The 114,070-nt window shown below is 60.9% G+C and carries 105 protein-coding genes, 1 tRNA gene and 2 pseudogenes (1 of these 108 running past the window's edge); 56 read left to right on the forward strand and 52 right to left on the reverse strand.

What is annotated here, in order from left to right; all coding sequences use genetic code 11:
• Positions 1-292: the start of a glycogen debranching protein gene (locus CO660_RS08880; protein WP_097598406.1), read on the reverse strand. The gene continues 1,466 nt to the left of window position 1, outside the view; 292 of the gene's 1,758 nt are visible here — the first part of the coding sequence; the start codon lies at positions 290-292; its stop codon lies beyond the left edge, outside the window.
• A gap of 359 nt (positions 293-651) precedes the next feature.
• Between CO660_RS08880 and CO660_RS08885 the strand changes: the two genes are divergently transcribed.
• Together CO660_RS08885 and CO660_RS08890 are read left to right on the forward strand one after the other, a co-directional pair.
• Positions 652-1,833 (forward strand): ROK family transcriptional regulator, encoded by a 1,182-nt coding sequence (locus CO660_RS08885; RefSeq protein WP_097598407.1) that lies wholly within the window; start codon positions 652-654, stop codon positions 1,831-1,833.
• Positions 1,834-1,903: 70 nt separating this feature from the next.
• Positions 1,904-2,197 (forward strand): helix-turn-helix domain-containing protein, encoded by a 294-nt coding sequence (locus tag CO660_RS08890; RefSeq protein ID WP_097598408.1) that lies wholly within the window; start codon positions 1,904-1,906, stop codon positions 2,195-2,197.
• A gap of 54 nt (positions 2,198-2,251) precedes the next feature.
• On the opposite strand, the gene CO660_RS08895 is transcribed toward CO660_RS08890, so the two are convergent.
• On the reverse strand, positions 2,252-2,464 hold the full coding sequence (locus tag CO660_RS08895; protein WP_064801730.1) for a hypothetical protein: 213 nt from the start codon (positions 2,462-2,464) through the stop codon (positions 2,252-2,254).
• A 237-nt stretch (positions 2,465-2,701) separates the two neighbouring features.
• Here CO660_RS08895 and CO660_RS08900 point away from each other — a divergent pair, with 237 nt between their 5' ends.
• The gene (locus CO660_RS08900) at positions 2,702-2,881 is read left to right on the forward strand and encodes a DUF982 domain-containing protein (RefSeq protein ID WP_097598534.1); all 180 of its coding nucleotides are present in this window, start codon (positions 2,702-2,704) and stop codon (positions 2,879-2,881) included.
• A gap of 80 nt (positions 2,882-2,961) precedes the next feature.
• Here CO660_RS08900 and CO660_RS08905 read toward each other — a convergent pair whose 3' ends face one another.
• Positions 2,962-3,183, reverse strand: coding sequence for a hypothetical protein (locus tag CO660_RS08905; protein ID WP_097598409.1), 222 nt, complete (start codon positions 3,181-3,183; stop codon positions 2,962-2,964).
• 541 nt (positions 3,184-3,724) lie between these two features.
• Here CO660_RS08905 and CO660_RS08910 point away from each other — a divergent pair.
• A complete protein-coding gene (locus tag CO660_RS08910) occupies positions 3,725-4,357 on the forward strand; it encodes a class I SAM-dependent methyltransferase (RefSeq protein ID WP_085777731.1) in 633 nt (210 codons plus the stop codon).
• 81 nt (positions 4,358-4,438) lie between these two features.
• On the opposite strand, the gene CO660_RS08915 is transcribed toward CO660_RS08910, so the two are convergent.
• Positions 4,439-4,515 (reverse strand) — tRNA-Pro (locus CO660_RS08915).
• The gene (locus CO660_RS08920; protein ID WP_176536257.1) at positions 4,506-4,829 is read right to left on the reverse strand and encodes a hypothetical protein; all 324 of its coding nucleotides are present in this window, start codon (positions 4,827-4,829) and stop codon (positions 4,506-4,508) included. Before CO660_RS08920 ends, CO660_RS08915 begins: the two co-directional genes overlap by 10 nt.
• Before the next feature lie 367 nt (positions 4,830-5,196).
• Here CO660_RS08920 and CO660_RS08925 point away from each other — a divergent pair, with 367 nt between their 5' ends.
• Entirely contained in the window at positions 5,197-5,577 is a 381-nt protein-coding gene (locus CO660_RS08925; RefSeq protein WP_097598411.1) for a hypothetical protein, read from the forward strand.
• 250 nt (positions 5,578-5,827) lie between these two features.
• On the opposite strand, the gene CO660_RS08930 is transcribed toward CO660_RS08925, so the two are convergent.
• From CO660_RS08930 to bcsN, 6 genes are all read right to left on the reverse strand, one after another.
• Positions 5,828-6,496 (reverse strand): HAD family hydrolase, encoded by a 669-nt coding sequence (locus tag CO660_RS08930; protein ID WP_097598412.1) that lies wholly within the window; start codon positions 6,494-6,496, stop codon positions 5,828-5,830.
• 77 nt (positions 6,497-6,573) lie between these two features.
• Entirely contained in the window at positions 6,574-8,934 is a 2,361-nt protein-coding gene (locus tag CO660_RS08935; RefSeq protein WP_097598413.1) for a cellulose synthase, read from the reverse strand.
• Positions 8,931-9,977 carry a glycosyl hydrolase family 8 gene (locus CO660_RS08940; RefSeq protein ID WP_097598414.1) on the reverse strand — a complete coding sequence of 349 codons (1,047 nt, stop codon included), beginning with the start codon at positions 9,975-9,977 and terminating at the stop codon, positions 8,931-8,933. Before CO660_RS08940 ends, CO660_RS08935 begins: the two co-directional genes overlap by 4 nt.
• Complete coding sequence (locus CO660_RS08945) at positions 9,974-12,403, reverse strand: cellulose biosynthesis cyclic di-GMP-binding regulatory protein BcsB (RefSeq protein ID WP_097598415.1); 2,430 nt, start codon at positions 12,401-12,403, stop codon at positions 9,974-9,976. The genes CO660_RS08940 and CO660_RS08945 overlap by 4 nt, the downstream gene beginning before the upstream one ends.
• Positions 12,400-14,592, reverse strand: a complete 2,193-nt coding sequence (gene bcsA, locus CO660_RS08950) for a UDP-forming cellulose synthase catalytic subunit (RefSeq protein WP_097598416.1) — start codon at positions 14,590-14,592, stop codon at positions 12,400-12,402. The genes CO660_RS08945 and bcsA overlap by 4 nt, the downstream gene beginning before the upstream one ends.
• Before the next feature lie 53 nt (positions 14,593-14,645).
• Complete coding sequence (gene bcsN / locus CO660_RS08955) at positions 14,646-15,626, reverse strand: cellulose biosynthesis protein BcsN (RefSeq protein WP_097598417.1); 981 nt, start codon at positions 15,624-15,626, stop codon at positions 14,646-14,648.
• Between the two features lie 315 nt (positions 15,627-15,941).
• On the opposite strand from bcsN, the gene CO660_RS08960 reads away from it, so the two are divergent.
• Positions 15,942-16,256 carry a DUF1236 domain-containing protein gene (locus CO660_RS08960; RefSeq protein WP_097598418.1) on the forward strand — a complete coding sequence of 105 codons (315 nt, stop codon included), beginning with the start codon at positions 15,942-15,944 and terminating at the stop codon, positions 16,254-16,256.
• Positions 16,257-16,291: 35 nt separating this feature from the next.
• On the opposite strand, the gene CO660_RS08965 is transcribed toward CO660_RS08960, so the two are convergent.
• A complete protein-coding gene (locus CO660_RS08965; RefSeq protein ID WP_097598535.1) occupies positions 16,292-17,938 on the reverse strand; it encodes an ATP-binding protein in 1,647 nt (548 codons plus the stop codon).
• A 271-nt stretch (positions 17,939-18,209) separates the two neighbouring features.
• Between CO660_RS08965 and CO660_RS08970 the strand changes: the two genes are divergently transcribed.
• Entirely contained in the window at positions 18,210-18,557 is a 348-nt protein-coding gene (locus CO660_RS08970) for a response regulator (RefSeq protein WP_097598419.1), read from the forward strand.
• Here the strand turns inward: CO660_RS08970 and CO660_RS08975 are convergent, their stop codons facing one another.
• The 6 genes from CO660_RS08975 to CO660_RS09000 form a co-directional block, all read right to left on the reverse strand.
• Complete coding sequence (locus CO660_RS08975) at positions 18,558-19,100, reverse strand: MerR family transcriptional regulator (protein WP_097598420.1); 543 nt, start codon at positions 19,098-19,100, stop codon at positions 18,558-18,560.
• A gap of 148 nt (positions 19,101-19,248) precedes the next feature.
• Complete coding sequence (locus CO660_RS08980; protein ID WP_009987526.1) at positions 19,249-19,587, reverse strand: integration host factor subunit alpha; 339 nt, start codon at positions 19,585-19,587, stop codon at positions 19,249-19,251.
• Between the two features lie 106 nt (positions 19,588-19,693).
• A complete protein-coding gene (locus CO660_RS08985) occupies positions 19,694-20,665 on the reverse strand; it encodes a beta-ketoacyl-ACP synthase III (RefSeq protein ID WP_064711301.1) in 972 nt (323 codons plus the stop codon).
• Positions 20,666-20,685: 20 nt separating this feature from the next.
• A complete protein-coding gene (plsX, locus tag CO660_RS08990) occupies positions 20,686-21,732 on the reverse strand; it encodes a phosphate acyltransferase PlsX (protein WP_097598536.1) in 1,047 nt (348 codons plus the stop codon).
• Between the two features lie 99 nt (positions 21,733-21,831).
• Positions 21,832-22,386 carry a DUF177 domain-containing protein gene (locus CO660_RS08995; RefSeq protein ID WP_085777721.1) on the reverse strand — a complete coding sequence of 185 codons (555 nt, stop codon included), beginning with the start codon at positions 22,384-22,386 and terminating at the stop codon, positions 21,832-21,834.
• An 11-nt stretch (positions 22,387-22,397) separates the two neighbouring features.
• Positions 22,398-22,988, reverse strand: coding sequence for a ubiquinol-cytochrome C chaperone family protein (locus CO660_RS09000; RefSeq protein WP_097598421.1), 591 nt, complete (start codon positions 22,986-22,988; stop codon positions 22,398-22,400).
• Positions 22,989-23,175: 187 nt separating this feature from the next.
• Here CO660_RS09000 and CO660_RS09005 point away from each other — a divergent pair, with 187 nt between their 5' ends.
• Positions 23,176-23,709: an outer membrane protein assembly factor BamE gene (locus CO660_RS09005; RefSeq protein ID WP_085777720.1), complete on the forward strand. Its 534-nt coding sequence runs from the start codon at positions 23,176-23,178 to the stop codon at positions 23,707-23,709.
• A gap of 102 nt (positions 23,710-23,811) precedes the next feature.
• Here CO660_RS09005 and CO660_RS09010 read toward each other — a convergent pair whose 3' ends face one another.
• From CO660_RS09010 to CO660_RS09020, 3 genes are all read right to left on the reverse strand, one after another.
• On the reverse strand, positions 23,812-25,950 hold the full coding sequence (locus CO660_RS09010) for a sodium-translocating pyrophosphatase (RefSeq protein WP_085777719.1): 2,139 nt from the start codon (positions 25,948-25,950) through the stop codon (positions 23,812-23,814).
• Positions 25,951-26,146: 196 nt separating this feature from the next.
• The gene (gene nusB, locus CO660_RS09015) at positions 26,147-26,629 is read right to left on the reverse strand and encodes a transcription antitermination factor NusB (RefSeq protein WP_064706868.1); all 483 of its coding nucleotides are present in this window, start codon (positions 26,627-26,629) and stop codon (positions 26,147-26,149) included.
• 3 nt (positions 26,630-26,632) lie between these two features.
• Positions 26,633-27,088: a 6,7-dimethyl-8-ribityllumazine synthase gene (locus tag CO660_RS09020; RefSeq protein ID WP_011424856.1), complete on the reverse strand. Its 456-nt coding sequence runs from the start codon at positions 27,086-27,088 to the stop codon at positions 26,633-26,635.
• Between the two features lie 345 nt (positions 27,089-27,433).
• Between CO660_RS09020 and CO660_RS09025 the strand changes: the two genes are divergently transcribed.
• The 7 genes from CO660_RS09025 (at position 27,434) to CO660_RS09055 (ending at position 35,274) form a co-directional block, all read left to right on the forward strand.
• Positions 27,434-27,793, forward strand: coding sequence for a hypothetical protein (locus tag CO660_RS09025; RefSeq protein ID WP_097598422.1), 360 nt, complete (start codon positions 27,434-27,436; stop codon positions 27,791-27,793).
• Positions 27,794-27,962: 169 nt separating this feature from the next.
• Positions 27,963-28,466 carry a cupin domain-containing protein gene (locus CO660_RS09030; protein ID WP_097598423.1) on the forward strand — a complete coding sequence of 168 codons (504 nt, stop codon included), beginning with the start codon at positions 27,963-27,965 and terminating at the stop codon, positions 28,464-28,466.
• Positions 28,467-28,490: 24 nt separating this feature from the next.
• Positions 28,491-29,006: a GNAT family N-acetyltransferase gene (locus CO660_RS09035; RefSeq protein WP_097598424.1), complete on the forward strand. Its 516-nt coding sequence runs from the start codon at positions 28,491-28,493 to the stop codon at positions 29,004-29,006.
• 287 nt (positions 29,007-29,293) lie between these two features.
• Positions 29,294-30,190 carry a glycosyltransferase gene (locus CO660_RS09040; protein ID WP_097598425.1) on the forward strand — a complete coding sequence of 299 codons (897 nt, stop codon included), beginning with the start codon at positions 29,294-29,296 and terminating at the stop codon, positions 30,188-30,190.
• Positions 30,191-30,313: 123 nt separating this feature from the next.
• The gene (locus CO660_RS09045; RefSeq protein ID WP_245421310.1) at positions 30,314-32,674 is read left to right on the forward strand and encodes a glycosyltransferase; all 2,361 of its coding nucleotides are present in this window, start codon (positions 30,314-30,316) and stop codon (positions 32,672-32,674) included.
• Positions 32,675-32,881: 207 nt separating this feature from the next.
• The gene (locus tag CO660_RS09050; protein ID WP_097598427.1) at positions 32,882-34,063 is read left to right on the forward strand and encodes an ATP-grasp domain-containing protein; all 1,182 of its coding nucleotides are present in this window, start codon (positions 32,882-32,884) and stop codon (positions 34,061-34,063) included.
• The gene (locus CO660_RS09055) at positions 34,060-35,274 is read left to right on the forward strand and encodes a Gfo/Idh/MocA family oxidoreductase (protein WP_097598428.1); all 1,215 of its coding nucleotides are present in this window, start codon (positions 34,060-34,062) and stop codon (positions 35,272-35,274) included. Before CO660_RS09050 ends, CO660_RS09055 begins: the two co-directional genes overlap by 4 nt.
• A 219-nt stretch (positions 35,275-35,493) precedes the next feature.
• On the opposite strand, the gene CO660_RS09060 is transcribed toward CO660_RS09055, so the two are convergent.
• On the reverse strand, positions 35,494-36,603 hold the full coding sequence (locus CO660_RS09060) for a DegT/DnrJ/EryC1/StrS family aminotransferase (RefSeq protein WP_097598429.1): 1,110 nt from the start codon (positions 36,601-36,603) through the stop codon (positions 35,494-35,496).
• A gap of 191 nt (positions 36,604-36,794) precedes the next feature.
• On the opposite strand from CO660_RS09060, the gene CO660_RS09065 reads away from it, so the two are divergent.
• From CO660_RS09065 to rfbA, 5 genes are read left to right on the forward strand one after another with little or no spacing between them, the layout of a single operon-like run.
• Positions 36,795-38,789, forward strand: a complete 1,995-nt coding sequence (locus tag CO660_RS09065) for a hypothetical protein (protein ID WP_097598537.1) — start codon at positions 36,795-36,797, stop codon at positions 38,787-38,789.
• Complete coding sequence (gene rfbC, locus CO660_RS09070) at positions 38,779-39,357, forward strand: dTDP-4-dehydrorhamnose 3,5-epimerase (RefSeq protein WP_097598430.1); 579 nt, start codon at positions 38,779-38,781, stop codon at positions 39,355-39,357. The genes CO660_RS09065 and rfbC overlap by 11 nt, the downstream gene beginning before the upstream one ends.
• Positions 39,358-39,363: 6 nt before the next feature.
• Positions 39,364-40,419 (forward strand): dTDP-glucose 4,6-dehydratase, encoded by a 1,056-nt coding sequence (gene rfbB / locus CO660_RS09075; protein ID WP_097598431.1) that lies wholly within the window; start codon positions 39,364-39,366, stop codon positions 40,417-40,419.
• 3 nt (positions 40,420-40,422) lie between these two features.
• Positions 40,423-41,310: a dTDP-4-dehydrorhamnose reductase gene (gene rfbD, locus CO660_RS09080; RefSeq protein WP_097598432.1), complete on the forward strand. Its 888-nt coding sequence runs from the start codon at positions 40,423-40,425 to the stop codon at positions 41,308-41,310.
• A gap of 10 nt (positions 41,311-41,320) precedes the next feature.
• Positions 41,321-42,190 (forward strand): glucose-1-phosphate thymidylyltransferase RfbA, encoded by an 870-nt coding sequence (gene rfbA / locus CO660_RS09085; protein WP_097598538.1) that lies wholly within the window; start codon positions 41,321-41,323, stop codon positions 42,188-42,190.
• A 120-nt stretch (positions 42,191-42,310) separates the two neighbouring features.
• Here the strand turns inward: rfbA and CO660_RS09090 are convergent, their stop codons facing one another.
• The 7 genes from CO660_RS09090 to CO660_RS09120 all read right to left on the reverse strand — a co-directional run bounded on the left by CO660_RS09090 (position 42,311) and on the right by CO660_RS09120 (position 48,893).
• On the reverse strand, positions 42,311-42,922 hold the full coding sequence (locus CO660_RS09090) for a riboflavin synthase (RefSeq protein WP_097598433.1): 612 nt from the start codon (positions 42,920-42,922) through the stop codon (positions 42,311-42,313).
• Positions 42,922-44,079, reverse strand: coding sequence for a bifunctional diaminohydroxyphosphoribosylaminopyrimidine deaminase/5-amino-6-(5-phosphoribosylamino)uracil reductase RibD (gene ribD / locus CO660_RS09095; protein ID WP_097598434.1), 1,158 nt, complete (start codon positions 44,077-44,079; stop codon positions 42,922-42,924). Before ribD ends, CO660_RS09090 begins: the two co-directional genes overlap by 1 nt.
• A 3-nt stretch (positions 44,080-44,082) precedes the next feature.
• Entirely contained in the window at positions 44,083-44,559 is a 477-nt protein-coding gene (gene nrdR / locus CO660_RS09100; protein WP_003547190.1) for a transcriptional regulator NrdR, read from the reverse strand.
• 9 nt (positions 44,560-44,568) lie between these two features.
• Complete coding sequence (gene glyA, locus CO660_RS09105; RefSeq protein ID WP_085777703.1) at positions 44,569-45,867, reverse strand: serine hydroxymethyltransferase; 1,299 nt, start codon at positions 45,865-45,867, stop codon at positions 44,569-44,571.
• Between the two features lie 206 nt (positions 45,868-46,073).
• Positions 46,074-47,375 (reverse strand): L,D-transpeptidase family protein, encoded by a 1,302-nt coding sequence (locus tag CO660_RS09110; RefSeq protein ID WP_097598435.1) that lies wholly within the window; start codon positions 47,373-47,375, stop codon positions 46,074-46,076.
• 434 nt (positions 47,376-47,809) lie between these two features.
• Complete coding sequence (locus CO660_RS09115; protein WP_004673822.1) at positions 47,810-48,325, reverse strand: MarR family winged helix-turn-helix transcriptional regulator; 516 nt, start codon at positions 48,323-48,325, stop codon at positions 47,810-47,812.
• Positions 48,326-48,455: 130 nt separating this feature from the next.
• Positions 48,456-48,893, reverse strand: a complete 438-nt coding sequence (locus tag CO660_RS09120; protein WP_097598436.1) for a DUF6163 family protein — start codon at positions 48,891-48,893, stop codon at positions 48,456-48,458.
• Between the two features lie 131 nt (positions 48,894-49,024).
• Between CO660_RS09120 and hemB the strand changes: the two genes are divergently transcribed.
• The 6 genes and pseudogenes from hemB to CO660_RS09150 all read left to right on the forward strand — a co-directional run bounded on the left by hemB (position 49,025) and on the right by CO660_RS09150 (position 53,094).
• Positions 49,025-50,038, forward strand: coding sequence for a porphobilinogen synthase (hemB, locus tag CO660_RS09125; protein WP_097598437.1), 1,014 nt, complete (start codon positions 49,025-49,027; stop codon positions 50,036-50,038).
• 74 nt (positions 50,039-50,112) lie between these two features.
• Positions 50,113-50,571: an RDD family protein gene (locus CO660_RS09130; RefSeq protein ID WP_064801688.1), complete on the forward strand. Its 459-nt coding sequence runs from the start codon at positions 50,113-50,115 to the stop codon at positions 50,569-50,571.
• Between the two features lie 196 nt (positions 50,572-50,767).
• On the forward strand, positions 50,768-51,544 hold the full coding sequence (locus tag CO660_RS09135) for an arginyltransferase (RefSeq protein WP_085777700.1): 777 nt from the start codon (positions 50,768-50,770) through the stop codon (positions 51,542-51,544).
• Positions 51,545-52,426: a DMT family transporter gene (locus CO660_RS09140; protein WP_097598438.1), complete on the forward strand. Its 882-nt coding sequence runs from the start codon at positions 51,545-51,547 to the stop codon at positions 52,424-52,426.
• Positions 52,427-52,485: 59 nt separating this feature from the next.
• Positions 52,486-52,707, forward strand: a complete 222-nt coding sequence (locus CO660_RS09145) for an AbrB/MazE/SpoVT family DNA-binding domain-containing protein (RefSeq protein ID WP_097598439.1) — start codon at positions 52,486-52,488, stop codon at positions 52,705-52,707.
• A pseudogene (locus tag CO660_RS09150) lies at positions 52,707-53,094 on the forward strand (type II toxin-antitoxin system death-on-curing family toxin). Before CO660_RS09145 ends, CO660_RS09150 begins: the two are co-directional and overlap by 1 nt.
• Here the strand turns inward: CO660_RS09150 and CO660_RS09155 are convergent.
• Both CO660_RS09155 and parC read right to left on the reverse strand, forming a co-directional pair.
• The gene (locus CO660_RS09155; protein ID WP_097598440.1) at positions 53,084-53,542 is read right to left on the reverse strand and encodes an SRPBCC domain-containing protein; all 459 of its coding nucleotides are present in this window, start codon (positions 53,540-53,542) and stop codon (positions 53,084-53,086) included. The pseudogene CO660_RS09150 and the gene CO660_RS09155 overlap by 11 nt on opposite strands.
• Positions 53,543-53,762: 220 nt before the next feature.
• Entirely contained in the window at positions 53,763-56,018 is a 2,256-nt protein-coding gene (parC, locus tag CO660_RS09160; RefSeq protein ID WP_097598441.1) for a DNA topoisomerase IV subunit A, read from the reverse strand.
• A gap of 233 nt (positions 56,019-56,251) precedes the next feature.
• Between parC and CO660_RS09165 the strand changes: the two genes are divergently transcribed.
• Positions 56,252-57,439: a hypothetical protein gene (locus CO660_RS09165; protein ID WP_097598442.1), complete on the forward strand. Its 1,188-nt coding sequence runs from the start codon at positions 56,252-56,254 to the stop codon at positions 57,437-57,439.
• A gap of 133 nt (positions 57,440-57,572) precedes the next feature.
• Here the strand turns inward: CO660_RS09165 and aspS are convergent, their stop codons facing one another.
• A complete protein-coding gene (gene aspS, locus CO660_RS09170) occupies positions 57,573-59,363 on the reverse strand; it encodes an aspartate--tRNA ligase (RefSeq protein WP_097598539.1) in 1,791 nt (596 codons plus the stop codon).
• Positions 59,364-59,618: 255 nt separating this feature from the next.
• On the opposite strand from aspS, the gene CO660_RS09180 reads away from it, so the two are divergent.
• The 4 genes and pseudogenes from CO660_RS09180 (at position 59,619) to CO660_RS09195 (ending at position 64,891) form a co-directional block, all read left to right on the forward strand.
• Complete coding sequence (locus tag CO660_RS09180) at positions 59,619-61,010, forward strand: multicopper oxidase family protein (protein ID WP_097598443.1); 1,392 nt, start codon at positions 59,619-59,621, stop codon at positions 61,008-61,010.
• A 131-nt stretch (positions 61,011-61,141) separates the two neighbouring features.
• Positions 61,142-62,287 (forward strand): ribonuclease D, encoded by a 1,146-nt coding sequence (gene rnd, locus CO660_RS09185; RefSeq protein WP_097598444.1) that lies wholly within the window; start codon positions 61,142-61,144, stop codon positions 62,285-62,287.
• 76 nt (positions 62,288-62,363) lie between these two features.
• Positions 62,364-63,426, forward strand: a pseudogene (locus tag CO660_RS09190) (adenylate/guanylate cyclase domain-containing protein).
• Between the two features lie 106 nt (positions 63,427-63,532).
• Entirely contained in the window at positions 63,533-64,891 is a 1,359-nt protein-coding gene (locus CO660_RS09195; RefSeq protein ID WP_097598445.1) for an esterase-like activity of phytase family protein, read from the forward strand.
• Between the two features lie 141 nt (positions 64,892-65,032).
• Here the strand turns inward: CO660_RS09195 and ppx are convergent, their stop codons facing one another.
• The 4 genes from ppx to CO660_RS09215 all read right to left on the reverse strand — a co-directional run bounded on the left by ppx (position 65,033) and on the right by CO660_RS09215 (position 70,665).
• On the reverse strand, positions 65,033-66,553 hold the full coding sequence (gene ppx / locus CO660_RS09200; RefSeq protein ID WP_085777690.1) for an exopolyphosphatase: 1,521 nt from the start codon (positions 66,551-66,553) through the stop codon (positions 65,033-65,035).
• A gap of 11 nt (positions 66,554-66,564) precedes the next feature.
• Positions 66,565-68,769, reverse strand: a complete 2,205-nt coding sequence (locus tag CO660_RS09205; RefSeq protein WP_097598446.1) for an RNA degradosome polyphosphate kinase — start codon at positions 68,767-68,769, stop codon at positions 66,565-66,567.
• Between the two features lie 65 nt (positions 68,770-68,834).
• Entirely contained in the window at positions 68,835-69,548 is a 714-nt protein-coding gene (hdaA, locus tag CO660_RS09210) for a DnaA regulatory inactivator HdaA (protein ID WP_097598447.1), read from the reverse strand.
• Entirely contained in the window at positions 69,541-70,665 is a 1,125-nt protein-coding gene (locus tag CO660_RS09215; protein ID WP_085780030.1) for an AI-2E family transporter, read from the reverse strand. Before CO660_RS09215 ends, hdaA begins: the two co-directional genes overlap by 8 nt.
• 247 nt (positions 70,666-70,912) lie before the next feature.
• Here CO660_RS09215 and purM point away from each other — a divergent pair, with 247 nt between their 5' ends.
• Complete coding sequence (gene purM / locus CO660_RS09220) at positions 70,913-71,986, forward strand: phosphoribosylformylglycinamidine cyclo-ligase (RefSeq protein WP_097598448.1); 1,074 nt, start codon at positions 70,913-70,915, stop codon at positions 71,984-71,986.
• On the forward strand, positions 71,983-72,654 hold the full coding sequence (gene purN, locus CO660_RS09225; protein WP_097598449.1) for a phosphoribosylglycinamide formyltransferase: 672 nt from the start codon (positions 71,983-71,985) through the stop codon (positions 72,652-72,654). Before purM ends, purN begins: the two co-directional genes overlap by 4 nt.
• Positions 72,655-72,917: 263 nt before the next feature.
• Here purN and CO660_RS09230 read toward each other — a convergent pair whose 3' ends face one another.
• From CO660_RS09230 to CO660_RS09240, 3 genes are all read right to left on the reverse strand, one after another.
• Positions 72,918-74,087, reverse strand: coding sequence for an alpha-D-ribose 1-methylphosphonate 5-triphosphate diphosphatase (locus tag CO660_RS09230; protein WP_097598450.1), 1,170 nt, complete (start codon positions 74,085-74,087; stop codon positions 72,918-72,920).
• A 145-nt stretch (positions 74,088-74,232) separates the two neighbouring features.
• Complete coding sequence (locus CO660_RS09235) at positions 74,233-74,823, reverse strand: NUDIX domain-containing protein (RefSeq protein ID WP_097598451.1); 591 nt, start codon at positions 74,821-74,823, stop codon at positions 74,233-74,235.
• The gene (locus CO660_RS09240) at positions 74,820-77,024 is read right to left on the reverse strand and encodes a molybdopterin oxidoreductase family protein (protein ID WP_097598452.1); all 2,205 of its coding nucleotides are present in this window, start codon (positions 77,022-77,024) and stop codon (positions 74,820-74,822) included. The genes CO660_RS09235 and CO660_RS09240 overlap by 4 nt, the downstream gene beginning before the upstream one ends.
• A gap of 16 nt (positions 77,025-77,040) precedes the next feature.
• Here CO660_RS09240 and CO660_RS09245 point away from each other — a divergent pair, with 16 nt between their 5' ends.
• Both CO660_RS09245 and CO660_RS09250 read left to right on the forward strand, forming a co-directional pair.
• Positions 77,041-77,910, forward strand: a complete 870-nt coding sequence (locus CO660_RS09245) for a 23S rRNA (adenine(2030)-N(6))-methyltransferase RlmJ (protein WP_097598453.1) — start codon at positions 77,041-77,043, stop codon at positions 77,908-77,910.
• A 60-nt stretch (positions 77,911-77,970) separates the two neighbouring features.
• The gene (locus CO660_RS09250; RefSeq protein WP_097598454.1) at positions 77,971-78,567 is read left to right on the forward strand and encodes a glutathione S-transferase; all 597 of its coding nucleotides are present in this window, start codon (positions 77,971-77,973) and stop codon (positions 78,565-78,567) included.
• Between the two features lie 87 nt (positions 78,568-78,654).
• Here CO660_RS09250 and CO660_RS09255 read toward each other — a convergent pair whose 3' ends face one another.
• Complete coding sequence (locus CO660_RS09255) at positions 78,655-79,290, reverse strand: outer membrane protein (protein ID WP_011424814.1); 636 nt, start codon at positions 79,288-79,290, stop codon at positions 78,655-78,657.
• A gap of 364 nt (positions 79,291-79,654) precedes the next feature.
• On the opposite strand from CO660_RS09255, the gene CO660_RS09260 reads away from it, so the two are divergent.
• The 5 genes from CO660_RS09260 (at position 79,655) to CO660_RS09280 (ending at position 84,142) form a co-directional block, all read left to right on the forward strand.
• Positions 79,655-80,422, forward strand: a complete 768-nt coding sequence (locus CO660_RS09260) for an SDR family oxidoreductase (protein ID WP_097598455.1) — start codon at positions 79,655-79,657, stop codon at positions 80,420-80,422.
• Positions 80,419-82,458 (forward strand): excinuclease ABC subunit UvrC, encoded by a 2,040-nt coding sequence (gene uvrC, locus CO660_RS09265; RefSeq protein ID WP_097598456.1) that lies wholly within the window; start codon positions 80,419-80,421, stop codon positions 82,456-82,458. Before CO660_RS09260 ends, uvrC begins: the two co-directional genes overlap by 4 nt.
• Positions 82,459-82,616: 158 nt before the next feature.
• The gene (gene pgsA, locus CO660_RS09270; protein WP_097598457.1) at positions 82,617-83,207 is read left to right on the forward strand and encodes a CDP-diacylglycerol--glycerol-3-phosphate 3-phosphatidyltransferase; all 591 of its coding nucleotides are present in this window, start codon (positions 82,617-82,619) and stop codon (positions 83,205-83,207) included.
• A complete protein-coding gene (gene moaD, locus CO660_RS09275; RefSeq protein ID WP_064801643.1) occupies positions 83,204-83,458 on the forward strand; it encodes a molybdopterin converting factor subunit 1 in 255 nt (84 codons plus the stop codon). Before pgsA ends, moaD begins: the two co-directional genes overlap by 4 nt.
• 222 nt (positions 83,459-83,680) lie before the next feature.
• Positions 83,681-84,142: a molybdenum cofactor biosynthesis protein MoaE gene (locus tag CO660_RS09280; protein WP_085777676.1), complete on the forward strand. Its 462-nt coding sequence runs from the start codon at positions 83,681-83,683 to the stop codon at positions 84,140-84,142.
• Between the two features lie 56 nt (positions 84,143-84,198).
• Here CO660_RS09280 and CO660_RS09285 read toward each other — a convergent pair whose 3' ends face one another.
• On the reverse strand, positions 84,199-85,095 hold the full coding sequence (locus CO660_RS09285) for a branched-chain amino acid ABC transporter permease (RefSeq protein WP_097598458.1): 897 nt from the start codon (positions 85,093-85,095) through the stop codon (positions 84,199-84,201).
• A gap of 64 nt (positions 85,096-85,159) precedes the next feature.
• On the opposite strand from CO660_RS09285, the gene CO660_RS09290 reads away from it, so the two are divergent.
• Positions 85,160-85,705, forward strand: coding sequence for a CGNR zinc finger domain-containing protein (locus tag CO660_RS09290; protein WP_085777674.1), 546 nt, complete (start codon positions 85,160-85,162; stop codon positions 85,703-85,705).
• Positions 85,702-86,205 (forward strand): hypothetical protein, encoded by a 504-nt coding sequence (locus tag CO660_RS09295; protein WP_097598459.1) that lies wholly within the window; start codon positions 85,702-85,704, stop codon positions 86,203-86,205. The genes CO660_RS09290 and CO660_RS09295 overlap by 4 nt, the downstream gene beginning before the upstream one ends.
• A gap of 71 nt (positions 86,206-86,276) precedes the next feature.
• Here CO660_RS09295 and ndk read toward each other — a convergent pair whose 3' ends face one another.
• Together ndk and CO660_RS09305 are read right to left on the reverse strand one after the other, a co-directional pair.
• Positions 86,277-86,699: a nucleoside-diphosphate kinase gene (gene ndk, locus CO660_RS09300; RefSeq protein WP_097598460.1), complete on the reverse strand. Its 423-nt coding sequence runs from the start codon at positions 86,697-86,699 to the stop codon at positions 86,277-86,279.
• Between the two features lie 82 nt (positions 86,700-86,781).
• On the reverse strand, positions 86,782-87,471 hold the full coding sequence (locus CO660_RS09305) for a glutathione S-transferase family protein (RefSeq protein WP_097598461.1): 690 nt from the start codon (positions 87,469-87,471) through the stop codon (positions 86,782-86,784).
• 137 nt (positions 87,472-87,608) lie between these two features.
• On the opposite strand from CO660_RS09305, the gene CO660_RS09310 reads away from it, so the two are divergent.
• The 6 genes from CO660_RS09310 to CO660_RS09335 all read left to right on the forward strand — a co-directional run bounded on the left by CO660_RS09310 (position 87,609) and on the right by CO660_RS09335 (position 95,413).
• Positions 87,609-88,145: a DinB family protein gene (locus tag CO660_RS09310; protein ID WP_097598462.1), complete on the forward strand. Its 537-nt coding sequence runs from the start codon at positions 87,609-87,611 to the stop codon at positions 88,143-88,145.
• 115 nt (positions 88,146-88,260) lie between these two features.
• The gene (locus CO660_RS09315) at positions 88,261-89,310 is read left to right on the forward strand and encodes a GGDEF domain-containing protein (RefSeq protein ID WP_097598463.1); all 1,050 of its coding nucleotides are present in this window, start codon (positions 88,261-88,263) and stop codon (positions 89,308-89,310) included.
• A 109-nt stretch (positions 89,311-89,419) separates the two neighbouring features.
• Entirely contained in the window at positions 89,420-91,303 is a 1,884-nt protein-coding gene (locus CO660_RS09320; RefSeq protein ID WP_097598464.1) for an ABC-F family ATP-binding cassette domain-containing protein, read from the forward strand.
• A 126-nt stretch (positions 91,304-91,429) separates the two neighbouring features.
• On the forward strand, positions 91,430-92,278 hold the full coding sequence (locus tag CO660_RS09325; RefSeq protein ID WP_097598465.1) for a polysaccharide deacetylase family protein: 849 nt from the start codon (positions 91,430-91,432) through the stop codon (positions 92,276-92,278).
• Between the two features lie 67 nt (positions 92,279-92,345).
• Positions 92,346-94,388, forward strand: coding sequence for a prolyl oligopeptidase family serine peptidase (locus CO660_RS09330; protein WP_097598466.1), 2,043 nt, complete (start codon positions 92,346-92,348; stop codon positions 94,386-94,388).
• A 98-nt stretch (positions 94,389-94,486) separates the two neighbouring features.
• Positions 94,487-95,413 carry a Gfo/Idh/MocA family oxidoreductase gene (locus CO660_RS09335; RefSeq protein WP_097598467.1) on the forward strand — a complete coding sequence of 309 codons (927 nt, stop codon included), beginning with the start codon at positions 94,487-94,489 and terminating at the stop codon, positions 95,411-95,413.
• Positions 95,414-95,458: 45 nt separating this feature from the next.
• On the opposite strand, the gene CO660_RS09340 is transcribed toward CO660_RS09335, so the two are convergent.
• A complete protein-coding gene (locus tag CO660_RS09340) occupies positions 95,459-95,908 on the reverse strand; it encodes a DNA polymerase III subunit chi (RefSeq protein WP_097598468.1) in 450 nt (149 codons plus the stop codon).
• On the reverse strand, positions 95,905-97,398 hold the full coding sequence (locus CO660_RS09345) for a leucyl aminopeptidase (protein WP_097598469.1): 1,494 nt from the start codon (positions 97,396-97,398) through the stop codon (positions 95,905-95,907). Before CO660_RS09345 ends, CO660_RS09340 begins: the two co-directional genes overlap by 4 nt.
• A 143-nt stretch (positions 97,399-97,541) precedes the next feature.
• Between CO660_RS09345 and lpxF the strand changes: the two genes are divergently transcribed.
• The 7 genes from lpxF to rsmA all read left to right on the forward strand — a co-directional run bounded on the left by lpxF (position 97,542) and on the right by rsmA (position 106,002).
• A complete protein-coding gene (lpxF, locus tag CO660_RS09350) occupies positions 97,542-98,315 on the forward strand; it encodes a lipid A 4'-phosphatase (RefSeq protein ID WP_097598470.1) in 774 nt (257 codons plus the stop codon).
• Positions 98,316-98,414: 99 nt separating this feature from the next.
• On the forward strand, positions 98,415-99,596 hold the full coding sequence (lptF, locus tag CO660_RS09355) for an LPS export ABC transporter permease LptF (RefSeq protein WP_085777662.1): 1,182 nt from the start codon (positions 98,415-98,417) through the stop codon (positions 99,594-99,596).
• Complete coding sequence (gene lptG / locus CO660_RS09360; protein ID WP_085777661.1) at positions 99,593-100,681, forward strand: LPS export ABC transporter permease LptG; 1,089 nt, start codon at positions 99,593-99,595, stop codon at positions 100,679-100,681. Before lptF ends, lptG begins: the two co-directional genes overlap by 4 nt.
• Positions 100,681-103,011 (forward strand): LPS-assembly protein LptD, encoded by a 2,331-nt coding sequence (locus CO660_RS09365; protein WP_097598471.1) that lies wholly within the window; start codon positions 100,681-100,683, stop codon positions 103,009-103,011. The genes lptG and CO660_RS09365 overlap by 1 nt, the downstream gene beginning before the upstream one ends.
• A gap of 184 nt (positions 103,012-103,195) precedes the next feature.
• Positions 103,196-104,140: a peptidylprolyl isomerase gene (locus CO660_RS09370; RefSeq protein ID WP_085777659.1), complete on the forward strand. Its 945-nt coding sequence runs from the start codon at positions 103,196-103,198 to the stop codon at positions 104,138-104,140.
• 6 nt (positions 104,141-104,146) lie between these two features.
• Positions 104,147-105,175 (forward strand): 4-hydroxythreonine-4-phosphate dehydrogenase PdxA, encoded by a 1,029-nt coding sequence (gene pdxA, locus CO660_RS09375; protein ID WP_097598472.1) that lies wholly within the window; start codon positions 104,147-104,149, stop codon positions 105,173-105,175.
• Positions 105,175-106,002, forward strand: coding sequence for a 16S rRNA (adenine(1518)-N(6)/adenine(1519)-N(6))-dimethyltransferase RsmA (gene rsmA / locus CO660_RS09380; RefSeq protein WP_097598473.1), 828 nt, complete (start codon positions 105,175-105,177; stop codon positions 106,000-106,002). The genes pdxA and rsmA overlap by 1 nt, the downstream gene beginning before the upstream one ends.
• Before the next feature lie 41 nt (positions 106,003-106,043).
• Here rsmA and gmk read toward each other — a convergent pair whose 3' ends face one another.
• The 7 genes from gmk to fabD form a co-directional block, all read right to left on the reverse strand.
• A complete protein-coding gene (gene gmk / locus CO660_RS09385) occupies positions 106,044-106,706 on the reverse strand; it encodes a guanylate kinase (protein ID WP_064810043.1) in 663 nt (220 codons plus the stop codon).
• A gap of 3 nt (positions 106,707-106,709) precedes the next feature.
• Positions 106,710-107,597, reverse strand: coding sequence for a YicC/YloC family endoribonuclease (locus CO660_RS09390; protein WP_097598474.1), 888 nt, complete (start codon positions 107,595-107,597; stop codon positions 106,710-106,712).
• A 19-nt stretch (positions 107,598-107,616) separates the two neighbouring features.
• A complete protein-coding gene (gene mltG / locus CO660_RS09395; protein WP_097598475.1) occupies positions 107,617-108,834 on the reverse strand; it encodes an endolytic transglycosylase MltG in 1,218 nt (405 codons plus the stop codon).
• A 132-nt stretch (positions 108,835-108,966) separates the two neighbouring features.
• The gene (fabF, locus tag CO660_RS09400) at positions 108,967-110,229 is read right to left on the reverse strand and encodes a beta-ketoacyl-ACP synthase II (protein ID WP_097598476.1); all 1,263 of its coding nucleotides are present in this window, start codon (positions 110,227-110,229) and stop codon (positions 108,967-108,969) included.
• A 93-nt stretch (positions 110,230-110,322) separates the two neighbouring features.
• Positions 110,323-110,559 carry an acyl carrier protein gene (locus tag CO660_RS09405; protein WP_003547058.1) on the reverse strand — a complete coding sequence of 79 codons (237 nt, stop codon included), beginning with the start codon at positions 110,557-110,559 and terminating at the stop codon, positions 110,323-110,325.
• Positions 110,560-110,846: 287 nt separating this feature from the next.
• Entirely contained in the window at positions 110,847-111,584 is a 738-nt protein-coding gene (gene fabG, locus CO660_RS09410; RefSeq protein WP_097598477.1) for a 3-oxoacyl-[acyl-carrier-protein] reductase, read from the reverse strand.
• A gap of 30 nt (positions 111,585-111,614) precedes the next feature.
• The gene (gene fabD / locus CO660_RS09415; protein ID WP_097598478.1) at positions 111,615-112,559 is read right to left on the reverse strand and encodes an ACP S-malonyltransferase; all 945 of its coding nucleotides are present in this window, start codon (positions 112,557-112,559) and stop codon (positions 111,615-111,617) included.
• Between the two features lie 201 nt (positions 112,560-112,760).
• Between fabD and CO660_RS09425 the strand changes: the two genes are divergently transcribed.
• A complete protein-coding gene (locus tag CO660_RS09425) occupies positions 112,761-113,804 on the forward strand; it encodes an aldo/keto reductase (RefSeq protein ID WP_097598480.1) in 1,044 nt (347 codons plus the stop codon).
• The last annotated feature ends 266 nt before the right edge of the window (positions 113,805-114,070 follow it).

Here is a 114,070-nt window from a genome sequence, read left to right on the forward strand (position 1 = left end):
AGGCGCAACGGCGCGCTGGATAGACGCCCTGCAGGCTCACTCCTTTGATCAGCATCACCGGCAGCGACTGCGCGACGAAAACACCGCCCTGTTTCGAGACGAGCCGGTTCGGAGCGTAACTATATGGGCCGGCGATCGGAGAAAACCGCACGCGCCCCAAGCTGCCGGCACCCCAAAGGGCAAGATCGGCATATCCGTCCGGATGAACATCCGCCTGAAGGCGTGGCGCCATTATAGGCAGCAATACGCCGGCGTCGGCTGAAAGCTGTCCATCCGTCGAGGGCTTTATCATACACAGGTCCCCGACAGCCGCGTTGAGGAACCCGTAGAACGCGAAACGGAGAAACAGCCGAACCAGCCTGAGCCGATTCCTCTTCGGGCGATCTTGGCGCGTGCGCGCTGACCCAGACAATATGTATGGTGCATACTTGTCCACGACCCTCTTCAATCGCGCATATGATTACGCGTTGATCCCCAGCCTACAGGCGGCCCCTCTTTTGTCAAGGACGTAGACAAATTGTCGACTTCCGTGTACTGAATTCGGCTAACGAGACGAGGGTTGAGGACTAAACCCGCCATTTCGCGATGGTTGAGAACCGGACCGACCTTACATTAGGGATACACCTCGAACTAATTGGAACGAGCAGCCGGATGGCAACGACCTCTTCTATCGTACAGACTCCCATCGCACGAAAAATCTCGACCAACGCGGTGATCCGGACCGTGTTGGCCAAGGGGAAGATCTCTCGCGCCGATATTGCCAAGCTGACCGGCTTATCGAAACAGACGATTTCCGATGTCGTGCGCGATCTTGAGGATGAAGGGTGGCTGAAAGCTGTCGGGCAGACCGATGGTCGTCGCGGCCGGAATGCGATCATCTATGAAATCAACGCAAGCGCGGGCCTGGCTGTCTCCATCGATCTCGGAGGCACCAAGATCGCTGCGGCTATCTGCGATCTGTTGGGCAACGTCGTTGCGGAAACCAAAATGCCCACCGATCCACGCGGTGGACCGCATCTCGTCAACCAGTTCAGCGACCTGATCACTCAACTCGCACTTGCGGCAGGGACGACTGCCGACAAGCTGCGTCTCGTCGTTCTCGGCAGTCCCGGCGTTCTCGATCCGGCTACCGGACATATCAATGTGGCGCCGAATATTCCCGGCGTGGACGCGATGGATCTGCGGCAATCGTTCAGCGACAAGATGGGCATACCGGTGATCATCGAAAATGACGTCAACCTCGCCGCGCAAGGGGAGAGATGGCGGGGACACGGCGTCGATGTCGGCAATTTTGCTTTCGTGGCGCTTGGCACCGGCGTCGGCATGGGCATTATCGCCAATGGCGCGCTGTTGCGTGGTGCCCGTGGCGCGGCCGGCGAAATCGCCTATCTTCCACTCGGCGGCGATGCTTTTGATCCCGGCGGTTTTACACTGGGAACCTTCGAGAGCGCGGTCGGCAGCGTTGCGATGCTGCGGCGCTATACCGGTTTCGGCGGCCGCAACGCTTCTACCGTGGCCGACCTCTTCGCGGCGTTCAATGCAGGCGAAACGAGCGCTATCGCCGCAATCGAAGAAACGGCGAGGCTGGTGGCCGTCGCTATTGCCGCCATCGGAGCAACTCTCGACCCCGAGCTGGTGATCACCGGCGGCAGCATTGGTGCAAGGCCGGAACTCGTAAACGCCATCCGCGGTTTTCTGCCGCGTTGCACCCCCTACCCGCCGCGCATCGAGATCAGCCGCTTCGGCAACCGCGCCGCCCTCATGGGAGGCATGGGGATCGCCGTCGAGCGCATGCATGACGATCTGTTCGGTGTAAAATTGCGGGAGGCTTGAACATTACGGCAGGTCGCAATCGGCCGCTGCGCCACTTGCGAAGCGCGGCAAATGCGCTAGATTTTGCGCCATGATCACAGCAACGCAGATACGCGGCGCGCGCGCCATGATCGGAATGAGCATCGAAGAGCTCGCCGCCGCAAGCGGCCTGCCGGTCGAGATCGTGACGGCGTTGGAAAAGGGCGAGTTTGAGGGGGAGCCGCATGCGCTGTTCGACGTGCGCAGTACCCTCGAGGCGCATGGCATCATCTTCCTGTCGAGCGGCAATCAAGATGAAGGCGGTCCCGGCATCCGGTTGCGGGCACGCACATCAACCGATGACGGCATCCGGCCGGAAAATCTCAATGCCGCCAATGATGACTGACCAGATCTATCCGTCAGGTTTCGCGGTCCCATCCTTTATTGCGGGAACCAGGTATCAGAGATAGGTCTTGGCAAGGTCGGCGAGTTTGCCGCCGTCTCTCACGCCCTGCCTGTAAAGCTGAATGATAACCGCACCGATCCTCTCGGCTTCCGGCGTCGTTCTGACCAGGCCGCGTTCGTCGCAGACCTTGTCGAGCACTTGCGAAAGCAGGTCGAGATCTTCCGAAAAGAGCGGTAGATCATGCGGATGAATTGATGATCGTAACATCACGCCGCACTTCCCTCCGAGGGCAAACGCCTACACGCTTGCATCGCCGGCCGCCCTCCGCAACCGGCAATGAAGTTATTATGCGTGAGGGTCCTAACTTTAGCAACTGCGCAAATTCCTGCGGAAGAAATTTTCCTCCCCGCGCGTGCAGCGTGTTTTGCAGGAGGGATCTGCGAATGCAACGTTGAGTAAAAAACACTTTCCCTCCCCGTCCAAGTCTTATCTCCAGCCACCAGCCTGATCGTTTCCACCGCCCGCGACGCCGTCGAATATCTGAACCGATGGCCGGGCAAGCGGGGGCGCGATTATCGCGTTGAGCTCCAATATTGTCCTGATGCGCTCGATCGGCTGCGCAGCCCGCACGCCACAGGAGTTTCCTTTGTCACAGCGGCGAAGGCCACAGGATTACCGGTGTGAGAGCGGCTCAGGCGTGTTGCGCTTTTTTCAAATTCGCTGTTCGCGGCTTGATCCTGATCCCGGCGTTGCCGTAACGTGCTTCAGCCCTTGCAGCGGCCGCCAGCGGCGATGAACGGCGGATCGATGAAGCCTTCGGTGATCACCTTAGCGGTCAGCTCCATCACTCGTTCCTCGGCAAGTTCGGCAAGCGCGAGGGCGACGTCGCCCTCCGACCAACCGGCCTTGACCGCCTCGTCCGACAGAGCTTGGAAAGCACCGGCAAGGGCCTGCCTGCAAGTTAGAGTCTGGTTCATATCCACCATGCGCTCGCACCAGGCAATCTCTGAGAGGAACAGTCCTAATCTACACATATTCGCAAAAATGCGAAACGCTAAAAGGTTCTCTGAAATTCAAAACCAAGCCTGTCGGCCTAAAACTCTGTACAGTCTTAACAAAATAGACAGCTTTTCGTCCGTCTATTGATGGGCTTCAAAAATAACCAGAAAAGCTATTTTTCGACCACTCCCGTCAAGGGAGCATTTCATCACATGATTTACTTCACGTGGTCAAAATCAAATCAGATAGACTGACGATTTTCTCCACCTGATGACATGGATCCGAAGTCCGGCCGTTTTCAGCATCTTCGCGTTCAACTGTCAATCAGCTCCGGGATATTCCCGCCGCGAGCATGACCATCACTCGCATCGTGGTGAAGAGGAGCTTAAAGCGGTTCGGCCGATGGGCATCGGAGGATGCGGCGAATGCCGACCGGCGTTGATCACCTTATTACCATAACGGCACCACACTGCCGTCAAAGTCCGCCGTACCATTGCCTCGGCACGTGCAATTTTTTCAGGAGGTAAAATGTCTATCGAACTGGACGCTACTACCTATGTTCACGCCAAGCCGACGACTGCTCATTCCTATATCCTGCCGACCGTTGTCGATGTTCTTGAAAACACTTTCCACGAGGCTAGCGAAACGGCGGTCTTTGATCTCGGCTGCGGCACCGGCGGCGCTGCCTCGGTGCTTGTGGAGAAAGGCTACGACGTCGTGGGCGTCGATCCGTCGGAGGACGGTATTGCGAAAGCGAAAGCGGTCCATCCCGATCTTCCGCTGGAAATCGGTTCCGGCTACGACGATCTTTCCAGCCGCTACGGGACCTTCGATGCGGTGATCAGCATAGAGGTGGTGGAGCATGTTTACGACCCGAAGGCTTTCTCGGCAACCATGTACGATCTGGTGAAACCGGGCGGCATTGCGGTCGTCTCGACGCCTTTTCACGGTTACTGGAAAAATCTGGCTTTGGCCGTAAGCGGAAAGATGGATGACCATTTCATGCCGCTCAAAGAGCATGGCCACATCAAATTCTGGTCCCCGGGGACGCTCAGCACGCTGCTGCTCGACACAGGTTTCGAAGACGTCGACTTCGAATATGTCGGAAGAATTCCGCTTCTGGCAAAATCGATGATTGCAATCGCGCAGAAACCGCACTGACGGCCCGTTCTCTACCGCAGCCACGCACGCGCTGCACTCACATTTATCGTGATGTTCTGACTGGGATTTCAAGGGGATAAATGGTCGGGGCGACTGGACTCGAACCAGCGACCCCTTGACCCCCAGTCAAGTGCGCTACCGGGCTGCGCTACGCCCCGACCTGCCGAAACGGCTTGATTGCTTTATGAAATCGGCCTTCATAGCGCAAGGGGAAAATGAGGGTCGTGGAATAAAAATAGAACGGAAGCCGTCGAAAAGCACAAATCGGCGCAAACAGTCCCCCGAAAGTCCCACGCGATGTTTCCGATGGCGAATTCGTTGACCACCCTTTCCATTTGAAACGCAAGGCGTGCTCAGCCTTCAATGACGGAGTCTCGTCGTCTGCAGTAGAAGCGAGCTCATTTGCAATCTGCGCCCGACCTTTGGCGATTGCAGCTTTCTTTTCATCAGCGATGGCTTTGACTACCGCCAACCGATGCTCGCGCTTGTGTCGTGCGACTGATGCGCCTACCGGAGTTACATTCACAAATCCAACGCGAGGTGTCGAGGTGGAAACCGGCGGTGCGGAGCATCATGTGCACGTGTTTCTCGCCGGTTCGCAAAACTTCGAATGCGAGTGGTATGCCAGGAAGAAGCTGTTTGCAGATAATGGCTCGGCTAAAGGCTATTGATCGCCAACAGACTCTTGATGTCGAAAAACAATCGCGAAACCGAGCCTGAAGTCCGATGTCACCACATGCGGACATGGTGGGGTTGTTTGATTCACCGCGGTCAGACCACCATTTGCTTTTGGTCTCACTGCTCTACCTCAATCTACAGAGACAGTGGAGGAAGTCGCAGTGCGTAAGCCGATCATATTGTTTGCCTTTGCCGCGTTCGCCCTACCCGCTGATGCGATGGCGCAGTCGCCTGAGCTCGAGGATACCTGCAAATCCGTGGCAAAGAGTTTCTTCATGACCGATCAGCTCGCTATCGGCACCGTGCAATCCTTTCCCGAGTTGAAGCCGCCGGGTGTCCGCATGTCCTATTCGACGCGGCAGGGAACCGCGCCGGCCGAAATGACCGACATATTCGAATGCGAGTTCGACAAGGCGGACAAGCCGCACAACCTGGCGGGCTTCTGCGTGTCGAGCACGTGCTATTCACCGAACGCCGATGACGGTGACCGCAAGCGCCGCTTCGACGAAATGCGCATTCTCCTCAACCGCGCTGAGAAATAGGACGGGCGCCGTGCTCGGTATGATGGCAATCCCGCCAGGCCGGACACTGCGCTTCGCTTCGAAGCGACGCCGGTAGCTGGGGTGCTGATCGACGCTAACATGGAGCACAGCGCCGAGGGCTGCACAGGACCACCCTGGTCGGGATCGCGACCGACTTTTTAAACCGAACTCAACCCACCGTTGCAAGTCAATCAGGCGGAAGTCTCTTACGTCAATATGATTCCACTGACATCAGTTCGCCCGGTAACGTTCAGATTGCGACGACCTTCAGCCGGCCTTCGGCGGTCTGGCGAGGCTGCCACGCCCGATAATTGGCAACCGAAAAATGCGGAGTTTCGAAAGGCGTGGCGTGGGTTTCGGTGACGACGGTGACATCGGCGCCGGCGGCCTCGCCGGCAAGAATGCCGGCAACTGCATCTTCGAAGACCAGGCAGTTCACGGGATCGACGCCGAGGCGATTTGCACCGAGCAGATAACCTTCTGGGCTCGGCTTGCCCGATTTGACAGTTTCACCGCTGATCATCACCTTTGGCATCGGAATGCCGGCTGCAGCCATGCGGCGCCTGGCGAGTTCGATCGGCGCCGAGGTGACGATCGCCCATCTGCCGTCGGGGATAGCGTTGAGGAAGCGGACGGCATCGGGGATTTCGACGATGCCGGCGACGTCCTCCATCTCCTCGGCCAGCAGCAGATCCGCCTCGTGCGCCGGATCAACACCCGGCAAGCCGAGGCCGCGGATCACGTCGGAGGCACGGATGCCGTGAATCGTTTTCAGGAAAACCTCCGGCTCGAAACCATGGCGTCTTGCCCATTCACTCCAGACGCGCTCGACGACGGCAATGGAATTCAGCAGCGTTCCGTCCATATCGAAGAGGAAGGCGTCATAGGATCTATCGAGGACGTCGTGGTGACCGGACACGGGTGTTTCCTTGCGAGCACGAGGCAGCCCGGGCCTCTCCGGCAGGCGAGTAGCCGAGAGCGGCGACGGCGTCAACGTCAGTCGTTGACATCGGGATGCGTGACGTTGCGAACATCGGCCAGACCACGTGCGGCGTCGCGATTGCCGGTTGCGGCGGCGGCTTCGAAGATCCGCATCGCGTCATCATACATTTTCAGATTGAGATAGCAGTAACCGCGCAGAACCATCAGATCGATGCGCTCCTGCTGCAACTGGGCGCGCTGATCGAGATAGATGAGGGTTTCACGGTAACGTCCCGCGTCGAAGGCCGACAAGGCGCGATCGGCGAGGATCGCCACCTGCAGTTCGGTAGCGCGCTGGCGGCTCTGCGGCGCCCTGGTTGCCGCGACGGCGGCATTGCTGGAAAGACCGGCGCGCAGATAGGCGAGACTCTGACCATAGGCTGCGTCTTCGCGGATCTTGCGGACCGGGCTCTGCAACGCCGTCTCGAAGGCCGAGACCGCCTCCATCGGCCGGTTGATATCCATCAGGCACCAGCCGCGCGACAGCGCCTCGCCCGGCCCCAATCGCCCGGCGTCGATGGTCGTCGAACAGTCCCGCGCCTGGCGCGGACCGCGCTCGACAGTCACCGTCTGCATCGCCGGCCTTGCGGCGCGGATGGCGACCTCCGGTTCCGGCTGCCGCACAGTCGGCGGCTCGGTCGGAAGCGGCGCCGTGGAAGCTGCCGGACGCTGCGGCTCTGCCGGCTGGCCCGGCTGCTGCGCCCCGAGCGGCGCTTTTGCGGGCTGCGTATCGGCGCTCGACGCCGGCAAGGAAGTGTCCTGAAGATTGGCGATTCGCGCCGACCGGCCGGCCCAGCCGCGCTGGAGGTCGAGGACACCCTTGCGGTCGTTCAGCTGCTCACGCGTGACGGCAAGGCCATAGGCGGACGGTTCGTCGTCAGGTTTCCAGGCCAGCGCGGTCTCGAACCAGCGCGCGGCGGTCTGGAACTGGTTGAGAGAACGGGCATACCAGCCGAACTGCTGCGCCGTCGGCACATATTTCCGGGCGATGACTTCGGCTGCGATCCGATGAAGCACTTCCTCGGTCAGATCGGCCGGCGGTTGCAGCGCCATCAGGTTGGCGGTGGCGGCAAGATAGGTCGCGGTCGCATCATCGGAATCGGCGCGCCAGCGGAACATCACGTCCTCGGCTTCCCGCGGCGCCTTGCGGGCGATCAGCGCCAGCGCCAACCCCTGCGAGGCGGCCGCCGTATCCTCCCTGTCGCGGGCGGCACGAAACCACTTTTCGGCATCGGCAGGGTTGTTGCGGCGAAGCTGGTGCCAGCCGAGCAGCAGCGCATCGGAGGCCAGTCCCTGGCTTTCGGCAAGCTTTTCGAGGTGAGCGATATAGTTCGGCGCAATGGCGAGCTTCGGATCGTCGTTACTTTCAGCGACGAAACGTCGGGCAAGGTTGTCGCGGATTGCATCGAATTCCCTGCTGCCGTCGACAGCTGGTTTTTCCAGCGCCAGCAGCGCCTGCATCGGCTGGTAGTCGAGCAGGGTCGAGGCTTTTTCGACCGTCGCCTGCCGTTCGGCAGCGTCGGTGCAGTTCTTCAGGATATAGGCATAAGCATCCTGCCCGCGCTGCGCCCTCTCCGTCCGGATGAAGGCTTCGGCGACACGCCAGAGCACGTCGACCTCGCTGCAGGTGAGCAGGCTCGGCGTCGCCGCGGCGATATCGACCACGGTCGCATATTGCCTGAGATCCGAAGCGTTGATGAGGCGGGAGCGGGCCTCGGCGACACCAAGCCGCTCGAGCAGATCGGCCGGCGGCTGCCATCCGGCGTCGGCGGCCTGACGGTCGGCGAGCGCTTTGCGCAACTCGGCATAGCGGCCATCGGAATAAAGCTTCCACATGGCCTCGAGCTGCTTGTCGCCGTTTTGCGGCACGGCGAGCGGATCGGCCGGCGGAACCCAGTTGGGATAAAGCGCCTGAAGCCGAGAGATTTCGGCCTGCAGGCGCACTTTGTCGCCCCGGCTGGCAAAATAGCGAAGCGCGCTTTCATCGACGGCAGGCGGCGCGGACGCCGCAGCCTTTTGAGGCGCCGGCGGCTCGGAAACGATCGGCGGCGCGACCGGGGCCGGCTCCGCAGCTGTCTGAGGCGCATCGGGTTGCGGTGCTGCCGGCTGCTCTGCAGCGACATTCGACTCACCGCTGCCCGGTGCCGGTGACGAAGTGATCGCTTCGATCCTGTCGGCGACGGTTTCGGCATTGAATTCGGAATTGCCCGCGGGAGCGTCGTCCGGCTTGATGCGGCCCATCATCAACAGCTCCGGCCCCGGCCTGTCTGCGGAGCCAAGGCCGAGCTTTTGCTGCAGGGCGCCACGATCCTTCAGTCCGGTGACGAGGGTCGCCACCACGACTGCCGCTGACATCGCCACGAGAGAAGCTTTCACAGACACTCCGGATGCTTCTCCCCGATAAAGGCCAGCCCCAGCAATTGAAGCGTGGCCGGATAATAGAGCGTGGGTGCGAATTGCAGAGCCGAGACCGGCAGCCTGGTCCCGTCGACTACACAGGCCACAACATCATTAACAATTCTATAACCCGGATCCAGCAACACGGTCTTCGGCCGGCCTGTGGTCAGATCGATCGTGGCCGGAATGCCATTCTGCGACATCCCCATTCGCAGGCGGTTCAACAGCGCCTTGTCTGTGATGCCGCCGCGCGCGAGATAGAGCGGGATGCGAAGGGCATTATAGGCAAATTCGGCGTCGAAACCCTCTGCCGGTCGCGGTGGGCCACTGAGGCTGACCCATTCGGCAGGAAGCTTGCGCGGACCGAATTGCATCGTCTTCAACAGCGCCACGCCATCGTCCGACAGCTCTTTCCAGGCATCGGAGGGAGCAAGCGCTGCCATGACAGGCATTGCCTCGTAAATCCAGTAGGAAGGATTGACGACGGGGCCGTCGTCACGATCGGCGGCGCCAAAACCTTCGCTGCCCGGCATCAGCAGCGTCCGGCCCGCCGAGTGGACGACGGCCTTCGCAAGCAGCGCCTGCGCCATGCGGGAGGCGGCGAGGATATAGTCGTTGCGCTTCCATGCGGTGCCGGCAAGCGCCAGGGCATAGGCGATCAGCATGTCGCCATCCGTGGCATTATTGGTGTCGGTCACGTGCGGCTTGACGTTGGGATCCCATTTCCAGACGGCCAAGCCATCGTCGCGCAACAGCAGCTCGGTACGGGTAAAATACCAGATCTGCTCGAAATCCGCGGGGCTCGCCGAGAGATAAGCGAGCAGCATGCCATAGCCCTGTCCTTCGCTATGGCTGATATTGCTATTGCCGTTATCGATGATCCGGCCACTCGCATCGAGAAATTTCGCCTTATAGGCAGACCACGCATCGGCATTGATCATCGCCTGCTGTGCAGCGGCGGAGGGGCTTACGGAGGCGAATGTAACCGTCGCCGCAAGCAGAAGCACGCGCCACCACCTCATTTGGACCGGCCCAGCGTTTTGAGCATGCGCGAGGTAGCGACGCCGATCAGCAGCACGAAGACGACGAGCAGCGAAGCATAGGAGAGGATATTCGTCGACAACCAATTGGCGGCGATCAAGCGGTAATTGGCGATCGACCAAGGCGTGGACGGGACGAAATCGAAGCGGGTGACGGGCACCGTATCGATCTTGCCCGTCTTGCTCGAATAGGTGGTGATATGGCCTGATATCTGCGGCCAGTTCAGCTGACCGGTCAGCACCTCGAGCCCTTCGCGCAGATCCTTCGCCGAGGGTGCCGCCACCACGGTCCACGTACCCTCTCCCAAAGGGCTGGAGCCCTGCGCAATCATGAGCGTGTCGGCGTTGGACGGGGTGAAGACCTTCTCGGCGCCGGGGATAAACTGCAGCGAACTGCGGGTGATATCGAAATTGCGCCCCAGCCATTCACGGAAGGCAGTGATGCGGCTGCGCAAGATACCGCCGCTCACCTTGGAATTCCACTCCTCGAAGGCCGTGCCGGTATCGACGACGCCTGGCTGCGTGTCGGCCACCGGACGCCACGAGGCTTGGCTCGCCGTCGAGATGTTGGCCTGCGTCAACGCGGTTGCCGGCATCTGCGAAATCGAGCCGATGAAGATGGCGTCCCGATCGCCGATGGTATTCGGCGAGGCCACGGTTTCGACGGCGATCGGATGACCGGCCATCACCGCCATCTGACCGAGCAGCGTAGCGGCGGCCGAAAGCGTATCGGCATCGACGCGATCGATGAAGAGCGGCGTCGGTTCCGTCGCCCGGCCATAGGGATAAGCTGTGCCGGACATTGCGGCCAGATTCGGACGCTGCCCGACGCGGGCAAAATCCGGAATGTGCACTTCGGAGGTATCGAACAGGGCAAAACGGGGATTGGCATTGGCGGTAGCACCCGGAGCACAAGCGGCATCGTCCTTCGTCATCAGGATCGTCTCGATCGCAATCGTATTGAGGCCGGGTTTGAAGTGGCGCATCGTCACGCGGATCGGCAGATGACGGAGAATGCCGCCGGTGGTCGAAGTAAGCGGCACGGTGGAGGCGATGTTGTCGTTGACGTAGATATCGATATGGCTGCCGGGAAGCACATTGTCAGTATAGGCGGCGTCGAGCAGCACCTTGGCCTCGCCATAGGCATTGGCATAGAAGTCGGCCGGCACGGCGACATTGAAGCTGGTGCGGAACCGCCGGCCGGAAAATTCCGTGGTCTTCACGCCGAGTTGCGAGAGGGCGATGCTGGTGTCGGAAAAGACCAGCGGCGCATTCGGCGCGCTCCAGCGCTCGGTGGTCAGTGCATCGCGGCGGACGTCCGCGGACCTGTCAGTCGGCGAAACGATGGTATCGATCGCGGAGGAGACTGCTTGCCATGAGGGGCCGCTGATCAGAAGCACCGGCGAGCCGCTGCGCGGATCGGTCACGAAAGCGGCGAGCGGCGCGCTTTCGGCCCCGGGCGGCAGACCGAGAAACAACGGCCGCAGTTCCGCGGCGGTCCCGACGAGCACACCGAGCTTGCCAGGACCGGCGGCCGGAAGGGAGGCGGTGCTGAAGGCAAATATCTGGTTCGGCATGCTGCTCAGCACCGACAGGCCCTGTGCCAGCCGCAACAACGGCTTGATCGTCCCCGGCTGCTCCAGCGCCGGGACGACGATATCGAACTCCGTCCTGCCCGCGCCATCGATGCCGATGGCGCGGATCGCGTCGGCGCTCGAAAGCTCCGCGGCATTCCCGCCGGCAAAGCTCAGATAGGTTCCGGCCGGATCGATATTCGACCATAATTCATAGGTGGACTGGATGCTGCAGTCGGTGCGGTGGCGCTGCTCTGCCTGGAAGGTCACGAGATTGGCGCCCGGCTGCAACAAGCCGGGGGGAACTTCGAAAGTGACGGCGGAAGAGCCGTCCGCCGAGCTGACCCGCTGCTGACCGATCGGACGATTGTTGAGATAGACGGTCAGCGCGGATGCTTCCGGCGCGACGACGATCGAATTCTGATAGGCGAAGGTGAAACTTGCCTTGGCGGCCGCCTGCTCGGGCGTCAGATAGACAGACCATGACCGGCGGTCATATTCGCCATTGAGGCTGAATTTCGAAAAGGGCACTAAGTAACGCCTGATATCGCGGTGGCGCGGCTGCGAAGCGGCATTCGCCGCGCCGGGCTGAAGCGCCGGCGCTGCCGGCTGCGGCACGACAGTGATCGGCGCAGGAGCGGGTGCGGGCGCAACGGAAATGGGTGGCGTGACAGGTACCGGCGCCGTCGCTGCGGGCGGAGCAGGCGGCGTCAATCTCGGGGCAGTAGACGCGCCGGGCGGACGCTCGCCGGACATGTCGAAGGGCGCCGTCTGCGCCTGGGTGACAGCGGGGGCATGCAACAGGAGGAGCGCGGCGGCGACGATCTTTCTCATCCGGCATTGACCTTTGCCGCCCGCTGCTGCGCCTCCCGCTCCGGCCGCATGCTGCGGAAGAGGTAAACCAGGCCGCGGCTGGTCTGATAGAGGGACAGGCCGAGAAACCAGATGGTGCCGCGAATGAGACCCGGATTGCGGCGCCGAGATTCCTGGAACTGGGTCCACTGATCGGAATTGGCAAACATCAGATCGGCGATCAGGCGATGATCAAGCGCGCTTTTCGGCACGTATTGGCAGCCGACATTGCTGATATCGCCTGATGGCTCGATGTTGCGGACGATCAGCGGCAGGGTTTCCAGATCTGCACCGCTATAGGGCCGGAAACGCATCTCGCCGGGGGCGCCGACGAGCAGTTCATCGAGATGCTTGTTAAAGATATGCAGCCTTGCGCCATGGACGGAGACGTCCTCGATCGAGGCCGCATACCACTTGCCATTGGCATAGAACTCGCAGCGCCGGTTGACGCGGACGCGCCGGGACAACGCGCGCTCGCCACGTTCCGATACGACGCCGAGTGCGCAGCCGGCCATGATCAGATTGATCATGTTCCACCCGCCGACGACAAGTGTGACGTCTGCCTTATAGGGCTCGGCATAGATCCTGTAGAAGGTAATGACGAGCGCGATGATCTGCACCGCAAAGATCACGAAGAAGGGGCGGCTGATCTCCGACAGGCGGCTGACGGCGATCGATTCATCCTTGGCGGTAACCTTGAAGGTCGGCTTCCGCGGATTGAGCATGACCGAGACGACAGCTGGCAGCAGATGCACCGTCTGGACATATTCGTAAAGCTCGGAAATCCAGGGCCAGCGGAAGGATCCGTAGAGGTAATTCTGCATCATCAGGTTCACGAGCATATAGGCAAGCGTATAGGCAAGGAATTCGCCGCCGGAGGCCGTGAAAATTTCCAGGTCGAAGAACAGGTAGAAAAGCGGCGCAAACAGGAAGATCGTGCGCGGGAACGGGAAGAGCCAGAAAAGCGTGGATGACATGTAGCACAGGCGCTGCGGGATCGACAGGCCGCGCTTCAGAAGCGGGAAGCGGAAGCGCAGGATCTGCATCATACCCTGCGCCCAGCGGCTGCGCTGGCCGATGAAGCTCGCGAAGGTGGCCGGTTGCAGCCCGGCGATCAGCGGCTTGTCGACATAGATGCTGTTCCAGCCGCTGCCATGGAGAGCCAGCGCCGTCTCGCAATCCTCGGTAATGCTGATGCCCGAAAACCCGTTCTGGGATTCGAGCGCCTTGCGGCTCAAGACTGCAGCCGAGCCGCAGAAAAAGGCGGCATTCCATTTGTCGAGGCCGCGCTGGATGATGCCGTAGAACATCTCATTCTCGCTCGGCATTTTTTCGAAAGTGCGCAGATTGCGTTCGAGCGGGTCGGGATTGATGAAGAAATGCGGAGTTTGGACGAGAAAGAGCTTCGGGTCGTCTTCGAAGTAGCCGACCGTCTCGAGCAGGAAATCGCGAGCCGGCGCGTGGTCCGCGTCGAAAACGGCGATGAGTTCCCCGGTCGAATGTTTCATGCCGTTGTTGAGATTGCCGGCCTTGGCATGCTCGTTGCGGTCGCGCGTGAGATAAGTGACGTCAAGATCCTGGCAGAGCTGCTTCAGCTCGCCATGGCGGGCCGCCGCCGCCTGGGCCTCGAGCAACTTGCCGGAATTGCGCTTCTGCATGGTGCCGCCGTCGTCGAGCAGCCAGACATGCAGCTTGTCGGCCGGATAGTCCATCGCCTTGGCGGCAGCCAGCGTGTTTCCGAGAAGGCCGGCATCCTCGTTATAAGAAGGCACGAACACATCGACATGGGGCAAGCGCCCGGGATTGGCGGCTCGCGATGGGCGCGGCGGGAGCGGTGTGGCGACGATGAAAAGGCTGAGCGCCAGCATCGCGACGCTGTACATTTCGGCAAGGTAGAGAAGCAAGCCGGGAATGAAATTCTCAGGCTGGTTCAGCGGCGGCAGGGTGTTGGCGGTGCGCCAATAGACGTAGCGCAGCACGATCGACGTTCCGAAGGCAAGCGCCACCAGGCGCCATGTCCCCTCGCCCTTCAGTATCTTAATGAGCGCCATCACCGAGACGACCGTAATGCTGGTGATGAGCTGGGTCTGCAGATTAACCGGCAGAGTGATCAGCACGATCATGCAGAGCGAAACAACGGCCCATATGAACACACTGCGGGCTTTGCGCATCGACGTTCCTTCGAAATTGCGCCGGGGCACCGTCTGTTACCCGGGGGCATACTCTATCTCCGGCAGACGGCCGTCATGCCCGCGTCGCCTATGCAATCCGGCGAGGGCACCGTGACGCCGATCGCTCTTGCCGATTGTTCCAGTGGCGCGGCGGCCGGATCCGGCGCGGCACTCGTCTGTGGCGCCTCGCTCGGCAGCGGCACGCGCGGACCGATCGGCGTCGGCAAGGGCGCGGCGTCCTGCACCGGTTGCTGGCTTGGGGCGCTACGAACCGGAGCTGTCCGCGGCAGGCGCACTACCGCAGGGGCCGGCTCATAGCCGAGCGGCATCGGGCTGGCGCGATATCCGCCCTCATCGGGATAGATCGGTTCGCCGGTACGACCGAGCGCCGCGCTGGCTGGGGGCGGGTTACCGTACGGGTTCCAGGTCGGGCCATCGAAGGTGCCGGTGATGGTATAGCCGTAGACGATGCCGAGCAGTTGGCGCTCGGTTGCGCGAGCATCGCACAGGCGCAGGCGCAGCTGGATCATGCCGAAATTGCGGGCCTGGGTATTGGCGGCCGCGCTCGAGCGGATCTGCTGCCAGGCATAGATGCAGGTATCGCCGGCGCGACTGCGGCCGGAAGCATAGCCGAAGGGGCCATATGCGTTCTGCAGGAAGGTCGCCGATGTCGTCATCGGCACGCCGGGAGCCGAACGGGCCACCTCGCGAGCAATGCCGCTCTCGTTGATCATGCTGAAGCTGGCATTGCCCATCCCGGGATTGGCCCCGGAAGCGCCGAAGAACTCGGCTTTCAGAAAATTCTGCCCGGGTACGGAAGATGAGGTGAACAGCGAGACCGTCTGCTCGACACCATTGCCGCGCTTGCGCTCCACGACGCTGACAATCGACGGCCCGCCCGGCGGCGGCAGGACCAGCGCCTTTTCAGGGGCCACCGTCTCCGGTCCGGAAGGCTGTCGCACACCGCCTGTCGACGTGCAGCCGGCCATCAGACCCGCCACGGCCAACAGCGATATCGTCTTCCCCAACCGCATGTCTCGAGCCGCCGTAATCCTCTTTCCAGAAACCCATTCGCAGACCGAAACGCGCCGGATCGTCGAATCAACGGCCATCCGGCCGTTCACGTGACATAAATCGCCGACATGGTTAACGAAGGGTAAAGAGCCCGGCTGTGATGCCACCAGACGACTCGCATTGAACATGATTCGGACGGCTCAACCGTATGGTGCATAAAGGGGTTTAGCAACAAACAATCGGCGCGCTGGCCTCTGTCACGACATCAAGGCGGCGGAACTATGCCGTATGGCCGGCGTTGCGTTGATGTCTAGAATCCACAAGGAGAACACCACATGCGCAAGATCATGCTGACTACGGCCGCGATGCTGACCATCTGCTCGGCGGCCTTCGCACAGAGTACAGTGGTTGTCACTGATCCAGCACCAACCGGCTCCGTCGTCCTGCCAGGCGAGGTGCGTACCTATGTCATGGAGCAAAACACGCCATCCGTCGTCTATGACGGCGAAATCACGGTTGGCGCGACGCTGCCGGATACGATTGAGGTCCATACCGTGCCCAATGCCGACGGCTATGCCTACACCGTGGTGAACGAGCGTCGCGTGATCGTCGAGCCGAAGACGCATCGGGTGATCCAGGTTCTCGAATAAGGAATTGGGGCTGGGGGCGCGCAGCCTGCACGCCTTCACGTTCCCTCATCTTCCGCGGTCACCGGGACGTTCAAGAGTTCGCGGATTTTATGGGCGAGTTGCTCCAGGCTGAATGGCTTGGCGAGCAGCGAAACGCCATGATCAAGCACGCCATTGTGGACGATGGCATTACGCGTGTAACCAGTGGTGTAAAGAATCCTGATTCCCGGCCATTTTACCTGAACGGCATCCGCGAGCTGACGTCCGCTCATCTGCGGCATAACGATATCGGTGAAGATCAGATCGACGTCGGGGTTCTCCTCCAAAAGGAGAAGCGCCTCCACGCCGCTTGCCGCCTGCAACACGCTGTAACCGAGTTCATGGAGGCTTTCGGCGGTCATGGTGCGGACATGTTCATCGTCCTCCACCACCAGGATAGTATCGTTAACGCTCCCTTGAGGAATCGGCTGGGCGCCGGCGGCGGCCAGGCGGGCATCCGCCTTGCCGACATGACGCGGCAGATAGATCTTCACCGTCGTCCCCCGATCGATCTCCGAATAGATCTTGATGTGGCCGCCGCTCTGTTTGATGTAGCCGTAGACTTGGCTCAGCCCGAGACCGGTTCCCTTGCCGGGTCCTTTGGTGGTGTAGAACGGTTCGAAGGCGCGGTCGATTACATCGGCCGACATGCCGATGCCGGTGTCGGTGATACTGATCATCACATACTGGCCCGCCTCGACTTCCGAATGCATCCGCGAATATCGCTCGTCAAGTTCGGTGTTGGCGGTCTCGATCGTCAGATGACCGCCGCCGGGCATGGCGTCGCGCGCATTAACGGCAAGGTTCAGCATGGCGTTTTCGAGTTGGCTGAGATCGGCGAAAGTCGGCCAGAGGCCGCCGGCAAGCACAGTCTCGATTCGGATATGTTCGCCGAGCGTGCGCCGGAGCAACTCCGACATGCCGCCGACCAGCTTATTGACGTCGATCATCTCCGGGGCCAGTGGCTGCTGACGAGAGAAGGCCAGAAGACGTGCGGTCAATACCGCCGCTCGCTGGGCGCCGTCTCTGGCGTTCTGAAGGGAGTTCAGCAGGCGCGGATCCTCGTGTCCGGTCATCCGCCGCTGAGCGAGATCGAGATTACCGATGATGATTGCCAGCATATTGTTGAAATCATGGGCGACGCCGCCCGTGAGCTGACCGATCGTCTCCATCTTCTGCAACTGGCGCACCTGCGCCTGGGCGGCGGCATTCTCTTCCATCTCATGCCTGAGTTCGGCAGTGCGCTGCACCACCGTTTCCTCAAGGCGCGCATTGAAACTGTTGAGCTCGCTGCGGAGGCGACTCTGCCTGCCATAGGAGACAATAATCGTTTCCATCAGACCGATGATGATCACCGCATTGATGAGAAAGGTCGCAAGACCGATCCATTGGCCGGCGCTCACCGGCCAGAAGGCATCGTGCGGTTCGACGAAAAACTGCTGGACGAGGAAACCGGCGAGCATGGCCGCCACGAAGCCAGGCCCGGCGCCGCCTATGAAACTTGCGAGCAGGATCGCCGGAAGGAAGCTCAGGAAAGGAAATCCGGAGAGGTAATCACTGGCGGCAAGTCTTAGAAGAAAGGTCAGACCGACGAAGGCAACGGCCAGCGGATAGGTATAGCCCGGCCTGTGACGCAGCCAATCCGTGGCACTCAACAAATCCATTCGATACCCCTTCTCGGCCGTCGCGGAAACGGCATCCCAGCTTTTGCACATCGAATTTCGCCGGGCAATATGCTGTTTCCAAAGCGCGGCGCGATCTTTCAGATTCGCTTGCCGCACCTTGGATTTTTATGTTTACACATATCGGCGTTTCAAAACGGCTGCACTGTTTTGTGCGACAAGTTTTCCACCACTGCGCGTGGCGTCTTGACGGGCTTCGCGAGCGGTCCACATAAATCTTCGTGCCCCGGCAGGGGAATGGGGGGACGGGATCATGAAAGACATATTCATTGTCGAGGACGATGCGCTGATCGCCATGTTGCTCGAGGACATGCTGAGCGATCTCGGCTATCGGGTTCGTGCGAGCGCGCCGGATCTGGAACGGGCGCTCGCAACCGCCAGGGACGCGGAGTTCGACGCTGCAATCCTCGACGTCTCCCTCGCCGGCCGTAGCTCGCTGCCGGTCGCAAAGCTGCTCGACGAACGCGGCAAGCCCTATCTCTACGCAACGGGATATGGCAGCGCCCCGGAAGGCAGCAGCCCCAGCGCGCTCCCGGTGCTGCGAAAGCCGTTCCAGCTCAGTGAGCTCGAACAGGCGATGAAGCAGCTTTGCGGAACCTAATCAGCGCACCTGATCGAGCAGACGCTTGCATTCCAGGAGGTCGTAGAGCGCCTCTTGAAGCAGCGCCCTGTCTTCCTTGCCGACGCTCGATTTGCCGATCGACACTTCCGGCTGCTCGTCGTCGCCGGCGACGAAATTGAAGAACCGGCGGGTGATCGGCGGCTTGGCGCGGCCGACAATCTGATCCTCCTCCGCCATGCCGACACGCGGTTCCCCGGCGCTTGCCTCCTGCGCACCCGAGGCAAGCGCCTCGACACTGGCGAGATCGCCGTGGCCGACCGAGATGACGAACTTGTTGCCGTTGGTCTTCAGAAGCTTCTGCACGCCCTTGATCGTATAGCCGTGATCATAGAGCAAATGCCGGATGCCCTTGAGGAGGTCGACGTCCTCCGGCCGGTAGTAGCGACGGCCGCCGCCGCGCTTCATCGGCTTTATCTGGGGAAACCGTGTCTCCCAGAAGCGCAGCACATGCTGCGGCAGATCAAGATCGTCTGCGACTTCGCTGATGGTGCGAAAGGCATCGGGGCTCTTGTCCAACGTCATATGCTACGCAACCTCGCAGGCTCAATCCAACGGCGACTCACCATATTTCAAAGGTTTGGCGTCGACAATTCAAGTCATGTCTCGACGTTGCGCACAGGGGATCCACCAGCGCGAGAAAAAACACGCACCAAGAAGAGGAAGTCCGATCTCAGAGAGCCGGATTCTGCGGCTTCAGCTTGACCTTGCGGGAGACATGCGCCTTGAGGATACGTGTCTTCAGGACATTCGAAGCCTTGAAGGTCATCACCCGGCGGGGAGAGATCGGAACCTCCTCGCCGGTCTTCGGATTGCGGCCGATCCGCTCGTTCTTATCGCGAACCTGAAAGGTCGCGAAGGAGGAAAGCTTGACGGTTTCGCCACGGACAATGGCGTTGCAGATTTCGTCGATGACGGTTTCCACAAGTTCAGCGGATTCGGTCCGGGAAAGACCAACCTTGCGGAAAACGGATTCCGCCAGGTCTGCTCGCGTCACTGTTTTTCCGGTCATGGTTTCCCCGCCCATTACAAAATATTTTTTGAAAGCGAACGAAGAGTATTTGTCTTGCGCCTCACGGTCAAGCTCTTGTTCGCCGCCAGTTTTTTAGGATTCGTGCTTACCAGCGGAGCAGAACAGCGCCCCAGGTGAAGCCGCCGCCCATCGCTTCGAGCATCACGAGGTCGCCCTTTTTGATGCGGCCGTCGCCGGCAGCGGTCGCAAGCGCGAGCGGGATCGAGGCGGCTGAGGTATTGCCGTGCAGATCGACGGTGACGACGACCTTGTCCGCATCGATGTTCAGCTTCTTCGCCGAACCGTCGATGATGCGTCGATTGGCCTGGTGCGGCACCAGCCAGTCGAGGTCTTCGGCAGTTGTCCCAGTCGAATCGAAAGCGGCCTGAATGACATCGGTGATCATGCCGACTGCATATTTGAAGACCTCGCGGCCTTCCATGCGCAGCTTGCCGACGCTGCCCGTCGTCGACGGTCCGCCATCGACATAAAGCTTGTCCTTGTGCGAACCGTCGGAGCGCAGATGCGCGGTCAGCACACCGCGATCGGCAGACGTGCCCTCGCCTTCTGCCGCCTCGAGCACGATCGCGCCGGCGCCATCGCCGAAAAGCACGCAGGTGGTGCGATCGTTCCAGTCTAGAATGCGCGAAAAAGTCTCGGCACCGATGACGAGAACGCGCTTTGCAAGGCCGCCGCGGATATAGGCGTCCGCGGTCGTGACCGCATAGACGAAGCCGGTGCAGACGGCCTGGACGTCGAAGGCAAAGCCGTGGCTCATGCCGAGACGGTTCTGGATGTTGACCGAGGTTGCCGGAAAGGTGTTGTCCGGCGTCGAGGTGGCACAGATGATAAGATCGATATCGGCGGGCGTCAGGCCGCCATTGGCAAGGGCCGCACGCGCGGCGGCTTCGCCAAGCGAGGCCGTCGTCTCGTCGTCGCCGGCTACGTAACGCTGGCGGATGCCGGTGCGCTGGACGATCCATTCGTCCGACGTATCGACGATGGCCTCCATATCACGATTGGTCATCACGCGCTTCGGAAGTGCGGCTCCGAATCCGCGAACCACTGAACGGATCATATTCGATTGAACCCCATAGCTCATGCCGCTTCCGGGCCTATGGGAGGCAGCCGCTTGGCATGATATTTCTTAAGATCGTTTTCTATTTTCTGATTGAGGCCGTTCTTAGCCATGTCGTAACCGACCTCGATGGCAGCAGCGATGCCTTCGGCGTTGGCGCCGCCATGGCTCTTGATGACGATGCCGTTCAGCCCGAGAAACACTCCGCCATTGACCTTGCTCGGATCGAGCTTCTCGCGCAGCATATCGAAGGCGCTCTTGGCGAAGAGATAGCCGATACGGGCGAGCAACGTGCGGGACATGGCGGCACGCAGATATTCGGCGATCTGCTTGGCGGTGCCTTCGGCGGTCTTGAGCGCGATGTTGCCGGAGAAGCCTTCGGTGACGACAACGTCGACCGTGCCCTTGCCGAGATCGTTGCCCTCGACGAAGCCGGAATATTCGAGCGAATCGATATTCGCCTCGCGCAACAGGCGGCCGGCCTCCTTGACCTCTTCCTGGCCTTTCACCTCCTCGACACCGACGTTCAGAAGGCCGATCGTCGGGCGTTCGATCTCGAAAAGCGCGCGCGCCATGGCGCCGCCCATCAGCGCAAAATCCATCAGTTGCTGTGCATCGGCGCCGATCGTCGCACCGACATCGAGCACGATGCTCTCCCCCTTCAGCGTCGGCCAGATCGCTGCGATCGCCGGGCGCTCGATATTGGCCATCGTGCGAAGACAGAATTTCGCCATCGCCATCAGTGCGCCGGTGTTGCCGGCAGAGACAGCGACATCGGCATCGCCCGTCTTCACCGCCTCGATCGAGCGCCACATGGTCGAGATATAGCGGCCGCGGCGCAGCGCCTGGCTCGGCTTCTCTTCCATGCTGACAGCAAGCTCACAGTCGTGAAAGACCGATTTTTCCTTGAGTTTCGGGAACTTGGCGAGAAAGGGATCGCACTGTTCTTTAAGACCGTAGAAAACGAAGGAAATATCCGGATGCCGGTCCAGTGCCTTGGCGGCGCCGGGGATGACAACCTGGGGACCAAAGTCGCCACCCATGAGGTCGAGAGATATTCTGATCACGCGTCCCTGATCCTTCTTTTCGCCGAGGCGCGAAATTTGGGCCAAAATACCGGTTTTGGCGTCGCATACAACTGAATTATGTCAAATGCCAGAGGTGCTTCAGTCCTTTTTCCAGTCCTTGAGGACCGCGAAAGCGGAGGGTTTTTTGTCGTTTTCGCCGCTATCCTCGATATGGCCCTTGAACTCGACACCCTGCTTGCGGGGATAGGGATCGATCGCGAGAGCGGCGAATTCGGCAACCACCTCGCCGGCATCGATCGTGTCGCCGACAAAGGTCTCGGGCAGATCGGGACCATCGGGATCGAGCAGCATCTCGCCGGCGTCGTTACCGGGCTGGCGTGCAAGCTTGGAACCCTCAGGCACGAAAATCTGTTCGAAACTTTCGTCGATCACGGCTTCGACCGGTTCCAGCGTCACGACGCACGACTGGACGATCTTCGCCTGGACGCGGCCCTTGATGCGGACGCCGTCGCGTTTCCAGCGGGCGATCTGCAGATCGGCGCTGAGATCGTCGACGGAGACGACGCTCCAGGCCCCGGCAAGCGCCTTCAACTCGCTGGCATCGGCCTCGATATGAACCTCGACGGGATTGGCCGAGATGTGGCCGACCTTGACGTGATAGGAGAAGGGAACATCGTCCCGATCGTTCTTCATCGTTTCCTCCTTCAGGCGACCGGCGGCAGCGTTGCCGAACCGCTGGCGATCAGCTCTTCCGGAACGGCGGACAGATGAGATTCTGCGGCGATCATCCAGCTGGCCAGGCCGGACATATCGGCCGGCGTCTCGGTTTCCGGATAGATATTGCGCGTTAATGCAAGCGCCAGCGCCTCGGCATCACCGGCATCCATCGCCTTCGAATAGGTTTCGAGCCGGCCGTAGAACATGCCGGCGAGCTTCTTCATGCGTTTCGGCACGCTGTTGTCGCCGATGCCGAGCTCGCGGATCGAATAGTCGATGTCCTGAAAGAAGGCATCGACGATCTCCTGGGCAATCTCCTGGCCGCTGACGGCAGAGGCGCGCGTGCGGCGAAAAAACAGAATCATTACGATCGACAGCATTTCGAAGCGGCCCATGACGGTATCCGGTACATTGAGCCGCTCGTAGAGATCGGGCATGCGCGCGGCTGCGGTCAGCGCTGCATATTGCCTGTCGACGATCATCTGATTGTTGTTTTTCTTGCGGAAGAGCCCGAGGATCATTGTTTTTTCCGGAAATGCCTCATTCTTCACGCCGGCTGGCGTCCGGCCTTGTTGCATGATTTCGAAAGCTGGTTTACCGAAGCAGGCGCGAATTGCAATGCCGTTCGTGGCCAGCTTCAGGACGACGCCTTCGAGGCGCCAGCGAAGCGAATTCGGGAAACTCGACCCGGAATGGCCACAATGGTTTTGCAGGAGGAAAGCGTGCAGGGCCCAAAATGGCTGCTATCGACACCCAAGGGAGTAGATGTCGTTGAAGAAACGGTATTTCAAGTCTGACATGAAACTCTTCAGCAGCGCGGCCATTGCCTTCATAATCGCCTCCACATCAGTTCTTTCAGGCTGCCAGACCGGCACAGTGCTCAACGGCGGCTATGTCGTCGATCAACAGTCGCTCAATCTCGTTCCGGAAGGTTCCAGCCGCGAACAGGTCCTGCTTTCGCTCGGCACGCCATCGACGACGGCGACCTTTGACGGTGAGGTCTTCTATTATATTTCGCAGCGGCGCACGCGCGCCGTCGCCTTCCAGAAGCTGAAGGTCGTCGACCAGACCGTTCTGGCCATTTATTTCGACAAGAACGGCGTCGTCACCCGCCGTGCCAATTACACACTGCAGGACGGCAAGGTCTTCGATACGATCTCGCGCGTCACGCCGACCGGCGGCAAGGAACTCACCTTCCTGCAGCAGATGCTCTCCGGCGGCAGCGCAGCAAGTGCTGCCCGCAGCCTGTTCGGCGGCGGCGCCGGTGGCACGCCACAAAATCCGAGCAGCCTGCGCTGATCGACACGCTTTCAATGAAAAACCCGCCGGAGCGATCCGGCGGGTTTTTCAATGGGTGTATTTTCAGCGCCACGGCGGCCTGCTGCCCTTTTGCAATCTGCATCAGCCCGCGAGAACGGCGAGCAACAGCAGCGCAACAATGTTGGTGATCTTGATCGCCGGGTTGACGGCGGGACCGGCGGTATCCTTGTAGGGATCACCGACGGTATCGCCGGTAACGGAGGCCTTGTGCGCATCCGAGCCCTTCATGTGGCGCACGCCATCCTTGTCGACAAACCCGTCCTCGAAGCTCTTCTTGGCATTGTCCCAGGCACCGCCGCCCGAGGTCATCGAGATGGCGACGAAGAGGCCGTTGATGATGACGCCGAGCAGCGATGCGCCGAGGGCGGCAAAGGCCGAGGCCTTGGAGCCGGAAATCAGAAGCACGCCGAAATAGACGACGACGGGAGCGAGCACCGGCAGCAGCGAAGGCACGATCATCTCGCGGATGGCGGCCTTGGTCAGCAGGTCGACGGCCTTGCCGTAATCCGGTTTTTCCGTGCCCTGCATGATACCGGGCTTCATCTTGAACTGCCGGCGAACCTCCTCGACGATCGAACCGGCGGCGCGGCCGACGGCTGTCATGGCGATGCCGCCGAACAGATAGGGAATCAAGCCGCCGAAAAGCAGGCCGGCGACGACGTAAGGGTTCGACAGTTCGAAGGAGATCGTGCCGATATTGGCGAAGTAGGGATACTGGTCGCCGTGGGCCGCAAAATACTGCAGGTCGTTGGCGTAGGCGGCAAAGAGCACCAGCGCGCCGAGACCGGCGGAACCGATCGCGTAACCCTTGGTGACCGCTTTGGTGGTGTTGCCGACGGCGTCGAGCGCGTCGGTCGACTTGCGCACTTCCGGCGGCAGATGCGACATTTCGGCGATGCCGCCGGCATTGTCGGTAACTGGGCCGAAAGCATCCAGCGCAACGATCATGCCGGCAAGGCCGAGCATGGCGGTGACGGCGATGCCGGTGCCGAAGAGGCCGCCGAGCTGATAGGTTGCGAGAATACCGCCGACGATGACGATGGCCGGCAGGGCAGTCGATTCCAGCGAGACCGCAAGACCCTGGATGACGTTGGTGCCGTGACCGGTCACCGAAGACTGGGCGATCGAAACGACGGGGCGTTTGCCGGTGCCGGTATAATATTCGGTGATAACCACGATCAAGGCGGTGACGACGAGGCCGACGAGACCGCACACGAAGAGGTTCGTACCCGTGACGTCAGCGCCGGCGACCGTGCCGAGCGAGCCCCAGCCGACGGTCAGCGAGGTGGCGGCGCCGAGACCGACAATCGACAGCAGGCCGGTGACGATGAGACCCTTGTACAGCGCGCCCATGATCGAGCCGTTCGAGCCGAGCTTGACGAAGAAGGTGCCGATGATCGAGGTGATGATGCAGGCACCGCAGATCGCCAGCGGATATATCATCGCAGACTGGAGAATCGGCGCGCCGGCAAAGAAGATCGCCGCGAGGACCATGGTGGCGACGACGGAGACCGCATAGGTCTCGAAAAGGTCGGCGGCCATGCCGGCGCAGTCGCCGACATTGTCGCCGACGTTATCGGCGATCGTTGCCGGATTGCGCGGATCGTCTTCGGGGATACCGGCCTCCACCTTGCCGACGAGGTCGCCGCCGACATCGGCGCCCTTGGTGAAGATGCCGCCCCCGAGACGGGCGAAAATCGAGATCAGCGAGGCGCCGAAACCGAGCGCCACCAGCGCGTCGATGACTTCGCGCGAGCCGCTCTCATGTCCGAGCCCGACGGTCAATATCGTATAGTAGATGGAGACGCCGAGCAGCGCGAGGCCCGCCACCAGCATGCCAGTGATCGCGCCAGACTTGAAGGCGATGTCGAGGCCGGCGGAAAGGCTGGCGGACGCTGCCTGGGCGGTGCGCACGTTGGCGCGGACGGAGACGTGCATGCCGATGAAACCGGCAGCACCTGATAGTACGGCGCCGATCAGGAAACCGATGGCGGCGGTGGCGGAGAGAAGCAGCCAGGCTGCGATGAAAACAACGACGCCGACAAGCGCGATGGTTCTATACTGACGAGTCAGGTAGGCTTGGGCGCCCTCGCGGATGTAGCCCGCGATCTCCTGCATCCGGCTGTTGCCCTGATCGGCGGCAAGCACCGACCGGGTTGCCCAGGCGGCATAGACCACCGAGAGCAGACCGCATGCGATTACGCATAAAAGAATGGTCATTTCGCTCTTTCCTCCATAGGCCGGAACTCACTCCTTTTCCGGCAGATACGCCGCCGACTCGCCTTCCTCTCCACAGAAATGCACAGCTAAGCGGTGGGGAGATTGCGTGGTCGATTACGTGGCGTCAAGTCCGCAAAGGCCGAAAACCAGTGCGGTACGAAGAAAGACGTAGGTGAGATTGTTCGGCGCTAAAGAGTTACTTCTTCGCTTCGCCGCGGACCTGCTTGGCGATGCGGTCGAGTACGGCGTTGACGAGCTTCGGCTCGTCGTCATCAAAAAAGGCTCGAGCGATCTCGACATATTCAGTGACGATGACCGCCACCGGGACGTCCTTGCGATCGAGGAGCTCGAAGACGCCGGCGCGCAGGATGGCGCGAACCGTGCTGTCGAGGCGCGACAGCGCCCAATCATCCTGCAGCGCTGCAGCAATCAGCGGATCTAGACGGACCTGATCACGCACGACGCCGGAGACGATGGAGCGGAACCAGGCGGCATCGGCCTTCAGATAGGTCGCGCCATCGAGTTCCTGGCCGAGGCGGTGCGCCTCGTATTCAGCGACGATTTCCAGAACGCCGGTGCCACCGACATCCATCTGATAAAGCGCCTGAACGGCCGCCAGGCGGGCAGCGCCCCGCTGGTTCGCAGTCTTGACCGGCCGTTCCGTCTTGTCGTCGTTCATTCGTTATGCACCCAGTTTCTGCTTCAGCGCGATCATCGTCAGAGCCGCACGAGCGGCAAACCCGCCCTTGTCCTTGTCCGAACGGCGGGCGCGCGCCCAAGCCTGTTCGTCATTTTCCACGGTCAGAATGCCGTTGCCGATGGCAAGGGATTCACTAACCGCGAGGTCCATCAGAGCGCGCGAGGATTCGTTCGATACGATATCGAAATGGTAGGTCTCGCCGCGAATGACCATGCCGAGAGCGACATAGCCGTCATAATGCGTGCCGCCATTGTCGTCCCCATCGAGCGCCATGGCAATCGCCGCTGGAATTTCCAACGCGCCGGGAACGGTGACGACCTCATAGGTGGCGCCGGCCTGCTCGAGCGCAAAGGTCGCGCCTTCGAGCAGCGCATCGGCCATGTCGTCATAGAAGCGGGCCTCGACGATCAAAATATGGGGAGCGGTCTCTCTCGACATTGTTTACCTTCGGTTGGCGGTACTTTTTCCACTCGACAGCCCGCGGTCAAAACATGCCTTCATCGGAATGGCAAGCACTTTCGGCCGGTGCCGCAACTGCGAAAGAGGAAATATCGACAAGGGGATAGCCGCACCATCCCTGCCGCGCAGGCCAAGCCTCCGAAATCCGCTTTTCCGGAAGCGCGGAAAACGGCAATTCGAAGGCCGTTTTCATGAAGAATTTTTAATGCGTTTTCAGTGGCTTAACCTATTGAATGGCGAAAACGGCAACGCCAGCTCCTTATTGTGACGCAGACGATCCCCTGCACGACAGCCGACCGTCAAAGCAGATGAAAGGATTAAATCATGAACCGCGTTGTCACAATCACCATCGCCGCAGCCCTCTCCTCTCTCGCATTTGCCGGCGTCAGCCAAGCCGAGAGCTTCGGAATGAACTCCGCCCAAGCCATCGAGCAGACGCTCAGGACCTTCCGGGGTAATAACTTCAATATCGAGCAGGTCCGCAACTGGCACAATCTCGACGACGAGACGACAGGTCCGCGCTCGGCCCCGGAACGCTCCGGCCAGACCATACGCGGCATCCAGGCCTCGATCGATGCCAACAGATCGCTTGCACACCGTCTGAACAACGAGGGCGTCGATGTCCGCAATATCGTCAATGCCGAACAGGCGGCGGACGGAAGCGTGACCTTCTACGTCCGCTGAGGTCACGACAGCAACAGAGCGTCCGGCGCATCCATCCGAAGCGCGGCGCTCGAAGCATGGGCGGCGTGCTCCTCTCCGCCCATGCCGAGGATTTTCCCGGGTCAGCGCGCGATTGCCATTGAATTTTCCGGCAAGATGATAGTTTCTCTTCCTGCAACAGGAGAACATCATGGCGGCGGAATCGAAAGCGGTGATCAATATCGCTGATCTCAAGCTCGACCACTGGAAACAGGGCGAACTCTACGAAGGCGCCGACGTCTCCTTCGGTGCGCTGCTCGGCCTGAGGGGCCTCGGCATCAGCTACAATGAGGTGCCATCCGGCAAATCGAGCTGCCCCTTCCACAATCACCATGTCGAAGACGAGCTATTCTACGTGATCGCAGGTACCGGCGAATACCGCTTCGGTAGCGAGCGCCATCCGGTCCGGGCCGGTGACGTGCTCGGCGCACCGGCGGGCGGGCCGGAAACGGCGCATCAGCTTATCAATACCGGCACAACCACCCTCGTCTATCTCGGCATCTCGACGATGGCGAAGACCGAAATCGTCGAATATCCCGATTCCGGAAAGTTCCTTGCCAAGACCAACAGGGACGCGACAGAAACCGGGCGATTCCGCCATATCGGAAGGACCGAAGGCGACCTCGACTATTGGGACGGTGAGCCCGGCGCCTGAACGCGACTTCCACAAGGATTCGTCGTGATCGACATACCCACCTTGGAAACAGAGCGGCTGACGCTTCGCCCTCACCGCCTCGACGATTTCGAGGCGCATGCGGCGCTATGGGCGGACGAAAAGGTCGTTCGCTTCATTACCGGTGCGCCGTCGACGCGCGAGCAGAGCTGGAGCCGCATGCTGCGCATCGCCGGCATGTGGCACCATATGGGTTTCGGCTTTCTGGCGATCGTGGAAAGGGAAAGCGGTAGGTTCATCGGCGAAGCTGGTTTCCTCGAAGCCCGGCGCGATATGGAACCGTCGATCGAGGGAACGATGGAGATCGGCTGGGCGCTGATGCCCGCGGCTCACGGCCACGGTTATGCCACAGAGGCGCTGACGGCTCTGATCGGCTGGGCGGAGGCGCATTTTCCGGGAAAGCCGATGAGCTGCATCATCAGTCCCGAGAACCACGCCTCGCTGCGGGTCGCAGCCAAACTCGGTTTCCGCGAGACCATCCGCAAGCAATACAACGGCGAGATCATTCAGTTTTCGCGTTAGGGAATTCCGCCAAGCGGGTGACGCAGCGCAGAGCGTCCACCACACAGGCCGATGCTCGTGGAACGCAGAATTGCGAATGCCCGAGAGCGTGCCACCTTCTCCCAGCAATCATTCAGCTATCGAGCGAGATCCCAGGCGTCTTTTGCCGATTTTGCCTGCCCTTCTGCGCAAGCCTCGCGTAATGCCCGAATTCTATGGTCATGGAAGCGGTCTGCTTGGTCCTTCGGCGAAGCGATCACCGCTCTCGCCGGCTGAGGCTGGAGAGAAGCGTTTCAAGGGAGAAACATTTGCCGCGCGTGTCGATCTGTATACCGGCCTACAAGCCTGATTTCTTTGAACTCGCCCTAAAGAGCGCAATCGCGCAAAGCTATGCGGATGTCGAGATCATTGTCTCGGACGATTGCCCGACGGACGCCATCGAGGCAATCTGTTCACGGTATTCCAGCCTCATTGCTTATAGCCGCAATCCCCATCCCGGCGAATACACCAATATCATGAGGCTGGCCGGTCTCGCTGAGGGCGAATACATCAAATTTCTATTCGATGACGACGTGCTTAGCCCTTTCTGCGTGCAGTTTCTTCTCGAAGCGCTGGAGGCGACGCGCGGCAGAGGGACGAAACTTGCCTTTTCACCGCGGCACGTGATCGACGAGAGGAACAACTTCATCAACCTGATCAACCATTTCCAAGTCGATCGGGGTTTGAAGATCATCGAAGGCCGGGATTTCATCCGCTTGACCGCGATGCATCACCTCAACCTTATCGGCGAATATTCGACCGTGATGATGCGTAAGGCGGACTGCTTTGACGGAAATGGCGAGTTCCGCCTTTTCAGGCCCGAAAACGGCGTCTTCCGTGGCCTTCTTGATCTTTCAGGCTGGACAGAACTCGCCAAGGAAGGCGCGTTCGTCGCCCATCCGCACCCGCTTTCCTATTTCCGGCAGCATTCCAATTCCAAATCAAACCACACCACGAACCCGATCTTCATCTACGCCATCGTCTTTTACGAAGACATTCTGAACTATGCGCACGCCAACGGATTCCTCAGCCCGCAGGATTTGCCGGTCTCCTATCGCAATCTGATCAATGTTTACCAGTATTGGCGCGCCGCCTTTCCGGAACTCGATGCGAGGATCGCTCGCCTGAGCGCGCTGCTTGATGATGTCGGGCGATGGAGCGCGTAGCGGTTGGGCCGCTCGATCCCGGCGAGATTCACTGTACCCGCACGTTTCGCGCAATTCTCACGATTTAATTGATGGTCGACATGGCGCGATCATGCAGACAGAGGGTTTCAAATGATGCAGTTGATGGATGATACAATGGCGGGTTTCGGCGGACGCGAGCAGATCGTGCAGGCGTCTTTTTCCGTCGTCGTTCCCGCCTACAACGCATCAAACGTCATCGGGCGATGCCTGCAGAGCCTATTAAGTCAGCAGGGGCAGACGGCATTTGAAATTATTGTCGTCGACGATTGCTCGGCGGACGACACGATCGCTAAAGCCGAAGAGATAGGTCGTGGGCACAATAACATTAGCGTCCTGCGCCTCGACAGCAACGGCGGACCCGGCATTGCCAGGAATGCAGGGGTACTCAGAGCAAAAGGCGAATGGATTTGCTTCGTGGATGCCGACGACGTCGTGGAGAACAACTTTCTGGAGATGCTTCAGGCATCCGTCGAAGACTTCACGGATATTCTCGCGTTCAACTCCAGCCTTTATGACGCAGAAACCGGCAATAGCCTGAAAGCCAGCATCCGCGAGGATCTCGCCCGAGTCGAGGGCGCCGAAAGGCTGGCGGATTATCTTCAGGATCGCGTTGATCGATCAGTCATCTTCCATCTGTTCCGCCGCCGTTTCCTCCTAGACAATAACATCATGTTCCGCGGCGGCCTTCACGAGGACGTCGATTATATGTTTCACGCGCTGATGCGCGCGCGTTCTGTCAAGAGTCTTGACAGGCAGATCTACCGCAAGCTCGATACCCAGGGCTCAATCGTAAATTCGCTCAGCACCCGTCATGTCGACGGCTTCTTCGATGCGCTCGATGCCATGCATGCGCTCGTGGCGGACACGCCGATGTGGCCCGACCTGAAAAATCCTTTCCTGACCGGCATCATTAACGTGACCGCGTCTCGCCTGCTCAGGCTGCTGCCCGGCAAGGTGGTCAAGCTCGAGGATGCCGGCAAAATTCTCTCCACGCTTCACGGCCGTGTCATGCGCTCAATGAAGCTTGCCGAGATTGCCTATCCCCTGCCGGTTCCGCCATCCGGCTTCCGCACCAAATATCGGATCACCTTCGATGCCTTTATGAACGGCATGGAAAAAGGCGATACGACCGAAGATATGCTGAGAGTCTTCGCGGAGATCGCCCCGAAGCTCTGGAGCTGCTACGACCTTCATCATTCCATTCTGCTCGGGCCTGGCGAGGTGCGTACCTGCTGCAAGCGCTTCACCTATGAAGGCGAACTGAAAGGCGATGTGGTTCTTTTTGGCGGCAACGGCAAGGATTTCCAGTTCACCTACAGCGATATCAAGCAGGCAAAAGATGCCCTGTTCCTCGAGATCAACCGAGACAACTCGGATGAATGCCGCGGTTGTCCCTTCTTGAAATTCGAGGATTGGGGCCGGCCGCTCGATCAAGGCGTCAAGTATCTTTCCTTCGAGCATCACTCGCTTTGCAATATGCGCTGCACCTATTGCAGCGAAACGTATTTTGGCGGCAAGAAGCCCGCCTATGACGCCGGCGCCTTTATCGACACGTTGAAGGATGCGAAGGCGCTCGAGAACATGGAATATATCGTCTGGGGCGGCGGCGAACCGACGGTCGAGCCGCGCTTCGACGAGCTTCTCAGCAAGCTGGCCGAGGGCATTTCCGATGTAAAGCAACGCGTCATCACTAACGCGACGATGTATTCGGAGACCCTTGCCGACCTTCTCCGGAAGGACCAAGCCCATATCGTTACCAGCATCGACGCCGGAAACAGCAAGAATTTCAGTGAGATCCGCAAGTATAAACATTTCGAGCGGGTATTCGAAAACCTGCGCCGTTATGCTGCCTGCTCTTCGCGCAATGTCGTCATAAAATATATTCTTTTGCCGGAAAACAGCTCCTCAGACGAACTTCGGCAATATGCCGACCTGATCGTCGAGAATGGCCTTACCGATTGCAACTTCCAAATCAGCTGCGATTTCAAAACGGATCGCGTGACCGATGACCAGTTAGTGTCGATCGTAGAACTTCACCATCTGCTGAGAGTTCGCGGCGCGCGCCTCATTTTCCTTGACGATCTCGTTTGGCAGCGGATTTTGACGGTTACGCCGGATACCCTGGAATTGCTGAAATCCAAGCTGCAACCTTCGGTGCTGGAGACGGCATTCGAGCCGGCCTATCCTGAGGGCGTTGTGGTTTGGGGGATCGGCGGACAGGCTCAGATCATTCGCCGCAAGTCGCAGTTCTTTAAAACGAGCAAAATCGCTTATTTCATTGATCCGCGTCCCGAAATGATCGACCAGAGGCTCGGCGGCATTGAAGTGCGCTCTCCTCATTCGGCCCTGTCGGATGACCTGCCGATTATGATCGGCGCCGTGCAAAGCGCGCCGGAAATCTACGATCAGATTGAGGCTCTCGGCATAAGCCCCCAACGCATTCTGCAGAAAGTCATCCTGTAGCGCTGAACGCAGATCGGAGCGATGGGAAGTCCACCGCCTCGATCAGCAAGCCTCGGGAAACGCCCGCGGCCTACGATTTTGATCACCGCATCCATTTTCGAGTCTTTGAACACCGGAAGCGGATGGAAGAGAGCTGTCAATCTGCTGCTCCAGCGGTTTGATGCGGAACGCCCCTAACTCGTCAGGGGATGTGGGAGGGATTTGAGAATGACCAAGAGAGCATTGCTGGTCGGCAGCAACTTCAGCGCAGTTCCCCTTCTATTCGCGCTGAAAAGGCGCGGCCTGCATATTTCCGTGTGCGGAAACCGGCCGGATGAGCCCTGCCACGCGCATGCAGATCAATCGCATTTCATCGACTACAGCGATCCGACCGTGCTGCTCTCCCTCGTCGAGAGCGGCGATTTCGATTTCATCGTGCCGACCGGCAATGACGTTGCCTACATGTCGACCACCTTCGTCGCCGAAAAGCTCGGATTCCCGCGCTTCGATTCGCTGGAAACTGCGACCATCATTCACACCAAGCAGGCGTTCCGCAGCTTCACCGAGCAGTACGATATCCCTGCCCCACGTTCGGTGCGTCTGCATGGCGACTCGCCGCTCGAGACCGGCGCACTGCGCTACCCGCTGCTTGTAAAGCCAAGCGACAGTTTCAGCGGTCGTGGCGTCACGAAGGTTTTCGACAAGACAGAACTTGCGGACGCCGTCGCCGACGCCCGGCGCAACTCGCGCGCGGCGGAGATCGTTATAGAGGAATTCGTCGAAGGCAGCCTGCACAGCCATTCCGCCTTCATCAAGGACCAGGAAATCGTCTTCGACGTCTTCGTCGACGAATATTGCACAGTCTACCCATACCAGGTCGATTCATCGAATCATCCGTCGCGACTCTCCGAAACTGTCCGTTCGAAGACGCGTGCCATTATGGCGCGTGTCGTCAAGCTGCTCGGACTGCAGGACGGCCTCATCCATACGCAGTTCCTGTCAAATGACGACGATGTCTGGATAGTCGAATGCATGCGACGGTGCCCGGGTGATCTTTACGGCTCACTTGTCGATCAGTCTCTCGGCATCGATTATGCCGACCTGGTCATAACGCTGCTGCTGGGCGAGGAATTTTCGGTCAATCCGCGCTTCAAACCGCCGCTGTTTTTTGGGCGCCACACCATCACCTCCGCCAGGCCCTCGACGCCGTTTTCCTTCTCACATTCCATTCCATCATCCGATGTCCGCATCGCACAACTCAAGACCACGGGCAAACCGATGAATTCGGCACCGCTCGACAAGCTCGCCATCCTCTACGCCCGTTTCGAGACGCAAGACGAGATGCTAAAGGTGGCGCCGGATTTCAAAACGTTCATTTCGCTCCAAACGATGCAAGGAGACCTCGCATGAGCCGCTCAAGCCAGGAAGTAGCGGGAAAGCTGCGCCTCGCCTTTCTGGGCGGCGCCGTCAATTCTGCTGTAGGTCGCGCTCATCGCGATGCAATCGAACTTGATCAGAAATTCGATCTCGTCGCCGGCTGCTTCAGCCGCCACGGCGAGATCAATCGCGAGACAGCGGAACAGTACCGCATTTTGCCGGAGCGCTGCCATGCCGACTTCGATAAGTTGCTATCGAAAGAAGCCGGCAACATCGATGCTCTCGTCGTGCTTACGCCGACGCAGCAACATACGAAGCAGGTTGTCGGCGCACTCGAGGCGGGTATTCCGGTGATCTCGGAAAAGGCCCTTGCCGGCTCGAGCGCCGAGACGCGCATGATCGACAATGCGCGCAGTAACGGGACCTTTTTGGCCGTAACCTACAATTACACGGGGTACCCCATGCTCCGCGAAATCCGCGGCATGGTCGAGCATGGTGTTTTCGGTGAATTGCAGCAGATCCATATTGAGATGCCGCAGGAGAGCTTCCTCCGTTTCCGCCGCGACGGGACGCCGATGACGCCACAGGATTGGCGCTTGCGTGACGGTCCCGTGCCGACCGTTTCGCTCGATCTCGGCGTTCATGTGCACTCGTTGCTTCATTTTCTTACCCAGCGGGAGCCGGAAGAAGTCTGCGCGACCAGCCAGAGTTTCGGCAACTTTCCGCAGGTACTCGACAATGTACAGGCGCTTGTGCGCTGCGCCGGCGGCCTGCATTGCAGCATGTGGTACGGCAAGACAGCGCTCGGGCAACGCAACGGGCTGCGTGTTCGGCTCTATGGCTCCAAGGCATCAATCGAATGGCTTCAGGAAAACCCCGAGATTGCCTATTTCTACGACCGCAGCGGCCGCAGGCAGGTCCTCGATCGCGCCAGCCCGGAAATTATGATCGCCAACGCTAGCCGCTATGAGCGGTTCAAGGCGGGTCATCCTTCGGGCTTCATCGAAGCTTTCGCAAATTATTATGCCGACCTGGCGGACGCCCTGCTGCAACACAAGACCGGTACCACTCGCTTGCCTCACCCCTATGTGCTCGGGTTCAATGAGGCGGAAGAAGGACTGCTGCTGCTGGAAGCTATCGAATGCTCGCGGCTTGAAAAGCGCTGGGTCGAGATTGAGCCGCGAGGCGTACGACGCCCGGCGATAGACCGGCTCGAAATCCAAGCTCCGCAACTGGCACTCTAATCTATCCTCTACAAGATAAGAAAGCGGCGTGATCGATGGTCACGCCGCTTTCGTATGAGCAGCCGGCTGCATGCGCGGTTCGCAATTACTTGTTTTGGCAGGCAGGGCCCGCGTTCCCAATCTGCTGACAAGGCGGGCCGCCTGGCCTATTGGCGCGCTATATCGCACCGCAGATCGTTTCTATCTGCGGTGCGATACGACATCCGGAATATCGCGTTTTTAAACTGACTCGATCAGCCCACAAACCTTGTCGACGATCTCCATCTCCATGTCCGGATAGATGGGAAGGCAGAGCACCTGTAGTGCTGCTTCGCTTGCGACCGGCAGATTCGACGGCTGGGCGGAAGGCAGGCTGCGATACATCGAGAAGCTCGAAATCAGCGGATAGAAATAGCGGCGCGTATGAATGCCGTTTTCCTTCAATAACTCATAGAGCCCATCGCGTGAAATGGGATAGCCGGGACGGACGAGGATCGGGAAATAAGAGAAGTTGGAGACGGTCTCGCCGGAACGGTCCAAGCATTCAATGCCCGAAACGCCGCGGAGCCGCTCGCGGTATGCACCGTCGATGAGCTCACGCCTTTCGAGTGCAAACTTAATGTATTTCAGCTGCAACAGGCCGAGCGCAGCGTTGAACTCGCTCATCTTGCCGTTCGTGCCTGGCGCCACCACGGTCACCTCATCCACGTAACCGAAGTTCTTCAGCTGGTCGATGCGAGTCTTCGTCTTGATGTCCGGGCAGATGATGGCGCCGCCTTCGAATGTGTTGAAAACTTTCGTCGCATGGAAGCTCAGGATGGAAAGGTCGCCGTGATTGAGAACACTTCCCCGTTCGTCCTCCACGCCGAAGGCATGGGCGGCATCATAGATGACCTTGAGATTGTAGAGATCGGCGATCTTCTGGATCGCATCGACGTCGCAAGGGTGGCCGTAGCAATGCACCGGCATGATCGCCGTCGTCTGCTGCGTGATCGCCGCCTCGATCTTCGCTGGATCGAGATTGAGCGTCACCGGGTCGATGTCGACGAAGACGGGTTTTAAGCCGTTCCAGAGAAGCGAGTGCGAAGTGGCCACGAAGGAATAAGGCGTGGTGATGACTTCGCCCGTGACGCGGAGTGCCTGAAGCGCCGTCAGCAGCGCAATGGTGGCGTTTGAAAAGAGGCTGATGTGCTTCACGCCGAGATGGTTGCAGAGCTCCTGCTCCAGTTGCCCGTGGAATGGCCCGCCATTGGTCAGGATGCGATTGTTCCAGATCGCTTCCAGCGAAGGAATGAATTCTTCAAGCGGCGGCAGGCTGGGCTTTGTTACATAGATCTTTTCGTTTTTCATGACGCCGTCCAGGGTTGGGCCCTATCACGGAATTGGGCCTTGTACGAACATCACGGCTTAACCTGTTGCGAAGCTGACCAGCGAAATTCCTGCCAACAGTGTGGCGCAAGCTTCACGTCCAATAGTCGGCACCCATACGAATGCCGCATCGTGAATCACGAAGACGGCAGCCATTCGCGAAGGACAACGCCTTGACGATCAATCAGCCCATTTCTTCCTTGCCGGCCGGTCTTCCTGATCTGGCGCTTCTCACGGAGAAAGCTGCCGGGACGGGATCCGTCATCATCTATCAGCCTTATCTCGACCCTTCGCAGCGCAGCCAAATCGACGCGGCGGCCATGCCGCTCGACATCTCGTTCAATACGCAGGCCACGACCCGCGAATATGAACTCTTCCGCACCCTGCATCAGCATCATGAGGCGATCGGCCTCGGCGAGGACGTATTCTGGGGGCTGCTCTCCAGCAAATTCGAGATGAAGTCGGTGACGAGCTTCCCGTCCTTTGTCACGGAGGCGGAAAAGGCCAGGGCAGAAGGCGCGGACGCCTATCTTTACAATCCCCTGATCGGCCACGCGGCGATCTACAGCAACGTTTGGGAACATTCGCTGCTTGGCGGTCATCCCGGTATGGACCCGATTTTCCTGCACATCCAGGACCTCGGCTATCCGATTGCGCCGCCGCAGGACAAGACTTCCTTCGCGTTCTGCAATTATTTCTGCGGAAACCGGAAATTCTGGTCCGAGTATTTCGCCTTTTGCGAACGCATTCTCGAATCGCTGGAACACCAGGCGCGCGTCGGCACGCCGGCAGGCACCGCCTATGCCGGTACAGCCCACTATTCGCGCGATGCCAACGCGAAGATGCGCCCCTTCGTGATCGAGCGCCTGCTCGGGCTCTATGTCCAGCAGGCTGCCGCCTCCGGATTGAAAATCGCCGCCTTCGTACCGGCTCTTGCCGATTTCGAATGGAAGTTCGGTACCCGCCTCGGCCGGATGCTGCATGGCCTCTTTGCCGCCAAGGAAGCCTTTCTGAAGACTCGTGACGAGGCTCTGCTGACCTCGTGGCAGGAAGGCCGCCAGCCGCTCATAAAGCAGCCGCATTTGATCTGGATGGCTGACGATCCGCCGGGCTGGATGCCGCGCGGCCAGTTCATCGGCGGCCGCGAATTGATGCGCGCCTATGCTCCGCAGGCCGCAGGCGCCTCCCCGATGCCGCAGCAGCCGGTGCGGACGGAAATGCCCGCTATACCAGCTGCGCCGAAAATCGAGCAGCCGCTCCGCAACCCGCTGCAGCCTTTCGCCGGCGGATGGCAGGCACACAAGGATCGTCATTGCATCTGGATCGTGACGCCCGAAAACTACAATCACAGCCACGCCTTCGACGAAGTCGCACTCGGCATGCAAGGCGCCTTCGAGGAACTCGGCGGCTCGGCACCGATCGTCCGCGACATGAATGCATTCGCCGGCCGTGCGCCGATCATCTACGGCGGCAATCTTCTCCCCGCCGAAATCGTCGGCCATCTGCCGAAGGACAGCGTCATCATCAACCTCGAGCAGGTGTCCGAGGAAAGCAGCTGGATCAATTCGCGCTATACGTCGATCCTGAGGGCGATGCCGGTGCTCGACTACAGCCCGCGCAACCGCGAAAACCTTGCCGCCAAGGGCATCGATCATGCCGGTGTGCTCGAAATCGGTTACAGCGGTTGCCTGAGCCAGATCCAGCACAACCCCGTCAAGGATATCGACGTCCTCTTCTATGGCTCGATGAACGAACGCCGCCACCATATCCTGAAGACGTTGAACGACAGCGGGCTCAAGGTCGCGCACCTCTTCAACATCTATGGTGCGGAACGCGATGCGGCGATTGCCCGCGCCAAGATCGTCATAAACATCCATCATTATGCGAGCGGCGTTTTCGAGATCGTGCGCATTTCCTATCTGCTCGCCAATCGCGTTTGCGTGCTGACGGAAGGCGACATCCGCGATCCAGACCTCCAGCCCTTCATCGGCGGGTTGGCAATTGAGCGCTATGACGACATGATCGAGCGCTGCTACAAGCTGATCGCAGATGCAGACGAGCGCGATGTCATTGCCGCGACGGGCTTTGCGGCCATGCGGAGCCGCTCGCAGGCGGAGATGCTGATGAACGTCATGAAGGCCGCAGAAAAGGTAAGTCATGCGCATTGAGACCGCGGCCATCGAGGGCATTGTTGCAATCACGCCGCCACGCTTCGGCGATCACCGCGGCTACTTCTCCGAGGTATTCAAAGATGCCTGGTTCCGGGAAAATGTGGCCGACGTCACGTTCATCCAGGACAATGAGTCGCTTTCGGCGCAGGCTGGAACCGTCCGGGGGCTGCATTTCCAGATCCCGCCCTTTGCACAGGGCAAGCTGGTGCGCTGCCTTGCCGGTCGGATCATGGATGTCGTCGTCGATATCCGCGAGGGATCGCCGAGCTTCGGCAGATGGCTCTCTCAGGAGCTCTCGCCGGAAACCGGCAAGCAGCTCTGGATACCGGCCGGTTTCGCACACGGATTCGTTACGATCGAGCCGAACAGCGTCGTCAGCTACAAGGTAACCGCACCCTACAGCCCGCAGCATGATCGGGGCATCGCGTGGAACGATCCGATGATCGGCATTCGCTGGCCGTTCGATGAGAGAGAGATGGTGTCGTCCGACAAGGACAAGACGCTGCCGCGGCTCGCCGATCTGCCAAGCCATTTTTCCTATTCAGCACAACAACCCAAGGATTGATCCTCGATGCGCATACTGGTCACGGGAGGAGCGGGCTTCATCGGATCGGCATTGGTGCGCCATCTTGTCAGCGAGATCGGCGCGGAGGTGCTGAATGTCGACGCGCTGACCTATGCCGGCAATCTGGCATCGCTGAAATCCGTCGAATCGGCGCCGAACTATCAATTCCTGCGCGCCGACATCTGCGACCATGCCAGAATGCAGGAAGCATTCGCATCCTTCCGCCCTGATATCCTCATGCATCTGGCAGCAGAGAGCCATGTCGATCGCTCTATCTCGGGCGCGGCCGATTTCATTCAGACCAACATCGTCGGTACATTCAGCCTGCTGGACGCCGCACGGCACTATTGGGACGGGCTTGACGCACGCAGCAAGAGCGCCTTCCGCTTTCTGCATGTCTCGACGGACGAGGTGTACGGCTCGCTCGGCGACCAGGGCCTCTTCGAGGAGACGACGCCTTACGATCCATCATCGCCCTACTCCGCCTCCAAGGCCGCGAGCGACCATCTGGCGATCGCCTGGCACCGCACCTACGGCCTGCCCGTCGTCGTCTCCAATTGCTCCAACAATTACGGCCCGTTCCATTTCCCGGAAAAGCTCATTCCGCTGATGATCCTGAACGCATTAGAGGGCAAGCCTCTTCCGGTTTACGGCAACGGCACGAATGTTCGCGACTGGCTCTATGTCGAAGACCACGCCCGCGCGCTCTTTGCGATCGCATCCAGAGGACGCCCCGGCGAAAAATACAATGTGGGCGGCCGCAATGAGCGCAGGAACATCGATGTCGTTCATCGCATCTGCGCGATCCTCGACGGCGTCTACACTGACAAGGCACCGCATGCGCGTCTGATTACCAACGTCACGGACAGGCCCGGGCACGATGCACGCTATGCGATCGATGCCTCGAAGCTCGAAAGCGAACTCGGCTGGAAGGCGCAAGAGACCTTCGAAACCGGTATCGAGAAGACCGTGCACTGGTACTTGGAAAACGAATGGTGGTGGAGGCCGCTACGCGAAAACGTCTATTCCGGCGAACGCCTCGGCGTTTTCAAGGGACGATAAGCGATGCGCATTGCCGTCACCGGCAAACAGGGCCAGATCGTTCAGTCGCTGCTCAGACGCGGCGCCGAAACGGGCGTCGAAATCAGTGCGGTCGGCCGCCCGGAAATGGACCTCGCAAATCCCGCAAGCATCGCCGCCGCTTTCTCGGCTCTGCGCCCGGATGTGATCGTCTCGGCGGCCGCCTATACGGCGGTCGACAAGGCCGAGAGCGAAGCCGAGCTTGCTTTTTCTGTCAACGCGGCGGGCGCCGGGGCGGTTGCCGAGGCTGCCGCGCGGATCGGGGCTCCGGTCATCCACATTTCGACCGACTACGTCTTCAGCGGCGACAAGGCCTCCGCCTATTCCGAAGAGGATGCGACGGCGCCGATCTCGGTCTATGGGCGTTCGAAGCTTGCGGGCGAGAAGGCCGTCGCGGCGGTGAACCCGAACCACGTCATCTTGCGCACAGCCTGGGTCTATTCGCCCTTTGGCAGCAATTTCCTGAAAACGATGCTGCGGCTTTCCGAGACGCGCGATCATCTTCGCGTTGTCGCCGATCAGACAGGATGCCCGACCTCGGCACTCGACATCGCCGACGCGATTCTTGTGATCGCAACCCGCATCGTAGCGGATCCTGCGCCATCGCTGCGCGGCACCTTTCACCTGACCGGCAGCGGCCAAGCAAGCTGGGCGGACTTCGCCGAAGAGATATTCGCGGAGCTTCTTAAATCCGGCGGCAAAAAGGTCGAGGTCGAACGCATCCCGACGGCGGACTATCCGACACCGGCGAGGCGTCCCGCCAATTCGCGTCTCAACGGCGACAAACTCGCCAAAACATATGGAATCCGGCTCCCGGAGTGGAAGCAGTCCATGATGGTGGTCATGCAAGACCTTTTGAATGAAGGTCTTTAAGGAGATGGGCATGAAGGGAATTATTCTCGCCGGCGGCACAGGCACACGTCTGCATCCGATCACAGAGGCTGTCTCGAAACAGTTGATGCCGGTCTACGACAAGCCGATGATCTACTATCCGCTGACGACGCTTATGCTCGCCGGCATCAGGGAGTTGCTGATCATCACCACGCCTCACGACATCGAAGCTTTCAAGCGCCTTCTCGGCGATGGCTCGCAATGGGGAATTTCGCTGACCTATGCCGTACAGCCGAGCCCGGACGGCCTCGCCCAGGCGTTCATCATCGGCGCCGACTTCGTGCACGGCGACAGCTCGGCACTCGTTCTCGGCGACAACATCTTCTACGGGCACGGCCTACCGGAAATCATGAAATCCGGCACGAGTCGTCGTGAAGGCGCGACGGTCTTCGCCTATCACGTCACCGATCCGGAACGCTATGGCGTCGTCGGCTTCGACGAAAAGATGAATGCGCTGTCGATCGAGGAGAAGCCGAAGGAGCCAAAATCGAACTGGGCGGTGACCGGCCTCTATTTCTACGACCAGCAGGTGGTCGATATCGCCGCCAACCTGAAGCCGTCACCGCGCGGCGAATTGGAAATCACCGATGTCAACCGTACCTATCTCGAGCGCGGCCAGCTTTTCGTGGAGTTGATGGGCCGGGGCTATGCCTGGCTCGACACCGGCACGCCGGACAGCCTGCACGATGCCGCGGGTTTCGTCAGCACGCTGGAGAAACGCCAGGGTTTCAAGATCGCTTGTCCCGAGGAAGTCGCCTGGCGCATGGGTTACATCTCGCCGGCCGAACTCGCCAAGCTCGCGGAGAAGCTCGGCAAGAGTGCCTACGGCCAGTATCTGAGGAAGCTATCCCCGGATTGGTGAACCATCTGGCTGGCGCCGCCTCATAGACGGTAGTTGGACGTCTCAGGCGCGCAGATGATGTTCCTCGCGCCCGGCATGCCAGTCGTGGCGCGACACCGGAAAGCAGTACAGGTTTGTAATTCAGGCGCTCGGGAATTCCGCCAGCCTGGCAGCGTAACGCGCCATTGTATCGACTTCGAAATTGACGAAATCGCCGGCTTTGCGCTCACCCCACGTGGTGACGTCGAGCGTGTGGCGGATGAGCAGGACGTCGAAATCGGTGCCGTCGACCGCATTGACGGTCAGCGAAGTGCCATCGAGTGCAATCGACCCCTTGGGGGCGACGAATCTCGCCAGATGCTCGGGTGCACGCAGTCGAAAGCGGGTGGCATCGCCCTCCGATGTCACCGAGAGGATTTCCGCCCTGCCGTCGACATGGCCGGAAACGATGTGGCCGCCGAGTTCATCTCCGATCTTCAGCGACCGTTCGAGATTGATGCGGCTGCCCTGCTGCCAGGTGCCGATCGTCGTCAGCCGCAGCGCCTCTTCCCAAGCTTCCACTTCGAACCAGCGGCCATTGCTGCCTTCATCAGGCAGGCCGGTCACGGTGAGGCAGATGCCGGAATGGGAGATGGACGCGCCCATATCGATGGTCGCAGGATCGTAACTTGTTGCGACGCGCAGCTTGATGCCATCCTTCAGGGGGGAAACGGATTCGACTATGCCGACATCGGTGACTATTCCGGTGAACATCAAAGCCCTCTTTCGTATTCGTCCAGGCGATCGTCGCCAAACATTCGCGTGCTCATATGCATGAAACCGGATGGTATGTCGGTTGCCTGCAACGGGGATTCAATACCGCCCTCACCGATGACGCCGGGCGCCTGGTAAATCTGGATTCGATCGACGAGGCCGGCCTCGAGGAAAAGCCGCGCTGTCTTTGCGCCCCCCTCGACCAGAAGCGAGGAAATGCCCCGCGTCGCAAGCGCCGGCAGCAGGACCTCGGGGTGATAGGGATTGCAGTAGACGACTTCGACGCCGGCGGTTTCGAGCGCGGTGCGGCGGGAGTCTATGTCGGCGGAGTCAGTGGGGGAGATGTCCGGCAGGACAGAGGGGGGTAATCCTTCAGCATCCGCCGCCAACGGCGAAACTTTCTCGCTCGCCACCACGATGACCGGCACCTCCCGCGCCGTCTGAACCAGCTTACTCGTCAGCGGCAACGCAAGAGACGGATCAAGGACGATGCGGATCGGCGACTGGGCTTCGAGGCCTGGCGTGCGCACCGTCAGAAGCGGGTCATCCGCTATCGCGGTGCCGATGCCGACGAGGATCGCGTCGGTTTCGGCGCGCAGCGCCTGAACCTCGGCGCGGGCCTCCGGACCTGTGATCGCCACTTGGCCCTCCCCCTCCCGGCCGATCATGCCATCTGCGGAAACGGCAAGTTTGAGAGTCACATAGGGGCGGTTCTTCGTCTGGCGGGTGAGATAGCCGGCCAGCGAACGCCGGCCCTCCGTCTCCAGTACGCCGGCATCCACCTCGATGCCGGCTTGGCGCAGCATGGCGATGCCTCGGCCGGAGACGCGCGGATCGGGATCGGTGACGCTGATGACGACGCGAGCCACGCCATAGGCGATCAGCGCCTCGGCGCAGGGCGGTGTCTTGCCGTGATGCGAGCAGGGTTCGAGCGTCACATAAGCGGTGGCGCCGCGGGCGCGTTCGCCGGCTTCGGCGAGCGCCTGCGGCTCGGCATGCGGACGGCCGCCGAGCGCCGTGACCGCACTGCCGACGACGACGCCGTCACGAACGATGAGGCAGCCGACGGAAGGGTTGGTGGCGGTGCGGCCGAGATGCCGGCGCGACAGGTGGATCGCCGATGCCATGAAACCTTCGTCATCCGCCGTGACGCTCATGGCTCATCTGTCCAGCGGGTCGCGGGCGATCTTGGCGTTGATTTCGGAAATGACCTTCTCGAAATCCTCGGCAAGCGAGAAATCCCGATAGACCGAGGCGTAGCGCACGAAGCCGACATCATCGAGGCTCTTCATGGCTTCCAGCACCTGCAGGCCGATCTGCTCGGAGGAGATTTCCGTCTCGCCGGAACTTTCGAGCCGGCGGACGATGCCGGAGACGGCACGCTCAATGCGATCCCGCTCGACAGGGCGCTTGCGCAACGCGACTTCGAAGGAGCGCACCAGCTTGTCACGATCGAACGGTACCTTGCGGCCGGTCTTCTTGATGACCATCAGTTCGCGCAGCTGCACACGCTCGAAGGTGGTGAAACGCCCCCCGCAATCCGGACAGATACGCCGCCGGCGGATGGACGTATTGTCCTCCGCCGGACGCGAATCCTTGACCTGGGTATCTTCCGAACCGCAATAAGGGCAGCGCATCGCTACTCCTTACCCCATGTAGCCATACATGGGGAAGCGGTCTGTGAGGTTGACCACCTTGCCGCGCACGGCGGCTTCGACGGCGGCGTTGCCGTCATCGGAATTGGCGACCTTCAGGCCGTCGAGAACCTCGACGATCAGATTGCCGATCTCGCGGAATTCGGCTTCCTTGAAGCCACGCGTCGTGCCGGCCGGTGCGCCCAAACGCACGCCTGATGTGACGAAGGGCTTTTCCGGGTCGAAGGGGATGCCGTTCTTGTTGCAGGTGATATAGGCGCGGCCAAGCGCTGCCTCGGCGCGCTTGCCGGTGGCGTTCTTCTTGCGTAGATCGACCAGCATCAGGTGGTTGTCGGTGCCGCCGGAGACGACGTCGAGGCCGCCTGCAATCAGCGTTTCGGCCAGCGCCCGGGCGTTCTTGACGATCTGAGCGGCGTATTCCTTGAATTCCGGCTGCAGCGCCTCGCCGAAGGCGACCGCCTTGGCAGCGATGATGTGCATCAGCGGACCGCCCTGCAGGCCCGGGAAGACGGCCGAATTGAACTTCTTGGCGAGATCCTCTTCATTCGTGAGGATGACGCCGCCGCGCGGGCCGCGCAGCGACTTGTGCGTTGTCGTCGTCGCGACATGGCAATGCGGGAACGGCGACGGATGCTGGCCGCCGGCAACGAGGCCGGCGATATGGGCCATGTCGACCATCAGATAGGCGCCGACGCTGTCGGCGATCTCGCGGAAGCGCTTCCAGTCCCAGATGCGGGAATAGGCGGTGCCGCCGGCGATAATGAGCTTCGGCTTGTGCTCTTCGGCCTTGCGGGCGACTTCATCCATGTCGAGCAGGTTGTCGCCTTCGCGCACGCCGTAGGACACGACGTTGAACCACTTTCCGGACATGTTGACCGGCGAACCATGCGTCAGGTGGCCGCCCGAATTCAGGTCGAGACCCATGAAGGTGTCGCCGGGCTGCAGCAGCGCCAGGAACACGGCCTGGTTCATCTGCGAGCCGGAATTCGGCTGGACGTTGGCGAAATTGACGCCGAACAGCTTCTTGGCGCGCTCGATCGCCAACTCCTCGGCGATGTCGACGAACTGGCAGCCGCCGTAATAGCGCTTGCCGGGGTAACCCTCGGCATATTTGTTGGTCATGATGGAGCCCTGGGCTTCCAGCACGGCGCGGGAGACGATGTTCTCGGAAGCGATCAGTTCGATCTCGTGCCGTTGGCGACCGAGTTCCTTTCCGATCGCGCCGAAGATTTCCGGATCGACGTCCGCAAGCGAGCGATTGAAGAAGGATTCGGTGGAAGCATTGGTCATGGGCGGGCTCCTCAACTGGAATGCGCTGAGGTATTAGCCTTCCGCCGGGGCAAGGGCAATACGAAGAACGACATTTGCTGGGCAAAGCGCGCGCTGCAGCTCTTTTGTGAGCACCCCTCGGCAGGACGCGTCAAACAGCGCCCTCCCCGGCATAAAAAACCGCGCCCGAAGCGCGGTTCTCAAAATCACGACGCAGAGGGCGCCGCTTATTGAACCGGCTGCTCCATGCCGGCCGTGGTGTCGAGCGCGAGCTCGGCATTGCCGTCCATCTGATAGATGTCGTCGCGGAACTGGACGATGCCGTCGGGCATGCCCCAGGCGGAGATGTAGACGAAATAAACCGGAACTTCGGTGGCGAGCTTGATCGGCGTGTTGACGCCGCTTGCGATCACCTGCTCCATCTGCTGGCGGCTCCAGCCCGGCGTCTCGCGCAACAGCCAGGTCGACAGGTCGCGCACGTTCTGAACGCGGACGCAGCCTGACGATTCAAAACGCATGAGCTTGTTGAACAGGCCCTGCTGCGGCGTGTCGTGCATGTACTCGCCGTTCTTGTTGTAGAAGTTGATCTTCGTCGATGCCATGGCGTTGATCTTACCCGGGTCCTGGCGGAACATCAGGTTCGGCGCCTCGCCGTTCCAATCGACAGTCTCCGGAGAAACCTCATTGCCCTTGCCGTCGATCAGACGGATCGCGTTCTTTTCGAGATAGGTCGGATCCTTGCGCATGAGCGGCATGATGTCCTTTTCGACGATCGAGCGCGGCGCGGTCCAGTAAGGGTTGAGGATGACTTCGTAGATCTTCGAATTGACGAGATGCGTCGGGCGGCTCAGACGGCCGACGACCGCGGTGTGGCGCGTCGCGACGCTGCCGTCTTCGACGGCCTCGACATAGGCGGCCGGAATATTGACCATCAGATGGCGCCGGCCGAGATCTTCCGGGAAGGTCTGCAGGCGGACCAGGTTGGTGTTCAACTGCTGCAGGCGGACATCGGCCGGAATATTCATCGCCTTCAGCGTGAACTCGCCGAGAACGCCGTCGGACGGCAGGCCGTGACGCGCTTGGAAGCGTTTGACGGCGCCGTCGACATAGGAATCGAAGGAGTTCGACATGCCTGCCTCGCGCGGCAGGTCGCCGGTGATCGCAAGGCGCTGGCGCAGCGCCTGGACGGCGGGAGAGGAAACGCCGAGCTGCAGGCGCTGATCACCGGGATTGACTTCGGGCCAGCCGCCGGCTGCCGCAATCTGCTGATACTGCATGATCGCCTGCTGGGCACTCGCGACTGATTGGGGACCGAGGATCGGCGTGTTGGAAACGACGGCCGTCGCCGTGCGCGAAGCCGCCTTGGCATCGAACTGGTCATCCCAGTTGCCGCGGCGCGGTGCGTTGATCAGCGTATCGAGCGCCGACTGCGCCAATGCCGGCGCGGCCATCGCGCTGGCGCCTATCGTTGCCGCGGACGCCAGGAAAGCGCGGCGCGAGAGAGCTTCATTTCCGTTTTTCTTCGACATAGTCCCAACCACTGAATGCCGCTATGAAGGAAGCGCGGCGCTTTGCGATATCACTGCGCCTTAACGCAGATCCCTATCCATTCGTTCTCCCGGCACATCGGAAAATCCTGCCCACCGCATCACAAGATTGCGATGCGGAAGGCTGGATGTTCCTGGTCCATTGAAAGCGCCGGTTGTTAACCTTCCGCTGCCACACCAATATGGCCAATTCGTGTTGCCTGGACCGCAGATAGCTGTCGATGGCCGAGTCATCACGCAACGAACCATGTGACGAGGTAAATCGTGCCGGTTAATAACGGCTAAAAAACGGCTTGAATACCGGCTCTTACGCTTGCCTGCCATGCGTTGCAAAGATGCCACGGGCGCGAACGGCAAAACCGGACGCGCAGGGAACGCATCCGGTTTTCTTCAACCCTGAAAGGAGGTCGAGGGTCTTAGAGGCGGTACATGATCGAGTCGTTCCAGAAACGATCGAGACGCTGGAGCAGCTTGTTCATCTGGGTGAACTCGTCGGTGCCGATGCCGCCGACCTTATCGATCGAGGCGATGTGGCGTTCGTAGAGCTTGGCGACCGTTTCGGCGATGTCCTGGCCGGTTTCGGTCAGGCTGATGCGGACCGAACGGCGGTCGATGCGGGAGCGCTGGTGGTTGATGAAACCGAGGTCGACCAGCTTCTTGACGTTGTAGGATACGTTGGAGCCGAGATAGTAACCTCGCGAGCGCAGCTCGCCGGCGGTCAGCTCGGAATTGCCGATGTTGAAAAGGAGCAGCGCCTGGATGGCGTTGACGTCACTGCGACCCTGACGGTCGAACTCGTCCTTGATGACGTCGAGAAGACGGCGATGAAGACGTTCGACAAGATGAAGGGATTCCATGTAAAGATCACGGATGCCCTGATCCTGCTGGTCACGGAAGTTGGATACCGCCTGCGGCTTGATTTTCGTGTTCATATTGACTGCCTCACTGTTTTGTTTGGCGGTGTCGTTTTCTTCCCGCCTTGAGTGAGACCCTATCGAATACATATAAAATTCGACTTAAACCGCAGGCTTAATGGAGCCTTACCGGAAACCCCACGTTGTTTCAGGGTAAATCAACACTTACCTGGCGGCGGTGCCGGCGCTTTTCCAGCCAGAGCAACAGGCGGAAAATGCAGTAGACTACGGCGACCATGAGATGCAGCAGGATGATCAGCTTATTGGGCCCGAAAATGTCAGGCAGCAGACCATACATGAGAATCTGCCCGCCCGCTGCCAGCACCCAGATAACCGGCCCCCAGGAGACGGTGAGCCAGAGGCCGAGGGAGGCGACGGGGAAAAGCACGGCAAGGCTGGTGCTGGCCACCTTCCACGGCAGGCTCAAAAGATCGAATCGGCCGGCCCCGACCAGCGAATAACCGACGAGCATCGCCCAATATTGCAGCCCGAACCAGAAGCAGGATACGGCCACCAGCCTCAGGAACAGGATGAAGAGAAGATCCGCCAGCGTGCGTTTCGGTATTGTCGGGGAATCGGTTTCCATAGCGCAAACATCGGTTCGGGATCGGATCGTTACAAGCGGTTTTCCCGCCGCGGCCAATCGTCCGGTTTGGATTTTCCGGGCGCCATGATAATGAGCGCTCCGATAAATGGAATGGGCCAGGGACAGATATCATGCAGGATAAGACGCATCTCGTCGACGACATCACCGGCCATCGCCGCATGCGGCGCAATCGCAAGGCAGACTGGACTCGCCGGCTGGTGCAGGAGAACCGGCTGACGGTAGACGACCTGATCTGGCCGATCTTCGTCGTGCCGGGCTCCGGTATCATCGATCCGATCCCGGCCATGCCCGGCGTCAACCGTATGAGCATCGACAAAGCAGTCGAGGCCGCGCGCGAAGCGGCCGGCCTCGGCATTCCGGCGCTGGCGACCTTTCCCAACATCGAGATGGAGCTGCGCGACGAGACAGGTTCGAACAGCCTCGAGGCCAACAATCTGATCAATCAGGCCACGGCGGCGATCAAGAAGGCGGTGCCCAATATCGGCATCATCACCGACGTCGCGCTCGACCCCTTCACCAGCCACGGCCATGACGGCATTCTCAGAGACGGCGAGATCGTCAACGACGAGACGGTCGATCAGGTGGCGCGTGCCGCGGTGATGCAGGCCAATGCCGGCGCCGACATCATCGCGCCCTCGGAGATGATGGACGGGCGCGTCGGCGCGATCCGCAGCGCGCTCGATGCCGCCGGCCACCAGAGCGTCGGCATCATGAGCTATGCAACGAAATTCGCCTCCGCCTTTTATGGCCCCTATCGCGAAGCGATCTCGACCGGCGGCCTGCTGAAGGGCGACAAGAAGACCTATTATATTGACCCGGCCAACGGTACCGAGGCGATCCGCGATGCCGCCCTTGACGTCGAGGAAGGCGCCGACATGCTGATGGTCAAGCCCGGCCTGCCCTATCTCGACATCTGCTGGCGGATGAAGGAGGCCTTCGGCCTGCCGACCTTCGCCTACCAGGTTTCCGGTGAATATACGCAGATCAAGGCCGCAGCGATGAACGGCTGGATCGACGGCGAGCGGGCGATGCTCGAAACGCTGCTGTCGTTCAAGCGGGCGGGATGCGACGGCATCCTCACCTATTTCGCAGTCGAGGTGGCGAAAATTCTCAGCAAACGGTGATTTCGGGGCGAATGATTGTATTTCGCCCCGCCGACACCATATCAGCGGCGTCGCTTTTGCGAGAGGAGATTGAGATGAGCTACAACCCCAATCCGCTTTACGCCGCACCGGAGGACTGGCGCGCCTATAGCGGCGTGTTGAGCCGCCGTGTCTTTGCCTTCATCCTCGATTACCTCATCGTGGCGCTGCTGTGCATTCCCGCGGCGATCGTTTTGTTCTTCCTTTCGATCGTCACGCTCGGCCTCGGCTTCTTCCTCTACCCTGCCCTCTTCGTCATCGTCGCCGGCCTTTACTTCGGCCTGACCGTCGGCGGGCCGAGCCAAGCTTCGCTCGGCATGCGGGCAATGGGAATTGCGATCGTGCGCGTCGACGGCCGGCCGATGGATTTTCTGACGGCGATCGTGCATCTGGCGCTGTTCTGGATCCTCAACTCGGTGCTGACGCCGCTCATCCTGCTTGCCGGCCTATTTATCGAGCGCAGCCGTCTCATCCACGACCTCCTGGTCGGCACGGTGACGGTGCGCACTGCCTGAGACCTGCCGTCTAAAGACCTGGCGGCGGAGACGAAAAAACTCTCCGCCTTGCCTGTACCCGGCATCACGACGCTCCATATCCAAAGATTAGAAGACTGAAATGAAGGGCGGAGACCGCAGCGCTGTTGACGTTTTCTATTCTTAAGTCATGCTGTCAGAAAACGGCACTGTCTCGACAAGGAAACTTCCGCGACAAATGAATACGCAGACGACGCCATCCCCGCAGTTTTATCTGACGGCTCCGGCTGCGTGTCCGTATCTGCCGCATGAGATGGAGCGCAAGGTCTTCACCCATCTGGTCGGCCCGCGGGCCGCCGAGATGAACGACATCCTCACCCAGGGCGGGTTCCGCCGCTCGCAGAACATCGCTTACCGACCGGCCTGCGAATCCTGTCGCGCCTGCGTTTCCGTGCGGATTCTCGCCCAGGAATTCGAACCGACGAAATCGATGAAACGGGTGCTTGCCGCCAATTCCGATGTCATCGCCACGGAATTCGCAGCCCAGCCTTCCAGCGAGCAATATTCACTCTTCCGGCGCTATCTCGATTTCCGCCACCAGCAAGGCGGCATGTCCGATATGACCGTGCTCGATTATGCGATCATGGTGGAGGACACGCATGTGAACACGCGAATCATCGAATACCGCCGGCGCGAGGAAGGCTCCGGGCTGGAGGAGCGGCCGAAGGGCGAACTGCTTGCCGCCGCACTGACCGACACGATGAGCGACGGGCTGTCGATGGTCTATTCCTATTTCAATCCGGCGCTCGAGCGGCGTTCGCTCGGCACGTTCATGATTCTCGACCATGTCAGGCGCACGAAAGCGCTCGGTCTGCCGCATGTCTACCTCGGCTATTGGGTTCAGGGGTCACGGAAAATGGACTATAAGACCCGTTTCCAGCCGCAGGAGCATCTGACCCCGCGCGGCTGGGAACGTTTCGACCCCTCCTCCATGCCCGAAAGCACGCGCGACTGAATGTTCCCCACCGCTCTTTCCGATCATCGGAAAGGCCTGCTGCTGACGGCGATCGGCGGGCTGGCACTTTCCATGGATATCCCGCTCGTCCGCCTTGGCGACGGTGACATCTGGTGGGTTCTCGGAATGCGGAGCGCAGCAACGGTTGTCGCCACGCTCGTGATATTAGGAGCAATGCGCCTTGTTTCGGGCAAGTGGCCGGTCCTCGTTCCGGGGCGACCTGGTCTTATCGCCGGTCTGCTCTACGGTCTCTCTTCCCTAACTTTCGTGCTGGCCGTCTTCAATACGGCCACGGCCAATGTCGTCTTCATCGTCGCCTTCAATCCGATGTTCGGGGCGCTGCTTTCCTGGATTTTCCTCAAGGAGAAGCCCCCGGCGGCGACGCTGATCGCCATGCTGTTCATGATATCAGGCGTCGGACTGATTGTAAGCGAAGGACTTGCCAGCGGCCATATCTTTGGCGACGCCATGGCGCTTCTCAGCGCGCTCATTCTTGCCGCAGCCATTACACTCGGGCGTGCCTCGCGCCGGCAAATGGGCTTCGTGCCGCTGCTTGCCGCCATCCTGCCGGCCGCGCTCGGCCTCGCGCAAGCTCTGCCCTCAGCGTTTGCAATCGCCCATCCCGGCTGGATCCTCCTCAACGGCGCCGTCATGATGCCGGTCGCCTTCTGGTGTCTTGCAACCGGGCCGCGCTACCTCTCCGCACCTGAAGTCGGCATGTTCTATCTACTGGAAACGGTGCTTGCCCCGATCTGGGTCTGGCTGATCTTTGCCGAAACGCCCGTAACGACGACGCTCGTCGGCGGCGGCGTCCTGACGGCGACAATCGCCGCGCATTCCCTCTGGATGGCGCGGCGGAAGAGCGTCAGGCAAGTCTCGTGATGTGACGTTGTCGCCCTCTCGGCACCGTGTATAACAGCGTTAAAACAGAGGACAGAGCGATGAACGTCACGATCCGTAAGATCGGAAATTCCGAGGGTGTCATCATTCCCAAAGAGATCCTCGATCGCCTCGGTTTAAAAACAGGCGACTCGCTGGAACTCCAAATGGAAAATGGCGGCATCAATTTGAGGCCGGCTGAGGAAGATTTGTCTCGTCAGCTCGAGGTGGCACGACATTTCATGAACAAGTATAAGGTTGCTTTGAAGAAACTGGCCGAATAATGGCCTTCAAATTCCTGACAAGGCCATTGGTGGAGACTCTGCAGACAATGCAGATCGAGCGCTTCGGCGGGCTTGCCGGGTTGCGTGACGAAGGCGCTTTGGAATCCGCCCTCGGCCGACCGATGCATAAGGCCAATTACGGTTGCGACGATGTCATCGAACTCGCCGCAGCGTATCTTTTCGGCCTTGCCCGCAACTATGCATTCGTCGACGGCAACAAACGCATCGCGATCGTGCGCCGGTGTATTCCTTCTCGAAAATGGCTACGAGATCGAGACCACCGACGCGAATCTCTACGCTTTCGTCCTTGCCATCGCCGCCGGCGAGATTGACGAGGAAGGCGCGACACGCTTCCTTCGGGACTTCAGCGTGCCGCTCAACCGGTAGCCTTCAACTGTTGCTGTTCCAGTTCCCTGCCGAGCGCTTCGACGACATGCGCCCAGCCTTGCCGTGTTTTCTCCTCGTGTGCGGCCCATTCGGCGCACATTTCGTGGGTTAATGTCAGGCGGCTGCCGCCGCCGAGAGGCTCGATGTCGATTTCGACGCGATCGCAATTGTGGTCGTGCTCTTCGACGGAAAAGCTGAAGACCATGCGTTGCGGGCGCTTCAATTCCAGGAAGACGCCCTGATGAAAGGCGTCGCCGGTCGGGCGGCGGTCGACAACGAAGAAACGTCCGCCGACGCGCGGATCGATGTCGGCACGGATGACGTGACCCTCATCAGTCGCAAACAGGAAGCGGCGGGCAATTTCCGGATTGAGCCAAGCGTCGTAGACGGCCGCCGGCGGCGCCTTGTATGTGTGGCTGACATGCAATTTGATGGTGCTGGCGGGCATCGATTTTCCTCCGGTAGGGCACGCGCGCCTTCCCGAGGCGCAACGAACCGCAGCCGCTCCGTCCGCCCACGCAACCGGCCTTCTCTTCACTTTGATAACAGCAATGAGATAGAGAAGTTCCCGCGCCCGCCAAGAGCCGAGAGCGGAATTTAGTTCGACAAAAAATCAAGGCCTTACGGCGTCCTTTGCGCGCCTGAACAGCGCGCGGCGCTGTAAAGCCTCAGCCAGCGAATTTGCCACTGCGCGGGAAGCCCTTCGGCACGGTCCGTCCGGCGCTGGCGCGATCGCCCAGCCATTCGGCGAGTTCGTCCTTGTTCTTCGTGAAGGTGCGGCCGGCGCTGTCCTCCCAGACGAGGCCGTCTGATATCGCGAAGCATCGGACGTCGGAAATGCCGCCGTCCTTGTAGCGCTGCAGGCGCACGCCCTTGCCACGCGACATTTCCGGCACCTGCGCGAGCGGGAAGACCAGCAGCTTGCGGTTCTCGCCGACGACGGCGACGTGATCGCCGCTGACGGGCACCAGCAGCTGCGTTTCCTCCGGCAGCGCGACATTCATGATCTGCTTGCCTTTGCGCGTATTGGCGACCAGCTCCGCCTCTGGCACGACGAAGCCGTTCCCAGCCGTCGAGACGATCAGCTGCTTGCGCGAGGGATCGTGGACGAAGGCGGTCAGCACAGCCTGGTCGTTATCCATGTCGACCATGATACGCAAAGGTTCGCCGTGGCCGCGACCGCCCGGCAGCTTGTCGCCACCGAGCGTGAAGGCCTTGCCGCCTGTCGTAACGATCAGGATCTTGTCCGTCGTCTGCGCCGGGAAGGCCACTTTCAAGCCGTCGCCCTCCTTGAAGGTCAGCGTCGCCGTGTCGGCGATGTGGCCCTTCAGGGCGCGGATCCAGCCCTTTTCGGAAATGACGACGGTGATCGGTTCCTTCTCGATCATCGCCTGCTGGATCGCTTCCTCGTCGGCTTCGGGCGCATCGGCGAACTGGGTGCGTCGACGGCCGACCTCGGTCGCCTTGGCGAATTTCTTCTTCACTTCGCCGATTTCCCAGGCGACCGTCTGCCACTGCTTGTCGTCGGAGGCAAGCAACGCCTCAATCTCGCTCTTTTCCTTGGTGAGTTCGTCGAACTCCTTGCGGATCTCGAATTCTTCCAGCTTGCGCAGGGCGCGCAACCGCATGTTGAGGATTGCTTCGACCTGATTGTCCGTCAGGTCCCATCGCGCCATCATGACCGGCTTCGGCTCGTCTTCCTCGCGGATGATCCGGATCACCTCGTCGATATTGAGGTAGGCGATCAGAAGGCCGCCGAGGATTTCGAGACGCTTGTCGATCGCGGCCAGACGGAAGCGCGACCGGCGCTGCAGCACCTCGCGACGGTGGTCCAGCCACTCCTTCAGCACTTCGTTCAGCGCCATGACCTTGGGAATGCGCCCCATGGACAAGACGTTCATATTGAGCGGGAAGCGGCTTTCGAGCTCCGTCAGCTTGAACATCGATTCCATCAGGATCGTCGGATCGACGCTCCGGGACTTCGGCACCAGGACGATGCGGATATCCTCGGCCGATTCATCGCGGATGTCTTCGAGCAGCGGCAGCTTGCGGGCAATCAGCAACTCGGCGATCTTCTCGATCAGCCGCGATTTCTGCACCTGGAAGGGAATTTCGGTGATGACGATCTGATAGCCGCCGCGGCCCAGATCCTCCGTCTGCCATTTTGCCCGCACGCGGAAACCGCCGCGGCCGGTGCGGTAGCTCTCGATGATGCTGTCGCGGCTGTCGATGATGATGCCGCCGGTGGGGAAATCCGGGCCGGGAATGAACTCGACGAGCTTTTCGACCGTCGCATCGGGATGCTTGATCAGATGCAGGGCGGCATCGCATAGCTCATGGGCATTGTGAGACGGGATCGAGGTCGCCATGCCGACGGCGATGCCGGAGGAGCCGTTGGCGAGCAGGTTCGGGAAGGCGCCGGGTAGCACGACCGGCTCGGAATTGGATTCGTCGTAGGTGTCGCGAAAATCGACCGCATCCTGATCGATCCCTTCGAGCAGCAGTTCGGAGACCGCCGTCATCTTCGATTCGGTGTAACGCATGGCGGCGGGGCTGTCGCCGTCGATATTGCCGAAATTGCCCTGGCCGTTCACCAGCGTATAACGCTGCGAGAAATCCTGCGCGAGACGAGCCAGCGCGTCGTAGATCGACTGGTCGCCGTGCGGATGGTAGTTACCCATCACCTCGCCGACGATCTTGGCGCATTTTCTGAAGGCTGAAGTCGGCCTCAGCCCCATCTCGTTCATCGCGTAGACGATGCGGCGATGGACAGGCTTCAGCCCGTCGCGCACGTCAGGCAGGGCCCGGTGCATGATGGTCGATAACGCATAGGCGAGATAGCGCTGCTCAAGCGCCGCCTTCAGGTCGACCGGTTGGATGTTGTCGTCGTCTCCGCCGGAAGGCGGCAAAATCTCTTGTCCCATAGGTCCTGACTAGCCCAGAAGAGGCTGGCGGGCAAGGAATCCAGGTCATTGCAGCTGTGGATGAAGTCTTCCGGCTGATATCAAAGGATGAGACAAGCTCATCGCGGCAATTTGGATTTCGTTTGCCCTTCCCTTCAACAAAAAATTAGTGGGCCGCAATATAAAGCAGGCCCAATCCGTAGTAGCGTAACTGCAGATTTCCAACCGTCACACGCCACCAGAGGAATCACCCTATGAACTTTTACCGGACAACGCGGCTGATGCTGTCGGGCGCAGCCTTTTTCTCGCTCGCAGGCTCGGCTTTCGCTCTCGACGGCGCCGATCTGCTGAAGAAGCTCAATGCCGCCTATGCCGCGCAGGGCGGAACGATTTCGGCTGACGGCATCGATATCGACGGCACGACGGTGACCTTGAAGAACGTCAGCCTCAAACCGACCGGCGGCGAAAGCCTGCCTATCGGCGAAGTCACTCTTTCCGGTGTCGAGGAAGACGAGGACGGTGGTTACTATATCGAAGAAGCGACCTTCCCCGACATCAACAAGACCGAAGATGGCGTCACTGTGACGGCGCAGCAGCTGACGCTTGGCGGCATTTCGATCCCGTCAACGCCCGGCGGCGACTCGCTCGATACGATGATGCTCTACGAAACAGCCCATACCGGCCCGCTGAAGGTGGTCAAGGACGGCGCGGAAGTCTTCTCCGTGCTCGAAAGCAACATGAACCTGACATTGCGCGAAGACGAATCCGGCTTCGATTTCGACGGCGCTTTTAAGAGCATGAAGGCCGATCTCAGCAAGGCCGAAGATGCGCAGAGCAAGGACGCGATCGAGAAGCTCGCCCTGCAGCACGTCCAAGGCGACATCACCATGAAGGGCGCCTGGGAACTCGCGCCCGGCACGATCGACATTTCGGAATTCGCCTTCGACTTCACCAACATCGGCAAACTGAACCTTGGCTTCAAGATCTCGGGGTATACGATGGCCTTCATGAAGTCGATGCAGGATGCGATGAAGCAATCCGAAGCCAATCCGAACAAGGAACAGTCGCAGCAGGCGCTCGGCCTCGCCATGCTCGGCCTGATGCAGCAATTGTCCTTCGAGGGCGCAAAGGTGCGCTTCGAAGATGCCTCGATCACCAAGCGGGCGCTCGATTATGCCGGTTCGCAGCAGAACATGTCCGGCAAGCAGATGGCGGATTCGCTGAAGGCGATGACGCCGATCATGCTGGCGCAGCTCAATATCCCGGAACTGCAGAACGCCGTTTCGGCCGCCGTCAACACCTTCCTCGACGACCCCAAGAGCCTGACCGTCAAGGCCGCTCCCGAAAAGCCGGTGCCGTTCCCGACGATCGTCGGTGCTGCCATGGGCGCTCCGAACACGCTGCCGCAGGTGCTCGGCGTCAAGGTTTCGGCCAACGACTGATCGCTCAAATCTCAAGAAAGGGCCCGGCAGTTCCGCTGCCGGGCCCTTTCTTGTTTCAAATCAGACGATCCGCGCAAACAAAAAGCCCGGCGACGGCGGCCGCCGGGCTTTTCCATTCGACAATAAGCCGAACTCAGTCCTTCTTGACCGGCGGGATCGGCCGGATCGCGAGTTCTCGCAGCTGCGTAGGCGTCGCCGGGCTTGGGGCGCCCATCAGCAGGTCCTGAGCCTGCTGATTCATCGGGAAGAGCGAGATTTCGCGCAGGTTCTTCGCGCCGACGAGCAGCATGATGATGCGGTCGATGCCGAAGGCGGCGCCGCCATGCGGAGGTGCGCCATACTGAAAGGCGCGGTAGAGGCCGCCGAAACGGTCCTCGACGTCCTGCTGGCTGAGGCCGACCTTCTCGAAGGCGGCAACCATGGTTTCCGGCGACTGGTTGCGGATCGAACCCGAGGCGATCTCGAAACCGTTGCAGACGGCGTCATATTGGAAGGCCTTGATCGTCAAAGGATCCTGGTTCTGCAGCGCGTCGAGGCCACCCTGCGGCATCGAGAACGGGTTATGAGCGAAATCGACCTTCTTTTCTTCCTCGCTCCATTCGAAGAAGGGGAAGTCGACGATCCAGCAGAGCTCGAACCGGTCGCGGTCGACGAGGTTGAGTTCTTCGCCGGCCTTGGTGCGGGCCTCGCCCGCAAACTTATAGAATTTTTCCGGCTCTCCGGCGACGAAGAAACAGGCGTCGCCGTCATCGAGGCCGAGCTGAGTGCGGATCGCATCGGTGCGCTCCTCGCCGATGTTCTTGGCAAGCGGTCCGGCGCCTTCGAGCTTATCGCCTTCCTTGCGCCAGAAGATGTAGCCGAGGCCCGGCTGGCCCTGGCTCTGCGCCCAGGCGTTCATGCGGTCGCAGAAAGCACGCGAGCCGCCTGTTTTGGCAGGGAGCGCCCAGATCTGGACCTTCGGGTTGGAGGCGATCATGCCGGCGAAGACCTTGAAGCCGGAGCCGGCGAAATGCTCGGTCACCGCTTCCATGACGATCGGGTTGCGCAGATCAGGCTTGTCGGAACCGTATTTGCGGATCGCCTCGTCATAGGGGATGCGCGGCCATTCCTTGGTGACCGGCTTGCCTTCGGCAAACTCCTCGAACACCTTGGTCATCAGCGGACCCATCGTGTTCCAGACGTCTTCCTGGGTGACGAAGCTCATTTCGAGGTCGAGCTGGTAGAATTCGCCCGGCAGGCGATCGGCGCGCGGATCTTCGTCGCGGAAGCACGGCGCGATTTGGAAGTAGCGGTCGAAGCCTGCGACCATCAGCAGCTGCTTGTACTGCTGCGGCGCCTGCGGCAGAGCGTAGAAGGTGCCGGGATGAATACGGCTCGGCACGAGGAAGTCGCGCGCACCTTCCGGCGAGGAGGCAGTCAGGATCGGCGTGGTATATTCGGTGAAGCCAGCGCTGCCCATTTCACGGCGCATGGCCGAAATCACCTGGGTGCGCTTGACGATGTTCTTGTGCAGGGTTTCGCGGCGAAGATCGAGGAAGCGATACTTGAGGCGAACGTCTTCCGGATAATCAGGTTCGCCGAAGACTGGTAGCGGCAACTCCTTGGCGGCGGAGAGCACTTCGATCTCCTGGGCGTAGAGCTCGATCTCGCCGGTCGCCATGTTCTTGTTTACGGTGTCTTCGGTACGAGCCTTGACGAGGCCGTCGATGCGGATGACCCATTCGCCACGCACCGTTTCCGCTGTCTTGAAGGCCGGGCTATCCGGGTCGGCGACCACTTGGGTGATGCCGTAATGGTCGCGAAGGTCGATGAAGAGAACGCCGCCATGGTCGCGAACGCGATGGACCCAGCCGGCGATGCGGACGGTCGAGCCGACATCCGTCTTGCGGAGGGCGGCACATGTGTGGCTGCGGTAGCGATGCATAATCTCAAATCCTGGCATGTGGCTGAAGACGGCAGCAGGGGTTCGAAGACCCTCCCGCGCCGACAAGAAAATCGGGCGGAAAAGCGCATGGACGCTCCGATTTGTCAAGGCTTGGCGCGCCCCGCCCCCGGGTTTGGCATGCGTTTATGGCGAGGCTGCGACCCACAGGCTGCGGCAGTTTGGCCGCGTTTCCCGTATTGATGAAGATGCAGCTCAACTTTAAAAGGATCGGCATTCCCATCCTGGAGCCGCCGCATGCCTCTGCTGACCCGCCGCAACCTTCTGAAGGCATCCGCCGTCGCGGGCGCCTATGGCGCCGGCGTTGCCGTTGCGGGCAAATTCGGGCTTGCCGAGGCGGCGCCGGAACCGCAGCTGCTGATGGCTGTGAAAACCGAGGCCATGCTGACCGAGGCGGGTCCGACCAGGGACATCATGAGCTGGGGCCATGACGGCATGCCGCCGGCTCTGCGGATGACCAAGGGGCGGCCCTACGCGGCAAGGCTGAAAAACCGGCTCGACGAGCCGACGACGATCCATTGGCACGGGCTTCGCATCGACAACCGCATGGATGGCGTGCCCTTCGTGACGCAGCCCTATATCTATACCGGCGACAGCTTCGATTATGCCTTCACGCCGCCGGATGCCGGTACCTACTGGTATCATCCGCATTGCAACACGCTGACGCAGATGGGACACGGCATGACCGGCATGCTCGTCGTCGAGGATCCGGCCGATCCGGAGTTCGATGCGGAAGTGCTGCTCAATCTGCGCGACTGGCGTCTCGGAGGCGACGGGCAGTTCATCGCGCCCTTCCGGCCGCGCGATGCTGCCAAGAGCGGCACCTACGGCACGGTGCGCACCGCCAACTGGCGCCAGGAGCCGCAATATGATGCGCCGGCCGGCGGGTTGGTGCGGCTGCGCATTGCCATCACCGACGTGACGCGCATCTTCTCGCTGAAGATGGCGGGCGCAGATGCGACCGTCATCGCAATCGACGGTAATCCGGTGCCGAAACGCTTCACCCTCGACCTCCTGCAGATCGGGCCGGGCCAGCGGCTCGATCTCGCCGTCCGCATGCCGGATGGCGAAGGCGCCGTCGCGACACTGGAAGACATTCGCGGCACGGCACCGAAGACGATCGCCAGCCTGCGTGCCGTTGGAGCATCGCTGAAGCGCGACATCGGCGATCTCGGGCCTCTTGGCCAAAATCCTGTCCCGAAGGCCGATCTTTCCGCTGCCGAACAGATCCCGCTGGTGTTGAGCGCCACTGCGGAAAATGCCGCCGTGGAGAGCATCTGCGGCACGCTCGGCTACAGCTTCTGGGCGATCAACAAGGTGCCCTGGCCCGGGGACACGCCCGATCCGACGGCGCCGCTGGCGGAACTGAAGCTCGGCAGGAGCTATGTCTTCAACCTTGAGAACACCACGCCGCACGCGCATCCGATCCACCTGCACGGAATGAGTTTCACGGTGATCTCCTCCTCGACGCGGGAGGTGATGCCACTGGTGTCCGACACCTACCTCGTCCAGCCGGATGAGAAGGTGCAATTGGCCCTCGTCGCCGACAATCCCGGCGACTGGGTGCTGCATTGCCATATCATCGAACATCAGAAGACAGGAATGACCAGCTATATCAGAGTGAGCTGAAGCATTCGCCTTGCCTCAGTTTGGACGTGATTCTTCTTCAGCAATGCTCGAAGCTTATGCTGTTGTATTGACATATCGAAGCGAAAGGAGAAGGAAGGTTCAACCGACCTTTTCCTTGCGAATGAAATGATATGATCGAAACCACCGCCGAATTGGCGGCCGCCTGCAAAGAGCTGGCCAAGTCCGACTTCATCACCATCGATACCGAATTCCTGCGTGAGACGACCTTTTGGCCGGAGCTCTGCCTGATCCAGATGGCAAGCCCGACAGTGGAAGTTCTCGTCGATCCGCTGGCGAAGGGCATCGATCTCACTCCATTCTTTGACCTGATGGCGGACACGAAAGTGTTGAAGGTCTTTCACGCGGCGCGCCAGGACATCGAAATCATCTTCAACCGCGGCAATCTCATTCCGCATCCGATCTTCGACACGCAGGTCGCGGCCATGGTCTGCGGTTTCGGCGACAGCGTCTCCTACGACCAGCTGGTCAGCCGCATCAAGAACGTCCATATCGACAAGTCGTCGCGTTTCACCGACTGGAGCCGCCGGCCGCTCTCCGAAAAGCAGCTGGAATATGCGCTGGCCGACGTCACCCATTTGCGCGACGTCTACCTATCGCTGAGCGCAGAACTCGACCGCGAAGGCCGCACGTCGTGGCTGCGCGAGGAAATGGACATTCTCGAAGCGCGCGAAACCTACGACATGCATCCCGACGACGCCTGGCAGCGTCTGAAGATGCGCCTGCGCAAGCCGCAGGAATTGGCGGTCCTGAAATACGTCGCCGCCTGGCGTGAGCGCGAGGCACGGGCCCGCAATGTACCGCGTTCGCGCGTCTTGAAGGACGATGCGATCTATGAGGTCGCCCAGCAGCAGCCTAAGGATGCCGAAGCGCTCGGCCGCTTGCGCACGATTCCGAAGGGCTGGGAGCGCTCGGCCGCCGGGACGGCGGTCGTCGAAGCGGTCAACGCTGCACTTGCCCTACCGAAAGCCGAGATGCCGCATGTGCCTCGTCAGGCGCAGGCGCCGGAGGGCGCAGCTGCCGCCGTCGAACTCTTGAAGGTGCTGCTGAAGCTGATCTCCGAAAAACATGGCGTGGCGCCAAAGGTGATCGCCAACAGCGAGGATCTCGACAAGATTGCCGCCGATGGCGAGAAGGCCGATGTCGCTGCCCTGCATGGCTGGCGGCGCGATCTTTTCGGCGAGCCCGCACTGCAGCTGATCCAGGGGCAGATCGGATTGCGTTTCGCCGGAAGGAAGGTTGAAACCGTCAGCCTCTGAAACCAAATGGAATTCGCTTGACGCTTTTTTCCCAGCTGAAACAATGGCTGGAGGAAACCTCAGGCGAAGAGGCGGCATGCGGGAAATATCTCCAACGCAGAACTGGATCTTGATCGCGATCGTGCTGGCTGCGAGCGGCGTCATCTACGATCTGATGTTCTACTCCAATCAGACGCCGGTCATCGGGGCGATCTTCGCGCTCTTTATCGGCATGCCGATTCTCGCCTTCGAGCGCAAGGTGCTGTTTCGCACCCTCTACCGACGGATCCAGAGGCTGCCGACCTTCGTGTTCATCATCACGGAGCTGGTGATCTACGAGATCCTGATGAGCATCGGCTTCGCCTGCGCCGGCCTCCTGCTCTGGTCGCTCGGCATGCTGAAGCCGTCGTCGTTCCTCGATCTCGTCGTCATGCCGTTCGAAGTCTTCCTCTATGCGCTTGCCGTCTGCTCGGCACTGATCTTCATCCTGCGCGTGCGGGAATTGCTCGGCCGCGAAGTATTCGTCAGCATGCTCATCAGCCGCTATCGCAATCCCGTCAAGGAAGAGCGTGTCTTCCTCTTCATCGATCTCGTCGATTCGACAGCTTTTGCGGAAAAGCACGGCGATCTCAGGGCACAGCAGCTGCTGAGCTCGCTGTTTGCGACCTTCGCGGAGCCGGTCCGGCGCCACAAGGGCATGATCAACGACTATGTCGGTGATGCGGCGATCATTACCTGGCCGCTTGCCCGCGGCGTCAAGGATGCGCGCTGCGTTCGCTGCATCTTCGATATCCTCGCCAATATCGAAGCCAATGCCGCCGGCTGGCGGAAAAATTACGGCCAGGTGCCGAAGCTTCGCGTAGCCCTTCATGGCGGCGAGATCATCACGGCGGAAGTCGGCGTCGACCACCACAAAATCAGCTATTTCGGCGATACGGTGAATACGACCGCCCGGCTGGAGACGCTCTGCCGCAGTCTGAACCGGCAGGTGCTGATCTCCGCGGAGTTGGCCCGGCGCATGACTTTTCCTGACGACATTTCCTGCGAAGATCTCGGGATCCATGCCGTCAAGGGACGCGGCCAGGCACTCGGCGTCATGGCGCTGTCCTCGCGTGCGGTGACCGTCCTGAACACGCCCCGCAGTCGTTCTGCACGGCTGAGCAAGTCCATTTATCACCCGTCACCAAAGCTTCACCCAACCGTCAATTCGCTGACACGGAAGCCCTGTTAAGCGGAAGCCATTCGCATCCGTTCCATGGGGATATTATGAAGAACGTCCTTTTTGTTTCCGTATCGCTTTTCATCCTGATTGCCGGCCCCGTTTCGGCCGACCAGCAGCAGTTCCCGGTCAATCTCGCCGGCCAGGCGATCCTGCCAGCCAATACCATGGTTCCTGCTCCGGCCGACGCCCCCGAATTCCTCAAGCATTCCGGCAAGTTCACGACGCCGGACCGCAAGCGCACCGAAGCACTCGGCAGCGTTCCCGGCAAGGACGGCGCGCGCGTGACGGACCTCAAGCTTCCGTTCGGCGGCCAGCCGATCCAGGGTTTCTCGGGCATCAAGACGATGGCCGACGGGACCTTCTGGACGCTCTCGGACAACGGCTTCGGTTCCAAAGCCAACTCTTCCGACTCCATGCTGTTCCTGCATCAGATGAAGTTCGACTGGACTGCCAACAAAGCTGAGGTCGTCAAGAACCTCTTCCTCTCCGATCCAAACAAGATCGCGCCGTTCCCGATCGTGCTCGAAGGCACAGAAAAGCGTTACCTCACCGGTGCCGACTTCGACATCGAATCGATCCAGCCGGTTGCCGACGGCTTCTGGCTGGGCGACGAGTTCGGTCCCTATATCCTCAAGGTCGATACCGAAGGTCGCCTGACGGACGTGATCCCGACGACGCTCGACGGCAAGGCGGTGCTTTCGCCCGACAACCCGCTGATCCAGCTGCCGGGCAATCCGGCCGCCAAGATGCCGGTCTTCAACCTGAAGCGCTCGGGCGGCTTCGAAGGCCTTGCCATGTCGAAGGACGGATCCAAGCTCTATGGCGTGCTCGAAGGCGCCATCTACAAGGATGACGGCACAATGGAAATGGCTGACGGCCATACGGCCATCCGCGTCATCGAATTCGACGCTGCCTCCAAGAAGTGGACAGGCCGCAGCTGGCTTTATCCGTTCGAAGACAATGGTGTATCGATCGGTGATTTCAACATGCTCGACGACTCCACCGCTCTCGTCATCGAGCGCGACAGCGGCGCCGGCACCAGCGATAAGGCCTGCGCCGACCCGAAGCAGCCGAAGCCGGATTGCTTCGAAGCTCCGGCGGTGCTGAAGCGCGTCTACAAGATCGAGTTCAACGACGCCAATGTCGGCAAGGCCGTCCGCAAGATCGGCTATATCGACCTCCTGAACATCCAGGACCCCGACAACAAGAAGAAGGCCGGCAACAAGGACGGCGTCTACGACATGCCGTTCGTCACGATCGAAAACGTCGACCGCGTCGACGCCACGCACATCATCATCGGTAACGACAACAATCTGCCCTTCTCAGCCGGCCGCGCCGTCGACAAGGCCGACAATAATGAGTTCAGCCTGCTTGAGGTTGGTGAGTTTTTGAACGCGAAGTAATTTGGGCTCTAATCTGAGTTTGAGAGGGCGGCGCATCAGTGCCGCCTTTGTTGTTGAGGGCGTGCCGTGCGGCACCTCCCTCTGCCCTGCCGTGCCCGGCAGGGCAGAGGGAGCCGTGCGGCACAACCGCCGCAAATCAACCTACTCGAACCGGAACGCCAGCCTCTTGTTCGTCAGCCTCGACAGCTGCTGCAGGCGACCGTCCAGGCGTTCGCCGGCGAAATCGCGGTATTCCGGCGGCACCACGAATTCGAGGTCGAAGTCCGGGTTCGACGATTTGCGGAAGGTCAGGTTCTTGACGACGCCGGGCATGGAGGCCGAGAAGAGGTAGACGACGCGCAACATGCCGCCGAGCAGCTTGGCGCGCTCGATGAACTGCGGGGTGGCGATCTGCGCCAGCGGGCCGGTGGCGCCGTCGTCATGCAGCCCCTCGAAACGGTAATAATTGGTGAGCGCGATGAAGGCGCGACCGGGATGGCTGATGCCGACGAAGGACGAGTGGGCAATGACGTTCAGCGCCTGCAGGCCACGGTAATCAGGATGGGCTCGCCAGCTGATATCGGCGAGCAGACAGGCGGCCTGGCGATAGCGGCTTTCCTCTTCCGTTTCCTGAACGTCGAAGAAAGGCATCATACGGCCGGTCCATTCCGCCAGTTCGCGGGCGTGCTCCGGCGAACGGGCACGCAGGATCGCCAGTTCGCCTGCAGCGGCCAACAGCGGATCGGCGCGGCGCTCGGCCTCAGACAGCAGCGAATAAAGATATCCCTCGCGCACGCCCTGCGCCGAGAAGGAAATCACCGACGGCTTCATCACGCTCAGCACCTCCTTCATGGCGACGGCGCCGAAGGGCAGCAGCGAGCGGCGGTGCTTGGAAACGGCCTGCAGCGCCGGCTCGCGCGAATCGCGCGCGGTCATCACCTGTTCGAGGAACAGCATCATCGCTTCAAGCGATACCTCATAGCCCTGCATCATATGCAGCGGATAATTGGTGATCTCCATGTGCAGCTTGGCGATGTTTCGCCAGGTGCCGCCGACGGCGTAGAAGGTGCGCCCCTCGCCGTTCGTCAAAAGCTTTGCCGTCTTCAGCTGCTTGCGGGCGAAGTCACGCGCTTTGGAAAGAGAACCGCCGGCATATTCCGACAGGCGCAAACCGCCGAGCGGCAGCGTAATGCCCTTGCCGACCTCCTTGCCCTTGATGTCGATCAATTCAAGAGAGCCGCCGCCGAGGTCGCCGGCAATGCCGTCAGGATTGAAGAAACCGCTGATGATGCCGAGCGAGGCGAAACGAGCCTCCTCCTCGCCCGAGAGCACCCGGACGTGGCGCTGCAGGATCGTCTCGGCCTGATGGATGAAATCGGGGCCGTTGCTCGCCTCACGGGCGGCGGCCGTCGCCAGCACATACATGGTGGCGGCCCGCGCCTGATCGGATAGGGCCTTGAAACGGTGGAGCGCCGCCAGAGCCCGAGCGACGCCCTCTTCATCCATCTTGCCGGTGACGGCTATGCCTTTGCCGAGGCCGCAGAGGACCTTTTCGTTGAAGAGGATCGTAGGCGAACGGGACAGGCCTTCGTAGACGACAAGACGAATGGAATTCGATCCGATGTCGACGACGGAGACCGGGGCGATCCCTGGAAGGCGCCCCTGGGCTTCAGATTCAACCATATGGTCCAGTTTTACTTGTTGTTGCGGCCTTCGAGCAGGCCGGCGATCAGTTTCGGCGCGCTTGATTTCAGAGCTTCACCACGGCCTGACAGGCTCGGATTGGTCATGAAATACTGTTGCGCATTGAACGGCTCCTCGCCCCTGCGCACTTCCATGCGCCGCGACGTACCGTCGGGCAATATCTCGTAGCTTTGTTGATTGTCAATCACGTTGCCGAGCATAATCTGTGACAAGACCTGCTCATGAACAGTCGGATTCGTCAGCGGAACCATGGTCTCGACGCGGCGGTCGAGATTTCTCGGCATCATGTCGGCCGAGCCGATGTAGACCAGCGCCTTGTCGGAAGGTAGGCCATGGCCGTTGCCGAAGCAGAAGATGCGGCTATGCTCGAGGAAGCGGCCGATGATCGACTTGACGCGGATCTTCTCCGAGAGACCGGGCACTTGGGGACGCAGGCAGCAGATGCCGCGCACGACGAGATCGATCTCGACGCCCGCGTGGCTGGCGCGATAGAGCGCATCGATGATGTCGGGGTCGACGAGCGCGTTCATCTTCATCCAGATCGCCGCCGGCCTGCCGTTCCTGGCGTGTTGAATCTCTTCATCGATGTGACGCAGGATGCGCGGGCGCAAGGCATTGGGAGAGACGGCGATCTGCATTCCTTCTTCAGGTTCGCCGTAGCCGGTGATGAAGTTGAAGATGTTCGCCATGTCGTGGGCGATGACGGAATTGCAGGTGAAATAGGAGAGATCCGTATAGATCTTGGCGGTGATCGGGTGGTAGTTACCGGTTCCCAAGTGACAGTAGGTTCTGAGCTTGCCTTCCTCGCGGCGGACGATCATAGACATCTTGGCGTGGGTCTTGAGCTCGATGAAACCGAAAACGACCTGCACGCCGGCGCGTTCGAGATCGCGTGCCCAGCGGATATTCGCCTCTTCGTCGAAGCGGGCCTTGAGCTCCACCAGCGCTGTCACCGACTTGCCGGCTTCAGCGGCATCGACCAGAGCGCGGACGATCGGGCTGTCGTTCGAGGTGCGGTAAAGCGTCTGCTTTATCGCCAGAACGTCAGGATCGCGCGCAGCCTGGAGAAGGAACTGGACCACCACATCGAAGGATTCATAGGGGTGATGGACGACCATGTCCTTCTCGCGGATGGCGGCGAAGCAGTCGCCGGCATGTTCGCGGACGCGCTCCGGAAATCGCGCATTGTAGGGCTGAAACCTGAGATCGTCGCGCGGCGCCTTGGTGATCTCCGACAGAGTGTTCAGCGCCAGGAGCCCCGGCAGAACGGCGACGCGATTGTCAGGGATGCTGAGCGCCTGCACAACGAACTGGCGCAGCGAGGCCGGCATTTCCGAATCTGTCTCGATGCGGATGACCTTGCCGCGACGGCGTCGCTTCAGTGCGGTTTCGAAAAAGCGCACGAGATCCTCGGCCTCTTCCTCGACTTCGATATCACTATCGCGGATGACGCGGAACGTACCGGAACCCTGCACCTCGTAACCGGGGTAGAGCCTGTGGATGAAGACGTTGGCGACATCTTCCAGCGTGATGTAGCGGATCGTGTTCCCATCATCGGGCAGCCGGACGAAGCGGTCGAGCGCCACCGGCAGGCGCAGCAGCGCCGTCATCGGCTCGCGGCCATTCTTGCTGACGAGCTGCAGCCCGATCGAAAAACCGAGATTGGGAATGAAGGGGAACGGATGAGCCGGATCGATGGACAGCGGCGTCAGCACCGGGAAGATCGCCTGTTCGAATTCGGCGGCAAGCCACTGCCGGTCTGCATCACTCAGGGCGCCCGGGCGCACGATCAGAATGTCTTCCTTGGCGAGATACTGCTGCAGCACGGCGAGCGAAGCCTGCTGCTCCATTTGCAGATGGTCGATCTCCTGGAGGATCGAATCGAGCTGTTCGGCCGGTGTCTTGCCGTCGGGGCTGCGGATGGCGATGTTCTGGCGCACCTGGCCCTCGAGGCCGGCGACGCGCACCATGAAGAACTCGTCGAGGTTGGCTGCCGAAATCGACAGGAAGCGAACGCGCTCGAGCAGCGGATGCTCGGTATTCAGCGTCTCTTCCAGGACGCGCCGGTTGAACTGCAGCCAGGAGAATTCGCGATTGATGAAGCGCTCGGGGCTCGCCAGCAGTTCTTCCAGCGGGGGGACATTGTCGTTGGTTTCCGGAGTGAGTTCCTGATGTTCTGCGACTGCGCTGTCCATGGTCCGCTTACCCCGTTTTCAATCGCGACGGCAATTATATCAGTTTCACGACGGATCTGTGACAGTCAATCGGCCAGTTCCGAATTTCCCAATTCATTCAATACTTCGGCAGCAAGAGACCGGGTGATTTTCGTGCCCCGCGACAGGGCCAGCCGGTCGAGCCTTTCGACGATCATCTGGGCCGCGTTCAGCGACCGCTCCATCCGGTTGACGATATAGAGCACGAGTTTGTCATCTATATAAAGCTGCCGGTCGGCGAAGAGCTTGACGATCACCTGCGACAACAGGGCTTCATCCGGCTCACCGATCTCGACGACGGTGGCGGCCTTGAGGCGGGAGCGCAGATCCGGCAGCAGGACCGGCCACGACATCGGCCAGAGACGGCTTGTCATCAGCAGGCTGGTGCCGTTTTCGCGCACGCTGTTGATGACGTGGAAGAGCGTGTTGTCGTCGAAGCCGAGACGATCGGCATCCTCGAACAAGACAGGGCCGTTCGCCGCCGTGACCGCGGCATTGGAGCCGGCCTTGGGGTGAATGATCTCCGCTCCGCTGTGTTCTTTCCAGATCCCGGCCAGGTGCGATTTTCCGGATCCTACCGGACCGGCGAGGATAACGACCGGCGACGGCCAATTCGGCCATGCATCGACGATCGAAACGGCGGCGGCGAGACGCTCCGAGATCAAGAGATCGTCGCGGCCGGTTGCAACATCATGTGAAAAGGCCAAGGGAAGCTGCTCTCCGGCCTTGCGCTTCGGATCAGCGTTCTTCACGTCATTCATTGGGTACTGATTTCGTCTTCCGGGCGCGGCCGCCTGATGACCCGCCAAAATAAAGATCGCTCTGAAGGTAGCGCGAAAGCGCGAAGCGGACAAGAACGCCGACGGCCGCGGCGGCCGGCACGGCGACCAGAAGCCCGACGAATCCGAAGAGCGCGCCGAAGGCAAACAGCGCAAACATCAACCAGACCGGATGCAGGCCGACGCTGGAGCCGACGAGCTTCGGCTGCAGGATGTTGCCTTCGAGGAACTGGCCGCTGAAGAAGACGGCGAGCACCAGCCCGATCCAAGGATAATCCGGCCAGAACTGCACGAGTGCCACGCCCACAGCGAGAATGAGGCCGACTAGCGAGCCGACATAGGGAATGAAGCTGATCATGCCGGCGAAGAGGCCGATCAGCAGGCCGAAATTCAGCCCGACCAGGGAGAGGCCGGCGGCATAATAGACGCCAAGGATGAGGCAGAGCGAACCCTGGCCGCGAATGAAGCCGGCGATCGCCTGATCGACTTCCTTGGCAATCTGGCGGACATCGCCGACATAATCGCGCGGGATCCACTGGTCGACCTTGGCAACCATGCGGTCCCAATCGAGCAGGATATAGAAGGCGACGACGGGGGTGACGACGAGCAGCGATATGACGTCGACGATCGCTTTGCCGGAATTCCAGAGCTGCGCGAAAAGCCCCGTAAGGAAGCCCATGCCTTCGGAGAGGATGCCGGAGAGATTGTCCTTGATCGTGCCGGCCTGGCTCTTGACCCAGTCCGGCAGCAGCGAATTCTGCGTCTGGGTGACGAACTGCTGCAATTGGCTGATATAACCCGGCAACCGCTCGGCGAAATCATTGAACTGGCTGATGAGCACGGGAATGAGGATCATCAGCGCCAAAGCGAAGACGACAACAAAGGCAATGAGGATGACGATGGTCGCCATCATACGGCTCAGGCCGAGCCGCTGCAGCCTGTCCGCCACCGGATCCAGGAAATAGGCAATCGCCATGCCGGCGACGAAGGGCAGCAGGATCGAGCTGAAGACATAGAGGAAGGCGATGAAGAAGACGAGCACGGCCAGCCAGAAGAATATCTGGCGCTTCAGACTATTGCCGCTGACATGCTGTGGCATCGCTTCCCCGCTGATCGCTCGCCGCCGCCCAAACGCCGCGCCCGATCCGGCGCGGCCATCAAGCACATAGGATGCAGGCGCAAAGATGGTCAACCCTGTCACATCAAATCCCGGAAAGCCTCGGGGGAGACGTGGGAAATTGGGGGCTTTTGCCATGCGACGCTTGCATAAAGGCCCCTGTCATGCAATTGCGACCGGCAGATGACGCGGCGCGTCCGCCGCCCGGAAATAGCCATCGGAGACCAGCATGAGCCAGTCTGGAAAAAACGGCCTGACCTATAGCGATGCGGGCGTCGACATCGATGCCGGCAACCTCCTCGTCGAAAAGATCAAGCCGGCGGTGCGCTCGACGCGCCGCCCGGGCGCCGACGGCGAGATCGGCGGCTTCGGCGGGCTCTTCGATCTCAAGGCGGCGGGCTTCACCGACCCGGTTCTCGTCGCTGCCAATGACGGCGTCGGAACCAAGCTGAAGATCGCGATCGACGCCGATTACCACGACACCGTCGGCATTGACCTCGTCGCCATGTGCGTCAACGATCTCGTGGTCCAGGGCGCCGAGCCGCTGTTCTTTCTTGATTACTTCGCGACCGGCAAGCTCGACCCCGACCAGGGTGCTGCAATCGTCGGCGGCATTGCGGCGGGCTGCCGCGAGGCGGGCTGCGCGCTGATCGGCGGTGAGACGGCCGAGATGCCCGGCATGTATTCCTCCGGCGATTACGACCTTGCGGGTTTTGCCGTCGGTGCGGCCGAACGCGGCAGGCTGCTCCCCTCCGGCGACATTGCCGAGGGCGACGTGATCCTCGGCCTTGCCTCCTCCGGCGTCCATTCCAACGGCTTCTCGCTGGTGCGCAAGATCGTCGATCTGTCCGGCCTCGGCTGGGATGCGCCGGCGCCGTTCGCCGAAGGCAAGAAGCTTGGCGAAGCGCTGCTCGAACCGACCCGCATCTACGTGAAGCCGCTCCTGAAGGCGATCCGCGAGACGGGCGCGCTGAAGGCGCTCGCCCACATCACCGGCGGCGGCTTCCCGGAAAACATTCCGCGCGTGCTGCCGAAGCATCTGGCCGCGGAGATCGATCTTGGCGCCGTCAAGGTCCCGCCGGTCTTCTCATGGCTCGCCAAGTCTGGCGGCGTCGAGGCGAAAGAAATGCTGCGCACCTTCAATTGCGGCGTCGGTATGATCGTCGTCGTCGCCGAAGAGAATGCCGCCGCGGTATCGCAGGCGCTCGAAGCCGAAGGCGAGAGCGTCATCATGCTCGGCCGCATGATTGCCCGCGCCGAAGGCGCTGCCGGCACGGTCTACAAGGGTACGCTTGCCATATGAGCGCGCCGCGCAAACGCGTCGTCGTCCTCATCTCCGGCGGCGGCTCCAACATGATGGCGCTGGTCGCGGCGGCGAAAGCGGCCGACTATCCGGCCGAAATCGTCGGCGTGATATCCGATAAGCCGGACGCCGGCGGGCTCGCGAAGGCAGCGGCCGAGGGCATTGCCACCTTCGCCTTTCCTCGCAAGGACTATGCCAGCAAGGAGGCGCACGAGGCGGCGATCTTTTCTGCGCTCGACACGCTTTCGCCCGACATCCTGTGTCTCGCCGGATACATGCGGCTGCTGACGGCGACCTTCATCCAGCGGTATGAAGGCCGGATGCTCAACATCCACCCTTCCCTGCTGCCGCTGTTTCCGGGCCTGCATACCCATCAGCGCGCCATCGACGCCGGCATGCGCATCGCCGGCTGCACCGTGCATTTCGTCACCGAAGGCATGGACGAAGGGCCGACGATCGGCCAGGCGGCGGTGCCGATCCTTTCCGGCGATACGGCCGAAAGCCTGGCCGCGCGGGTGCTCACCGTCGAACACCAGATCTATCCGCAGGCGCTGCGGCTCTTTGCCGAAGGCCGCGTGGCGATGGACGGCGGCAAGGCGGTGGGCGCTGAGGTTTCGCTTGCCGTGCCGAAGGGGCAACTGATTTCTCTGATCGGCGACCGCGCATAAAAGGCATTTTCATGCACGCGGCTCAGACTGCTAACAAAGCCCGGCACGTCGCTATGCTCGGACTTGTCTTAGTCCTGCCGTTTCGAAAGCTGCCCCTCATCCGGCTGCCGCCACCTGCTCCCCGCTCGCAGGACGAAGGGGATATGCCGCACCCTCTCCGGTCCCACTTGCTCTCGCAGGGCACGTCCCCTCGCCCCGTTTACGGGGAGAGGGTTAGGGTGAGGGGCAACCATCGGCACGAACCGCAGTTTTGGGAAAATGCATTAAGCCGCCAGCGCCCGCAGCGGATGCAGCGTGCCGTCGCTGTAGACGAAGCGGCCGGCGCGGAAGGTGGCGCGGATGCGGTTGATATCGCCCGGTTCGACCGCCACCAAATCGGCGCGCTGGCCGATGGCGATCTCACCGCGGTCCAGGAGACCGGCGGAGCGGGCGGCGTTGCCGGTCGCCATGGCGACGGCTGCTGGCAGACCCCCTTCCACCGTATCGGCAAGCTTGAATATGCCGGGGACGAAGGCGGCCGGATGATAGTCTGCGGCGATGATGCTGAGCAGCCCGGTCCTTGCAGCGTCGAGGGCGCTGAGATTGCCTGACATCGACTGGCCGCGCAGGGCGTTCGGCGCGCCCATCAGCGTCCAGAGGCCGCGGCGTCGCGCCTCTTCGGCTGCAGGAGCGGTGACCGGAAACTCGCTGATGGTGACGCCGAGATGGTGCATTTCGGCAACTTTCTCGACGCTGTCGTCATCGTGGGAGGCGAGCGACAGCTCGTGCTTCAGCGACAGCGCGACAATCTCCTTCAGCTTCGCTTCGATCTCGGGATTGTTGCGCATGGCGATACGCTTGGCGACGATCTCGGCGGCCATTTCCTCGGAGATGGCGCGGCGCTCGGAAATGCTGAGGATGTAGCTCTGCAGGTTGTTGTACTGGCCCTGGCCGGGCGTGTGGTCGGTCAGCGACACCATGTCGATCTGATCGGCATTCAGCAGCCGCTCGAGTGCGGGAGCGGCGCCGACATTGGTGATTTCATAGCGGGCATGAACGCGGTGGTCGATCAGGAGGTCATCACGCAGCCGGTTGATGCCCTCGATCACCGCCGACGTCGTCTCAAGCGAGCGGACGTGGCCATAAACGCTTTCCGTGGCGAAAGAGACCGCGGCAAAGGCTGTGGTCACACCGGCAGCGGCAAGCTTCTTGTCGAGTTCGTGGATGCCAAAGTCGATCGGCATGGTCGCGTTCGGCCGCGGCGCGATCTCGCGCTCAATCATGTCGCCGTGCAGGTCAACGAAGCCCGGCATCAGCAGCCGCCCGCCGCCATTGATCGCAGCGCCGGCAACCGGCTCCGGCCGGATCTCGGCGATGGCGCCGTCCTCAACACGCACGGAACCTTTGCTCACCACCTCGCCCGGGAGAACGAGGGTGAAATTGCTGAGCCACATGGGCTTTCTCCTGACCGCATCCGATGATCGACAAACCGCAGCGGATAGAACCGCTTCGTGACAAACGTATGAATTTACGCGCGCCGGCAACTTAATGCCGGAGCCGACTTGGGTGATCGAACGATCCCACCAAGACATCCCGACTCTATCTGATCCTATCCCGGTTCAACGCGGCCCATTGCAAAAGCATGATCGTCTTGGCGTCGAAAATCTCGCCGGTCTCGATCATCCCTGCAGCTTCGTCGAGCGGGATTTCCAGAACCTCGATATCCTCATGCTCCTCGTCCAGACCGCCGCCTTCGGCGACGCGATCGGCGGTGTCGATCAGGGCTGCGAAGAAGTGGACGACTTCGCTAATGGCGCCCGGCGACATGTAGCATTTAAAGAGGAAGCGCGCCTCGCGCAGGCGATAGCCGGTCTCCTCCATCGCCTCGCGGCGTATCGCCGTCTCGGGATGATCGTTGTCGAGAAGGCCGGCCGGCACTTCGATAACCCAGGCGGGATCGCCGTTCAGATGCACGGCAAGACGGAACTGGCGCACAAGGACGACCAGATCGCGTTTCGGATCATAAAGCAGAATGCAGGCGGCCGGCGTGCGGTGGTAGACCTCCCGCTTCAACCGCTGGGTCGCGCCGTTACGGTCGATATAGTCGAGCAGATAGCTGCTCAACCGCGTCCACCCATTCGACAGTATTTCCTCGCCGACGATCTTCACCCGTGATTTCGGCTGCATCATGCTGCGTCCTTGCGAAGCCAGACCTTGTTGTCGTGTACCGCCGCTCCGCCATAAGGCGCGACCGGATCGGCGCCCGTCAGGACGTTGATGCCCTCGCCGTCGACATGCGCCTTGTTCGGCCAGAGGCCCTCGGCAATCAGAACGCCCGGTTTCACCTCCGTGGTGATACGGGCGTGGATGCGGAGATCGCCGCGGCTGTTGCCGATGCGGACGAGATCGCCGTGGGCGACACCGTTGGCTTTGGCATCGACAGGATTGATCATCACCTCGGGACGGCCCTCTTTCTGACGAGACGTCTTGGTCTCCGAAAAGCTCGAATTCAGGAAGTTGCGCGCCGGCGACGTGGCGAGACGGAAGGGATGCTCTGGATCGGCAACTTCGATGATATCGACCTGATCGGGGAAGGCCGGAAGCTCGGCATGCGGCCCGAGCGCGCCGATGGCGGCCGGCGGCTTGTTCGGTGCGGGCTGGTTGATCCAGTCGGGGCGGAAATGGAACTTGCTGTCGGCATGAGCAAAGCCGTTCAGGAAATGGGCGTCCTCGAAAGCCGGCTGGCGATCGAACCATTTGTGTTCGAGGAAATGATCGTAATCCGGCAGGTCGCTCGATCGGAGGATGCGGTCGATCATCTCGCGGGCGGTAAAGCCGAAGCCGGGACGATCGGCGACGCCGAGGCGTTTTGCCAGTTCCTCGATGACGAAGAGATTGGTGCGCACGGTCGGCGGCGGCTCGACCAGCTTCGGTCCCAGCAGGATGTGGTTCTGGCCGCCGGCGCGGTAGATATCGTCGTGCTCAACGAACATGGTCGCAGGAATGACGATATCGGCGATGTCGGCCGTTTCGGTCATGAACTGCTCGTGGACGGCGACGAAGAGATCGTCGCGGGCAAAGCCGCGCCTCACGAGACGCTGCTCGGGAGCGATGTTGGCGGGATTGGTGTTCTGGATCAGCATCGCCGTCACCGGACCACGATGGCGCAGCGCCACCGGATCTCCGGTCAGCACCCGGCCGATCTGCGACTGGTCGAGCATGCGGATATCGCCGTCCTTCATCGACCGGCCTGTCAGTTCCGCATTATTCATGCGGAAGATATCGCTGTTCGAATGGAAGGCGCCGCCGCCCTCATATTGCCAGGAGCCGAGAACGGTGGCGACCGACGCGGCCGCATGCATGGCGACCGCGCCGTTGCGCTGGCGGGTGAAACCGTAGCCCAAGCGGAAGAAGGTCTTCTTCGTCGTGCCGACGAGGTGGGCAAAGGCTTCGATCTCCTCGACCGACAGACCGGTGATCGCAGCGGCCCATTGCGGCGTCTTCGTCCTCAGATGCGCTTCGAGACCCTGGGGATCGTCGGCATATCTCGCCATGTAGTCACGATCGGCATAGCCATCCCGGAAGGCGATGTGCATGGTGGCGCAGGCGAGCGCAGCATCGGTGCCAGGCTTGACGATCAACGCCATGTCGGCCTGCTTCATCGTCGGATTGTCATAAATGTCGATGACGACAATCTTGGCGCCACGCTCTTTGCGTGATTTGACGGCGTGGGTCATGACGTTGACCTGGGTCGAGACCGCATTGGTGCCCCAGATGACGACGCAATCGGTGCGGCCCATCTCGCGCGGATCAGGCCCACGGAGCGTGCCGGTTGCCATGGTGAAGCCGGTCCAGGCCGGATTGGTGCAGATCGACGAGAAGAAGCCGGAATAGCGCTTGGCGTGGCGCAGCCGATCGATCGAATCGCGCTGCACCCAGCCCATCGTGCCGGCATAGAAATAGGGCCAGATGGCCTCGCTGCCGTCCCTTGCCTCGGCCTTCACGAAGGCTTCGGCGATTTCGTCAAGCGCATCGTCCCAGGAAATCTGCTGCCACTGCCCTGCCCCCTTGGCGCCAGTGCGGCGCAGGGGATGCAGCAGCCGGTCAGGATGGTAGAGCCGCTCGGCATAACGGGCGACCTTGGCGCAGATGACGCCCGAGGTGTAGGAATGGTCGCCGGCGCCGCGCACTCTGCCGATGCGGCCGTCCTCCGATATCTCAACTTCGAGCGCGCAGGTGGAAGGACAGTCGTGCGGACAGGCCGTGTGGCCGATCTTGCTGTCCAGCTTCGGGGATTTGGCGTCGATAGGGGTCGCAATGTTCATGGCATTTGTATATGCCAAGGTCTGCATGGCCAAAAGCCAGAAAAACTCCCCATGACGTGAATTCATACGGACATCAGCGAAAATGAACTACCGCCACATCTACCACGCGGGCAATTTTGCCGATGTGCTGAAACATGCCGTGCTGGCGCGGCTAATCCGTTACATGCAGAAGAAGGAGGGCGCCTTCCGCGTGCTCGACACGCATGCCGGCATCGGCCTCTACGATCTCTCTTCCGAGGAAGCGCAGAAAACCGGCGAGTGGCAGGCTGGCATCGGCAAACTGATGGAGGCCGAACTCGGGCCTCAGGTTTCCGAGCTGCTGGAGCCCTACCTCTCGGCAATCCGCGAACTCAATCCCGAGGGGGGCATCCGCTTCTATCCCGGATCGCCGAAACTTGCGCGCATGCTGTTCCGGCCGCAGGACCGGCTGTCGGCGATGGAGCTGCATCCCGAGGATTACGCCCGCCTGCACCGGCTGTTCGAGGGCGATCACCACGTCCGCATCACCGAACTCGACGGCTGGCTGGCGCTCGGCGCGCATCTGCCGCCGAAGGAAAAGCGCGGCATCGTGCTCGTCGACCCGCCCTTCGAGGAGGAGGACGAGTATGAACGCCTGGCCAAGGGACTCGAAAAGGCCTATCGCCGCTTTCCCGGCGGTACCTACTGCCTTTGGTACCCGTTAAAGAAGGGCGCGCCGATCAAGGAATTCCACGAGGCTCTGCAGGCACTCGACATCCCGAAGATGCTTTGCGCCGAACTCACCGTGCGCAGCGACCGCGGCATGACTGGACTGACCGGCTCCGGCCTCGTCATCGTCAATCCGCCATTCACACTAAAGGATGAGTTGCACCAGATGCTTCCGGCGTTGAAGGACCATCTTGCCCAGGACCGCTTCGCCTCCCACCGCGCCTTCTGGCTGCGCGGCGAAAACAAGACGATCAAGAGCGATTGACCGGGCAAGCTGCTTCGGGAATAGTCCGTCCCACCGCCCCAGAGTCTCACCAGGTGTTCCATGAAGCTCCTCTGCTCACCGGCCTCGCCCTATTCCAGCAAGGTGCGGATGGCCGCACATTTTCTGGGAATCGAGTTGAACGCCATCCGGGTCGATACCAATACCGGGCCGGCGATCCTGGTGGACAACAATCCACTCGGGAAAATTCCGACGCTTCTGACGGAGGAAGGCGCTTCGATCTTCGACAGCGTGGCGATCATGCATTATTTCGACCGGCTGACGAATGGTGGCCTCTACCCGTCCAAAGACGGCAAACGCACGGATGCGGAAGTGCTTGAGGCGCTCTGCGACGGTATCTGCGACTGCCTGCTTACCATCGTCTACGAGCGCCGCTTCCGTGACGAGGAGAAGGTTCACCAGCCCTGGATCGACCGGCAATGGAAGAAGGTGACGGCCGGGCTTGCTCATCTCAGCGCCAGGCCGCCGAAACTCGGCAAGAAGCTCAATGGCGGACATTTCGCCCTGGCCGCCACGCTCGACTATCTCGACCTACGCTTCAAGGACCAGTGGGAAGCCGATCACGCGACGCTGGTCGACTGGCTGGCGCAGTTCGAAAAGAAATTCCCTGCTCATCGCGAGCTCAAAGCCAGCGCCTGATCCGGAGCTGAAACGGAGCACCGGACAGCAGACAGCAAAAAGCCGGGCGATGAGCCCGGCTTCTGCATATTGGGATGTTCAATCGGCTTAGAACTTCACGCCGATACCGAGCTTGACGCTGTTCTCGTCGTAACCGCGCGAGAAGCTGCCGGAGTCGAGGTCGTAGTCCTTGCTCTGGTAGTCGGTGTAGCGATATTCCAAGCGCGTCGTGATGTTGTTTGTCACGAAGGCTTCGACACCGGCGCCGACCGTGTAACCGTAGTTCGTCTTGCTTTCGTCCGAGGTGCCGTCGGAAACCTTGACGTTGCCGAGGGCAAGACCGGCCGTACCGTAGAGCAGGAAGGGATTCATGTCGTAGCCGACGCGGCCGCGGACGGAGCCGTTCCAACCATACTTGTTCTTGACGCCGCCCGAGGAGACGTCATCGCCGCTGTAGCCAAGATCCGATTCAACGCCGTAAACGATCTGGCCTGCTTGCCAGTTGTAACCGGTGAAGACCTGGCCGCCGAAACCGTAGGTGTGGCGGTCGGAACCGAAATCACCCATGTTGTAGGTGCCGGCGCCGCCGAGATAGAAGCCTTCCCAGTTGCCGGCCGGCTTGACCGGGGCGTCCTGGGCAACCGGTGCTTCCGGAACCTGGTCGACGGCATCAGCCGCCTGAGCTGCCGAAACGCCCGCGATTGCAAAAGCAGAGGCCATGAGGCCAGCAATGAGTACACGCATACTTTTCTCCTTTCAGTCCCGCGCCGCTTTCATCTGTCTATCAGCGAAGCATTGGCGGGGAAATTGCCAGATGTCCCTTCCGGATCGAGACTGAAATTGGAACTGAAATGCGGATTTGAAAGAGCCAAATTGTGATATCATTGTGGCTGCCGCATGGCGGAAATTCGATGTTGCTTGAGAGCAACATAGGATTCATTAACCCTACCGAATGGTTAAACTTAAAATACTTATTTTAAGAAACAACATTATTAAATAATACATAGAATATCCCGGCCATGGATGCAACTGTGGCCGCCTATTTATATAATCTCCGCCCGCCCTTATATAGGTTGCACACAGACTCGCGGGATCAGAAGGCAAGATTTTGAACCACAGAAGACTTCGCTCAGCCCTGATAACAGGGGCGGCCAAGAGAATAGGCAGGGCAATCGCCGAAGACCTTGCTGCAAATGGCTTTTCCGTCGCGATCCACGCCAACAGCTCCCTCGGCGAAGCCGAAGAGCTGGCGGCGGAATTGCGGCGAAAGGGACAAAGAGCGGTCGCGTTGCAGGCCGACCTTACCGATATCGGCGAAACGGCTGAATTGGTCGCGAAGGCGTCGGAAGCGCTCGGGCCGCTCGATCTGCTCGTCAACAATGCGTCGGTTTTCCAGCATGATTCCGCGCGCAGTTTTAACGCCGCCACATGGGCGCTGCACTTCGATCTGCACGTGCGTGCGCCCTCGATCCTCGCGGCGACCTTTGCGCAGCAGCTGTCTGCCGAGGCGGCGGGACTCATTGTCAACATTATCGACCAGCGCGTCTGGGCACTGAGACCGAGCTTCTATTCCTACACGCTCTCCAAGTCCGCGCTGTGGACGGCGACGCAGACGCTTGCCCAGGCTTTGGCGCCCCGCATCCGCGTTAATGCGATCGGCCCCGGGCCATCAATGCCGAGCGAGCGGCAGTCGTTGGAGGACTTCCAAGCGCAGGTCTCAGCCCTTATCCTGCAGCGAGGGCCGGCACTGGAGGAATTCGGACAAACGATTCGTTTCCTCTACGACACCCCCTCGATCACCGGCCAGATGATTGCCCTCGACGGCGGCCAGCACCTTGCCTGGCAGACGCCCGATGTGGCGGAGATTAAGGAATGAACGGACGAAAGCTGCCGGATGGCGGCGTTCTCTACGATGATACGGATGAGAGCGAAGACGAAATCGAGGTGGAAGGCGACGTTTCCGCCTCGCCTCTTGCGGCAGCTGTCGACTGGAACGCCGGCAGCCTCAACGAAACCGGGCTCATCGGCGCCGAACTGATCGGCGAATTCGTCAAGCGCCTGCCGAACAGCCCCGGCGTCTACCGCATGTTCAATGCCGAGGGCGACGTGCTCTATGTCGGCAAGGCGCGCAGCCTGAAGAAGCGCGTCGGCAATTACGCCGTCGGCCGTGTGCATTCCAACCGCATCGCCCAGATGGTGCGCCAGACGGCGAACATGGAATTCGTGACGACGCGCACGGAAACCGAAGCGCTACTCCTGGAAGCGAATCTAATCAAGCGCTTGCGGCCGCGCTTTAACGTGCTGCTGCGCGACGACAAGTCGTTTCCCTATATCCTCATCACCGGGGATCACCGGGCGCCGGCGATTTTCAAGCATCGCGGCGCCAGGGCGCGGAAAGGCGATTATTTCGGGCCTTTCGCTTCGGCCGGCGCGGTCGGGCGCACGATCAATTCGCTGCAGCGCGCCTTCCTGATCCGCACCTGCACCGACAGTGTCTTCGAAACGCGCACGCGACCCTGCCTGCTTTACCAGATCAAGCGCTGTTCCGGGCCCTGCACGCACGAGGTCAGCGACGAGGGGTATGCCGAGCTGGTGCAGGAGGCGAAAGATTTCCTGTCCGGCAAGAGCCAGAAGGTGAAGTCGCATATGGCGGAAGCCATGAACCAGGCGGCCGAAGACCTCGATTTCGAACGGGCGGCGATTTATCGCGACCGCCTTGCGGCACTTTCCCATGTCCAAAGCCACCAGGGCATCAACCCGGCCGGTGTCGAGGAGGCTGACGTTTTCGCAATCCACCACGAAGGCGGCGTTTCCTGCATCCAGGTGTTCTTCTTCCGCACCGGGCAGAACTGGGGCAACCGCGCCTATTTTCCGAAGGCCGACCCGCAACTATCCAGCGCCGAAGTTCTGAATGCCTTTCTCGCGCAATTCTACGACGACAAGCCGGTGCCTAAACAGATCATGCTGTCGGAGACGGTCGAGGAATTGGAGCTGCTCGCCGCAGCGCTCAGCGAAAAGGCCGGCCACAAGGTCTCCATCCTCGTGCCGCAGCGCGGCGAGAAGCGCGATCTCGTCGAGCATGTGGTCGGCAATGCGCGCGAAGCGCATGGGCGAAAGCTTGCTGAGACGGCGTCGCAGTCGCGGCTGCTCGAAGGATTCAAGGAAACCTTCGGGCTCGCCTATGCGCCGCAGCGCATCGAGATCTACGACAACTCGCATATCATGGGCACTAACGCCGTCGGCGGCATGGTGGTGGCGGGGCCGGAAGGCTTCGTGAAGAACCAATACCGCAAGTTCAACATCAAATCGACCGACATCACCCCCGGCGACGACTTCGGAATGATGAAGGAAGTGATGACCCGGCGATTCTCGCGGCTGATCAAGGAGGAAGGCATTCCCGACCGGACGGCGCAGACAGCAGCTGCCGACGCTGCCGACATGCCCTTCCCCGCCTGGCCGGACGTGATCCTCATCGACGGCGGCCAGGGGCAGATGACGGCGGTGCGGGCCATCCTGGCCGAGCTCGGCATCACCGACAGCGTGACGGCGATCGGCGTCGCCAAGGGTGTCGACCGCGACGCCGGACGCGAGCGCTTCTTTGCGCCGGGACGCGAGAGTTTCACATTGCCGCCGCGCGATCCTGTGCTCTATTTCATCCAGCGCATGCGCGACGAGGCGCACCGGTTCGCGATCGGCTCGCACCGGGTGCGGCGCAAGAAGGAGATGGTCAAGAACCCACTCGACGAGATCGGCGGTATCGGCCCGTCGCGCAAGCGCGCGCTGCTCCAGCATTTCGGCACGGCGAAGGCGGTTTCCCGCGCCGCCCTTTCCGACCTGATGGCGGTGGAAGGTATTTCGGAAGCCGTGGCAAAGCAGGTCTATAACCATTTCCACGACGACGCCGCGAAATAAGCGGCGGCCGTCGCAAATTCCACGCAATGGCGGTGAAAAGACAGAAAGAATGTTGACGGTTCCTGGCCAAAGCCGTCATCTACATCGACCCGAAAATCGAAATAGGTTTTCGTAAAGACGCGGCGCTGCAGCGGCGCATCAATTCAGAGAAACGATCCATGGCATCGCGTGCGTACAGCCTTCCCAACCTTTTGACTTACGGCCGCATCCTCGCCGTGCCACTGATCGTTCTCTGCTTCTTCGTCGAGGGCAGGCTGTCGATCAGCAATACGGCGCGCTGGGTGGCGCTGTGGATCTTCGTCATCGCCTCGATCACCGATTTTCTCGACGGCTATCTCGCACGCATCTGGAACCAGACCTCGAATATCGGTCGGATGCTCGATCCGATCGCCGACAAGCTGCTGGTCGCCTCGATCCTTCTCCTGGTCGCGGCCGACCAGACCATCGCCGGCTGGTCGATCTGGGCGGCAATCATCATTCTCTGCCGTGAGATCCTGGTTTCCGGCCTGCGTGAATATCTGGCGGCGCTGAAGGTCAGCGTGCCGGTGACACGGATCGCCAAGTGGAAGACGACGCTGCAGCTCGTCGCCATCGCCTTCCTGCTCGCGGGACCTGCCGGCGACGAGATTTTCCCCTATACGACGCAGACGGGCATTGCGCTCTTGTGGATCGCAGCACTGCTGACCATCTATACCGGCTATGACTATTTCCGTGCCGGGCTGAAACATATCGTGGATGACGAGGAATGACGCGGCTTGTCTATTTCGCCTGGGTGCGTGAGCGCATCGGCAAGGGCGAGGAGGAGATCGACCTCCCCTCCTCCGTCGTCACCGTCGCCGATCTTCTGAATCATTTGAAGACGCTGGGCGAGGAATATGAAGCCGCACTTCAATATCCTGAGGTGATCCGCGTGGCGCTCGACATGGAGCATGTCGAGCATGACGAGCCGATTGGCGCGCCCCGTGAGATCGGGATTTTTCCGCCGATGACGGGGGGATGAGACGGTGACGGTGGTGCCGTATCGCTATCCCCCTCTGCCCCGCCGGGCATCTCCCCCACAAGGAGGGAGATTGGCTGGGCGCATGGGCTTCCTCAAACAACCGGCGTTTCAGCCCGGCGAAGCGGTAAATGGTCAAGAAGAGCGTGCCACTTGTGATCTCCCCACACGGCACAGCCTTTCCGCATTCTTCATAGCGGCTTCAAAGCAGCGGAGGATTTCGCTGTGACCATCACCCCCACCATCCGCGTCCAGCGCGAAGACTTCGACCTGCAGGCCGAAGTCGATCTCCTCTCGAAAGGCAAAGCCGACATCGGCGCCGTCGTTACCTTCTCCGGCCTCTGTCGCGATGAAGGCGGGAGGCTGGCGGCGCTTGAACTCGAGCATTATCCCGGCATGGCCGAAGCCGAGATGACCCGCATCGGCGAACTCGCCATCACCCGTTTCGGGCTGCTCGGGCTGACCGCCATCCACCGCTACGGCAAGATCGCTCCTGGCGAGAACATCGTGCTCGTCGTTGCAGCCGCCCCGCACCGGCAGGCCGCCTTCGACGGCGCCAATCTCGTCATGGATTTCCTCAAGACCGCAGCGCCCTTCTGGAAGAAGGAGCACGGCAAGGACGGCGCCAGGGGCGACTGGGTCGCTGCGAAAGACGCCGACGACGCGGCGCGCGACAAGTGGAAATGATCAGAGCATGATGCCGAAAATTGTGCGCGGTTTTCGGCTAACATCATGCGCCATTTCTAAAGCACCACACGCTCCCTGCGGCTCATAACCAGAAGCAGGACGAGCAGCGAGAAGACCACCAGATCCCGCCAGACGAATGCGCCATAGGCGCCCCACAAGGTTTCGACAACGGCAAGCCCGGCAGCGCCGCCAGCCGAACGCAGCGGATCGGAATAGCCGCCGACGGCTGCGATCAGCAGCACCTTGAGCCCGAACATCAGTCCCGCGCCGAAATCCATCGAACCGTAATAGAAGGTGGCGAGAATGCCGCAGAGGGTGGCGACGAGAGCAGCTGCCGCATAGGCGACAAGGAAGACACGGCTGGCGCTGGTACCGCAGAGCTCGGCGGCCAGCGGATCATCGGTGACGGCTCGCCAGAGGCGACCCCAGGCCGTGCGCCTGAGGATCAGCGCACCGAACGCGACGATGGCTGACATCAGCGCCGTGTCGATCAGCTGGATATAGGTGAGAGTCACTTTGAACGGACCATCACTCCAGAAGACAACAACCTGGTTCAGGAACGGCGGCAGCCAGATCGCTCTTGTATCGGCGGCAAGGCGGGCGGTTTCCATCAGCACGATCATGATGCCGAGCGCGGCAACGATGACGGTGTTCGGCGATTTGCTGGCCAGCGGCAGCATGATGGAGCGGCCGATCCAGATGCCCGCGGCCAGTGAATAGACAAGCGCAGCGCACGCGCCGATCGCAATGGCAGCCGGCAGCACCAGCCAGAACCTGATATAGGCGAGCTCGGTAAAAAGCAGCAGGATCTGGCCTGAGAAGGCGAAGATCGCCCCATAGGTGATATCGGCCCGCTTGGTCACGCCGAAGGCAACCGCATAACCGAAGGCGAGCGCGGCATAGAGGGCGGCAAGCGGCACCGCATTCGCCAGTTGTTGCAGAAGATAGGCCATTCCGAAGACTCCGCGTCGGCAAATTATAACTGGTAAAACCTATTTCACCAGTTATAATTTCCTCATGAGCTTTTCCTGGACCCCTCACCGTTTTGCCGGCGGCGCACTGGCGCTCGATGTCGCCAACAGCGTCGTTCTTCGCGACGACCCAAAGCGGCGGGTCGACCGCTTCGCGAGCCGCGAGCAGATGCGCAACTTCCCGCGCGCCGCCGCCGAATTCTGCGCCGAACGGGCCTTGTTCGGTGAGATCGCGCCGGTGGCGCCGCAAGACGAAGTCGGCTTTATCGCGCTGCGCGAGGCGATCGACCGCTACTTCCGCAAGCGTATACTGGATGGCGGCGACGACCAATTGCTGGCCGAATTGCTGGAGGCGCTAGCGAAGATCTTGCGCCAGGCAAGTCCGGCAAGCTTGGCGGCGGCGACCGCCCATTCGGTGCTCAGGCTGATTGCCATGCCGGATCCCGAGCGCATGAAGATCTGCGGCAATTGCGGCTGGCTGTTCATCGACCGCAGCAAGAACAAGAGCCGCGCCTGGTGCGACATGGCGATCTGCGGCAACCGCGCCAAGGCGAACCGTCACTATCGCCGTAAGAAGGAGGAGACGCCATGAGAAAACGTCTAATCGTAACAGCGGCGGCAACAAGCCTTCTGCTGTCCGCCTGCCAGCGCCAGGCCGAAAATCTCGTCGAAGTCACCGGCCATCTTTTTGTCTTCAATTATCGCGTCGCGAGCGCCACCTATCTGCTGACGCTGAAGAAGACAGGTCCTATCCCCGACGGTTCGGTCATCATCGCCGAATTCGAGAACCCGCAAGGCGGCGACCCGCTGGTGCTGAACCAGAAAATCTACCCGATCGACGACAAGATCGCGCTGCAGAGCGAAAACCTGCACTGCGTGCGCAAGGACCGCCCCTATTCGGTGAATGTCCGGCTGGTCGACAAGGACGGCAAGGTGCTGCAGCAATTGAAGACGGAGTTCCGCTCCGACCTCGACCAGACGGTGCTGCCGAGCAAGCCGCTCGTCGTCGGCGCGCTTTACGACAAGAACCCGGAGGTCTTCAAGCCTGACGGCAGCGTCGATTTCTCGAACACCGACAAGTGCCCAACATAGAAAAAGCCGGGGCGAGGCCCGGCTTTCGAGAGTCAATTCAACGCATTGCGCAGCAATGCCGAAGCGCGGCCTCAGCCGACGATTTCGGTGTCGGAGAACCAGTACTTGATTTCCTGGGCAGCCGTTTCCGGAGCGTCGGAGCCATGAACGGAATTTTCGCCGATCGACAGGGCGTGAACCTTGCGGATCGTGCCTTCGGCAGCGTTTGCCGGGTTGGTCGCGCCCATGATTTCGCGGTTCTTGAGGATCGCGCTTTCGCCTTCCAGGACCTGAACGACGGTCGGGCCGGAGGTCATGCCTTCGACGAGTTCGCCGAAGAAGGGACGGTCCTTGTGAACGGCGTAAAAGCCTTCAGCTTCGCGGCGGCTCATCCAGACGCGCTTGGAGGCGACGACGCGCAGGCCGGCATCTTCGAGCATCTTGGTGATGGCGCCCGTCAGGTTGCGCTTGGTTGCGTCAGGCTTGATCATCGAGAAGGTGCGTTCAATCGCCATAGTCAAATCCTCTGTTTTCTCGGGAAAAGTGGGGCGGTCTTTACCCGCCCCAACGGCCGAAAACAAGAGGCTGGCGGCAATTTCACGCCGCTGTCACAGTCCTGCCGCGGCTTTCGTGGAGATCGAGGCAGCGTTCGAACCAGGCCATGACGGGATCGTCGGCGGCAAGCATGGCCAGTCCTGCGGACACCCGCAGCCATTGCAGCGCGCCGAAGACGATATAATCGGCAAAGAGCGGCGATTGCCCGCCGATGAAGGGCTGAAACTTCAGCATGTGACGGAGCGGCTCCAGCTTGGCGCCGAAGGCAGCCTTCTCCGCCTCGCTGTCGGCGGCAAAGACTTCCAGCGGCTTGCCGAGCCTGGCCTCGCGGCTCTGACGAAAGTAGGCTTTGTCGCCTTCGTCGAGGATCGCGTGGATATCGAGAAGGGCGATCCGCATGATCGCCGGGTGGATGATCATCTGTGAATAGCCCTCAACCATGCGCGACAGCGCCTTGCCGCCCTCGCCATTGAACAGCGACGGCCGCTCCGGATATGCCTCTTCGAGATAGAGGGCGATAGCAAAACTGTCCGAGATCAGCCGGCCATCATCGTCGAGCACGGGCAGGGTCGATGATACGCCGCCGCCGATGTCGCGGATGCGGGCGTAGGTCGTCGGGATCTCCTTGAAATCGAGCCCCTTATGCGCGAGCCCCATCACCGCCTTCCAGCAATGGGGCGAAAAGAAGCGCCGTTCGTCGGCGCCGCAGAGGGAATAAAGGGCTCTAGTCATGACAATCCTTTCGAGGTCTGATCTGCCTGCATTCGATGACAGAAAGCGAACGCGATCAAATCAGGAATTTTCATGGCGCCATCACTCGGATTTCTCGGGAAAGCGGCTAGACTGCGCCAACAACGCCAGGGGACCATATGCTTAGACATTTCAGGATGCTCGCGGCCTATAACCGCTGGGCCAATGCCCAAGTCTATACGGCTGCGGCCGAACTGAGCGAGGCGGAGTTCCGCAGCGACAGCGGCGCGTTTTTCGGCTCGCTGCATCGCACGCTCAATCACCTGCTCGTCGCCGACCGCATATGGATGAAGCGCTTCACCGGCATCGGCGAAGCGCCGGTGACCCTCGATGCCGTACTTTTCGAAGAGCTGGACGCGCTTGCAGCCGCGCGCAAGGCGGAGGACGAGCGCATCATTGCCTGGACGGGTAGTCTCGATGAGGCGTGCCTCGCCGGCGACTTCACGTACGTCCCGGTGACGCAGCCGATCCACATCACTCAGCCGCTGTCGAGCGCGCTCGCGCACCTCTTCAATCACCCGACGCATCACCGCGGCCAGTGCCACATGATGCTGACGGCGCTGGGCAAACCTAGCCTCGGGCTGGACCTTATCTATTTTCTGCGCAGCGAAGGCCGCGAGTGCTGTGAGGCAACGGCTTCATCAAGACTGAATTAACCGCCTTCGCCGGTTCCCATCGCCAATCCGGCGCTTCCCTTCGCAAGTTCAGCTTCTTTTAAAAGCTTGAGAGCATAGCGGAAGTGACAAATGAGGCCGGGCGCGAGGGATCGTCATGCAGAATGCAAGCACAAACGCACTGGTGGCGCGCGAGGCTGTACGCCTAGGGCCAATGACGGATATCCAAAAGATCGCGCATCACATGGCGCGGCTCAACGTTGCCGCGCTGCCGCGCAACTACGAACTCTTTCATGAGGCCATCATCGGGCACAATCCTGGTCTTGCGCAGGATATCGCCGCGCTCGGACCGCAGCCGCAACAGGCGATGCTCGACGAACTCGGACTGAAATACCGGCTTGTCGGCCATTGCGGACTGGCGGGCGAGACGTCGCGCAACGAGGCCAGCCTAACGCTGCGCGCGGTGGCGGAAAGGCTTGCCGAAGGATTGCGGCACAGAGACGCCTTTGCCCGCGCCTGCGGCATGATCCTGAGATCTGTCGACGGTCATGAGGACCAGAGCCTTGCCGCCTTCATCGGCGAGGTCGATTACCTCTCCGCCTCGCTTGCAACTGTAATGTCGGCGGAGATGGAAATCAGCGCCAGACTCCAGGACGACATCAACAAGCTGGACACGCTGGAGCGCGGCATTTCGGCGATGCAATCGGCCACCGTCGCCGACAAGATCACCGGCCTTGCGAACCGCATCGCGCTGAACCGGCAGATTACCGAACTCTACGAACGTGAAGAGGGTGCCGCCGGCAGCGCGCTGATCATGGTCGATATCGACGATTTCACCGAGCTCAACGACAGATACGGCACTCAGGCAGGCAACAAGCTCTTGAAGAAGCTTGCCGCCCTGTTTCGGAAATCGGTGAAGAAGAACGACTTCGTCGCGCGCACAGAGGCCGACGAATTCGCCTTGCTGTTTGCCAATGTCGGCATGCAGGATGCGATTGCTATCGCCGAGCGCCTGCGCGCCTCGGTCGAAGAAAATCTCGTCTTCGCCACCTCAGACAAGGATGACAGCGGCAGGCTGACCATCTCGGTCGGCGTGGCGCTCAGCGCCGATGCGGCGACACCGGGACACCTCCAGGCCAACGCCCGGGTCGCGCTGCTTGCCGCGAAATCGAACCGCCGCCTGCCGGTGCAAGCTTTCGGCCGCTGAGGCGTATGACCGCTGTCGGTGCGGCGAGCAAGCTCGCGGCCGGACGAGCGAGCTCGCCGGGGGATAAGCGGTCTTGCCTTGCCGGGCGGTTTCGGCCAAAAAGCCGGCCATGATCACAATTACCGACATTTCCGCCCGCATCGCCGGACGCCTGCTTCTCGACAATGCCAGCGTTTCGCTGCCTTCGGGCACGAAAGCGGGGCTGGTCGGGCGCAATGGCGCCGGCAAATCCACGCTGTTTCGCGTCATCACCGGCGATCTCGGCTCGGAGACCGGATCGGTGTCGATTCCGAAGGCGGCGCGTATCGGTCAGGTGGCCCAGGAAGCGCCGGGAACCGAGAATTCCCTGATCGAGATCGTGCTTGCCGCTGACAAGGAACGTACGGCCCTGATTGCCGAAGCAGAAACGGCAAGCGACCCGCACCGCATCGCCGAAATCCAGATGCGCCTCGTCGATATCGATGCCCATTCGGCCGAGGCGCGGGCTGCGAGCATCCTCGCCGGCCTCGGCTTCGACAAGGCGGCGCAAGCCCGCCCCGCCTCCTCCTTCTCCGGCGGCTGGCGCATGCGCGTAGCGCTCGCCGCGGTGCTGTTTGCCGAGCCGGACCTGCTTCTGCTCGACGAGCCGACCAACTACCTCGACCTGGAAGGCACGATGTGGCTGGAGGACTATATCCGCCGCTATCCGCACACGGTCATCATTATCAGCCACGACCGCGATCTCCTGAACAATGCGGTCAATTCCATTGTCCATCTCGACCAGAAGAAGCTCACCTTCTACCGCGGCAATTATGACCAGTTCGAGCGGCAGAAGGCGGAAGCCGACGAGCTGCAGACGAAGGCCAGGGCGAAGAACGAGGCAGCGCGCAAACATCTGCAGAGCTTCATCGATCGCTTCAAGGCCAAGGCTTCCAAGGCCCGGCAGGCGCAATCGCGCGTCAAGGCGCTCGAGCGGATGGGGACGGTAGCTGCCGTCATCGAGGATCATGTGCAGCCGATCACCTTCCCCGAGCCGGAGAAGCAGCCGGCCTCGCCGATCGTCGCAATTCAGGGCGGCGCCGTCGGCTACGAGCCCGGCAAGCCCATCCTGAAGAACCTCAACCTGCGCATCGACAACGACGATCGCATCGCCCTGCTCGGTTCGAACGGCAACGGCAAGTCGACCTTCGCCAAATTCATCTCAGGGCGACTGGCGCCGGAGAGCGGCGAAGTGAAGCTCGCACCGAGCCTGAAGATCGGCTTTTTCGCCCAGCATCAGCTCGACGATCTGATCCCCGAGCAGTCGGCGGTGGAACATGTGCGCCGGCTGATGCCGGCCGAACCGGAGGCCAAGGTGCGCGCCCGCGTTGCGCAGATGGGGCTGGCGACCGAAAAGATGGCTACCGCCGCCAAGGATCTTTCCGGCGGCGAGAAGGCACGCCTGCTGATGGGGCTTGCCGCGTTCCATGCGCCCAACCTGCTGATCCTCGACGAGCCGACCAACCATCTCGATATCGACAGCCGCCGCGCTCTGATCGAGGCGCTGAACGATTACAACGGCGCGGTGATCCTGATCTCGCACGACCGCCACCTGATCGAGGCGACCGTCGACCGGCTGTGGCTGGTCAACGGCGGCACTGTCACCACCTTCGAAGGCGATATGGACGAGTATCGCGACCTCATCGTCAGTTCCGGTAAAAAGAAGGAAGACAGGCCGCAGACCAGCGACGATACGACTTCGAAGGCCGACCAGCGCAAGCTCAACGCGGAAAAGCGCGCCTCGCTGACGCCGCTGAAGAAAAAGATCAACGAAATCGAATCCTTGACGGCGAAGCTGGAGAAACAGATTCAGGCTCTTGATGCGGAGCTTGCGGATCCGACTCTTTATGAGAAGACGCCCGCCAAAGCCGCCGAAAAGGCAAAACAGCGCGGCGAGGCCGCGGCAAAACTCACTGCTGCCGAGGAAGAGTGGCTGATGCTGTCGTCCGAATATGAAGAGGCAATGGCAGGATAGCCACAGTCTTTTAGGGAACCCGCGGACTGCCACGCGTTACGAGAATTCCTGCCGATCTCAACCGATCGTTAACCATAATTCGAAAGGTTGTCTCAACATTCATTACTGATTTGTTGAGCCCTTTCCATGCATCGATTTTTCGTCCTTTCCTGCATCGCCCTTGCGGCCGCCCTCTCCGCCTGCAGCACGACCAGACAAGCTCCCGACACCTCGATCAAAACCGCTTCGGTGGTTGCGCCCGAGGGACGGATGCCTTCCGGCAAGCCCGCCAATGATGATGCAACGCCGCTCTTTGCCGGCCCGCATCACCTTTCTGGACGGACGCTGGAGGTCTCCTCGCTTGCCGATTTCAAGCTCAACGACAAGGAAGTGATCCTGAGCTTCGACGATGGCCCGATCCCCGGCCGGACGGACAAAGTGCTGGCGATTCTCGACCAGTTCGGCGTCAAGGGCGCCTTCATGATGGTCGGCGAGATGGCCGAGATGCATCCGGCGCTGGCGCGCAAGGTGGCAATGGAGGGCAATGCGGTCGGCAGTCACACCTATGACCATGCCAACTTGACCTCGCTGAGCTTCGATGCGGCAATGGACGAGGTGCTCAAGGGCGAGCTGGCGGTGACCAAGGCGACGGGAACAGACGTCTCCTTCTTCCGCTTCCCCTATCTCGCCGAGAGCCAGAGGCTGCGCGCCGCTATCGCCATGCGCGACATGGTCGTCATGGATGTCGACATCGACAGCAAGGACTATTTCACCAGCACACCCCTGTCCGTGACGCAACGGACGATGAACCTGCTGCACAAGCGCGGCCGCTTCATCGTTCTGATGCACGACATCCACAAGCGCACCGCGAGGATGTTGCCGACCCTGCTTTCGAAACTCGAAGCCGAAGGCTACAAAGTCGTGACGCTGAAGTTCAAGAAGCCGCAGGTACCGAACGATCTCGTCGCCTCGGCCGATATGGTGATGACCCGCTAACGCGCCTTGCCAAGGCGGAGCCGGCTGCCTAGATCTGGGCGACGTCAATGCAAGCGGCAGCTCAGATATGAACCTTCATCTCGAAACGGACGAAGATCCGCGGACCCGCCAGTTCATCGCTGAACACAATGCGCTCTCCGACGCGGCATTGAGAACGCAGCAATTTGGCGAAGATCGCGACGCGATCAAAGCGCTTATCGAGCGGCAGGACAGGCTGATCGTGCCGATGCGCCGCGGGGGCTGGCTGTTCGATTTCCGGCAGAGCAAGGACAATCCGCTCGGCGTCTGGCTCCGCCTGCCGGCGGACCAGGCTCCCCTGCCCGATGCAGCCTGGGAGCCGGTCTTCGATCTCGATGCCTTCTGCGCCGGCGAAGGCAAGCGCTGGAACTGGCGCGGCGCCGTCACCTGCCCGTGGGAACCGACCCGCATCCTGCTCATGCTTTCGGACGGCGGTTCCGACCTCATCCGCCTGCTCGAATTCGACGCCGAACGCAAACAGGTCGTGAAGGGCGGTTTCGACACGCCCGCCGCGCGGTCGCATGCCACGTGGCTCAGCCGCGACGAGATCTGTTACTTCGGTTCGATCGACCGATTTTCGGCGACCCGCTCGGGATGGCCGCGCGTCGGGCGGCGGTTGAAGCGCGGGCAGCGGCCGGAAGAAGCCGCTATCATGTTCGAAGCCGCTGATGAGGATGTCTATGGCTTCAATCTCGTCATCGACCCTGCCCTATCGGGCGGTTCGACAGATACCGGGCTGATCGACATTTTCGTCGCCAGCCATGAAATCGGCGTGGCCAGCGCTTTCCTCATTGCCGATGATGGCGCGCAACGGCGCATCGATCTGCCCGAGGAAGCCGATTTTCAGTTCAATCATAATCATTGCCTCTGGCGGGCTAAGACGGAGGAGCGCGTTGCGACCGGCAGCCTGGTGCTCCAACGCTTCGACCCCAGTTCGGAGACGATGCTGCTGGGGCCGGAGCGAATCCTGTTTCAGCCCGACGAAGGTCAGTCCGTCGCGCAGATGATGCTGATGCGCGAATGGTGCGTGTTCATCGTTTCCGACCGGCTGCGCCCACGTCTTATGGTGCTCGACCTGACAAAGGTAAATGCCGAACAGCGGGAAATCGCACTGCCGGCGGAGATGCAGACGGCTTATCTCAGGCCCCTCTATGCGGATCTGAATCATGGCGACGACACACTCCACATCGTCGGCCAGGGTTTCCTGCAGCCGCCGACCTGTTACCGTCTCGAACTCTCCGATCGCAGCAGAGAGCCCGAACCGATCTTCACAGCGACGGCGCCGAGCTATTTCGATGCGACTGATATGTCGTCGGAACTGCTGGAGGCTGTGTCCGAGGACGGAACCAAGGTCGCCTACCGGCTGGTGCTGCCGCGGCAGTGGACCAATGGCGCACTGCCGGTGCTGATCTACGGCTATGGCGGATTCGACGTCTCGCTGTCGCCGAATTACTCCGGCGTAACCGGCCGCTGGCTAGAGCAAGGTGGCGCCTATGTGCAGGCCTATATCCGCGGCGGCGGTGAATTCGGGCCTGATTGGTATCGCAGCGCCAAGCGGCAGGGGCGAGACCGGGCCTTTGCCGATTTCGTCGCCATCGCCCGCGATCTCGTCGCTCGCGGTTACACCCTGCCATCCCGGATTGCCTGCCAGGGCGGCAGCAATGGCGGCCTGCTGATGGGCGTGATGCTGACGCGCTACCCGCATGACTTCGGCGCGGTCTGGTGCCAGGTGCCGGTGCTCGACATGACACGCTTCCACCTGTTCAGCGCCGGCCAGGCGTGGATGGATGAATATGGCGATCCGGATACGCCGGCGGACAGGGAATTCATGCTCGGCTATTCGCCGCTTCACAATATCCGGCCGGCCAGCGAGGTCACTTATCCGCCGATCTATATTGAAAGCTCCAGCAATGACGATCGCGTGCATCCCTCGCACGCACGCCGTTTTGCTGCGCGGCTGGAGGAAGCGGGACATCAACTGCTCTTCCACGAATTCGGCTTAGGCGGGCATGGCGGCGACGGCAGTTCCGAGGAGCGCGCCGCCCGCGCGGCGATGGGTTACAGCTTCCTTCGCGAAACCATCATGCGATAGGATAGAAAGGAATGGAGGAGCAGAGCTTGTCGGCGCTCTTCTTTCTGCTACAACACGCCCAATAAATCATACTTTTCAGACAGGCACGAGCGAAACACATGTCCCCTATCAAACTCGCCATCGTCGGCGTCGGCAAGATCGTCCGCGACCAGCACCTCCCTTCCATCGCCAAGAACCCGGACTTCAAGCTCGTCGCCACGGCAAGCCGTCACGGCACGGTCGAAGGCATCAACAGCTACACCACGATCGACGCGATGCTCGACGCCGAGCCTTCGATCGATGCCGTGTCGCTCTGCATGCCGCCGCAATACCGCTATGAAGCCGCCTACAAGGCGCTCGTTGCCGGCAAGCATGTCTTCCTGGAAAAGCCGCCGGGTGCAACGCTGAGCGAAGTGGCCGACCTTGAGGCGCTGGCGAACAAGCAGGGTGCGTCGCTGTTTGCCAGCTGGCATTCGCGTTATGCGCCGGCCGTCGAATCCACCAAGGCTTTTCTTGCTTCGACGACGATCAAAAGCGTGCATGTGATCTGGAAAGAGGATGTCCGCCACTGGCATCCGAACCAGGACTGGATCTGGCAGGCCGGCGGCCTCGGCGTTTTCGATCCCGGCATCAATGCGCTTTCGATCGTCACCCATATCCTGCCGCGGCAGGTCTTCATCACCGGGGCTGTGCTGGAATTCCCAGAAAATCGTGATGCGCCGATCGCCGCCGACATTCACTTCCGCGATGCAGACGGCCTGCCGGTTCATGCCGAATTCGACTGGCGCCAGACTGGCAAGCAGAGCTGGGACATCGTTGCGGAAACGGCAGCCGGCCAGATGGTCCTCTCAGAGGGCGGCGCCAAGCTTTCCATCGACGGCACGCTGACATTCGCCGAACCGGAACAGGAATATCCTTCGCTCTATCGCCGCTTCGCTGAGATCATCAAGGCGGGCAAATCGGATGTCGACCTCGCACCCCTGCGCCACGTCGCCGATGCTTTCATGCTCGGCAAGCGGAAATTCGTCGAGGCGTTCCACGACTGAGCCATTTGAGGTCCTTGCCTGTCGGCTCCGACGGCAAGGACCCGCTCAAGCCTTCTTCTCCCACCGCCCTTCCGGTGTCTGCTGCCAATAGGTGAGGTTATGCCCCTCGCCTTTCAGCTTCTTCCATTGCGCGCGGGCAGTTTCCAACTGCTCCTGATCGTGACCGTCGAACATGAAGACGACGCGCTCATAGGCATCGGCCGGCGGCGGCTCGGCACCGTCGACAATGAAACGAACCGTCGCCGCATTGGCATTGTCCGGTGTCACCGTCAAAAGCACCGGCTGGCTTTCGGCAAAATCGCCGTCGTCGGTCCCATGCGGCAGGAAACTCTCCTCCCGGAACGTCCAAAGATGCGCATCGAGTGCATCGCGCCGCGCCGCCTCGCGCGTCTGGACGACGACGCGCCAGCCGCGCTCGACACTTTTGTCGAGGAGCGGTGGAAGCGCGTCTTCCAGCCTGGTTTCGGTCAGATGATAGAAGAGAACGTCGGTCATCGGGATTCATGATGCGCGCGAACGAGCTCGTCGAGCAGGCGCACGCCGAAACCGGAACCCCAGGACTGGTTGATCTCATCCTGCGGCGAGCCCATCGCCGTGCCGGCGATATCGAGATGCGCCCAAGGCGTCTCCTGCACGAAGCGTTTGAGGAAATGCGCCGCGGTGATCGAGCCGGCCTGGCGGCCGCCGGTGTTCTTCATGTCGGCGAATTTGCTGTCGATCAGCTTGTCATAATCCTTGCCGAGCGGCAGGCGCCAGAGTTTCTCGTTTGTGGAAAGGCCGGCCGCCGTCAGCTGTGCCGAAAGCTCGTCGTCATTGGAGAACAGGCCGGCGTGCACGTTGCCAAGCGCCACCACGATTGCACCGGTCAGGGTGGCCAGATTGATCATGAACTGTGGCTTGAAGCGATCATTGCAATACCAGAGCGCATCGCAGAGCACGAGGCGGCCTTCGGCATCGGTGTTGATCACCTCGATCGTCTGGCCGGACATGGAGGTGACGATGTCGCCCGGGCGCTGGGCGTTGCCATCGGGCATGTTCTCGACCAGGCCGATAATGCCGACCGCGTTGACGGCGGCTTTGCGGGCGGCGAGCACGTGCATAAGGCCGGTCACGGCGGCGGCACCGCCCATATCCCCCTTCATATCCTCCATGCCGGCGGCCGGCTTGATCGAAATGCCGCCGGTATCGAAAACGACGCCCTTGCCGATGAAGGCGACCGGACGGTCCTTGCTCTTGCCGCCCTTCCACTGCATGACCGCCAGACGCGGCGGACGCACGGAGCCCTGCGCAACGCCGAGCAACGCACCCATGCCGAGACGGCGCATTTCCTTCTCTGTTAGGATCTCCACCTCGACGCCCAGCTTTTCCAGTTCCTTCGCCTTGGCGGCGAACTCGACAGGTCCAAGCGCGTTCGGCGGTTCGTTGACAAGGTCACGGGCGAGATTGACACCGCCTGCGATCGCTTCGGAATCGGAAAACGCCTTCCTGGCGCCGGTCGCATCGGCGGTGACGATCGTCACCTTAACGGATTTTGCCGGCTTTTCCTCGTCATCATTCTTCTTTGTCTTATAGGCATCGAAGCTGTAGGCGCGCAGCAGCATGCCGAGCGCGAAATCAGCGGCGGCGCGCGCGTTCGTCTCAAGGCCGGGCACGTCGATGAAGATGGCGGCCTTGTCGGTATTCTTGATTTTCGACGCCGCGGCGCCGCCGGCTTTCAGCCAGTCGTGAGCGGTGAGTTCGCTGGCCTTGCCAAGCCCGACGACAACGATGCGCTCGACGGGGGCTCCTTCCGGGGCGACAATATCAAGCGCGGCCATTGATTTAGCGGAGAATCGAGCGATCTTGGCAGCCTTGGCGATCACGCCTGCCGGATCAGCCGTTTCGGTGCCTGCGGCGCTGTCGGCCTCCGCAGTTTTCAGCAGGATCGCGAGCCCGCCATTGAGCTTTGCCGACTTCGAGAATGAAATTTCGAACTTTGCTGACATGTCTTCTCCGCTGGGATTCTTGAAATCCGTCCCTGGCGGATAATTTCGCGTTTGGCGGGTCTGTCAATGGCTCGCGACTATTGTTAAGGTCGCCCGCGGCCGTCCAGGCTCTCGTGTTTTCGTCAGTTTCGTAGATATTCGCGTTGACAGTTTTTTCGAAAAATCGATGGCAGGGCCCTGTGATCCGCCTGCCGAAAACGACTTTCGGTGCATTCCTGTTTCTGTTCTGGGCGTGGTGGGCGCTGCTTGCCATCTTTCGCGCCTTCCCTGGAATAGACATTTATTTTTCCCAGCTTTTTTTTGTGGGCGCAGATTGTGACGCGACTGCCGCTGCCGGGAGCATCTGCGGCGGCTTTCCCTATCGCGACTCGGGGAATTTCGACCTGCTGCGAACCATCTTCTTCCGCCTGCCTTACGTCGTGGCGATCGTCATGGCGTGGAAGCTGATCGAATGCTACCAGCAGCACGGCGCGACCTTCAACGCCGAGCGGGCGCGTAAGCTCAAGGTCGCGCTCGGAACGCTGCTGATCGGGCCGGTGCTGCTCGTCAATGTTATCCTGAAGGAACATTGGGGCCGGCCGCGGCCGGTGCAGACGGATATTTTCGGCGGGAGCCTGCATTTTGTCGAGGCCGGCTCACTTGCCGGCAAATGCGTCTCGAACTGCTCCTTCGTGTCCGGCGAGGCGGCGAGCGCTGGATGGCTGTTCTGCCTTCTGCTCTTCGTCCCGAAATCGCTGCGTTATGCGCTGGTGCCACCGGTCGCCGCGATCTCGCTCCTGACGCCCGCCATGCGTCTATCCTTCGGCGCGCATTATCTTTCCGACGTGACGCTCGGATGGCTCTCCTCGCTTGTCATCTTCGCAGCGCTGCTGGCGTTAACTGAGTCGCAACAGGGCCAAAAAAATTCTGAAAATTGAATGAATTTTTGACACCTGCTTGTCGCAAAAGCGCGACAAAGAGCGTAGAGGGATTCTCCTGCAAGCCGTTTTGGCGTGCAGGTGCTTTCAAGGGCCGGCATGAAACTACTCGAGACATACATATTGCGGCGCGTCGGCCAGATGTTTCTCGTGGCGCTCCTGCCCGTGTTGGCAATCATCTGGACGACACAGGTCCTGCAGCGCATCAATCTCGTCACCGACAGCGGCCAGTCGATCGGCTCGTTTGCCAAGCTGGCGACGATGATCCTGCCGTCGATCATTCCCGTGGTGCTGCCCTTCGCGCTCGTCATCGCCATCACCCAGACGCTGACGACGATGAACAACGATTCCGAGCTGACCGTCATCGACGCGGCCGGGGCACGGCGAACCATTCTGGTCCGGCCGATCCTGCTGCTTGCCGCCGTCATCAGCGTCTTTTCCTTTTTCGTCGACAACATCGTCGAGCCACGGGCAAAGACGGTGGCGCGTCAGATGATCGCCGAAACCTACGCCGATCTCCTCTCCTCGGTTATCGAAGAAAAGACCTTCCGCAAGCTCGACGAAGGTCTCTATGTGCAGATCTCACAACGCCTGGCGGGGCGGATGCTGAAGGGCCTATTCGTCGCCGACGAGCGGGACCCGGCCTACGAGCTCATCTATTACGCCAAGGAGGGCGCCGTCGACGATACCGGCACGACGCTGATCATGCACGACGGCGAGGTGCATCGCAAAACGCCCGACGGCAACGTCTCGGTCATCAATTTCGATTCCTATTCCTTCGACCTCTCCGACATGACGGAGAGCCGCGGTCAGGCGACGCTGAAAGCCAGCGACCGTGACCTGTGGTTCCTGTTCAATCCGGATCCGAACGACAAGGACTATACGATCCGCCCCCAGAGCTACCGCGCCGAATTGCATCGACGGCTGACGGACTGGATCCTGCCCGTCGTCTTTGCATTGTTCTCACTGGCGATCGCCGGCGACGCGCGCTCGCACCGGGAGGCTCGGCTGCATCCGATGGTGAGCGCGCTCGGCTATGCTTTCGCGCTACGATGGGCTGCTTTCTACGCGGCAAACCAAATCGACACCGATCCGGAATATATCGCGGTTCTCTACGCCATCCCGATCGTCAGCAGCATCATCTCGATCATCTTCCTCGGCCTGCACAAGCGACTGGTCATGCCTTCGTTCGTCTGGGACCGGATATCGGTTTCCTGGAGACGCATGCAGGAAAGACTGCTTACCGCGACCAGCAGGTCCGGCGGGGGCGCGGCCCAATGATGTTCGGGACATTGTCGCGTTATTTCTTTCGCCGTTATCTGGCGACGACCTGCTGGTTTCTGATCGGCGTATCGGCGATCGCCTTCCTGCTTGATTTCAGCGAGACGGCTGGGCGCATGTCCGGCCTGCCCGGCTACACGATCGGCGGCGGCATCGTGATGACCGCCGTGCGCCTGCCGCTCATCCTGCAGCAGACAATCCCCTTCGTCGCCCTCTTCGTCGGCATGACGGTGCTGATCGGGCTCAATCGGAAATATGAGCTCGTGGTCACGCGCGCGGCCGGCATCTCGGTCTGGCAATTCATGTTTCCGTTCATCGCCGGCTCAATTGCACTCGGCGTGCTGACGATGACGGCGCTCAACCCGCTTGCCGCCTGGGGACAGCGCCAGGCGCTGCTGGTCGAGTCCGACTGGCGTGGCGAAAACGCGGTTCTGCGCAAGGCGCCGCAGATTCCGTGGCTGCGCCAGATCAGCGGCCGCGACGATGTCATCATAGGCGCCCAGACGGTCCAGGAGAACGGAACCAAGCTGATCGACGCCGTATTGATCCATTTCGATTCAAGCGGCCGAGTCATTCTGAGACAGGATGCCGCCACGGCAAAGTTGGAAGATGGTTACTGGCAGCTTAACGGCGTCGTCGAGCGCAAGCCTGGCGAAATCCCACTGCGCAAAGCTTCGGTCCAACTTCGCACCAATCTGAAACAGGATTTCGTTCAGGAGCGGCTGACAGCGCCGGAAACAATTGGTTTCTTTGACCTTTCCAATCGCATTGCGGCGGCCAAATCCTTCGGCATCTCGACCAAGGCCTTGGAGACGCAATTCAACTCCCTGTTGTCTCAGCCATTGCTGCTGGTGGCCATGACTCTCATTGCTGCAACAGTGTCCCTAAAATTTAGCCGGTTCAACCAATCCCGCTCCGTGATTCTGGGTGGAATCCTGTCAGGCTTCATGCTTTATGTCGTCACCGTGCTTGTTAAAGCATTCGGAAGCAGTGGAGTCGTGCCTCCCTTCGTGGCGACCTGGATACCGGTTGTCGTCGCGTTGGCCTTGGGCGCGACTATTTTGCTTCATCAGGAGGACGGCTAGTGGCGGTAGGCGACCGCAAGTATTTTAGTAAACAGTTGGTTGCCCTGCTTGTCGGTGCGGCTCTATGTTCCTATTTCGGCAGCGCCCCGGCCTCCTATGGCCAGGCCAACACGCCTGAACAAAATATCGAGAATAAGATTCCCGAAGGGGCCAAGCTTCTGCTTTCGGCCAATGAACTCGTCTATAACCGTGACGCCGAACTCGTGTCGGCGATCGGCGGCGTGCAGATCAACTATGGCGGCTACAAAATGGTCGCGCAGAAGGTCGAGTACAACCAGAAGACGGGCCGGATGATGGCGCTCGGCAATGTCGAGCTCGTCAGTCCGGACGGCAACCGCATCTATGCCGACAACCTAGACGTGACCGACAATTTCGCCGACGGGTTCCTGAACTCGCTGCGCATCGAAACTTCCGACAATACGCGTATCGTCGCCGAAAGCGGCGAGCGGGTCGGCGGCACGAAGATGATTCTCAACAAGGGCGTCTATACCGCCTGCCTTCCCTGCGCCGAAGATCCGAAGCGCGCACCGTTCTGGCAGGTCAAGGCCAAGCGCGTGATCCAGAATGGCGAAACCCATACGATCCGCCTGGAGCGGGCGCGCTTCGAGCTGCTTGGTTACCCGATTGCCTTCGTGCCGTTCATCGAGGTTCCCGACAATACGGTGAAGCGCAAGTCCGGCTTCCTGTTCCCGACGATGAGCCTGTCGCAGAACCTCGGCTTCGGCCTTTCCATTCCTTATTATTACGTGATCTCGCCGAGCATGGATGCGACGGTCACGGCGACCGGCTACACGGCCCAGGGCTTCCTAGTCGAAGGCGAATTCCGTCAGCGATTCGAAAACGGCACGCATATCCTGCGCGTCGCCGGCATCGACCAGGCAAAGCCGGACAATTTCAGCTCGGGCACCAGCGATGCCGAAGCCGAGCAGCGCGGCATGGTGGCGTCAAAGGCGGAGTTCCGCATCAATCCGCGCTGGACGTTCGGCTGGGACGTCATGGTGCAGAGCGACAACAATTTCTCGAAAACCTACAAGCTGCGCGGCTTGAGCAGCACCGATCGCACGAACCAGATCTACCTGACGGGGCTCGGGAAACGGAATTATTTCGACATGCGGGCGTTTTATTTCGACGTCCAGGATGCCGATCGGACGAACACGGCCGAAAAGCAGCAGGCCATCGTCTATCCCGCGCTTGATTATCACTATGTCGCGCCTCAGCCGCTTGCAGGCGGTGAACTTTCTGCGGACGTCAACCTGACGAATATTTCGCGCACACACGACGACTTCTATACCGTCGACGGATTCGACCGGTTCCGTGGCCTGAAGGGCCAGACTTCGCGTCTGACGGCCGAACTTCAATGGAAACGCACCTATGTCACGCCGACCGGTCTGGTGATCACGCCGCTTCTGGCCGCGCGCGGCGACGCTTTCGCGTTGAACATGAACGACCCGACCGGTTACGCCGGCAATTATCTTGACGACGAATCCGCCACTCGCTCGATGTTCACCGCCGGGCTGGAGATGCGGTATCCGATCCTGATGACGACCGATAACAGCACGCATATTCTGGAGCCGATCGTCCAGATCTATGCGCGCCCCGACGAGCAGCTCGCCGGCCGGCTGCCGAACGAGGATGCACAGAGTTTCGTTTTCGATGCCACCTCGCTCTTCGACCGCGATAAATTCTCTGGTTACGACCGCGTCGAAGGCGGCACCCGCGCCAATGTCGGCTTCCAGTATACCGGGACGTTCGACAGCGGTTACAAGCTGCACGGCATTTTCGGCCAGTCTTATCAGATCGCCGGCCAGAACTCGTTCGCGACCGATGACCTCGTCAATGTCGGCGCGGATTCGGGCCTCGAAACCGACCGCTCCGATTATGTCGGCCTCGGCGGCGTCGAAACGCCGTATGGTGTTTCCGTTGCGGCCTCCTACCGGCTCGACGAGAAGGATTTCGAATTTCGCCGTGGCGACCTGACGACAGCCTACCAGAACGACACCTTCCAGACGCAGGTGACTTACACGCATCTCAGCGCTCAGCCGGCCTATGGCTTCGCCGAGGACAACGACGAGATCCAGACCAGCAGCAAGGTCAAGTTCAAGGACTATTGGTCGATCTTCGGCGGCATCGCCTGGGATCTGAACAACGACGTGATCAGCCGCCGGTCGCTCGGCCTTTCGTATGAGGACGAATGCACGATCTTCACGATCACCTATACGGATAGCAGGGATTCCGACGACGAGTCGGCAAGCGACTGGACGATCGGCGCGCGGCTGACGTTCCGCACGCTCGGCGACATCAAGATCGGCACCGATACTCTCTCCAACTAGCCGGCGGACGGCGTAAACATGGCCTCAAGTCATTCTTTCGCCGTAAGCCTGTGCAGGACATTGCCGCCAGTCGATATCCGAGGCATAGGAGTTTCGCGCCGCGATGGAAGCGATTTCCGCGTGTCTCGCACTGTGGTAAGGACGCCGCGATCAAAGTCTCGCGGCGCTATTGGGAGGTCAACAGATGATTGACGCGAAAAAAGCCATAACCGCCTTTCTCGCCGGCGCAGCGATCGCTTTGCTGACGGGCCTTGCCGGCCCGGCGCTTGCGGCAAGCGGAGTCCAGGCCGTGGTGAACGGCACAGCCATCACCAGCGGCGACGTCGCCAAGCGTCAGGCCTTCCTGCGCCTGCAGCATACCAAGGCCGACGCCAAGACCGCCACGGAGCAATTGATCGACGAGACGCTCAAGCGCCAGGAGGTCGCCCGCGTCCATATGTCGGTTTCGCAGCAGGACGTCGATGCGTCTTTCGCACGCTTTTCGGCCGGCAACAAACTTTCCGTCGAACAGATGTCGCAGATCCTCGATCGCGCCGGCGTCGGCGTCGACCATTTCAAAGGCTTCATCGCCGTGCAGATGAGCTGGCCGCGCGTCGTCAATGCGCGCTACGGCTCGACCTCGCGGCTGTCGAATTATGATCTCGTCTCGCGCATGATGCAGAACAACAAGCAAAAGCCGGTGACGACGGAATATATGCTGCAGCAGATCATCTTCGTCATTCCTGAGGCCAAGCGCGGCGCCATCACCGGTAAGCGCAAGGGCGAGGCCGAGGCATCGCGCTCGAAATTCCCCGGCTGCGATCAGGCAAAGACCTTTGCCGCAACGATGCGCGATGTTTCCGTGCGCGATCTCGGCCGCATGCTTGCTCCCGAGATCCCGCCGGATTGGAAACCTCTGGTCGAGCAGGCCAAGGGCAACACGACAGGCACCCGCGTTACCGAGAAGGGCGTCGAATATCTGGCGATCTGCAGCCAGCGCCAGGTCTCCGACGACCAGGCCGCCGAAATGGTCTTCCGCCAGGAGGATCTCGACAAGTCCAAGGCCGGCAAGAACGGCCCACCGGAAAACGAAAACAGCAAGAAATACCTGGACGAACTGCGCAAGAAGGCGCAGATCGCCTATCGCTGACCGACGATGGCGATACCCTTCTCACGACCGCTTGCGCTGAGCCAGGGCGATCCCGCCGGCATCGGACCGGATATCACCCTGACGGCCTGGCTCCAGCGGCGTGAACTCGGGCTTCCGCCTTTTTTCCTGATCGGCGATCCGGATGTTTTGGCTCTACGGGCCCGCCAGCTCAATCTGGCGGTTTCCATACGTGAGGTCGACAGGGCCGGCGAGGCCACCGGCATATTTGCCGATGCTCTGCCCGTCATGAGCGTGCCGGCCGGCATTGAGGTGGTGGCCGGCGAGCCGCATGCGGCAACGGCGAAGGGCACGATCGCGGCGATCGAGAAAGCAGTCTCGCTTGTCATCGGCGGCGAGGCACTCGCAGTCGTCACCAATCCGATCGCCAAGGGCGTGCTCTACGAGGCGGGTTTCCGGTTTCCCGGCCATACCGAATTTCTCGCCGATCTTGCCGCCAGGGCGACCGGCAGGCCGGTGACGCCGGTCATGATGTTGTCGGGACCGAAACTGAGGGCCATTCCAGTTACCATCCACATTCCTGTCCGCGATGTGCCGCAAGCACTGACCGGCGAACTGATCATCGAAACCTGCCGGATCGCCGATGCGGATCTCAGGCAGCGCTTCGGTATCGACGCGCCGCGCCTTGCCGTCGCCGGCCTCAACCCGCATGCTGGTGAAGGCGGAGCTATCGGCACGGAGGATGAGGACATCATCCGCCCATCGATCGAGCAACTGCGTGACGAGGGTATCGACGCGATCGGCCCCCTGCCCGCCGATACGATGTTCCATGACGAGGCGCGGGCGCGATATGATGTCGCCATCTGCATGTACCACGACCAAGCGCTGATCCCCGCCAAGGCACTCGGTTTCGACGACAGCGTCAACGTGACCCTCGGACTTCCCTTCGTGCGAACCTCGCCGGACCACGGCACCGCTTTCGGCATCGCGGGCAAGGGACTGGCGCGCGAGCAGAGTCTGGTTGCGGCACTGAAGCTTGCCGCCCAGCTCGGCCGCACCGCCGAAGGCCGCCGCTGATGGCAGCACTCGATGGCCTGCCGCCGCTTCGCGACGTCATTCAGCGTCACGGCCTCGATGCGCGCAAGGCGCTCGGGCAGAACTTCCTGCTCGACCTCAACCTCACGCAGAAGGTCGCCCGCACCGCAGGCGCGCTCGAAGAGACCACCGTTTTCGAGGTCGGCCCCGGCCCCGGCGGGCTGACCCGGGCGATTCTGGCGCTCGGCGCCAAGAAGGTCATCGCCATCGAGCGGGACGCGCGCTGCCTGCCGGCGCTTGCCGAGATCGCCGACCACTATCCAGGCCGACTGGAGGTGATCGAAGGCGATGCGCTGAAGACGGATTTCGAAGCACTGGCGCCGGAAGGACCCGTCAAGATCATCGCCAACCTGCCCTACAATGTCGGTACGCAGCTGCTGGTCAACTGGCTGCTGCCAAGGGCCTGGCCGCCATTCTGGCAATCGCTCACGCTGATGTTCCAGAAGGAAGTCGGCGCCCGGATCGTTGCCGGCGAGGACGACGACCATTACGGCCGTCTCGGCGTGCTCTGTGGCTGGCGGACCGAGGCACGCATGGCCTTCGACGTGTCGCCGCAAGCCTTCACACCGCCGCCGAAGGTGACTTCGACGGTAGTGCATCTTGTCCCCAGGGCGAACCCCATCCCGTGCGCCATCGCCAATCTGGAAAAAGTAACGCAGGCTGCCTTCGGCCAGCGCCGCAAGATGCTGCGCCAGAGCCTGAAGCCACTCGGCGGCGAGAGCCTGCTCATCAAGGCTGGAATTGATCCGGCGCGACGGGCGGAGACCCTCTCAATCGAAGAATTCTGCCTTCTCGCAAATAGCCTTTAGTCTAGCGCCACATTTCCTTGTGGACGCACAGAGGACGCGCCTCAGAGGGACGGCGTCTCTTCCAGCAGCTCTCGGACGAAATCGAACATGCCGTGGCGGCGGTCGCGGCGCAGGCGTTCGGCCTTGACGATCGACTGGACGGCGTCGAAGGCGGTGTTGAGATCGTCATTGACGATGACATAATCATATTCGCGCCAGTGGGCGATCTCGGCGCGGCTGTTGGCCAGACGCGTCTGAATCACCTCCTCGGAATCCTCGGCACGGCGATGCAGCCGCGACTGGAGCTCCGTCATGGTCGGCGGCAGTACAAAGATCGAGACGACGTCAGCCGACATCTTCTCCTGCAACTGCTGGGCGCCCTGCCAATCAATATCGAAGAGCATGTCGCGGCCTTCGGCCATGGCCTGCTCGACCGGCTCGCGCGGCGTGCCGTAGAAATTGCCATGCACTTCGGCCCATTCGAGCAGTGCGTCGCTATCGCGCAACCGCTCGAACTCGCGCACACTCTTGAAATGGTAATGCACACCTTCGACTTCGCTCGGGCGGCGCTGGCGCGTGGTGACGCTGACGGAGAGGCCGATATGCTTGTCGGTCTCCAGAAGCGTGCGCGCAATGGTGGACTTGCCGGCGCCCGACGGCGACGAAATGACAAGCATCAGACCGCGGCGGGCGATCTGCACGGGCGAGGATTTCGCCGGTTTCATGTCCTACTCCAAATTCTGGACCTGCTCGCGGAACTGGTCGATCACGACTTTCAGCTCGATGCCGGCGGCGGTGACCGCCGAGGCATTCGACTTCGAGCAGATGGTATTCGATTCGCGGTTAAATTCCTGTGCAAGGAAGTCCAGTCGGCGCCCGGCAGGCCCGCCTTTCGCCAGGAGATCGCGCGCTGCGGCGATATGCGCCTTCAGACGATCGATTTCTTCGCGCAGATCCGCCTTGGTCGCCAACAAAGCGGCCTCCGCGTGCAGCCTGTCACGGTCGAGGGCGGCCATGCCGTCCATGAGCAAGGCCACCTGTGCCGCAAGTCGGGCCGAGATCTCCGCCGGCGAACGTGAGGGATCCATCTCGATCGTCCGCGTCAGGTTCTCTATCGTCGCGACATGATCGAGAAGGATGCGGGAAAGCGCCGCCCCTTCCTGTGCGCGCATTGCCTTGAGATCGGCAAGCGCGGCGAGCAGGCCGGCGACAATATCGGTATCACGGGCGGCAAGCGCCTCCTCGCCATCCTCGCCTTCACGGAACTCCACGATGCCGCGCACGAGAAGCAGCGTATCGAGCTTCAAAGGCGCCGGATCGATCACATCAACCAGTTGCTCGCGCATGGCGAGCACGGCAGCGAGCGCCTCTTTGTTCAGAACTGCCTCGAAACGGTTCTCGTCGGCGGTGACCGACAGCGATGCCTGCAGGTTGCCGCGGCTGAAGGTTTCGCCGGCAAGGCGGCGGACCTCCGCCTCCATGCGTTCGAGACCGGGCGGCAGGCGCAGGCGCAGGTCGAAACCCTTGCCGTTGACCGAGCGCAGTTCCCACGCCCACCGCCAGCGGCCGCTCGTTCCCTCGCGCCGCGCAAAACCGGTCATCGACTGCAAAGCCATGCGAGCCTCCCGAAAACTGTCAGTTGATCTTCTTTTTCTTCGGCGGCACGACAGTCGCGCCATTGTCGCCCGGCTGCTCTTCCGGCTGGCCATCGACGGCGATATTCGGGTCCGAACCCTTGTCGGCCTCGAGCTTGCGCCAGCGCTTGACGTTGGCATTATGCTCCTCGAGCGTAGCGGCAAAGACGTGGCCGCCGGTGCCGTCGGCGACAAAATAGAGATCTTGGGTTTTCCAAGGGTTGGCGACGGCTTCCAGCGCATCCTTGCCGGGATTGGCGATCGGCGTCGGCGGCAGGCCCTTGATGACATAGGTATTGTAAGGCGTGTCCCGTTTCAGATCCGATTGGTAGATCGGCCGGTCGGCCGGTTTTCCCTCGCCACCGAACAGCCCATAGATGATCGTTGGATCGGACTGCAGGCGCATGCCCTTGCCAAGCCGGTTCAGGAACACCGAAGCGACATGGGCACGTTCGTCGGGAATGCCGGTCTCCTTTTCGACGATCGAAGCGAGCGTCACGAATTCTTCTTTGGTTCGCAGCGGCAGCGAGGAGTCGCGCTTATCCCAGATCTGGTCGACCAGCTTCTGCTGTGCCGCCGCCATCTGTTCGATGATTTCCGAGCGCTTGGTGCCGCGCGAGAATTTGTAGGTGTCCGGACGCAGGCTGCCTTCGGCCGGTAGTGCGGCCGGCAAGTCGCCTTCCAGAACCGGATCCTGCAGCATGCGGTCGAACATCTGGCGGACCGTCAGGCCTTCCGGAAAGGACACCGAATAGAGGATGGACTTGCCCGATTTCAGCAGCTCCATGATATCGCTCATGGAGGCTCTCGCCTTGATCTCATATTCGCCGGCCTTCAAGCTCTCGCCGGCGGAAAGATGAGTCGCCGTCAGATATCGAAAGATGCGGGCATCGGAGATGATCGCGTTGCGCTCGAGGTTCGAGGCGATTTCGGCGAGACCCGCACCGTTGCGGACGATGAAATTGGTGTTGGTCTGCAGCGGGCCCGGGCTCTGATAGGTCGAGGTCGCGTAGTAGAAGCCGATGACGGCGAGGACGCAGACCAGCACAGTCATCGTCATGATGAAGTTCAGGAAAAGGACGATCTGGCTGCGAGCGTTCTTGGAGCGTTTCGGCGGCTCGGGAACACGTTCCGGACGCAGGGCTTCGCTCGGCGACTTCGGGATGATCGGTCCCTTCTGCGCCTGGGTATCGTTGCTCTGGTTCGTCGTATCGCTCACCGGCAATCCTCTATAACTCGGCCGTCATTTCGCTATTTCGCGAAGCAATGCGGCAAAAAGCAGGTTCTGCCACCGTTCAACGAAGCCGCTGCCGGTCCCTGTGCTTTCACACGGCCTGCTACGACGGGACCCTTACTGTGCGTAGCGGCGCAGCACGAGCGATGCGTTCGTACCGCCGAATCCGAACGAGTTGGACAGTGCCACATTGATTTCTCGCTCACGAGCCTTGTGCGGAACAAGATCGATCGCTGTCTCGCGTTCGGGATTGTCGAGATTGAGCGTCGGCGGCGCGATATTGTCACGGATTGCAAGTGTCGCGAAGATCGCCTCGATCGCGCCGGCAGCACCGAGAAGGTGTCCCGTCGCCGACTTGGTCGAGGACATGGAGATCTTCGACGCCGCGTTGCCGACCAGGCGCTCGACCGCCCCGAGCTCGATCGTGTCGGCCATAGTCGAAGTCCCGTGGGCGTTGATGTAATCGATATCGGCCGGCGTCAATCCGGCGCGCTTCAGCGCCATCGCCATGCAGCGGCCGGCACCCTCGCCGTCTTCGGAAGGCGCGGTAATATGATAGGCGTCGCCCGACAGGCCATAGCCGACGATCTCGGCGTAGATCTTGGCGCCGCGCGCCTTGGCATGCTCCAGCTCTTCGAGCACGACAATGCCAGCACCCTCGCCCATGACGAATCCGTCACGATCACGGTCATAGGGGCGCGAAGCCTTCTGCGGATCGTCATTGTGCTGGGTCGACAGCGCCTTGCAGGCGGCAAATCCTGCCAGCGAAATACGGCTGACGGGAGATTCCGTGCCGCCGGCGACCATGACGTCGGCGTCACCCAGCGCGATCAGCCGCGCGGCATCGCCGATCGCATGCGCACCTGTCGAGCAGGCGGTGACGACCGAATGATTGGGTCCGCGCAGCTTGTGGCGGATCGAAACCTGGCCGGAGACGAGATTGATCAGGCGACCCGGAATGAAGAAGGGCGAGATGCGGCGCGGGCCCTTGTCGCGCAGGGTGTAACCTGCCTCGACGATGCCTTCGATGCCGCCGATGCCGGAGCCGATCAACACGCCGGTGGCAATCTGATCCTCATCCGTCTCGGGATGCCAGCCGGCATCGGCAAGCGCCATATCGGCGGCAGCCATCCCGAAGATGATGAAGGGATCGACCTTGCGCTGTTCTTTCGGCTCCATCCACTGATCGGCATTGAAGGTGCCGTCGATACCGTCACCGATCGGGATACGGCAGGCGATCTTGGCGGGAAGGTCGTCGACTTCGAATTCGGTGACCAGACGGGCGCCGATCTGGCCGGCAAGCAGCCGCGACCACGTCACCTCAGTTCCGCATCCCAAGGGTGATACCATGCCGGTACCGGTGATGACGACACGTCTCATCGCGTGCTTTCCCCCGTCTCTTATGTTCTATGGAGAAATATGCCGAAAAGAAAAGGGCGGACTCCAGGCCCGCCCTTTCTCAAATATATAGGATCAGGCCTGGGCCTTCTCAATAAATTTCACCGCATCGCCGACCGTCAGGATCGAGTCGGCAGCGTCATCGGGGATTTCAACGCCGAATTCTTCTTCGAAAGCCATGACAAGTTCGACCGTGTCGAGCGAGTCAGCGCCCAGATCGTCGATAAAGCTGGCGCTCTCGACGACCTTGTCGGCATCGACGCCAAGATGATCAATAACAATTTTCTTTACGCGTTCTGCGATATCGCTCATGTCGGTTTCCTCGACCTTATGTCCTGATCGGAGTGCCGTTGCGGCACCCTTACCCTGTTTCAGCCTGCGATGTTTTCAGACATCCTCGGCAAACTCGTTTACCCGGCTTCAGAGATGTCCCAGGCTTGCGAAAAGCCCGCCGGTCCGTCTGCTTTCTCGGGACGACTGTTCACAGTCATTGGCCCGCTTAACATGGTTTAAGTCTGCCGCAAAGCCAGAAAATCAACGCTTCGTGATTGCTCAACATGCTATTGCGGGAAATATCTCCGTGCCGACAGTTTGTCGTTTCAGATCATCGCCATGCCGCCGTTTACGTGCAGCGTCTGGCCGGTCATGTAGGCGGCTTCGGAGGATGCAAGGTAAGCAACAGCCGAAGCGACCTCGCCGCCCGTGCCCATACGCTTCATCGGGATCGCCCCCATGATCGCTTCCTTCTGCTTGTCGTTCAGCTTGCCGGTCATGGCGCTTTCGATGAAGCCGGGCGCGACGCAGTTGACCGTCACGTTACGGGTGGCAATTTCCTGCGCCAAGGACTTGGTGAAGCCGATCATGCCGGCCTTGGAGGCGCAGTAATTGGCCTGCCCCGGATTGCCGGTGACGCCGACGACGGAGGTGATGTTGATGATACGGCCATAGCGGCGGCGCATCATCGGATGCGACAACTCGCGCGTCAGGCGGAAGGTCGCCGTCAGATTGACTTCGAGGACCGCATCCCAGTCCTCGTCGCTCATGCGCACGAACAGGCCGTCCTTGGTGATGCCGGCATTGTTGACGAGAATATCGACACCCTCGAGATCGGCCTCGGCCTTCTGGCCGAGCGCCTTGACCTCGTCACGGTCCGACAAGTTGGCCGGAAAGATCTTGACGCGCTCGCCGAGCTCGGCCGCCAGCGTTTCCAGCTTCTCGACACGGGTGCCGTGCAGACCGACGATGGCGCCCTGCTTATGAAGAAGGCGGGCGATTTCCTCGCCGATACCGCCCGATGCGCCAGTAACGAGAGCCTTGCGGCCGGAAAGATCGAGCATGGAAAGGTTCCTTATATCTGGAGATATCAATCAGGCCATCAGGGCGGCGACGGTCGCATCGACATCCGAAGGACCATTGACCGAGACGCCGTTGATTGTCTTGTCGATGCGGCGGGCAAGGCCGGTCAGCACTTTGCCCGAACCAAGCTCGTAAAGCGTCGTGACCCCGTTTGCCGCAAACCATTCCACCGTCTCGCGCCAACGGACCTGAGCTGTCACCTGCTCGACCAGGAGGCTGGCGATCTCGTCGGCGCCGGTCACTGGCGCCGCGCGGACATTGGCGATCAGGGGCACGGCGGGATCGGACTTGGCAACCGTTGCCAGCGCCGCGCGCATGGCCTCGGCCGCAGGCGCCATCAGCTTGGAATGGAAAGGAGCGGAGACCGGCAGCAGGATGGCGCGCTTGGCGCCCTTGTCGGTCGCAAGGCCGGCGGCCTTTTCGACGGCTGCCTTCTCGCCCGAGATGACGATCTGGCCGCCGCCATTGTCGTTGGCGATCTGGCAGGCGCCGGTAGCGGCGGCCTCCTCGCAGACGGCAACGACGTCGGCATGTTCGAGGCCGATGATCGCGGCCATGGCGCCGACGCCGACGGGGACGGCCGCCTGCATGGCATTGCCGCGAATGCGCAGCAGCCGCGCCGTATCCGGGAGCGAAAAGGTGCCGGCGGCGCAGAGTGCCGAATATTCGCCAAGCGAGTGGCCGGCGACATAGGCGACCTTGGACTTAAGATCCACCCCCTTGGCCTGAAGAACACGGACGACGGCTATCGATACCGCCATCAGCGCCGGTTGGGCGTTCGCCGTCAAGGTCAACGTGTCCTCGGGACCATCGAACATGATGTCGGAAAGCTTTTCACCGAGCGCTTCGTCGACCTCTTCGAAAACGGCGCGAGCTTCGGCGAAATTCTCGGCGAGATCCTTGCCCATGCCGACGGCCTGGCTGCCCTGGCCGGGAAAAGTGAAAGCGATGGTCATGTTCATGTCCCTGACTATGCCCCTCAAGGCTGTTTTGCCTCCAATTGACATTCTTTCCGGCAGAGTCAAGTGGCGCTCCATTCTCCGCAAAGCCTTTCGCGCCCGCGCAAAAGCCCGGATTTTGCTCTTGCGCTCCGTCAAATCCAGCCTAGATTCGCCCAGACCCTTCCAAGGCTTCCCTCTCTCTCCCAAGGTTTCTCCATGAAGTACAACTCCCTAGGCCGAACCGACATTTCCGTTTCAGAAATCTGCCTTGGCACCATGACCTGGGGCTCGCAGAACAGCGAAGCCGACGCTCATGCGCAGATGGACTACGCCGTCGAGAAGGGCGTCAATTTCTTCGATACCGCCGAACTCTACCCGACCACGCCGGTTTCGCCCGAAACGCAGGGCTGGACTGAAGACTATATCGGTAGCTGGTTCAGCAAATCCGGCAAGCGCCGAAATATCGTGCTTGCGACCAAGGTCGCCGGCCGCGGCCGCGATTATCTGCGCGGCGGCGAAGGCGCGGACGCAAAGAACATCCGCCTGGCGCTCGAGGCCAGCCTGAAGCGGTTGAGGACCGATTACATCGACCTCTATCAGGTCCACTGGCCGAACCGCGGCCATTTCCACTTCCGCCAGAACTGGAGCTACAATCCCTTCACCCAGGATCGAGACCAGGCCGTCGCCAATATGCTCGAAATCCTGGAAACACTGGGCGCGCTGGTGAAGGAAGGCAAGATCCGGGCGATCGGCCTTTCCAACGAGACTACCTGGGGCATCCAGAAATATCTGACGCTCTCAGAACAGAAGGGCCTGCCGCGCGTTGCCAGCGTCCAGAACGAGTACAATCTGCTCTACCGCCATTTCGACCTTGACCTTGCCGAACTCTCGCATCACGAGGATGTCGGGCTGCTTGCCTATTCGCCGCTCGCCGGCGGCATTCTGACCGGCAAATATGTCGATGGTCTGAGGCCGAAGGGTTCGCGCGCGTCGATCAATCCCGATATCGGTGGCCGGCTGCAGCCGCTGCAGGAGCCGGCGACCAAGGCCTATCTCGCGCTCGCGGCCCGGTACGGCATCAATCCGGCAGTCATGGCGCTCGCCTTCTGCCGATCGAGGCCCTTCATGACGTCGATCATTATCGGCGCGACGTCGATGGAGCAGCTGAAACTCGATATCAGCGCGGCCGAATTGACGCTTTCGGATGATATCCTGACGGAGATCGCCAAGGTGCACCGGCAGTATCCGCTGACGCTCTGATCTATCCCCGCATCGTCCGGACGCTGCCGATCGGCAGCGTCGGGTTCGAATCTCCGATTGCGCTTGCCTTTCGCCAAAAAATCCGTATAAGCCGCGCTGTTCGTTAACCCGGTCTTCTGGCTGGTGGCTGAACGGAGGGCCGGTTTCCTGTCTGGAAATCGTTCGGAACGGAAGCGTTCCAGCCTCCCGTGTCTCCGCTCTCGACCGTCTCGGAAACGCTTTTCTTGCCTGGGTCCGCCCAATCAGGAGCAGTCGTTGAGGCTTAG

The sequence above is a fragment of the Rhizobium sp. L9 genome (assembly GCF_002531885.1).
In the GTDB taxonomy this organism is placed as follows: Bacteria; Pseudomonadota; Alphaproteobacteria; order Rhizobiales; family Rhizobiaceae; genus Rhizobium.

Excerpts from the sequence above, each read along its gene's own strand:
- CO660_RS08890 (WP_097598408.1), top strand. The coding sequence starts at position 1,904 with ATGATCACAGCAACGCAGATACGCGGCGCGCGCGCCATGATCGGAATG.
- parC (WP_097598441.1), bottom strand. The coding sequence starts at position 56,018 with ATGGGACAAGAGATTTTGCCGCCTTCCGGCGGAGACGACGACAACATC.
- CO660_RS09205 (WP_097598446.1), bottom strand. The coding sequence starts at position 68,769 with ATGGACAGCGCAGTCGCAGAACATCAGGAACTCACTCCGGAAACCAAC.
- bcsN (WP_097598417.1), bottom strand. The coding sequence starts at position 15,626 with ATGCGGTTGGGGAAGACGATATCGCTGTTGGCCGTGGCGGGTCTGATG.
- CO660_RS09245 (WP_097598453.1), top strand. The coding sequence starts at position 77,041 with ATGAACTACCGCCACATCTACCACGCGGGCAATTTTGCCGATGTGCTG.
- CO660_RS08985 (WP_064711301.1), bottom strand. The coding sequence starts at position 20,665 with ATGATCCGTTCAGTGGTTCGCGGATTCGGAGCCGCACTTCCGAAGCGC.
- ndk (WP_097598460.1), bottom strand. The coding sequence starts at position 86,699 with ATGGCGATTGAACGCACCTTCTCGATGATCAAGCCTGACGCAACCAAG.
- CO660_RS08885 (WP_097598407.1), top strand. The coding sequence starts at position 652 with ATGGCAACGACCTCTTCTATCGTACAGACTCCCATCGCACGAAAAATC.
- ribD (WP_097598434.1), bottom strand. The coding sequence starts at position 44,079 with ATGAGCGTCACGGCGGATGACGAAGGTTTCATGGCATCGGCGATCCAC.
- CO660_RS09255 (WP_011424814.1), bottom strand. The coding sequence starts at position 79,290 with ATGCGTGTACTCATTGCTGGCCTCATGGCCTCTGCTTTTGCAATCGCG.
- CO660_RS09315 (WP_097598463.1), top strand. The coding sequence starts at position 88,261 with ATGCAGAATGCAAGCACAAACGCACTGGTGGCGCGCGAGGCTGTACGC.
- CO660_RS09030 (WP_097598423.1), top strand. The coding sequence starts at position 27,963 with ATGGCGGCGGAATCGAAAGCGGTGATCAATATCGCTGATCTCAAGCTC.
- CO660_RS09250 (WP_097598454.1), top strand. The coding sequence starts at position 77,971 with ATGAAGCTCCTCTGCTCACCGGCCTCGCCCTATTCCAGCAAGGTGCGG.
- CO660_RS09310 (WP_097598462.1), top strand. The coding sequence starts at position 87,609 with ATGCTTAGACATTTCAGGATGCTCGCGGCCTATAACCGCTGGGCCAAT.
- CO660_RS08980 (WP_009987526.1), bottom strand. The coding sequence starts at position 19,587 with ATGACCGGAAAAACAGTGACGCGAGCAGACCTGGCGGAATCCGTTTTC.
- CO660_RS08940 (WP_097598414.1), bottom strand. The coding sequence starts at position 9,977 with ATGAGGTGGTGGCGCGTGCTTCTGCTTGCGGCGACGGTTACATTCGCC.
- CO660_RS09285 (WP_097598458.1), bottom strand. The coding sequence starts at position 85,095 with ATGGCCTATCTTCTGCAACAACTGGCGAATGCGGTGCCGCTTGCCGCC.
- CO660_RS08905 (WP_097598409.1), bottom strand. The coding sequence starts at position 3,183 with ATGGTGGATATGAACCAGACTCTAACTTGCAGGCAGGCCCTTGCCGGT.
- CO660_RS09120 (WP_097598436.1), bottom strand. The coding sequence starts at position 48,893 with ATGGAAACCGATTCCCCGACAATACCGAAACGCACGCTGGCGGATCTT.
- fabF (WP_097598476.1), bottom strand. The coding sequence starts at position 110,229 with ATGAGACGTGTCGTCATCACCGGTACCGGCATGGTATCACCCTTGGGA.
- moaD (WP_064801643.1), top strand. The coding sequence starts at position 83,204 with ATGACGCGGCTTGTCTATTTCGCCTGGGTGCGTGAGCGCATCGGCAAG.
- CO660_RS09235 (WP_097598451.1), bottom strand. The coding sequence starts at position 74,823 with ATGATGCAGCCGAAATCACGGGTGAAGATCGTCGGCGAGGAAATACTG.
- CO660_RS08975 (WP_097598420.1), bottom strand. The coding sequence starts at position 19,100 with ATGACGTTGGACAAGAGCCCCGATGCCTTTCGCACCATCAGCGAAGTC.
- CO660_RS09135 (WP_085777700.1), top strand. The coding sequence starts at position 50,768 with ATGAATACGCAGACGACGCCATCCCCGCAGTTTTATCTGACGGCTCCG.
- CO660_RS08965 (WP_097598535.1), bottom strand. The coding sequence starts at position 17,938 with ATGGATTTGTTGAGTGCCACGGATTGGCTGCGTCACAGGCCGGGCTAT.
- CO660_RS09140 (WP_097598438.1), top strand. The coding sequence starts at position 51,545 with ATGTTCCCCACCGCTCTTTCCGATCATCGGAAAGGCCTGCTGCTGACG.
- gmk (WP_064810043.1), bottom strand. The coding sequence starts at position 106,706 with ATGAAACCGGCGAAATCCTCGCCCGTGCAGATCGCCCGCCGCGGTCTG.
- CO660_RS09325 (WP_097598465.1), top strand. The coding sequence starts at position 91,430 with ATGCATCGATTTTTCGTCCTTTCCTGCATCGCCCTTGCGGCCGCCCTC.
- rfbB (WP_097598431.1), top strand. The coding sequence starts at position 39,364 with ATGCGCATACTGGTCACGGGAGGAGCGGGCTTCATCGGATCGGCATTG.
- CO660_RS09060 (WP_097598429.1), bottom strand. The coding sequence starts at position 36,603 with ATGAAAAACGAAAAGATCTATGTAACAAAGCCCAGCCTGCCGCCGCTT.
- CO660_RS09025 (WP_097598422.1), top strand. The coding sequence starts at position 27,434 with ATGAACCGCGTTGTCACAATCACCATCGCCGCAGCCCTCTCCTCTCTC.
- CO660_RS08945 (WP_097598415.1), bottom strand. The coding sequence starts at position 12,403 with ATGAGAAAGATCGTCGCCGCCGCGCTCCTCCTGTTGCATGCCCCCGCT.
- CO660_RS09045 (WP_245421310.1), top strand. The coding sequence starts at position 30,314 with ATGGATGATACAATGGCGGGTTTCGGCGGACGCGAGCAGATCGTGCAG.
- aspS (WP_097598539.1), bottom strand. The coding sequence starts at position 59,363 with ATGCATCGCTACCGCAGCCACACATGTGCCGCCCTCCGCAAGACGGAT.
- CO660_RS09000 (WP_097598421.1), bottom strand. The coding sequence starts at position 22,988 with ATGCAACAAGGCCGGACGCCAGCCGGCGTGAAGAATGAGGCATTTCCG.
- CO660_RS09345 (WP_097598469.1), bottom strand. The coding sequence starts at position 97,398 with ATGTCAGCAAAGTTCGAAATTTCATTCTCGAAGTCGGCAAAGCTCAAT.
- glyA (WP_085777703.1), bottom strand. The coding sequence starts at position 45,867 with ATGACCAATGCTTCCACCGAATCCTTCTTCAATCGCTCGCTTGCGGAC.
- CO660_RS09340 (WP_097598468.1), bottom strand. The coding sequence starts at position 95,908 with ATGACCGACGTTCTCTTCTATCATCTGACCGAAACCAGGCTGGAAGAC.
- pgsA (WP_097598457.1), top strand. The coding sequence starts at position 82,617 with ATGGCATCGCGTGCGTACAGCCTTCCCAACCTTTTGACTTACGGCCGC.
- purN (WP_097598449.1), top strand. The coding sequence starts at position 71,983 with ATGAGCGCGCCGCGCAAACGCGTCGTCGTCCTCATCTCCGGCGGCGGC.
- CO660_RS09405 (WP_003547058.1), bottom strand. The coding sequence starts at position 110,559 with ATGAGCGATATCGCAGAACGCGTAAAGAAAATTGTTATTGATCATCTT.
- ppx (WP_085777690.1), bottom strand. The coding sequence starts at position 66,553 with ATGGTTGAATCTGAAGCCCAGGGGCGCCTTCCAGGGATCGCCCCGGTC.
- CO660_RS09370 (WP_085777659.1), top strand. The coding sequence starts at position 103,196 with ATGATTGACGCGAAAAAAGCCATAACCGCCTTTCTCGCCGGCGCAGCG.
- uvrC (WP_097598456.1), top strand. The coding sequence starts at position 80,419 with ATGAACGGACGAAAGCTGCCGGATGGCGGCGTTCTCTACGATGATACG.
- CO660_RS08995 (WP_085777721.1), bottom strand. The coding sequence starts at position 22,386 with ATGAAGAACGATCGGGACGATGTTCCCTTCTCCTATCACGTCAAGGTC.
- rsmA (WP_097598473.1), top strand. The coding sequence starts at position 105,175 with ATGGCAGCACTCGATGGCCTGCCGCCGCTTCGCGACGTCATTCAGCGT.
- CO660_RS09010 (WP_085777719.1), bottom strand. The coding sequence starts at position 25,950 with ATGACCATTCTTTTATGCGTAATCGCATGCGGTCTGCTCTCGGTGGTC.
- fabD (WP_097598478.1), bottom strand. The coding sequence starts at position 112,559 with ATGACCATCGCTTTCACTTTTCCCGGCCAGGGCAGCCAGGCCGTCGGC.
- rnd (WP_097598444.1), top strand. The coding sequence starts at position 61,142 with ATGATCGAAACCACCGCCGAATTGGCGGCCGCCTGCAAAGAGCTGGCC.
- bcsA (WP_097598416.1), bottom strand. The coding sequence starts at position 14,592 with ATGCGCAAAGCCCGCAGTGTGTTCATATGGGCCGTTGTTTCGCTCTGC.
- nusB (WP_064706868.1), bottom strand. The coding sequence starts at position 26,629 with ATGAACGACGACAAGACGGAACGGCCGGTCAAGACTGCGAACCAGCGG.
- CO660_RS09165 (WP_097598442.1), top strand. The coding sequence starts at position 56,252 with ATGAACTTTTACCGGACAACGCGGCTGATGCTGTCGGGCGCAGCCTTT.
- CO660_RS09145 (WP_097598439.1), top strand. The coding sequence starts at position 52,486 with ATGAACGTCACGATCCGTAAGATCGGAAATTCCGAGGGTGTCATCATT.
- hemB (WP_097598437.1), top strand. The coding sequence starts at position 49,025 with ATGCAGGATAAGACGCATCTCGTCGACGACATCACCGGCCATCGCCGC.
- CO660_RS08910 (WP_085777731.1), top strand. The coding sequence starts at position 3,725 with ATGTCTATCGAACTGGACGCTACTACCTATGTTCACGCCAAGCCGACG.
- CO660_RS09230 (WP_097598450.1), bottom strand. The coding sequence starts at position 74,087 with ATGTGGCTCAGCAATTTCACCCTCGTTCTCCCGGGCGAGGTGGTGAGC.
- purM (WP_097598448.1), top strand. The coding sequence starts at position 70,913 with ATGAGCCAGTCTGGAAAAAACGGCCTGACCTATAGCGATGCGGGCGTC.
- CO660_RS09295 (WP_097598459.1), top strand. The coding sequence starts at position 85,702 with ATGAGAAAACGTCTAATCGTAACAGCGGCGGCAACAAGCCTTCTGCTG.
- CO660_RS09020 (WP_011424856.1), bottom strand. The coding sequence starts at position 27,088 with ATGTCGAGAGAGACCGCTCCCCATATTTTGATCGTCGAGGCCCGCTTC.
- CO660_RS09320 (WP_097598464.1), top strand. The coding sequence starts at position 89,420 with ATGATCACAATTACCGACATTTCCGCCCGCATCGCCGGACGCCTGCTT.
- lptF (WP_085777662.1), top strand. The coding sequence starts at position 98,415 with ATGAAACTACTCGAGACATACATATTGCGGCGCGTCGGCCAGATGTTT.
- CO660_RS09110 (WP_097598435.1), bottom strand. The coding sequence starts at position 47,375 with ATGTCGAAGAAAAACGGAAATGAAGCTCTCTCGCGCCGCGCTTTCCTG.
- nrdR (WP_003547190.1), bottom strand. The coding sequence starts at position 44,559 with ATGCGCTGCCCTTATTGCGGTTCGGAAGATACCCAGGTCAAGGATTCG.
- CO660_RS09155 (WP_097598440.1), bottom strand. The coding sequence starts at position 53,542 with ATGCCCGCCAGCACCATCAAATTGCATGTCAGCCACACATACAAGGCG.
- CO660_RS09305 (WP_097598461.1), bottom strand. The coding sequence starts at position 87,471 with ATGACTAGAGCCCTTTATTCCCTCTGCGGCGCCGACGAACGGCGCTTC.
- CO660_RS09090 (WP_097598433.1), bottom strand. The coding sequence starts at position 42,922 with ATGTTCACCGGAATAGTCACCGATGTCGGCATAGTCGAATCCGTTTCC.
- CO660_RS09215 (WP_085780030.1), bottom strand. The coding sequence starts at position 70,665 with ATGCCACAGCATGTCAGCGGCAATAGTCTGAAGCGCCAGATATTCTTC.
- CO660_RS09115 (WP_004673822.1), bottom strand. The coding sequence starts at position 48,325 with ATGAACACGAAAATCAAGCCGCAGGCGGTATCCAACTTCCGTGACCAG.
- CO660_RS09055 (WP_097598428.1), top strand. The coding sequence starts at position 34,060 with ATGAGCCGCTCAAGCCAGGAAGTAGCGGGAAAGCTGCGCCTCGCCTTT.
- lptG (WP_085777661.1), top strand. The coding sequence starts at position 99,593 with ATGATGTTCGGGACATTGTCGCGTTATTTCTTTCGCCGTTATCTGGCG.
- fabG (WP_097598477.1), bottom strand. The coding sequence starts at position 111,584 with ATGCTCGATCTTTCCGGCCGCAAGGCTCTCGTTACTGGCGCATCGGGC.
- rfbD (WP_097598432.1), top strand. The coding sequence starts at position 40,423 with ATGCGCATTGCCGTCACCGGCAAACAGGGCCAGATCGTTCAGTCGCTG.
- CO660_RS09050 (WP_097598427.1), top strand. The coding sequence starts at position 32,882 with ATGACCAAGAGAGCATTGCTGGTCGGCAGCAACTTCAGCGCAGTTCCC.
- CO660_RS09330 (WP_097598466.1), top strand. The coding sequence starts at position 92,346 with ATGAACCTTCATCTCGAAACGGACGAAGATCCGCGGACCCGCCAGTTC.
- CO660_RS09335 (WP_097598467.1), top strand. The coding sequence starts at position 94,487 with ATGTCCCCTATCAAACTCGCCATCGTCGGCGTCGGCAAGATCGTCCGC.
- CO660_RS08970 (WP_097598419.1), top strand. The coding sequence starts at position 18,210 with ATGAAAGACATATTCATTGTCGAGGACGATGCGCTGATCGCCATGTTG.
- hdaA (WP_097598447.1), bottom strand. The coding sequence starts at position 69,548 with ATGAATGACGTGAAGAACGCTGATCCGAAGCGCAAGGCCGGAGAGCAG.
- CO660_RS09390 (WP_097598474.1), bottom strand. The coding sequence starts at position 107,597 with ATGGCTTTGCAGTCGATGACCGGTTTTGCGCGGCGCGAGGGAACGAGC.
- CO660_RS09240 (WP_097598452.1), bottom strand. The coding sequence starts at position 77,024 with ATGAATTCACGTCATGGGGAGTTTTTCTGGCTTTTGGCCATGCAGACC.
- CO660_RS08960 (WP_097598418.1), top strand. The coding sequence starts at position 15,942 with ATGCGCAAGATCATGCTGACTACGGCCGCGATGCTGACCATCTGCTCG.
- pdxA (WP_097598472.1), top strand. The coding sequence starts at position 104,147 with ATGGCGATACCCTTCTCACGACCGCTTGCGCTGAGCCAGGGCGATCCC.
- rfbA (WP_097598538.1), top strand. The coding sequence starts at position 41,321 with ATGAAGGGAATTATTCTCGCCGGCGGCACAGGCACACGTCTGCATCCG.
- CO660_RS08895 (WP_064801730.1), bottom strand. The coding sequence starts at position 2,464 with ATGTTACGATCATCAATTCATCCGCATGATCTACCGCTCTTTTCGGAA.
- CO660_RS09425 (WP_097598480.1), top strand. The coding sequence starts at position 112,761 with ATGAAGTACAACTCCCTAGGCCGAACCGACATTTCCGTTTCAGAAATC.
- CO660_RS09180 (WP_097598443.1), top strand. The coding sequence starts at position 59,619 with ATGCCTCTGCTGACCCGCCGCAACCTTCTGAAGGCATCCGCCGTCGCG.
- CO660_RS09005 (WP_085777720.1), top strand. The coding sequence starts at position 23,176 with ATGTCGTTGAAGAAACGGTATTTCAAGTCTGACATGAAACTCTTCAGC.
- CO660_RS09290 (WP_085777674.1), top strand. The coding sequence starts at position 85,160 with ATGAGCTTTTCCTGGACCCCTCACCGTTTTGCCGGCGGCGCACTGGCG.
- CO660_RS09195 (WP_097598445.1), top strand. The coding sequence starts at position 63,533 with ATGAAGAACGTCCTTTTTGTTTCCGTATCGCTTTTCATCCTGATTGCC.
- rfbC (WP_097598430.1), top strand. The coding sequence starts at position 38,779 with ATGCGCATTGAGACCGCGGCCATCGAGGGCATTGTTGCAATCACGCCG.
- CO660_RS09130 (WP_064801688.1), top strand. The coding sequence starts at position 50,113 with ATGAGCTACAACCCCAATCCGCTTTACGCCGCACCGGAGGACTGGCGC.